The organism is Streptomyces sp. BK340 (assembly GCF_007827595.1).
Classification (GTDB): domain Bacteria; phylum Actinomycetota; class Actinomycetes; order Streptomycetales; family Streptomycetaceae; genus Streptomyces.
In genome coordinates this window covers 114,205-227,837 of record NZ_VISR01000014.1, presented here as the reverse complement: position 1 = coordinate 227,837, position 113,633 = coordinate 114,205, and the positions used below count along the sequence as shown (strand labels likewise).

Sequence of the window (113,633 nt, the reverse complement as noted above, 5' to 3'; positions counted from 1 at the left end):
CCACCGCGTCCAGGCGGCCCAGGCCACCCCGGTCTGGCTGCTGCCGCTCGTCGCGCCGATGGTCTCCGCCGCGCTCGGTCCGCTGCTGGTGCCGCATCTGCCGCCGGGGCAGCCTCGCGAGACGCTGCTGCTGGCGTGCTTCGCGCTGTTCGGGCTGAGCCTGCTGGCGACGCTGCTGATGCTGCCGCTGGTCTTCGCCCGCCTGATCACCTCGGGCCCGCTGCCGCTCGCCCTCACCCCGACCCTGTTCCTGGTCCTCGGTCCGCTCGGGCAGTCCACCACCGCCGTCGGCCTGATCGCGGACGCGGCCCCCCGGGTCGTACCGGCCCCGTACGACCGCGGTTTCGCCGTGTTCGCGCTGGTCTACGGCGTGCCGGTCATGGGGTTCGCACTGCTGTGGCTGGCGCTCGCGGCCGTGCACGTGGTGCGGGCCCGGCGGCAGGGCATGGGTTTCGCCATGACCTGGTGGGCGTTCACCTTCCCCGTGGGCACCTGTGTCACCGGCGCCGCCGCCCTGGCCCGGCACACCGGGCTCGCCGCGTACGAGACCCTGGCCGTCGGCCTGTACGGCATCCTGGTCGCCGCGTGGCTCGCGGCCGCGTCGGGGACGGTGCGGGGGCTGCTCAGCGGTGAGCTGCTCGCAGCGCCTCGGCCAGCACCCGTGGCGCCTCTGCCAGCGACGGTCCGTACCAGGTCAGGTGTCGTCCGCTGACCAGGGCGCAGGGCAGGCCCGGGAAGGCCTCGGGGCCGTCGTCGGCGGTGAAGCGGTAGGGCTCGTCCGGCAGCACCACGACGTCCGGGGCGGCCGCCCGCAGTTCTTCCAGGGGCACGCGGGGATAGCGATCGGAGTGCGTGGCGTGGATGTGGTGCACGCCGAGACGGGCCAGCACGTCACCCGCGAAGGTGTCCCGGCCCAGGACCATCCAGGGGCGGCGCCAGATCGGCACGACCGCGGTCACAGGGCTCCCGGGTCCGGGAAGCCCGGTCCAGGCGGCCTCGGCCTCGTCCAGCCAGGGCTGCCGGGCCGGTGCGCCGCACCCGGTCAGCACCCGCTCCAGCTCCCGGAAGGCCTGCGGCACCGTCCGCACCTCGGTGACCAGCACGTCGAGGCCCGCCGCGCGCAGGGCGTCCAGGTCGGGGGCGCGGTTCTCCTCCTCGTTGGCGATCACCAGGTCGGGGGCGAGGCCGATGATCCGCTCCGTGTCCGGGTTCTTCGTGCCGCCGATCCGGCTGACGTCGAGGTCCGCGGGACGGCTGCACCAGTCGGTGGCCCCGACCAGGACTCCGGGCAGTGTCACGGCGACCGCCTCGGTGAGAGACGGGACCAGGGAGACGACTCGCACTAGCGGGGCCGGTCCTGCACGGCCTCGATGTGTTCGGCGACCGCGACCACGATGACCCGCGTGTCGGGGACGGTGGCCCGCCAGCGATGCCGGACTCCGCCGGTGAGGTAGAGGGTGTCGCCCCGTCCGAGGCGGTACGCGCGGCCCTCGGCCTCGATCTCGACCGCGCCGTCGGCGACGTACATCAGCTCGTCGTTGCGGTGCTGGAACTCGCGGCCGGCGTCGTGGTCGCCGGTGAACTCGGAGGCGTGCAGCTGGTGGTGGCCACGCACCAGGGAGCGGGTGCGCGGGTCGAAGTCGCCCTCGTCGAGGGGCTCGCCACGGACGACGTCCACACTGCAGGCCGGGTCGGCGGCGGCGAGGAGTTCCACGGCCGTGGTGCGCAGGGCGTCGGCCAGCTTCTCCAGGGAGGTGCGGCTCGGGCGGGCCCGGTCGTTCTCGACCTGGCTGAGGAAGGGCACCGAGAGGCCACTGCGCTCGGCCACGACGGCGAGGGTGAGCTCCAGCGCACGGCGACGCCGCCGGACGGCCGCGCCCACCCGCACGGGCTGCTGCTCTTTGTGGTCGCCCATCGCTCCGGCTCCCTCCTTCACTCGTCGCGCCGACAGGGTGTCCACCGCCGGACACACCCCTGATGAGTTGTCTGCACCCTACGCATGTTCGGCAAACCGTTTCATGCGGCTGTCACATCCCCGACACGCCGGTGGGCCCGCACCCCCATGGTTCGCGCCAGTGCGGCCGCTCGCCGTGCGGGACGGGTCTCCCCTGGTTCAAGGCCGGAGCGGGCCTTCGTGTTCCCGCGGGGGCAGGGCCCATGGCGCTCCGTGGTTGGCCGGATCCTGACCGTGAGAAATCCGGCGGAGGCCGGCGCCCGGATGCACCGCGAGGGGTGGCGCCCGGAGACGCCGCGGTGGGGGTGGTCGGGAAGGTCAGGTCACCCGGCCGCCCCGCTCCCGGCACCCTTGCGGGCCACCGGCGCCCACCGGAGGACGAGCCGAAGATCCCCATGCCTCCGGCCACGGGCGCGAGGACGACCACGCCGACGACGGCGACCTGAGTGGCCCAGCCCACAGGGGTGGATCCGTGGCGGCAGGTGACCGTCAGTGCCGTACGGCATGATGCGACCGTGACCGGACGACTCATGCTTCTCGACACCGCCTCGCTGTACTTCCGCGCCTACTTCGGCGTGCCGGACTCCGTGCGGGCGCCCGACGGTACGCCGGTGAACGCCGTGCGGGGACTGCTCGACTTCATCGACCGGCTGGTCCAGGACCACCGGCCGGCGAAGCTGGTGGCCTGCATGGACGCCGACTGGCGGCCGCAGTGGCGGGTGGACCTGATCCCCACCTACAAGGCGCACCGGGTCGCCGAGGAGCACGAGGGCACGCCGGACGAGGAGGAGGTACCGGACACGCTCACCCCGCAGGTGCCGGTCATCGAGGCCGTGCTGGACGCGGTCGGCATCGCCCGGGTCGGGGTCGCGGACTACGAGGCGGACGACGTGATCGGCACGTTCACCGCGCGCGCCGACGGACCGGTCGACATCGTCACCGGCGACCGCGACCTGTATCAGCTCGTCGACGACGAGCGCGGCATCCGCGTGCTGTACCCGCTGAAGGGGGTCGGCACGCTGCAGCTGACCGACGAGGCCGTACTGCGTGGGAAGTATGGGGTCGACGGGCGGGGGTACGCGGATCTGGCACTGCTGCGCGGCGACCCGAGCGACGGCCTGCCGGGCGTGTCCGGGATCGGCGAGAAGACGGCCGCCAAGCTGCTCGCCGAGTTCGGCGACCTGGCCGGGATCATGGCGGCGGTCGACGACCCGAAGGCGAAGCTCACGCCGTCGCAGCGCAAGCGGCTGACCGAGGCCAGGCCGTATGTCGCGGTCGCGCCGAAGGTGGTGCGGGTGGCCGACGACGTCCCGCTGCCGGACGTCGACACCACGCTGCCGCACACCCCGCGGGATCCGGCGGGACTCGAGGAACTGGCGGCGCGCTGGGGGCTGGGCGGCTCCCTGCAGCGGTTGCTGACGACACTGGGACAGTGAGTCCGACCGGAATATTCCGGCAAAGCGCGTTCACCAAGGCCTTGCGAGAGGCCTCTCGACCAGAGAGAGATGCTAACTTAGGTAAACCTAACCAATGCAGCAGGAGGCCGTGATGGCAGAGCGTCCGGGACGAAAGCCGCGCAAGCTCCATACCGCCCAGGTGGTGCGCACGGAGCGGCTCACGCCGCATATGCAGCGTGTGGTGCTCGGCGGCGAGGGCCTCGCCGATTTCGCCGCGGACACCTGCACCGACCACTATGTGAAGCTGCTGTTCGGCCCTCCTGGCGTGACCTACCCGGAGCCCTTCGACGTGGAGCGGATCCGCGCGGAGTTCCCCCGTGAGCAGTGGCCGGTGACGCGGACGTACACCGTGCGCGCCTGGGATCCCGAGCACCGCGAGCTGACCCTGGACTTCGTGATCCATGGTGACGAGGGTCTGGCCGGGCCGTGGGCCACCCGGGTGCAGCCCGGTGAGAGCGTGCGCTTCATGGGCCCGGGGGGTGCGTACGCGCCCGACCCGAGCGCCGACTGGCATCTGCTCGCCGGTGACGAGAGCGCGCTGCCCGCGATCGCCCGCGCCCTGGAGACGCTGCCCTCCGACGCCCGGGCGTACGCCTTCGTGGAGGTGTCCGGCCCCGAGGAGGAGCAGAAGATCGACTCCGAGGTGGAGGTCGTCTGGGTGCACCGCGGGGACCGGCCGGTGGGCGAGGCCCTGGTGGCGGCCGTGCACGCGCTGGAGTTCCCCGAGGGCCGGATGCACGCGTTCGTGCACGGCGAGGCGAGCTTCGTGAAGGAGCTGCGCCGGCTGCTCCGGCTCGAGCTGCAGATTCCGCGCGAGGACCTGTCGATCTCCGGCTACTGGCGCCTCGGCCACAACGAGGACGGCTGGCAGGCCTCCAAGCGGGACTGGAACGCGCGCATCGAGGCCGAGCAGGAGAGTGACGGCGCGGCGGCGGCCTGAACCCTTCGCGAGCGGCGGCACCCTGACCGGGTGCCGCCGCTTTCGCGTGTTCGCACCGACGGCCTTGCGCCAGGGCGTGAGGACTTGGGCCCGTGCCGGACACGCCCGTGAGACGCGGAGGAAACAGCGGGTCCCTAATTTCTGTCGCTCGACAGGAACTCACTCCCCGCGCCCCCCTAGGCAGGTGCCGCCGTGACGACGACCGACGACCGTTCTCTGGAGGAGTTCGGCTACCACCAAGAGCTGCATCGCAGCCTGGGCCGGTACGCCTCCTTCGCCGCCGGATTCTCCTTCATCTCCGTCCTGACGACCGTCTTCCAGTTCTTCGCCTTCGGCTACTCCTTCGGCGGGCCGCTCTTCTTCTGGGCCTGGCCGGCCGTGCTGATCGGCCAGCTGCTGGTCGCCGCCTGCTTCGCGGAACTGGCCGCGCGCTACCCCATCTCCGGGGCCATCTACCAGTGGTCCTCGCGCCTGGCGACCCCCGCCTTCGGCTGGTTCGCCGGCTGGATCATGGTGATCGGGCAGATCGTGGTCGTGGCGGCGGCCGCGCTGGCCCTGCAGATGGTGCTGCCGGCGCTCTGGTCCGGCTTCCAGCTGATCGGCACCGACTCCTCGCCCACCTCCGCCGACGGCGCCGCCAACGCGGCGGTGCTCGGCATGGCCCTGCTGGCGCTGACCACGCTGGTCAACCTCGCCGACAACCGCGTGATGTCCATGGTCAACCGGGTCGGCGTGACCGCCGAGATCATCGGTGCGCTGCTGATCGTGGTCCTCCTGCTGACCCACTCCCGGCGCTCCCCCGGGATCACCTTCCACAGCACGGGCGCCGCCGGGACCGGCCTGTCCGGGGCACTGCTGATCGGCTCCTTCACGGCGGCGTACGTGATGATCGGCTTCGACAGCGCGGGCGAAATGAGCGAGGAGACCCACCATCCACGACGCACGGCACCGCGCACCATCCTCACCGCCCTCGGTGCGGCCGGCCTGCTCGGTGGCCTCGTCGTCCTCGGCGGCATCCTCGCCGCGCCCAGCCTCACCGACGGGAAACTGGCTGTGGACGGGCTGAGTTACGTCCTCACCAGCAGTCTCGGCGACGGGGTGGGCCGGGTGCTGCTGGCCGATGTCGTGGTGGCGATAGCCGTCGCCACGCTCGCGATCCAGACAGCGGCCTGCCGCATGCTGTTCTCCATGGCCCGCGACGGACAGCTGCCCTTCGCCCGCCGTCTGGCCCGGGTCAATGCCCGCACGGGCATGCCCGGCGCCCCCGCCCTGGTGGTGGGCGTCCTGGCCGCCGTCCTGCTGCTGCTCGACTTCGCCTCACCGGAGGCGTTCCTGGCCATCGGCACGACCTGCATCGTGATGCTGTACCTGGCCTACGCGATGGTGACGGGCCCGCTGCTGCTCAGCCGCCTGCGCGGACGGTTCTCCTCGACCGGCACCGACGAGACGGGCGCCCCTCTCTTCTCCCTCGGCCGCTGGGGGATCCCGGTCAACGCCCTGGCCCTCCTCTACGGCCTCGCGATGACGGTCAACCTGGCCTGGCCGCGCGCGGCAGTGTACGACCCGGCGGGCGGGCACTGGTACTTCCGGTGGTTCACGGTGCTGTTCCTCGGCGGGACTGTCGCGGCGGGCACGGCCTACCGGAGGTACCGACCTCGTACGGCGACGGTGGAGCCGGAGGCGGCGGAGGCGGTCGCGGTGTAGCACCTACGCTGGGCGGTGATGAGACGCAGAACCCGTATCCCGGCCCCTCCCCTACCCCAGCGTGACGGGGTGGACCCGGTGCGGGTTCGGCTGCCCGTGGACGGGTCGTGGGCCAGTGTGGGCGAGTATCTGGTGGAGCGGCTGTCCGGGGCCGGGCCCGGGGTGGTTCGGGCGATGCTGGACGCGGGGCGGGTCGTCGGGACCGACGGGCGGGCGGTGGCGCCGGACGCGCCGTACGAGCCGGGGATGTTCGTGTGGTTCCACCGGGAGCTGCCCGCCGAGGTGCCGGTGCCCTTCCCGCTGGAGGTGGTCCACCGGGACGCGCACATCGTCGTGGCCGACAAGCCGCACTTCCTCGCGACGACCCCGCGCGGCACGCATGTCACCCAGACCGTGCTGGCCCGGCTGCGCACCGAGCTGGGCATCCCGTCGCTGTCCGCCGCACACCGGCTGGACCGGCTCACCGCCGGCCTCGTGCTGTTCACGGTGCGGCCCGAGGAGCGCGGCGCGTACCAGACGCTGTTCGCGGACCGGCTGGTCCGCAAGGAGTACGAGGCGATCGCACCGTACGACGCCTCGCTCGCCCTGCCCCGGACCGTGCGCAGCCGGATCCTGAAGGAGCGCGGCATTCCGGCCGCCCGGGAGATCGAGGGCGAACCCAACGCCGTGACCCGGGTGGAGCTGGCCGAACACCGGGCCGCGCTGGGCCGGTACCGGCTCGTCCCGGAGACGGGGCAGACCCACCAGCTGCGGGTGCACCTGAGTGCACTGGGCATCCCCATCCTCGGCGACCCGCTGTACCCGGAGGTGACCGCCCCCGTACCGCCCGGCGACTTCCGGCGTCCGCTGCAACTGCTCGCACGGAGGCTGGAGTTCACCGATCCGGTGACGGGGGCGGAGCACACGTTCGTCAGCGGGCGGACGCTGGCGGCCTGGCACTCGCCCGAACAGTGGGCGGGCCAGGAACCCTGACCGCGCTCCGCTCACTCACTCCCCTCGCCACCAGCGCAGCATCCGCTGCCACACGCTCTGCCGGCGGGGCTGCGCCGGTGCCACGGGGGCCGGCTCGTGGGCCGGGCGCGGGATCGCCGGGGCGGGCTCCGGCACGGCGGCCGGTTCCGGGCGGACGGAGCCGACCTGCCAGGTGGCGCGCTGGGTCGGGATGTGCGACGGGCTGGGCGGGAGGCCGGCGTCCTGCTGGGGCTTCGGTTCGAAGCGCACCGGCAGGGCCACCAGGTGCCGGGAGGCGATCGACGACCGCCAGCGCAGGTCCTCCTCGGCACAGTCCAGCTGGATGTCCGAGAGCCGCGTCAGCAGGGCGTCCACGCCGACGTCGGCGATGGCACGGCCGATGTCCTGGCCGGGGCACTCGTGGGGGCCGCCGCCGAAGGCGAGGTGGGAGCGGTTGCCCTGCATGTTGGCCGACAGGTCGGGCCGCACCCGCGGGTCCACATTGCCCGGGGCCGGCGCGAAGAGCAGCCCGTCGCCCTTGCGGATGCGCTGGCCCCCCAGCTCGGTGTCCTGCTTGGCGAAGTAGCCGAGGACGGTGCTGAACGGCGGCTCGTCCCACAGGGACTGCTCGATCGCCTCCGGCACGGTCATCTGGCCGCCGTTGAGCTGGGCGCGGAAGCCCGGCTCGGTGAGGACCATGCGCAGCGCGTTGGCGAGCAGGTTGGCGGTGGCCTCGTAGGCCGCGAAGAGGACGAGGCGCAGGTGTTCGCGGACCTCGTCGTCGGTCAGTCCCGCGGGGTGGGTGATGAGGTGACTGGTGAAGTCGTCGTCGGGCCGGGCCCGGCGGCGGGTGGTGAGCCGGCTCAGCGCGTCCATGACGTAGGCATGGCTCTCGATGGCGGTCTCGGTGCCCTTGAGCGCGTCGCGGGCGGCCTGCACCATCCGGTCGTTGTACTCCTCGGGCATGCCGAGGATCTCGCACATGACGGCCATCGGCAGGTGCTCGGCGAACTGGGAGACGAGGTCGGCCCGGCCGCGTTCGCAGAAGTCGTTGACCAGCTCCTGGGTGTAGCGGCCGATGTGGCGGCGCATGCTGCGGTGGTCGATGGTCGACATGGCGCCGGTGACCGCCCCGCGCAGCCGCTGGTGCTCGTCGCCCTCGGCGTGCGAGCAGATCGGCTGCCAGGCGATGTGCGGCATGAGCGGGTGGTCGGGCTTGACCATGCCCTCCTGCAGCGGGGTCCAGATCCGGCTGTCCCGGGCGTACTGGGAGGGGCTGCGGACCAGGTGCAGGTTCTCGGAGTGCCCGAGGACCACCCACATCGGCACGTCCTCGTGGAGCAGCACGGGCGCGACGGTGCCGTGCTCCTCCCGCAGCCGCTCGTAGAGGTCGTCCAGGTCCGCCGCGTCGGGGCCGTAGAGGCGGTGCACTCCTCCGGGACCGAGGCCGTGCGCCGGGCAGCCGGGCGGCGGCCCGGCGGTGGCGTCGGTACCGGTGAGGGATTGGGATTCAGGCGTCACAGTGTCGCTCCGGAGCGGAAGGTGTGGGGGTCGGTCGGATGCGGGTCAGGTGAGGGCGCCGGACATGGCGAGCGAGTGCAGGAAGTGCATCAGGGTCATCAGCACGTCCTTGCTGGAGGCCCGGCGGCGCACGTCGCAGTCGATGATCGGGATCTCCGGGGCCAGGTCCAGCGCGGTGCGCAGTTCCTCCAGCGGGTAACGAGGCGCGTCGGGGAAGGAGTTGACGGCGACGACGAACGGGACGCCGCGTTCCTCCAGGCGTCCCATGACGTCGAAACTGACTTCCAGGCGGCGGGTGTCGACCAGGACGACCGCCCCGAGCGCGCCCTCGAACAGGCCGTTCCACAGGAACCAGAAGCGCTCCTGGCCCGGGGTGCCGAAGAGGTAGAGCACCAGCTTGTCGGTGATGCTGATGCGGCCGAAGTCCATGGCCACGGTGGTGGCGGTCTTGGTCTCGGAGCCGTAGTTGTCGTCGACCCCGATCCCGGCCTGGGTCATGGTCTCCTCCGTGGTCAGCGGCCTGATCTCGCTGACCGAACCGACCATGGTGGTCTTGCCGACGCCGAAGCCGCCGACGATCACGATCTTCACCGCGGCCTGGGCCGTCTGCGGGAGGTGATCCCCGGTGCGTGGGCCGGGGATTCTGTCAGAGCCGTTGAAGTCCATGCATCACCGCTTCGAGGAGAGAACGGTCCGGGAGCGCCTTGCGGACGATCGGGGCGCGCGCCTGCACCAGTTCGTTCGTGATCAGCTCGGTGATCAGGACGGTCATCGCGCTGAACGGCAGGTTGAGGTAGGCCGAGAGCTCGGCCACGGACAGGGGGGAGGAACAGAGCTGGATCACGGCCGCCTCCTCCGGTGAGGCCGACGGCGGCGGCGCGGATCGCGCGACGATCAGGGTGACCAGGTCGAGTTCGGCCCGGCCGCCGTCGGCGGTGTCGGCGATGGCGTAGAGCCGTTCGGGATTCCCGGGCTTCTCCTCGCCGTCCGCGGGTGTGGGGGGTGGCGGCGGTGGAGGCGGCAGTTGGTGCGGCAGGCGCCGTTTGCGTTGCGGAGGAGTCATACGGTCTGCCCGTTCCGCCGGGGCGGACTGGTGAGATGGGCTCCGATCCGGACGACGAGGTCGCGCATCATGCCGGCCATCCGGCCCGGCTCGCAGGTCACGTCGGCCAGCACGGCCAGGTAGGCGTTGGCGCCGGCGTCCATGAGGTAGAAGTAGCCGCCCTCGATCTCGATGACGACGAGCTTCATGTCGCCGGCACCCTCGATCTCCTGGATGATGGCACCGGCGAGGCTCTGCACGCCCGCGCAGGCGGCGGCCACCCGGTCGGCCGCGTCGGGGTCGCCGCCGTAGCGGGCGATGCGCAGTCCGTCGGCGGAGAGGACCACGATCATCTGGACGCCCGGTACGCCGTCGTTGAGCTGCTTGAGCATCCAGTCGAAGTTGCCTCGCTGCTGGATCACTTGAGGTTCCCCTCGTCGTCGGTGACGCCCTCGATGGCGGTGTCCGAATCGTTGAGCAGGTGCAGGTACTTGGTGGGGTTCCGCGTGAAGTCGGTCAGCTCGGGCGCGGTGGCGTCCTCGGGCATGCCCTTCCGCAGGCCGTTCCAGAAGTCGTCGACCCACATGCCCGGCGGCCGGTCCCGGAGCTTCTGGATCTCGGGGTCGATCTCGGGCTCGGGCTCGGGTTCGGGCTTGTGCTGGGACCAGATGGTCGGCCGGCCCTCGCGCTCGGCGCGTTCGATGGCGGCCTGTTCGGCGTACCGCTGGCTGAGCGGTGTCTTCACCCGGCTGCGGCGCTGCGGCAGACCGCCCGCCGTCCACTCGGTGACCTCGGGGACGTCGTCCTCCATCGAGATCCCGGCGGGGATGCGGGGGCTGGTGGGGCGGCGCTTCTTGGGCCTGCGCTTCGGGCCCTCCACCGCGCCGAGTTCGGGCTTGGGCACGCCGGTGGCACCGATGCCGTGGGCGGCGCCGACGCCGGGTTCGGTGGTGGTCATCACGCGCGGTACGACGAGGATCGCGCGGACGCCGCCGTAGGCGGAGGCGCGCAGCGAGACCTGCATGTCGAAGGCCTTGCACAGCCGGCCGACGACGGCGAGGCCGAGACGCGGGTTCGAGCCCAGGTTCTCCGCGTCGTCGCCCGCCATGGCGTCGTAGATCGCCTTCTCGATGCGGGCGCGGCCTTCCTCGCTGAGGCTGACGCCGGCGTCCTCGATCTCGATGACGAGTCCGGACTGCACCTCGGCGGCGGTGACGTGCACCTTGGTCGACGGCGGCGAGTAGCGGGTGGCGTTGTCGAGGAGTTCGGCGGCCGCGTGGAGGAGCGGCTCGACGGACGTGCCCTTGATGTTGATGTTGACGATGGAGTTCAGCTCGATGCGCCGGTACTCCAGGATCCGGGACATGGCACCGCGCAGCACGCTGTAGAGCGAGACGGGCAGCGGCCACTGACGGCCGGGGCGGCCGCCGCCGAGCACGGAGATGGTGTCGGCGAGACGGCCGATCAGCGCGGTGCCGTGGTCGATGCGCAGCAGGTCGTCGAAGACCTCGGGGTTGCGGCCGTGGTCCTCCTCCATCTCCCGCAGTTCGTTGGCCTGCTGGTGGACGATGGCCTGGATGCGGCGGGCGATGCTGACGTAGGAGCGCTCGGTGGCGTCGCGCATCGAGATCTCGAAGTCGGCACCCTTCAGCGCCGTGCGCAGCAGGGTGCGCTGCGACTCGGGCATGTGGCGCAGGTCGGGGTCGTTGTCGACGACCTTGCGCATCACCTCTCTGAGCGGTTCTCCGTGGCGCAGCCGGAGAAGCGCGGTGGGCAGGACGTCGACGCCGAGGCGGACGATCTCCGCGTCGTGGGCAGCGAGGCGGCGCTCCAGATACGCGGTGTGACGGGCGTGCTCGGCCTGCGCCTCGCGCAGTTTGCGTCCGCGGCGGACGGCTTCGGCGCCCGTGGCGAGGACCAGCAGCAGGGCCACGGCGCCGCACCCGCCCACGGCGATCCGGGCCGGGGCCGGGGCCAGGGCGACCGCCGCCGCGGTCGCCGCGGCCATCGCTATGGCCGGCAGCAACAGCACGCGCGCATAAGGACGTTCACGGCCACCGGGAGGCTTTTGAACACTCACCATGGATGCCTTCTGAGACGAGTCGGCTGGGTGTCAGGAGAGCTTGCGGGGGGAAGAGTCATGGAACTGAAGGGATCATCGGGAAGTTTGGGAACAAGCGCACGAATTCACCTCAACTCGGTGCGCCGCGGGCGAGCTTAGTCCGACCGGATCATCGCCGTGTCATATTCGGCAAGCACCTGAAATCGCCCACACACCAGGAGTACGCTCGACACATTTGCACGCTCGGCGATCATTCGAACACGACACGTGACGGCGCAGGAGTGTGCGAAAACTACTCACCGTGATGAGTGAAAAGACGGCTCAGGCTCCGGCGATCCGCAGCGCCGCGTCGGCGGTGGCGTGGGCGAACTCCTCAACGGGGCGCTCCGGTTCGGAGCGGTGCACCAGGATGACGCCCTCGATCAGACCGAAGATCAGATCCGTGCGCAGGTCCAGCTCGCTCTTGGCGAGCGCTCCGCCCGCGGCGGTGGCGGCCAGCAACTGCCGGTAGGCGTCCTTGAGTTCGGCCCTCACGGCATGGAAGCCGGCGAACCGCTCGGTGCGCACCTCGGGCAGCAGATAGAGCCCGCCGAGGTTGTGCGGCCCGCCGCACAGCAGCTCCACGTCGGTGCGGCACAGCTGCCACAGCCGGTCCCCGGCCGGGGCCGAGGAGTCCGCGAGCAGCTCACGCGCCCGGGCCAGCGAGGGTGTGACGGTGGACTCCAGCAGCTCGGCGAGCAACTCCTCCTTGCCGGAGACGTAGTGGTACATGGACGCCTGCCGCATGCCCGCGCGCTCGGCGACGGCCCGGGTGGTGGTGGCCGCGTATCCGCGGGTGGTGAACAGCTCGGCGGCCGCGGCGAGCAGTTCGGCGCGCGGCTCGAGGCCGCTGTCCGGCCGCTGCGCGGCCCGCGGCCGGCCGACCCGGCGACTGCTGCCCGTTCCCATGCGTTCGATCCTCGCACACCCCCTCGTCCGGCGATCTCGGTGAGGACTCGATAACCGCCCGGCAACGCACCCGCAATGCCGGTGACCCGGCCCGCCTCTAATTTCTGTCGCACGACAGAAATCCACTCCTCACGGCGAGAGGTACCGCGATGGCGACAGCGACCACCTACGGAGCCCGTGCCCACGCCCGCGCCCAGGAGGGCACCCGTGCCGAGGCCATGCCCGTCGTACCGGCCCGGGACTGGCCCGAACCACCCTGCGAGGCGGGCCGTCTGGTGTGGGCCGAGACGGTCGCGGGCGGCAACTACACGCACCGGGTGCTGGCCCGCGGCACCGAGCTGCGCCTGACCGATCCGCGCGGCGACGCCTGTGCCCATCTGCTGCTGTACGTGGACGGCCGCCCCTGGGAGCGGCTGAGCACGGCCGACACGGTGAAGGTGCAGTGGAACGCCTATCTGGGCGAGGGGCAGCTGCTCCTGTCCGACCAGGGGCGGGTACTCGCGAGCATGGTCGCCGACGCCTCCGGGCGCCACGACGCGCTGTGCGGCACCTCCACCCTCGTCCGCAACACCGCGCGGTACGGCGACGGCACCCCGCAGGGCCCCTCCCCGGCCGGCCGTGAGCTGCTGAAGCTCGCCGCCGCCAAGAACGGCCTGGAGCCGCGCGATCTGCCGCCCTCCCTCTCCTTCTTCCAGGGCGTCGAGGTACGAGACGACGGCGCCGTGGAGTTCACCGGCTCGGCCGGACCCGGCGGCAGCCTCACGCTCCGCGCGGAGCAGGACGTGATCGTGCTGATCGCGAACGTGCCGCACCCGGTGGACCCGCGCGCCGAGTACGTCAGCACCCCCTTGGAGGTGCTGGCCTGGCGGGCCGCGCCGACCGCGCCCGGCGACCCGCTGTGGGAGGCCACCCCCGAGGGCCGCCGCGCCTTCCTCAACACCGCCGAATTCCTCGCCGCAAGGGGGCTCGCATGAAGACCGTGGTTCCGGCCCGCGCCGCCTGGTCGTCCGTCGTCCGCACCGGCGGCACGCTCACCATCACGGACCTGCACGGCAACCAGGCCGTCGACTTCCTCGTGTACGACGCCCACGACACGTCCGTGCGCTACAGCGCCCCCGACACCGTCCAGGCGCAGGGCAACATCTTCCTGAGCACCGGGAGCGTGCTGCTGTCCAACGAGCACACCCCGCTGATGACGGTCGTCGCCGACGAGGTGGGCCGGCACGACACGGTCGGCGGCGCCTGCTCCAAGGAGTCCAACACCCTCCGCTACGGGCACCACACCTGGACCCAGCACGCCTGCGTGGACAACTTCCTCGCGGAGGGCGCGAAGTACGGCCTGGGCAAGCGGGACCTGGTCTCCAACATCAACTGGTACATGAACGTGCCGGTCGAGAAGGACGGCACCCTCGGCATCGTCGACGGCATCTCGGCGCCCGGTCTCTCCCTGACCCTGCGGGCCGAGCGGGACGTCCTGGTACTGGTCTCCAACTGCCCCCAGATCAACAACCCCTGCAACGGCTTCCGGCCGACGGCCGTGGAGATGACGATCGCGGGGCCCGTCGGAGACGAGGGCACAGCATGAGTTTCGGGAAGGTACTGGTCGCCAACCGGGGCGAGATAGCCGTCCGGATCATCCGCACCGCCCGCGAACTGGGCCTGCGTACCGTCGCCGTGTACTCCGACCCGGACCGCTCGGCACCGCACGTCCGGCTGGCGGACGAGGCGGTGCGGCTCGGCCCGGCACCCGCGAAGGAGTCGTACCTGGACGCGGACCTGGTGCTGAAGGCGGCCAAGGACACCGGGGCGGGCGCGATCCACCCCGGGTACGGGTTCCTGTCCGAGGACGCGGCCTTCGCCCGGCGCTGCCAGGACGCCGGGATCGTGTTCGTGGGACCGACGCCCGAGCAACTGGAGCTGTTCGGCGCCAAGCACACGGCCCGCGCGGCGGCCGAGGCGGCCGGCGTGCCGCTGGCGCCGGGGACCGGCCTGCTGACCGGCCTGCCCGAGGCCCTGCGCGAGGCCGACCGCATCGGCTATCCCGTCATGCTGAAGGCGACCGGCGGGGGCGGCGGTATCGGTATGTCGGCGTGCCGCTCCGCCGCCGAACTGACCGAGGCCTGGGAGCGGGTGCACCGGGTGGCCGTCGCGTCCTTCTCCTCCGCGGGCGTGTTCCTGGAGCGCCTGGTCGAGCGGGCCCGCCATGTCGAGGTCCAGGTCTTCGGCGACGGCGCGGGGAAGGTCGTCACCTTCGGCGACCGCGACTGCTCCCTGCAACGGCGCAACCAGAAGGTGGTCGAGGAGACCCCGGCACCCGGGCTGCCCGACCGCGTCCGTACCCGGCTCGCCGACGCCGCCCGGGACCTGTGCGCATCCGTGGGCTACCGCTCCGCCGGCACGGTCGAGTTCGTGTACGACGCGGCCCGCGAGGAGGCGTACTTCCTGGAGGTCAACACGCGCCTCCAGGTGGAGCATCCGGTCACCGAGGAGGTCTACGGCGTCGATCTGGTCGCATGGATGCTGCGCCTGGCGCGCGGCGAGAGGGACGTCGTCCGCGACCCCGGCCGGCCGCGCGGCCACGCCGTCGAGGCCCGCCTGTACGCCGAGGACCCCTCGCGCGGGCACCGCCCCAGCGCGGGCCTGCTGACCCGGGTGGAGTTCCCGGCCGGCGTGCGCGTCGACGGCTGGGTGGAGACCGGCACCGAGGTGACGACGTCGTACGACCCCATGCTCGCCAAGGTAGTCGCCCACGGCTCCGACCGCGCACACGCGCTGCGCCGGCTGGACGAGGCGCTGGCCCGCACCCGCGTGGACGGCATCGAGACGAACCTCGGCCTGGTGCGTGCGGCACTCACCGCACCGGACTTCCGGGCCGCCGCCCACTCCACGGCCACCCTCACCGGCGTCACCGATCCCACCCCACGCATCGAGGTGGTCTCCGGCGGGACGCTCACCACGGTCCAGGACTGGCCGGGCCGCACCGGCTACTGGCAGGTGGGCGTGCCGCCGTGCGGCCCCATGGACGACCGCTCCTTCCGGCAGGGCAACCGGGCGCTCGGCAATTCCGAGGGCGCGCCCGGGCTCGAATGCACGCTCCAGGGACCGGCATTGCGGTTCAGCCACGCCACGACGGTCTGCGTGACCGGTGCACCGGCCCCGGTGACCGTGGACGGGACACCGGTCGGGCAGTGGGAGCCGGTCACGGTCCCCGCGGGGGCGGTCCTGGAGGTGGGCGCGCCCCTCGAACACGGCCTGCGCACCTACGTCCTCTTCGCGGGCGGCGGTCTCGACGTGCCCCCGTTCCTGGGCAGCGCGAGCACCTTCACGCTGGGCCGGTTCGGCGGCCACGGCGGGCGTGCGCTGCGCACCGGCGACGTCCTGCACGGCGGGGCGGTCGCCCCGGGCACGCCCGTCACGGACCGCCCCGAGTTCGCCGCGGTCTGGCACATCGGCGCCGTCGAAGGGCCGCACGCGGCACCGGAGTTCTTCACCGAGGACGACATCCACGACTTCTACGCGGCGGAGTGGAAGGTCCACTTCAATTCGGCCCGCACCGGTGTCCGCCTGGTCGGCCCGGGGCCCCGCTGGGCCCGAACCGACGGCGGCGAGGCGGGACTGCACCCGTCCAACATCCACGACACCCCGTACTCGGTCGGCGCGGTCGACTACACCGGTGACATGCCGGTGCTGCTCGGCCCGGACGGACCCTCGCTCGGCGGGTTCGTGTGCCCGGCGACCGTGCTGAGCGGTGAGCGGTGGAAGCTGGGGCAGCTACGGCCGGGCGACACGGTCCGCTTCGTGCCCGTGGACGTCACGGGCGCGCGCCGCCCGGAGATCGCCGACGGCGGGGTCCTGGCCCGCGACGGTGACGTCACCTACCGCCGCAGCGGCGACGACAACCTGCTCGTCGAGTTCGGCCCGATGCAGCTCGACCTGGCGCTGCGCATGCGGGTGCACGCCCTGATGGAGGCAGTGACGGCGGCCGGCCTCGACGGGGTCACGGACCTCACGCCGGGCATCCGCTCACTCCAGATCCGGACGGACCCGGGCGTCCTGCCCCAGCACGAGCTCCTCACCGCCGTACGGCGGATCACGGCGGCCCTGCCCCCCAGCGCCGAACTGACCGTCCCCTCCCGCACGGTCCACCTCCCGCTGTCCTGGGACGACCCGGCCACCCGCGAGGCCATCGCCCGCTACATGGCGGGGGTCCGCGACGACGCCCCCTGGTGCCCGTGGAACATCGAGTTCATCCGCCGGATCAACGGCCTCACATCGGTCGAGGACGTGTTCCGCACGGTCTTCGAGGCGGAGTACCTCGTCCTCGGCCTGGGCGACGTGTACCTGGGCGCCCCGGTGGCCACCCCACTGGACCCGCGCCACCGTCTGGTGACGACGAAGTACAACCCCGCGCGCACCTGGACCGCCGAGAACTCGGTCGGCATCGGCGGGGCCTATCTGTGCATCTACGGCATGGAGGGCCCCGGCGGCTACCAGTTCGTGGGCCGCACGACCCAGGTGTGGTCGGGATGGCAGCAGCGGGGCGCGTTCGAGCCGGGCTCGCCGTGGCTGCTGCGCTTCTTCGACCGGATCAAGTGGTATCCGGTGCAGCCGGACGAACTCCTGGACCTGCGGGCCGACATCACGTCCGGTCGCTTCGTCCCGCGCATCGAGGAGGGCACCTTCTCGCTCTCCGAGTACGAGGCCTTCCTGGCCGAACACGCCGAGTCCGTCGCGGAGTTCCGGGCCCGGCAGCGGGCCGCGTTCGCGGCGGAACGGGACGCCTGGGAGGCGGCGGGCGAGTTCGCCCGGGCCGACGCGGCGGCCGCGCCGGCCGCACCGCCGGCCGAGGTGGTCGTACCGCCGGGCGGGCGCCTGGTCGAGGCCGAGTTCGCCGCGTCCGTGTGGCAGCTGAACGTCGCCCCGGGCGACACGGTGACGGCGAGGCAGCCGCTCCTCGCCCTGGAAGCGATGAAGATGGAGTCCAGGGTGCACGCACCGGCCGACGGCGTGGTCGCGGAGGTCCTGGTGCGTCCGGGTGACCAGGTCGGGGCGGGCACGGCCCTGATCGTCCTGGCACCGGCCGCAAGCCGAGTCGAAGAGCGCACACTGGAAGTCGAGGAGCACGCATGACCCCTACCGTGTCCCGGGTGCGCGCCGCGTACGACCGGATCGAGGCCGTCGACCGCCCCGACATCTGGATCGGCCTGCGTCCGCGCGAGGAGGTCGAGGCGGAGGCGCGGGCGCTCGACGCGCGCGTGGCCGCCGGGGAGCACCTCCCCCTCACCGGCCGCCTGCTCGCCGTGAAGGGCAACATCGACGTCCACGGACTGCCCACGACGGCGGGTTGCCCGGCGTACGCCTACGACCCCCCGGCCGACGCCCCGGTCGTCGCGCGTCTGCGGGCGGCGGGCGCGGTCGTCCTCGGGACGACCAACCTCGACCAGTTCGCCACGGGCCTGGTCGGCACCCGCTCCCCCTACGGCGCGGTACGGAACGCCCACGACCCGGCGAGGATCAGCGGCGGCTCCAGCTCCGGCTCGGCGGTCGCGGTGGCCCTCGGCATCGTGGATCTCGCGCTCGGCACGGACACCGCGGGCTCGGGCCGGGTGCCGGCCGCCTTCAACGGCATCGTCGGCATCAAGCCCACCCGCGGCCTCGTCCCGACGGTGGGCGTGGTCCCGGCCTGTGCCTCGATCGACTGCGTGACGGTGTTCGCCCGTACGCTCCCGGAGGCCGAGCAGGCCCTGTCCGTCATGGCATCGCCACCCGGCTGCACCCTGCCGCCCCTCCCCCCGCGGTCCCCCGGCCCCTGGCGCATCGCGGTCCCGTCCCGAGAGGGGCTCGGCGAGCTGGACGAGGGCTGGGCCGAGGCCTACGAGCGGGCCGTGGAGCGGTTCCGCGAGGCGGGCGCGTCGGTACGGCAGATCGACCTCGTACCCTTCACCGAGGCGGCAGCGATGCTCTACGAGGGTGCGTTCGTGGCCGAGCGTTACACAGCCGTGGGCACCTTTGTCGACAAGTTGATCGCCCAGGGCGGGGAGGGCCTGGATCCCACGGTCGCCGGCATCATCACCCGCGCCCGTGACATACCGGCTCACCAGCTCTTCACCGACCAGGCCCGCCTCGCCGACCTGCGCCGCAGGGCGCTCGCCGAACTGGCCGACGCCGACGCCCTGCTGCTCCCGACCGCACCGGGCCACCCCACGCTCTGCGAGGTGGCCGCCGATCCCCTGGGCGCCAACGCCCGACTGGGCCGCTTCACCAACTCCACGAACCTCTTCGACCTGGCGGCGGTCGCCGTCCCGGCGGGGGAGGTCGGCGGGCTCCCCTTCGGCGTGATGCTGATCGGCCCGGCGTTCACGGACGACCGGCTGGCTCGGATCGCGACTCTGCTCCAGCCGGAGACGCGCCTGGCGGTGGTGGGCGCACATCTGACCGGCCAGCCCCTGAACCCCCAGCTCCTTGCCCTGGGCGCCAGCCTGGACCGCACCACCACGACGGCCCCGGTCTACCGCCTGCACGCCCTTCGTACGGACCCACCGAAGCCGGGCCTGGTACACGTGGGCGAGGGCGGCGCCCCGATCGAGACGGAGATCTGGCGCCTGCCGGCAGAGGGCCTGGGCCGCCTCCTGGCCACGCTCCCCCGCCCGATGACCCTGGGCAGCGTGCACCTGGCGGACGGCAGCAGGGTCCCTGGCTTCCTGTGCGAGCCGGAAGCCCTGACACACGCGGAGGACATCACACGCTACGGCGGCTGGCGGGCGTACCTGCGCCGTTGAAGCACCGGCGAGGGCAACTCCCCCAGGGGCGCGGGGAACTGCGCGACCAGCCACAATCCACCCGCACCCGCCAACGAAACATCACCCCACGGACGAGTAGGCGACAACGCCTCGCAGCAACTGATCAACAGCCTTACGCGCAGCCTTCGCCACAGTCGAGCCCTCCACAGGAGAAGCCGCCGAAATCTGCCCCAGCACGTCAATCACCTGCTTGCACCACCGCACGAAGTCACCCGCGGGCATCTCCGCCTCGCGCAGCACCTCGTCGAGCCCCGTCCCCGAGGCCCACATGTACGCGGCCCAGGCGAAGCCGAGGTCCGGCTCGCGCTGGCCGACACCCTCGGTCTGGGTGATCCGGAACTCCTCCTCCAGACCGTCCAGCCGGCCCCAGATCCGGACCATCTCGCTGAGCGCGGCCTTCGCCTTGCCGGAGGGCAGCTTGGGCGCCATGGCGTCGTCGCCGACCCGGGCCTCGTACACCAACGCCGAGACGCAGGCGGCGAGTTCGGCAGGGCTGAGACCCTCCCACACGCCCTCGCGCAGGCACTCGCTGGCCAGCAGGTCGAGTTCGCCGTAGAGCCGGGCGAGCCGCTTGCCGTGCTCGGTGACCTCGTCGCCGCGCAGGTAGTCCAGCTCGGTCAGCAGGGCGACGATCCGGTCGAAGGTCCGCGCGATGGTGTTCGTACGGCCCTCGATGCGCCGCTCCAGCTGCGAGGTGTCCCGCAGCAGCCGGTGGTACCGCTCGGCCCAACGGGCGTGGTCCTCGCGGTCGTTGCACCCGTGACACGGATGCGCCCGGATCTCCGTGCGCAGCCGGGCGATCTCGCGGTCGTCGGCGGCCTGCGAGCGCTTCTTGCGGGCCCGCTCCGCCGGGACGTGCCCGGCCTTGGTGCGCAGCGCGGAGGCCAGGTCCCGACGGGACTGCGGTGAGCGCGGGTTGAAGGACTTCGGGATCCGCATCCGGTCCAGCGGCTCGACCGGGACCGGGAAGTCCATCGACGCAAGCCGCTTGACCTGCCGTTCGGCGGTCAGCACCAGCGGGCGCGGGCCGTCGTGGTGGTCGAAGCCGCGGTGGCCGTTGGAACGCCCGGCGGGCAGGCCGGGGTCCAGCACCAGGGCCAGACCCGCGTACTTGCCCGTGGGGACGTGGATGATGTCGCCCGGCTTGAGCTTCTCCAGGGACACGGCCGCCTCGGCCCGCCGCTGGTTGGCGCCCTGCCGGGCCAGCTCGGTCTCGCGGTCCTTCAGTTCGCGGCGCAACCGCGCGTACTCCTCGAAGTCGCCGAGGTGGCAGGTCATGGAGGCCTTGTAGCCCTCCAGGCCCTCCTCGTTGCGCTGCACCTGCCGGGAGATGCCGACGACCGACTTGTCGGCCTGGAACTGCGCGAAGGAGGTCTCCAGCAGCTCGCGCGAGCGGTGCCGGCCGAACTGCTCGACCAGGTTGACCGCCATGTTGTACGACGGCTTGAAGCTGGAGCGCAGCGGATACGTACGGGTGCCCGCCAGTCCGGCGAGGTGCTCGGGGCTCATCCCGCGCTGCCACAGCACCACGGCATGACCCTCGACGTCGATGCCACGCCGGCCCGCACGCCCCGTCAGCTGGGTGTACTCACCGGGCGTGATGTCGGCGTGCTGCTCGCCGTTCCACTTGACGAGCTTCTCCAGGACCACCGAGCGGGCGGGCATGTTGATGCCGAGGGCGAGGGTTTCGGTGGCGAACACGGCCTTGACCAGGCCGCGCACGAACAGCTCCTCGACGACCTCCTTGAAGGTCGGCAGCATGCCCGCGTGATGGGCGGCGATGCCCCGCTCCAGGCCCTCCAGCCACTCGTAGTAGCCGAGGACGTGCAGGTCCTCGGACGGGATCGCGGCGGTGCGCTCCTCGACCAGCGCGCGCACCTGCTCCCGCGCCTCCTCGTCGTTGAGCCGCAGGCCCGCGAACAGGCACTGCTGGACGGCGGCCTCGCAGGCGGCGCGGCTGAAGATGAAGGTGATCGCGGGCAGCAGGCCCTCCGAGTCGAGGCGTTCGATGACCTCGGGCCGGCCCGGCGTCCACACGCGCGAGCGCTGTCTGCGCTCCCGCTCGCGGTCGGCCTCGCGCATCGCGCGGCCGCGCCGGCGGTCCTGGTACGACGGCCGGGTCGACTCCATGCGGGCGAGGCGGACGAGGTCGGGGTTGACGGCCTTCTTGTTGCCCTCGCCCTCCTCGAACAGGTCGTACGTCCGGCGCCCGGCGAGCACGTGCTGGAACAGCGGCACGGGCCGGTGCTCGGAGACGATCACCTCGGTGTCACCACGGACGGTGTCCAGCCAGTCACCGAACTCCTCGGCGTTGGACACGGTCGCCGACAGCGACACCAGGGTCACCGACTCGGGCAGGTGGATGATCACCTCCTCCCAGACGGCACCCCGGAAGCGGTCGGAGAGGTAGTGCACCTCGTCCATGACCACGTAGCCGAGGCCGAGGAGGGTCTGTGAGCCGGCGTACAGCATGTTCCGCAGCACCTCGGTGGTCATCACGACCACCGGGGCGTCGGAGTTGACGCTGTTGTCGCCGGTGAGCAGGCCGACCTTGTCCGCGCCGTAGCGGCGGCACAGGTCGGCGTACTTCTGGTTCGACAGCGCCTTGATGGGTGTCGTGTAGAAGCATTTCTTGCCCTGCAGCAGGGCGAGGTGGACGGCGAACTCGCCCACGATCGTCTTGCCCGAGCCGGTGGGGGCGGCCACCAGCACGCCCTTCCCCTCTTCGAGGGCCTGGCAGGCCTCGATCTGGAAGGGGTCGAGGCCGAAGTCGTACATCTCGCGGAAGGACGCGAGCGCGGTGGCCTGCTCGGCTGCCCGCCTCCGGGCTGCCGCGTACCGCTCGGCCGGTGAGAGATCCTCTGTCATCGTGCTTTCGAGCGTACCGGGCGGCACTGACAACAGGACGATCATTATCCCGAACGTGCGTTGATCGACAAAGCGCGGTGCCCCCGTCCTCGGGGACGGGGGCACCGCGCTTTCGGCTCGGTGGACGCTCAGGTGACGTCGTCGTAACCGTTGACCCGGTCGGCGCCTGCCTGCTCGGGCACGGTCCGGCTGGCCGGGACGGGCTCGACGTCGCCGATGTCCTCGGGCGTGAGGTCCAGGTCGGAGGCCTCGTCGTCGGCCGGACCCGCGGCCTCCCGGCGGCGCTTGCGCTTGTCGTTCATCAGCGAGAAGGCGACCGCCGCGAAGTACAGCACCCAGATCGGTCCGGCGAGCGCCAGCATCGACAGCGGGTCGGTGCTCGGCGTGGCCACGGCCGCGAAGACCGTGATGCCGAGGATCATGCCGCGCCACCAGCCGAGCATGCGCTGGCCGCTGAGCACCCCGGTGAGGTTGAGCATGATCAGCAGCAGTGGCAGCTCGAAGGAGAGGCCGAAGACGATCACCATGCGCGTGACCAGCTGGAGCAGGTCGTCCAGGGGCAGGAAGTTCCTGATGGCACCGTTCGGCGTGAAGTCGATCAGCACCTTCGCCGTGGTGGGCAGCACCTTGTACGCGAAGAAGGCGCCGGCGAAGAACAGCGGGGCGCCGGTGAACACGAAGGCGTAGGCGTACTTCTTCTCGTGCCGGTGCAGACCCGGCGCGACGAACGCCCACAGCTGGTAGAGCCAGATCGGCGACGCGAGCACGACACCCGCCATCAGCGACACCTGGAGGGCCAGCGTGAACGGGGCGAGGAGACCGTTGATCGTGATCTCCGCGCACTGGGTCTTGCCGCTGGACTTCGCCAGCTCCTCGAACGTCTGCGGGCAACCGATCGAGTCGAGGATGGGCCTCGTCAGGAAGTTGATGATGTCGTTGTAGAAGAAGGCGGCGACGATCGTCACCACGACGATGGCCAGCATGGCCTTCGCGAGCCGGTTGCGGAGCTCACGAAGGTGATCCGCGAGAGGCATCCGCCCCTCGGGATCCTTCTCCTGCTTGCGGGCAGACTTGAGCAACCCACGTCCTCATCTCGTGCGGCAGGCCGGAGGGTTCCGGCGCTGGGTCAGCGCTGGGTGGTGTCCGTCGGCTCGTTGACCGGCCGCGAGCTGGTCACGTCGCCGGGGGCCGCCTGGATGGTGCGCTGGGCCGCGGGCTGCTCGTTGGAAGCGGGAGCCTGGGCGGAGGCGTTGCCCTCCTCCTTCATCGCCTTGGCTTCGCTCTTCAGGATGCGCGCGGACTTGCCGAGCGAGCGGGCCATGTCCGGAAGCTTCTTCGCGCCGAACAGCAGCACGATGACGACGAGGATGAGAATGATCTCGGGGGCTCCGAGCCTTCCGAACATAAGTCTTTACCTTCTCACCGAGGCGACTGGATGGGGTGCTGTCCGACCAGTCGGACATGTGCCCGATGGTCGTGCTGACAGCGATCGTAACGCTCAGGGGTGAACGTCAGGCAATCCCCGTGCGTACTCCCGGTCCGCGGTACGCGCCTCGCTCTTCGCACCGCGATCAGAGCGTACCTGTCCCGGCACTCAGCATGACAGGGCGAAGTGGCCCAAAGCGCATCCCGTGAGCGACTCACAGGTCCCGGGAGTGTCGCTCACAGCGCGTCCACTGCGCGGGCCGCGCCGGCCGCCGCCCGCTCCAGGTCCTCGGCCGCCCTGTTGATACGGCGTGCGGAGGCCGAGACCTGCTCCCCGAGACGCCGCGCCTCCAGGAAGACCCGGACGGCGAGCACCCCCAGGACGGCGAGACCCAGGAAACCCACGGCTACCGCGAACATCGGCCAGAACATGACGTCGAGCCTAGACGGTCCTACACGGTGGAGTGCAGCCGCAGGGTCCTGACGCCGCCGCCGGTGAGCAGCTCGACGATGCGCTCCCCGGCCGGCTTGCGCACCGAGGAGCCGCAGTCGGGGCAGACGAAGGAGTAGAACGTCGTCCGGCTCGTGGCGCCGATGGCGAGGCGCAGGGCGCTCGCGGCGAGCTCGAAGCGGCCCCGGCAGTCCGGGCAGCCGGCCTTGAACATCACGGGGACCACTCTCTTCATCCCGGCGAAAGCGGCCGCCACCGTCATTTCACCGGCACCGGACCCCGGAGACTCGTTCAAAGCCCTCGCTCCTGCCTGTCGTCCTGCCCGTCGCGAACACCGTGCGCCGCCGCCGGCGGTGTGTCGTACGCCGCCAGGGCCTCGCGGGCCGCCGTGCGGGCGCTTTCGGCCAGCTCGGGCGGCGAGACGATCCTGCCGTCGCGGCCGAGGCGCAGGGCCAGCCGGCGCAGGGAGGCCGGATCGGGGGTGCGCAGAGTAATACGCAGCCCGCCGTCGGGAAGCTCATCGGCGCTGTCGTGCGGGTAGTACTCGGCCACCCAGCGGCCGCCGGGACCGACCTCGATCACGACCTCCGGATCCTCGGCGGCCGGCTGCACCAGTGCCTCGGAGAGGTCCCGCAGCTCGATCTCCGGCGGCGCCGAGGGCTCGTCGAGGATCTTGATCTCGGCCACCCGGTCGAGCCGGAAGGTGCGCCGGGCCTCGGAGCGGCGGCACCAGGCCTCCACATAGGTGTGGCCGACGCTGACCAGGCGGATGGGGTCGATCTCGCGCTCGGTGACCTCGTCACGGGCGGGTGAGTAGTAGCGGATCCACAGCCGGCGGCGCTCCGAGATCGCCCGGTCGACGTCGGCGAAGACGCCGCCCTCGGACTCGAAGGTCACCGAGAGACGGGAGCTGGCACCGGCGGCCTCTCCGGCCGCCGTCTCCACCTTGGCCGTCGCCCGCAGCAGGGCCTGGCGGTCGCCCTCCCGCAGACCGGGCAGGGTCGACACCGCGCGGGCGGCCACCAGCAGGGCCGTGGCCTCGTCGGCGGCGAGCCGCAGCGGCTCGGCCGCCTCCTCGCCGAGCGCGGCCGCGTTGTGCCACCAGATGCGCTCGCCGTCGGTGTCGATGTCCAGCAGGTCGCCGCCACGGAAGCTGGTGCCGCACATGGGCAGCAGATCGAGGTCGGAGACCAGCTCGTCCTCGGTGATGCCGAAGGCGCGCGCGACGTCCGCGATCCGGGCGCCGGGGCGCTCCCTCAGGTAGGTGACCAGCGAAAGCATCCGCCGGGTCTGGTCGATGGCGTTCACGGGCCTGGCCGGTTTGCCTGCCATGGTTATGCTCCGCTCCCCCTCAGCCCTTGGCCACGGCACGCAGCCGGTCCACCACGTCGGCCCGCAGCTCGGCAGGCTCCACGACGATCACGTCCGGCCCGAACTCCACCAGCCAGGCGTCCAGGCCGTGCCCGTACGGAATCTCCAACTCGTCCCAGCCGTCACCGAGTTCCCGGACCTCGGTGGCTTTCGCCCGAAGGGGGTAACCGGCGCCGGAACGCAGCCTTATCAGCGCCGACCGGTCGGCGATCTCGCCGGCCCAGCCCGCGACGGTCTCGCGCACGGTGACGACGTCCGGAACGGGCGCGGTGAAGCCGGTGCCCCGCGAGCGCACCCGGCCGGTGATCCGGGAGAGCCGGAAGACGCGCTCGGCTCCGCGGTCGCGGTCCCAGCCGGCCAGGTACCAGTGGCCGCGCCAGCACTCCAGCGCCCACGGCTCGACGTGCCGGGGCTCGGGGTGGGCGGCGGAGGCCTTGCGGTAGTCGAAGACGACCGGGCGGCGGTCGCGGCAGGCGAGCATCAGCGGCTCGAACGCGGCCTCGTGCACCGGGATGCGCGGCTCCAGGGCACCGTGGGCCTCGTACGGGTCGACGTCCTCCGGCAGCCCGGCCGCGCGCAGCTTCTGCAGGGCGCCGCTGGCCGCTCCGGCCAGGCGGGCCTGCTGCCAGACCTTGGCGGCGAGACCGAGGGCGGCGGCCTCCTCGGCGTCCAGGGTGATGGGGGGCAGACGGTTGCTGTCGCGACGGGCGAGGTAGCCGACCTCTCCGTCGATGTTCTCGACGGTCTCGATGACCAGGCCCAGCTCGCGCAGGTCGTCCTTGTCCCGCTCGAACATCCGGTTGAAGGAGTCGTCCGAGCCGGCCGCGCTCTTTTCCGGCCGGCCGGCCGCCTTCTCCGGCCTGGAGGTCTCGACGTAGGCCTCGATGGAGTCGCGAAGCTCCCGCTTGCTGAGCGGCCGCCGTGTCCCGAGCAGACACAGCGCGAGGTTCATCAGCCGCTCTGCTTTGGCAATGGCCATCGACGCCCTTCGCCTTCCTGTGGTGCTTACGGACGACGACCGTACCGCTCAGAAGTGGCCTGGCAAAGCCGAGGGCCCATGCCCGGACAGGCATGGGCCCCAGCCGGTCGGGTCCGGTCGGATCCCGAAAACAGGCCGTACGACGATCAGACCGCGATCAGGTCCACGACGAAGATCAGCGTCTCGCCGGGCTTGATCGCCGGGGTCGGGCTCTGGTCGCCGTAGGCGAGGTGCGCCGGGATGGTCAGCTGGCGGCGGCCGCCGACCTTCATGCCCTGCACGCCGCGGTCCCAGCCCTGGATGACCCGGCCGCCACCCAGCGGGAAGCGGAACGGCGTGCCGCGGTTCCAGCTGGCGTCGAACTCCTCGCCCGTGCTGAAGGCAACACCCACGTAGTGGACGGTGACGTTCTGGCCCGCCTCCGCGACGGCGCCGTCACCCTCCCAGATGTCCTTGATCTCGAGGTCCGCCGGGGGCTCGCCGCCCGGGAAGTCGATCTCGGGCTTGTCGATGCTCACGTCTAAAGCTCCTGCTTGTGTACGACACGAAACACGGACAGTCTTTCATCCCCGCTGGTCTGGCGCCTGCCATCTCCACCACGGCGCGGCACGGCTACATCGCGGCCAGGATGTCCACCGAGAACACCAGCGTGGAGCCCTTCTTGACGGCACCGCCGCTCGGCGGGTTGTCGCCGTAACCCAGCTCCGGCGGGACGACGACGAGGACCCTGCTCCCCACCTTCTTGCCGGTCAGTCCCTCGGCCAGGCCCTTGACGGCCTGCTGCATCTGCTCGAGCGAGAACTGGCTGAGCCGCCCGGAGCCGTACGTCTGCTGGAACGTCTTGCCGCCGTCCCAGACCACTGCCTTGAACTGGCACAGGACCGTCTGGTTCGCCTTGATCTCGTCGCCGTCGCCCTGCAGGACGTAGGTCGACACCAGCTTCTTGGGCGGCGCGGACTTCGGGACGGTGATCTCGGGCGCCTTGCCGTCGGTGTTGGTGCCGACCTTGGGCAGGGCGGCGTCGGTCTGCGGGACCGGCTTGCCCTGGGCGGAGCTCTTGGAGTTGAACGAGTCCATCAGGTCGATGACGAAGACCAGGGTGTCGGTGCCCTTGATGCCCGCCTGCGGGTTGCCCGACTTGCCGTAGCCCAGCTCCGGCGGGACGGCCAGCTCGATCCGGCTGCCCACCTTCTTGCCCGCGATCGCGTACCGCCAGCCGTCGATGATGCTGCCCTGGGCGAGCTGGATGACCAACGGGCGGTTGCGGTCGTAGGAGTTGTCGAAGACCTTGGCGGTGCTCCAGATCTGGCCCAGGTAGTTCGCCTGGATGAAGTCGTTCTCCGCGATCGTGCGGCCGCTGCCCGGGATGACGGTCTTGACGGCGAGGTTCTTCGAGGGCTCGCCCGGCCCCTTGGCGACCGTGGGCTTCTCGCCGAACTTCGTGCCCGCCGTGATCGCCGGCAGCGGCCCCTCCACGATCTTGGGCGGGGGCGTGGAGGCCGAGGGCGACGGTGACGCACTGGCCTTGCTGGATTCGGACTTGTCGTCGCCGCACGCGGCGAGCGTGACCAGTCCTGCGGGTACAGCGGCGAGGAGGAGGGAGCGTCGGCGCACGGAGATGCCTCGTAATCGGTCGATCTTGTGGATTGGCGTGCGCGCAACTCTACGACGCGAGAAGGGCGCCGTACGGTAAACGTACGACGCCCGTGTGGCGTTCCGGCATTTCAGTGCGGAAACGCTTGACTCACGTGCCTTTGTCACATTCCGGCGATGAGCTTCTCCACCCGGTCGTCCACCGAACGGAACGGGTCCTTGCACAACACGGTGCGCTGTGCCTGGTCGTTGAGCTTCAGGTGCACCCAGTCGACCGTGAAGTCCCGGCGCTGCTCCTGTGCCCTGCGGATGAAGTCGCCGCGCAGCCGTGCCCGAGTGGTCTGCGGAGGGACCGACTTGCCCTCGAAGATCTTCAAGTCGTTGCAGATCCGGGCGGCTTGGCCCCTCTTCTCCAGCAGGTAGTACAGACCACGACGGCGGTGGATGTCGTGGTAGGCGAGGTCTATCTGGGCGACCCTCGGGTGGGACATGGTCATGTTGTGCTTGGCCCGGTACCGCTCGATGAGCTTGTACTTCATGACCCAGTCGATCTCGGTGCCGATACGGTCGAGCTCCTCGGTCTCGATCGCGTCGAGGGTACGGCCCCACAGCTCCAGGACCTGCGCGACGGTGCCGGTGCGGATGCCCCGGCGGTCGCAGAAGTCCACGGCCTTGTCGAAGTACTCGCGCTGCACCTCCAGCGCGGAGGCCTCCCGGCCGCTGGCCAGGCGCACCTTGCGCCGGCCGGTGATGTCGTGGCTGACCTCGCGGATCGCCCGGATCGGGTTCTCCAGGGTGAGGTCGCGCATCACGGTGCCCGCCTCGATCATGCGCAGCACCAGGTCGGTGGCGCCGACCTTGAGCAGCATGGTCGTCTCGGACATGTTCGAGTCGCCCACGATGACGTGCAGGCGGCGGTAGCGCTCGGCGTCCGCGTGCGGTTCGTCGCGGGTGTTGATGATGGGCCGGGAGCGGGTCGTCGCCGAGGAGACGCCCTCCCAGATGTGCTCCGCCCGCTGGCTGACGCAGTAGACGGCGCCGCGCGGGGTCTGCAGGACCTTGCCCGCGCCGCACAGCAGCTGCCTGGTCACCAGGAAGGGGATGAGGATGTCCGCGAGCCGGGAGAACTCCCCGTGCCGTGCCACCAGATAGTTCTCGTGGCAGCCGTAGGAGTTGCCCGCCGAGTCGGTGTTGTTCTTGAAGAGGTAGACGTCGCCCGCGATTCCCTCCTCGTGCAGGCGTCGTTCCGCGTCCACCAGGAGTCCTTCGAGAATGCGCTCGCCGGCCTTGTCGTGGGTGACCAGTTCGGTCACGTTGTCACATTCGGGTGTCGCGTATTCCGGATGTGACCCCACGTCGAGATAGAGCCGGGCGCCGTTTCGCAGAAAGACATTGCTGCTGCGGCCCCATGACACGACACGGCGGAAGAGGTACCGCGCCACCTCGTCAGGAGACAGGCGCCGCTGTCCCCTGAACGTGCACGTGACGCCGTACTCGTTCTCCAGCCCGAAAATGCGGCGGTCCATGACTGAACATTACGCCCGATCCCCTGAGCTGAAACGGGGTTCGGCAGCACGATTTGGATCATTTTCCGATGAAGCCGCAACAACCCCGCTCCGCGCGGGAGCTGCGAGGACCCCTCCGGTGGCCAGCAGGACCAGCAGGGACACGGCTCCCGCGACGCTCGGGAGGGCGAATCCCCACAGCGCGCCACCGGCCTGGACCACCGGGCCCGCCAGCCCCGTTCCGACCGAGGCACCCACGGTGAACGTCGTCACGAGCCAGGAGAACGCCTCGGTGACGGTTCCGCTCGGCGCGTGCCGGTCGACGATGATGAACGCGCAGGCGATGCAGGGTGCCAGGAACACGCCGGAGACCACGGTGAGCAGCACCATGCCGACGGCGCCCGGCATCAGCATCAGAGGCAGGTAACACACCGCCAGAAGCGCCACCAGGATCCGCAGTCGTCGCTCGGGCGTGCCGCTCCACCGGCGCGCGCCGTAGACGGTGCCGCCGACGAGGGCCCCCAGGCCGAGCGCGGCCATCAGCCAGCCGTAGACGGCGTCACCGCCGTGGTCGTCCGCGTACGGCACCGAGGCCACGGTGATGGAGCCGAGCGCGATGCCGACGAACAGGAAGGCGCCGAGCAGTACGAGCAGGCCGGGCGAGCGCAGGGCGCCGAGCCAGTGCGCCTCGCGCGGGGCCGAGCGCCACGCGCGCGAGGGCGGCGAGGCGACCACCGAGAGGGCTCCGAGGACGCCGACGACGTTGAGCACCAGCAGGGCCGCACACTCCGACCACAGGGACACGCACAGGGTCACCAGCAGCGGGCCGACGGTGAACATGACTTCCTGGGCGACGGCGTCCATGGCGTACGCGGTGTGCACCTGCTCCTCGCGGCGCAGTACGGAGGGCCACAGGGCACGCAGACCGCCCTCCAGGGGCGGCGTGAAGAGGCCGGCGGCCGCGACGGCGGCGTACGCGAGGGGCAGCGGGTCGGTGCCGGAGAAGGCGAAGGCCGTCATGGCGAGGGCGGAGAGGACGGCGGCGGGCAGCTGGACGCGCGGCTGGCCGTACAGGTCCACGAGGCGGCCCAGCACCGGCTGTCCCACCGCGTTGGCGACGCCGTACACGGCCGCGAGAGCGCCCGCCAGGCTGTACGTGCCGCCCTCGCCGCGGACGAAGAGCACCAGGGCGATCGCGGCGGTCGCGTTGGGCAGCCGGCCCACCAGGGTGCCGGTCAGCAGACGGGCCGCGTGCCTCTGCTTCAGGATCTCCAGGTATCCCGCGGCCATGTCCCGCCTCCAAGTGTTACGTATAACGTCGCCACTCATACGTACCATGTGCGCTGTTCACACGTCCACATGAAGGAGCAGGCCCCCGCCGTGGCACGCAGCAGTACGCGCCCGACCAGCCGTGACGTCGCACAGGCGGCCGGGGTCTCCCAGGCGGCCGTCTCGCTCGTCCTGGGCGACAAGTGGCGCGGCCGGGTCTCCGAGGCCACCGCCGAGCGGGTCCGCCAGGCCGCGCGCGAGCTGGGTTACCGGCCCAACCTGGCCGCCCGCAACCTGCGTCTGGGCCGCACCCGCACGGTGCTGCTCGTGGTGCCGGCGCTGACCACCGAGTTCTTCGCCGGTGTCTACACGGGCGCGGCCCGGGTGGCCGCCCGGCACGGCTTCGGCGTCGTGCTGTACCCCTCCCCCGAGGGCATCGGCCCGGCCCGCGACCCCTTCGCCTCCGCCCAGGCCGCCCTGGACGGCGTCATCGCCTCCTCGATGGCGGCCGACGCGCTCACCGCCATCCGCGGCGACCAGCTCCCGCTGGTCATGCTCGACAGCGACCCCACGGGCAGCCTGGGCGCGGCGACCGTGAACCTGGACATCGCCGACGGCGTCCGGCAGGTCGCCGAGCACCTGCTGGCCCTCGGCCACCGCCGCGTCCTGCACCTGGCCGCCGACGTGCCCTCCTGGACGTTCGAGATGCGCGCGCGGGAGCTGGCGGCGCGCCTGGCCGCGGTGCCGGGGACGGAGATCCGTACGGCCCCCGCGCCGATCTCCATCGAGGGCGCCCTGGCGGCCGCCGAGGCCGCGTTCACCGCGCCCGGCCCCCGGCCGACGGCGGTGGTCTGCGACGACGACAAGCTGGCGGCCGGTGCCTACAAGGCCCTGCGCCGCCTGGGTCTGCGCGTGCCGGACGACGTCTCGGTGACCGGACTGGACGACCTGGCCCTGGCCACGGCCCTCGACCCCGAGCTGACGACGGTGCGACTGGACGCCGAGCTGTTCGGGGAACGCGGGATGGAGGCCCTGCTGGCGGTCCTGGAGGGCCGGGAGCCCGAGCGCGGGGACATTCCGGTGGAACTGGTCGTCCGGGGGTCCACGGCGCCGCCTCGCGCGTCCTGAACGCCGTGTGCCCCGGCCGGAGGACCGGCCGGGGCACACGGGAGCGGGATGCGGACGGGGCTGCTCCTCGGAGCCCTACTCCTCGGAGCTCTCCTCCTCGGAGCTCTCGGCCTCGGTGGCCGCGCCGTTCTCCTCCAGGAGGCGGGCGAGCTGGCGGCCGACGATGCGCTTGAACTTGCGGGTCTGGGGGCGGGTGCGGTCCAGCACGGCGACCTCCAGGCGCTCGGCGGGGATCTCCCGCTGGCTGCCGTTCGACTCGCGGGACAGGGCCTGCACGGCCAGCTTCAGCGCCTCGGCCAGGGTCATGCCGTCCTGGTGGCGCTGGTCCAGGTAGTTGCTGATCAGCTCCGCGTTGCCACCGACCGCGACCGAGCCGTGCTCGTCGACGATCGAGCCGTCGTGCGGCAGCCGGTAGATCTGGTCGCCGTCCGGGGTGTTCCCGACCTCTGCGACGACCAGCTCCACCTCGTACGGCTTCTCGGCGGCGCTGGAGAAGATCGTGCCGAGGGTCTGGGCGTAGACGTTGGCGAGACCGCGGGCGGTCACGTCGTCCCGGTCGTAGGTGTAACCGCGCAGGTCGGCGTAGCGGACGCCGCCGATGCGGAGGTTCTCGTACTCGTTGTACTTGCCGGCGGCCGCGAAGCCGATCCGGTCGTAGATCTCGCTGAACTTGTGCAGCGCGCGGGACGGGTTCTCGCCGACGAAGACGATGCCGTCGGCGTACTGCAGCACGACCAGGCTGCGGCCGCGGGCGATGCCCTTGCGGGCGTACTCGGCCCGGTCGGCCATGGCCTGCTGGGGTGAGACATAGAACGGCGTCGACACCGGTTATCCGTCCCTTTCTGTCTTGATCACTGGATCACCTTGATAAGAACCGGGCCCGCGCTCAGAGCAGGGCGGCCTTGGGACCGTCGGGCTCCTCCAGGCGGCGTTGGAGCACCGCACGGGAGAGCTCGGAGGCCTCGTCCTCGGAGAGCCGGCGGAAGCCGTCCTCGGTGATCACGGTGATGATCGGGTAGATCCGGCGGGCGACATCGGGGCCACCGGTCGCCGAGTCGTCGTCTGCCGCGTCGTACAGGGCCTGGACCACGAGGGTCGCGGCCTGCTCCTCGGTCAGGTCGTTACGGAAGAGCTTCTTCATGGCACCCCGCGCGAAGATCGAGCCGGAGCCCGTCGCGGCGAAGTTGTGCTCCTCGGAGCGGCCGCCCGTGACGTCGTAGGAGAAGATGCGCCCCCTCTCCCGGTCCAGGTCGAACCCGGCGAACAGGGGCACCACGGCCAGGCCCTGCATGGCCATGCCGAGGTTGGAACGGATCATGGTCGACAGCCGGTTCGCCTTGCCCTCCAGCGACAGCTGGGCGCCCTCGACCTTCTCGAAGTGCTCCAGCTCCAGCTGGAAGAGCTTGACCATCTCGACGGCGAGACCGGCGGTGCCGGCGATGCCGACGGCCGAGTACTCGTCCGCCGGGAACACCTTCTCGATGTCCCGCTGGGCGATCACGTTGCCCATGGTGGCGCGGCGGTCACCGGCCAGCACCACACCGCCGGGGAACGTGACGGCCACGATGGTCGTGCCGTGCGGCGCCTCGATCACCCCCTGGGTGGGCGGCAGCTGCCGCTTGCCGGGCAGCAGCTCCGGCTGGTGCTCGGCGAGGAAGTCCATGAACGAAGAAGAGCCTGGCGTCAGGAAGGCAGCTGGTAGACGCCCGGTGCCACGAGTATTGGCTTCCACAAGTTTCCTTCCAAGTAAGCGGTATGTCACGGACCTTACCCGGCTCGTGACGGTGATCCACATGCTCGGCCGGAGCCGATCCCCAGAACGAAGACTGCTCGCGGGCCGGACTCCTCCGGCCGCGAGCAGCGCTTCGTCGTCCACTCATCGGCCACTCACGACTCCCGCACCCTCGAACCTTTGATTCGAAGGTAAGGTCGGTCTACTGCCCGCCCTTTTGCACGAAGGAACGCACGAAGTCCTCTGCGTTCTCCTCCAGTACGTCGTCGATCTCGTCCAGGACGGAGTCCACGTCGTCGCTCAGCTTCTCGTGCCGCTCCTTGAGGTCCTCGGAAGCCTGCGCGTCCTGCGCCTGCTCCTCGACCTCCTCGGTGGAGCGCGTGGCCTTCTGCTGACCGCCGCCGGTGTCCTTGGTTGCCATATCCCTCACCCCGCTCAGTTCGCCCGACATGGTCGACGGGTCGGCATTCCTGCCGATCGGTGATGATCAGACCCTACAAGCCGGGTCCGACATCGGCCCCGCAGTTTCGACAACGTGCGGGGGCCACCTCGATGATTCCCGGGCGGCGGGATTTCCACCCTGCCCGCCCGGGCCGGTACGTGTACCGGCCGGCCGCGGTCAGCCGCCTGACAGGACCTTGACCAGGTCTTCCGCCGTGCGGCAGCGGTCCAGCAGCTCCTTGACGTGATTTCGCGTTCCGCGAAGCGGTTCGAGGGTTGGAACGCGCTGGAGGGAGTCCCGGCCGGGCAGGTCGAAGATGACCGAGTCCCAGGAGGCCGCGGCCACGTCGTCCGCGTACTGCTCCAGACAGCGGCCGCGGAAGTACGCGCGCGTGTCCTCCGGCGGCTTGCTACGGGCCCTGTCGACCTCGGACTCGTCCAGCAGCCGCTTCATGCGCCCGCGGGCGGCCAGACGGTTGTAGAGGCCCTTCTCGGCGCGTACGTCGGCGTACTGCAGGTCGACCAGGTGCAGCCGGGCGGCGTCCCAGTCGAGGCCGTCACGACGGCGGTAGCCCTCCATCAGCTCCCGCTTGGCGACCCAGTCCAGCTCGCCGGCCAGGCTCATCGGGTCGTTCTCCAGCCGGTTGAGCGTGTCCTCCCAGCGGGAGAGCACGTCCTTGGTCTGCTCGTCGGCGTCCGCTCCGAAGCGCTCCTCCACGTACTTGCGGGACAGCTCGAAGTACTCCATCTGCAACTGGACCGCGGTCAGTGTCCGGCCGCTGCGGAGGGTGACCACACGCTTGAGGGACGGATCGTGGGAGACCTGGTGGAGCGTGCGCACGGGCTGGTCCACCGCGAGGTCGACCGCGATGAAGCCGTCCTCGATCATGGACAGGACCAGGGCGGTCGTGCCCAGCTTGAGATAGGTGGAGATCTCGGAGAGGTTGGCGTCGCCGATGATCACGTGCAGGCGGCGGTACTTCTCCGCGTCCGCGTGGGGCTCGTCCCGGGTGTTGATGATCGGGCGCTTGAGGGTGGTCTCCAGGCCCACCTCGACCTCGAAGTAGTCCGCGCGCTGACTGAGCTGGAAGCCGTGCTCGTGCCCGTCCTGACCGATGCCGACGCGGCCCGCTCCGGCGAAGACCTGACGGGAGACGAAGAAGGGCGTGAGGTGGCGCACGATGTCCGAGAAGGGGGTCTCCCGCTTCATCAGGTAGTTCTCGTGCGTGCCGTAGGAGGCGCCCTTGTTGTCGGTGTTGTTCTTGTAGAGGTGGATCTGCTGGGCGCCGGGCAGCTGGGCGGCCCGCTCGGCGGCCTCGGCCATGATCCGCTCACCGGCCTTGTCCCAGAGGACGGCGTCGCGGGGATTGGTCACCTCGGGGGCGCTGTACTCGGGGTGGGCATGGTCCACGTACAGGCGCGCGCCGTTGGTGAGGATCACGTTGGCGAGGCCGATGTCCTCGTCGGTGAGCTGGCTGGCGTCGGCGGCCTCCCGGGCGAGGTCGAAGCCTCGCGCGTCCCGCAGCGGGTTCTCCTCCTCGAAGTCCCAGCGGGCCCGGCGGGCCCGGTGCATCGCCGCCGCGTAGGCGTTGACGATCTGGGACGAGGTGAGCATGGCATTGGCGTTCGGGTGGCCGGGGACGGAGATCCCGTACTCCGTCTCGATGCCCATTACTCGCCGTACGGTCATGCGGCCCTCCTTGCCCGGCGGCACCCTCGGTCGTGGGCGCCGCTCAAGTACCGCTGGAGCTCCGGTGCGTGTGCGGTGCCCGTCCCCGCACTGCGCGACTCGGCGGTAGGAAAGAGCCTAGAACGCCTTTGCGCTGGTGGGGAGATCATTTGCGTCATTGCCTGCTCCGGTCGTGGCCAGAAAAACAGTCGGCTGCGGGTACCCGCCGAGGGCACCCGCAGCCGCCCTGCCTTTACAGGTACTGACCGGTATTCGCCACCGTGTCGATCGAGCGGCCGGTGTCCGCACCCTGCTTTCCGGTGATGAGCGTACGGATGTACACGATCCGCTCGCCCTTCTTTCCGGAGATCCGGGCCCAGTCGTCCGGGTTGGTGGTGTTGGGCAGGTCCTCGTTCTCCTTGAACTCGTCCACACAGGCCTGGAGCAGGTGGGAGACGCGGAGACCCTTCTGGTTCTTCTCCAGGAAGTCCTTGATCGCCATCTTCTTGGCGCGGCCCACGATGTTCTCGATCATGGCGCCGGAATTGAAGTCCTTGAAGTAAAGGACTTCCTTGTCGCCATTGGCGTAGGTGACCTCCAGGAAGCGGTTCTCCTCGGATTCGGCGTACATGTGCTCGACCGCCGTCTGGATCATGCTCTGGACGGTCGTCTCCTTGCTGCCGCCGTGCTCGCCGAGGTCGTCGGCGTGCAGCGGGAGCCGCTCGGTGAGGTACTTGCCGAAGATGTCCTTCGCGGCCTCGGCGTCCGGACGCTCGATCTTGATCTTCACGTCGAGCCGGCCGGGGCGCAGGATGGCGGGGTCGATCATGTCCTCACGGTTGGAGGCACCGATGACGACCACGTTCTCCAGGCCCTCCACGCCGTCGATCTCGGCGAGCAGCTGCGGGACGATGGTGTTCTCCACGTCCGAGCTGACACCGGAGCCACGGGTGCGGAAGAGGGACTCCATCTCGTCGAAGAAGACGATCACGGGGGTGCCCTCGCTGGCCTTCTCACGCGCACGCTGGAACACCAGGCGGATCTGCCGCTCGGTCTCGCCGACGTACTTGTTGAGCAGCTCGGGGCCCTTGATGTTGAGGAAGAAGCTCTTGCCGGCGGCCTGGCCGGTCACCTCGGCGACCTTCTTGGCCAGCGAGTTGGCCACGGCCTTGGCGATCAGCGTCTTGCCGCAGCCGGGAGGGCCGTAGAGCAGGACGCCCTTCGGCGGCCGCAGCTCGTGCTCCTTGAACAGGTCGGGGTAGAGGTACGGCAGCTCGACCGCGTCGCGGATCGCCTCGATCTGGTTGCCCAGGCCACCGATCTGCTCGTAGCCGATGTCGGGGACCTCTTCGAGGACGAGCTCCTCGACCTCGCTCTTGGGCACGACCTCGTAGACGTAGCCGGAGCGGGGCTCGAGCAGCAGGGCGTCGCCGGGGCGGATGGTGACGTCCAGCAGCGGCTCGGCGAGCCGCACCACCCGCTCCTCGTCGGTGTGCCCCAGCACCAGCGCGCGCTCGCCGTCCTCGAGGATCTCCTTGAGGGTGACGATGTCGCCGACGCTCTCGTACTCCATGGCCTCGACCACGTTGAGCGCCTCGTTGAGCATGACCTCCTGGCCGCGCCTGAGGTCTTCGAGTTCGACGCTCGGGCTGACGTTCACCCGCAGCTTGCGGCCGCCGGTGAAGATGTCGGCCGTGCCGTCCTCGTTGGCCTGCAGGAAGACACCGAAGCCGGCAGGCGGCTGGGCGAGCCGGTCGACCTCCTCCTTGAGGGCCACGATCTGGTCGCGGGCCTCGCGGAGCGTGTTGGCCAGTCGCTCGTTCTGGGCGGAGACGCCGGCCAGGTTGGTCTGCAGCTCGACGATCCGCTCTTCGAGAATCCTCGTGTGTCGCGGAGAGTCGGCGAGCTTGCGTCGCAGGACGGCGATCTCCTGCTCAAGGTAGGCGATCTGCCCGGCCGGGTCGTCGGACCCTCGTCCCGGGCGGATGCCGCGGTTCATGTCGTCGTCGTGGGCTGCCACGGTCCTCACCTCCTCCAAGGGGAGCTGGACGCTTCCAGACCCTACCTGGGTGGGTGTCGATTGAAACCCCTAGATCACAAAGACTGTCAAGGTGTGTCGTCGGTCACCCGGTGCGCTCCCTCTCGCACGGAGGGAATACCCACTCAACGTGATTCAGAAGCCGGTTGTTCCTTGTCGGGGACGGTCAAAACCCTTCAGGACTGGCCGGAGTTGTCCCTTCCGGGCCGGTCGGCCGGTACGCGGGCAGACCTGTGGACGCTCCCGCGATCATCACGCAGAGCGACGGTTCGAACGGTCGGCGTCACCGCCGGGGTGGCCTGAAGTGCTCCCCCGGCCCGCCGGGGCTCCCTTCCCCGGTCGGGCGGTCGTACCCGAGGGGCCCCGGGAGGAAACCCCGGCCCCCGCCGGACACCGCCGGACACCGGCGGAAATCGGGCGGAGGTAGGGTCGGGGTGTTCAACAGCCGCTGGAGCGGACCCGGCTGGCCTCCGCGGCTCGGCCACCGCCCGGCGAACCGAAGGCAGGAGAGATGACCGTGCAGCAGGAGGCCCCGGGCGGCGAGGCGCTGGAGGTCTGGATCGACCAGGACCTGTGTACCGGCGACGGGATCTGCGCCCAGTACGCCCCCGAGGTGTTCGAGCTGGACATCGACGGGCTGGCCTATGTGAAGGGCGCCGACGACGAGCTGCTCCTGCACGAGGGGGCCACGGCCCCGGTGCCGCTGCCGCTGCTCACGGACGTCGTGGACTCGGCGAAGGAGTGTCCCGGCGAGTGCATCCACGTGCGCCGGGTTTCGGACAAGGTCGAGGTGTACGGGCCCGACGCGGACTGAGCCGGGCCTCGGACGGGCTCCGGGTCAGACGCTGTGCGCCCCGGCCGGGGCGGAGCGGAGGAACGCGGTGCCGTTCCACCGCCACTTGGCCGGGGTTTTCACATCGGGGCAGCAACTGGGTACGTCGGACGACGAATAGCCGAGCAGGGTGGCGCTGACGGCACCCGCGCGCAGCGCGAAGTCGGTGACGGTGCGGCGGTCCTTGGGGTCGACGAGCGTGGCGACCACGCGGGCCTTGCCGCCGTCCGCGCCCCGGGTGAGGACGTAGACACCGTCGGGCGGGGTGCCCATGGGGGCGTCGCAGTGCACGACCGCGACGGTTTCCGGTCTGCCGTCGCCGTCCAGGTCGCCGGCGGCCTGCTTCACCACCAACGCCTTCACGGGTCCGCAGTCGAGGGGGAAGTCCACGCCCGTCGTGCTGGGCGGCGCGACGACGGCGGGGGCGGATCTGACCTCGGTGCCTGGGGCCGGCTGGGCGGCCGTGGCCGAACCGGGCTGCACGACGGAGGACAGGGCGATCACGCCGGCGACCGCGGTGGCCGTGGCGACCCAGTGGATCGGCCGGGCGTGCGCGTGGGCGAGCTCCGGAACGGCGGATTGCTGCACTAGGAGTGTCTCCTGTGAGGGCTGTGCCGGTGGGGGGGGTGGCCTGCATGGTGCCACACGTCACAGGGCGGGGGAACGGCGGGGTCGGTACGGGATTTCCGCCGGCGAAGTGCACACACACACGCGCGCGGGGCCGCACCCGGCCCGGTGCCGCCCCAACGAACGGGCGCCGTGCCCGAGTTCCCCGGATCGGCCGGGAACTCGGGCACGGCGCCATGGCGTTGTGCCCGGTGGGAGCGGGTCAGCGGCCGGAGCCGCCGTCGGCGTTGGGGCCGGCGTAGTCCTCGCCGTAGGCGCCCTTGGCGGGGCGGCGGCGGCGCATGGGCGGCTCGACGCCGTCCGCGAGGCGGCGGGCGGTGAGCAGGAAGCCGGTGTGGCCGATCATCCGGTGGTCCGGGCGGACGGCCAGGCCCTCGATGTGCCAGTTGCGGATCATCGTCTCCCAGGCGGTCGGCTCGTTGAAGCAGCCGATCTCCCGGATGGACTCGACGGTCCGGGCGAGCTGGGTGGTGGTGGCCACGTAGCAGCACAGGATGCCGCCGGGCACGAGCGCCTTGGAGACGGCCTCCAGGCACTCCCAGGGGGCGAGCATGTCGAGGATGACGCGGTCGACGTCGGCGTCGGACAGGTTGTCCTGCAGGTCGCCGACGGTGAGCTGCCAGGCGGGGTGCGGGCCGCCGAAGTAGCGCTCCACGTTCTGCCGGGCGATCTCGGCGAAGTCCTCGCGGCGCTCGTAGGAGTGCAGCATGCCCTGGTCGCCGATGGCGCGCAGCAGGAAGCTGCTGAGCGAGCCGGAGCCGACACCGGCCTCCACGACGCGGGCGCCGGGGAAGATGTCGGCGAAGGCGAGGATCTGCCCCGCGTCCTTCGGGTAGACGACGGCTGCCCCGCGGGGCATGGACAGGACGTAGTCGGGGAGCAGGGGGCGCAGCGCGAGGTAGGCCACGTTGCCGGTGGTGCGGACAACGCTGCCCTCGGGAGCACCGATCAGTTCGTCGTGCGGGAAGGAGCCCTTGTGGGTGTGGAAGTTCTTCCCTGCTTCGAGCGTGAACGTGTAGTGGCGGCCCTTGGGGTCGGTCAGCTGAACCTGGTCCCCGACCTTGAAGGGCCCGCGCCTGCGGGCGGCACCGGTCGGTTCGGACATGTGACCAGCCTACCGGCACCTGAAGGGGCCGCCGACCACTAGGACGGCCTCGCCATGGCCTTCACGAAGGCGCGTTCGACGTCCGCGGCGGACAGGACGCCGTAGATCTCGCCGCTCTCCTCGACCACCAGGTACTCGGTCGCCGGGGTGGCCCGCAGGACGTCCAGCAGCTCCTCCCCCGACAGCTCGGCGGAGACCCGCATGCCGTCGGTCAGCTCCTGGGCGAGGCCGCTGACGGCGACCCAGGGGCGGCGGTGCTCGGGTACGCCGACGATGGCGGCCTCGCGGACGAGGGAGAGGGGGTGGCCCTCGGAGTCGACGACGACCAGGGCGCGGGCACCGGCGGCGTTGGCGCGGCGCAGGGCCTCGGAGAGCGGGGTGTCGGTCTCCACCGGTACGGCCCGCCGGGTCAGGGTGCGGGCCCGCAGCTCGGGGAGGTGCTCGCGCAGCCGGGCCATGCGCAGGCTGTTGCCGGCGCCGGTCCAGATGATCCCGGCGAGGATGGCGGCGAGCAGGGCGTCGGTGACGGTGTCCATGCCGCTGATCTCCTCGCCGCCACCGCCGAGGGCGCCGGACTGGTTGAGCAGCGGGAGACCGACGAGGACCGAGATGGCGAGGGCGCGGCCGACCCAGGCGGCGGCGACGGTGCCGCTCATGGGCCTGCCGGTGATCTTCCAGACGACGGCGCGGAGCATGCGGCCGCCGTCCAGGGGCAGGCCGGGCAGCAGGTTGAAGGCGGCGACGATGAGGTTGGAGATCATCAGGCCGGCCAGCAGGACGCCAGGGACGGTGTCGGGCTGCACCGGTTTCATGGCCAGGTAGAAGATCCCGGCGAGGACGAGCGAGAGCAGCGGTCCGACGAAGGCCAGGACGAACTCCCGGCCCGGGGTCTCGGCCTCCTTCTCGATCTCGGAGACGCCGCCGAAGAACTGGAGCTGGATGCGGCGGACCGGGAGCTTGAAGCGGATCGCGGCGACCGTGTGGGCCAGCTCGTGGACCAGCACGGAGGCGTAGAAGGCGACGGCGAAGAACAGGGACACCAGATAGCGGGCGGCGCCCAGTTCCGGCAGCACCCGGTCCAGCTGGCCGCCGAAGACCCAGGTGATCAGCGCGGCGACCAGGAACCAGCTCGGCGCGACGTACACCGGTACGCCGAAGGGCCGGCCCATGAGGAGGCCGCCACCGGGTTCCTTGGCCGGCGGCCGGGGCGGCTCGCCCTTGGCGATGCCGGAGTGGGCGAGGGTCCGGTGCTCGCGGGACCCGGTGCGGGTGCCCGCGGCGGGCGCCTCTTCGCCGGCATCGGTGTCACCGTCGTCCCGGCCGGTCGTCGGGTGCGGGGGCTCGGTCGGGGTGTCCTCGGCGGTGCCGGGGTCCCGGCCGGGGTCCCGGTCCGCCGGAGGCGGGGGCGTCGGGGCGTCGTGGGGCTCCGGCCCGGGGTGGTCGGTGGTTCCGGTCGTCGGGGCCGTAGGACCTGCGGGGTGCTCGGCCGGCTCGTCGTTGCCGGACCGCGGCTGCCCGCTCCCGCCGCTCACGTCCACGCTGTCCCCTCGTTCGAAGCGTCTTCCGCGCCAACCGGGCGGAAGGGTCTGGGTCGATGGTATGCGGCCGTGGTGGCACGTTCCGCCCCGGCACCCCCTGTGTTCGCCCCCGTCGCGCGCCCGACGCGGCCCGCGGCTGGGTCACTGTCAGTGCCGGGCCGTATGGTCTGGGGTCATGGACAGCAGCAACGAGGACGCGGGGACACGGCCCGGCGCGGTCGAGGACTCAGGGACAGCGGGCGTCGGCGGTGACGCCGCCGGGCCGGCGGGTGAGCGTGCCGCGATCGCGCCCACGTCGTTGTCCCCGTCGCGCGCCAGTGACTTCATGCAGTGTCCGCTGCTGTACCGGTTCCGGGTGATCGACCGGTTGCCGGAGAAGCCGAGCGAGGCGGCGACCCGGGGCACGCTGGTGCACGCCGTGCTGGAGCGGTTGTTCGACGCGCCCGCCGGGGAGCGGACCGCGCCGCAGGCCAAGGCCCTGATCCCGGGCCAGTGGGACCGGCTGCGGGAGAGCAGGCCCGAGGTCGGCGAGCTGTTCGCCGACGACCCCGAGGGCGAGCGGCTGGCCCGCTGGCTCGGCGAGGCCGAGCAGCTCGTGGAGCGCTGGTTCACGCTGGAGGACCCGTCCCGGCTGGAGCCCGCCGAGCGGGAGCTGTTCGTGGAGGCCGAGCTGGAGTCGGGGCTGCGGCTGCGCGGGATCATCGACCGGGTGGACGTGGCGCCCACGGGCGAGGTGCGGATCGTCGACTACAAGACGGGCAAGGCGCCGCGGCCGGAGTACGCCGAGGGCGCGCTGTTCCAGATGAAGTTCTACGCCCTCGTCGTGTGGCGGCTGAAGCGGGTGATCCCGCGCCGGCTCCAGCTCGTCTATCTCGGCAGCGGGGACGTGCTGACGTACGACCCCGTCCTCGCCGACCTGGAGCGCGTGGAGCGCAAGCTGCTCGCCCTGTGGGAGGCCATCAGGCGGGCCACGGACACCGGGGAGTGGCGGCCCCGGCCGACCAAGCTGTGCGGCTGGTGCGACCACCAGGCGCACTGCCCGGAGTTCGGCGGCACTCCCCCGCCCTATCCGCTGCCGCTGAGGGCGCCTGAGTCGGAGGCCGTGCAGCAGGGCAGAATGGGCCGGGACTAGCGAAGGAGTGTCACGTGGCCATCCGCGTCCTACTGGTCGACGACCAGCCCCTGCTGCGTACCGGTTTCCGCATGATCCTGGAGGCCGAGCAGGACATCGCGGTCGTGGGCGAGGCCGGTGACGGCCTGCAGGCTCTCGACCAGGTGCGCGCCCTGCAGCCCGATGTGGTGCTCATGGACATCCGGATGCCGCGGATGGACGGGGTGGAGGCGACGCGGCAGATCTCCGGTCCGGGCCGGGACGGCCCGGCGAAGGTGCTCGTGCTGACCACGTTCGACCTCGACGAGTACGTGGTGGAGGCGCTGCGGGCCGGGGCGAGCGGCTTCCTGCTCAAGGACGCGCCCGCCAACGAACTGGTGCAGGCGATCCGGGTCGTGGCGGCCGGCGAGGCCATGCTGGCGCCGAGCATCACCCGCCGCCTGCTGGACAAGTACGCCACGCATCTGCCCTCCGGCGAGGAGCCCGTGCCGGACACCCTGCACACCCTCACCGACCGCGAGGTCGAGGTGCTGAAGCTGGTGGCGCGCGGGCTGTCCAACGCCGAGATCGCCGCCGACCTGTTCGTCAGCGAGACCACGGTCAAGACGCACGTCGGGCACGTCCTGACCAAGCTGGGCCTCAGGGACCGGGTGCAGGCCGCGGTGTACGCGTACGAGAGCGGCCTGGTGCGGCCCGGCGCGCAGTAGCGCGCAAGGCGGCACGAAAACGCCGAGGGCGCCCTTCCCCGCGGGGAAGGGCGCCCTTTCGCACGGCCGGGACCGGGGTCGTCAGCTCTTGCTCAGCTCCCAGAACCGGAACACCGTCGAGGCGTCCAGGCAGTACTCCAGCCCGTAGACGCCGTCGCGGGCGAGCGCGTACTGCTTGGCCTGCCAGACCGGCAGCACGGGCAGCTCGTCGGCGACGATGTCCTGCAGCTTCCCGAAGTCCTTGTCGGTCGCGGAACGGTCGCTCTGCGCGGCCGTGCCGGGGATGAGGGAGCCGGTGATGGTGTTGTTGCTGTAGTTGTTGCCCAGCACGTTGCCCTTGCCGAAGAAGGGGGCCGTGAAGTTGTCGGCGTCCGGGTAGTCCGGCACCCAGCCCTTCACGTACACGCCGTACTTGCCCTGGGCGATGTCCTTCTCGTACTGGTCGAAGCCGACGGACTTGACGTCGGCCTGGAACAGTCCGCTCGCGTTGAGCTGCCCGGCGATGGCCGTCAGCTCCTGGTCGGTGGCGGGGCCGTAACGGGACGGCGTGGACCACAGGGTGAGCTTCACCTTGCCGGTAATGCCGGCGGCGCGCAGTACGGCGGCGGCCTTCTCCTTGGACGGGCGGGCGCCGTAGGTGTCGAAGAACGCCGTGTTGTGGCCCGCGATGCCCGCCGGGATGATCGAGTACAGCGGGGTGGCGGTGCCCTGGTAGACGTTCTTGACCAGGGCGTCGCGGTCGAGGAGGTAGGCCATGGCCTTGCGGACACCGAGCTTGCCGGCGACCGGGTCCTTCATGTTGAAGACCAGGTGCTGGACCTCGGCGCTGTTGCCCTCGACGACGTCGACGCCCTTCTTGCCGTCCTGCTGGTCGAGGTCGGCGATGTCGGTCGCGGACAGACCACGGTAGGCGATGTCGACGTCACCGTCCTCGAGGGCCTTCTTCAGGCCGGCCTGGTCACCGTGGAAGAACTTCAGGGTGATGCCGGAGTTCTTGACCTCGGCGGTGCCCTTGTAGTCGGAGTTGACGGAGAAGACCGCCTCGTCCTTGTCGAAGGAGTCCAGCTTGTAGGGGCCGGAGCCGACGGCCTTGTCGTCGGTGCGCAGGCCGTTCGCGTCGTACTGCCGGTGGTCGACGATGGAGCCGGCACCGGAGGCGATCTTGCTGGGGAAGGTGGCGTCGGGGACCTTGAGCCGGAAGACGACCGTCTTCGCGTCCGGTGCCTCGACCTTGCGGAGCATCGGGAACATGATCGCCGGGCCGGCGGAGTCGTTGATCTTCAGCATGCGGTCGAAGGAGAACTTCACGTCCTCGGAGGTGAGGTCGTCACCGTTGCTGAACTTCAGGCCGTCCTTCAGCTCGCACCTGAACACCATCGCCCGGGTGTCGGTGAAGGAGCACTGCTTCGCCGCCTCCGGCTCGGGCTCCGTGCCGCCCTTGGGGAAGCTGAGCAGCGACTGGAAGACGTTGTTGAACAACAGCCAGGAGCCGGGGTCGTAACCGGAAGCCGGGTCCGTGGCGAGGACGTCGTCGGACATCCCCATCACCACGGAGGAGCCGCTACCCCCGGATGCACCGTCTTCCGAGCCGCAGCCGGTCAGCAGGCCGGCGGCCAACCCCGCCACGATGGGAAGAACTGGCCACTGGTTGCGCATGTTCACTGTGTGCCTTGTCGTCGGTTCGTCGATCCGGGGCCCCCGTTCCGTGCCCCGGACAAGGAGAACGTCAGCCGCTCACGCCGCGGCCGAGCTCCCACAGCTGAAGCGTCGAGGAGGAGTTCAGGGCGTAGGAGACGCCCGTGATGTCGTTCCGTGCGGCGACGTACTGCTTGCCCTGCCACAGGGGCAGCACGGGGACGTCCTCGGCGACGATGTCCTGAATCTCGGTCAGGGTCTTGGTGGCGTTGAGCCGGTCGGCCTCGCGGCGGGACTCCGGGATCAGCGAGCGCTGGACGGAGCTGTTGGAGTACGGCGAGCCCAGGAAGTTGCCCTTGTCGAGGAAGGGCGCGATGAAGTTGTCGGCGTCCGGGAAGTCGGGGAACCAGCCCATCCCGTAGACGTCGTACTGGCCCTTCTTCTCGGCGGGCCGGAAGGACGACCAGAGGTGGCCCTGGATGCTGACGTCGAACAGGCCGCTGGCGTTGAGCTGCTGCTGCAGGATCTGGAACTCCTGCTTGGTGGCCGAGCCGTAGTGGTCGGTGGTGTAGTGCAGCTTCAGCTTCACCGGGGTGGTGATGCCGGCCTTGGCCAGCAGGTCCTTCGCCTTGCCGACGTTGGGGTCGCCGTACTTGTTGAAGAACGAGTTGGAGTGGCCGGTGAGGGTCGCCGGGACCAGCGAGTACAGCGGCTCCGCCTGGGTGCCGTAGACCTTGGAGACGAGTTCGCCGCGGTTGACGACCTGGGCCATGGCCTGGCGGACGGCCTTGCTCTTCACCGTCGGCGCATCGGTGTTGAAGGCCAGGTAGCGGATCTCCAGACCCGGCATGTCGACCAGGTCGACGTTCGCGTCGGAGCCGCTGTCCAGCTTGTTGATCTGCGCCGGGGACATGGCGCGGGTCATGACGTCGATGTCGCCCTTGTCGATCGCCTCGCCCATGGCGTCCGCGTCGTGGTAGGTGCGCAGCACGACCTCGCTGTTGTTCACCTGCACGCTGCCCTTGTAGGACGGGTTCTTGGTGAACGTGCCGCTGACCATCACGTTGTTCTCGACGTCGGCCTTGAAGGTGTACGGGCCGGAGCCGTCGACCTCGAAGCCGTCGCGCAGCTTGCGCCGGTCGTAGTCCTTGGGGTCGATGATGCCCGCGACCGGGGTGGACAGCTTGTACGGGAACGTGGCGTCGGCCGTCTTGAGGTGGAAGATGACCTCGCGGTCGCCCTGGGTCTCGATCGTGTCGATCGTGTTCAGCAGGGTGGCGACACCGCTGTCGGCGTTGATGTGCAGGGCACGCTCGATGGAGTACTTGACGTCCTCGGCGGTGACCTTGTCGCCGTTGGCGAACGTCAGGCCGTCCCGCAGCTTGCAGGCGTAGCGCTCGTTGCCGCTGTCGGTGAAGGCGCAGCTCTCGGCCGCCTCGGGCACCGGCACGCCCTCGCCCTTGGGCTGGGTCATCAGGGTCTGCACGGTCTGGCGCAGGATGTTCCAGGTGCCGACGTCGTAGGCGTAGGCGGGGTCGATGGGCGCGGGGATGTCGTTCGTGACGGTGAACCGGTCCGTGGTGCCCACGACGATGGCGTTCCCGCTCTTGCTCCCGCTGCCGGATCCGCCGCACGCGGCGAGAACCGGCGTAAGCAGGCCGACGACTGCCGGCAGCACCAAAGTCTTGCGGTTCATGCGGGACTTTCTCCAGGACTGTTCGAATCCGTGTACCCAGCATGCAAGGGTGGCTGCGGCGGGTCACGGGGGTTGCGGCGATGTTCTCGCGACGAGATTAGACCGCGCCCGCAGGAGGGTTCACAGCCGCGCGACTTGAGGCCCCATCACGCAGTGAAACTGGGCGTGGACACACCGAAAACCCGACAGCGGCAGGTTTGGTGCAGCATCCCATCAATCGGGACACAAGGGCACGCCCGACGACCCCGAACCAGGGTGATCGGCACACCAGGGCAACGTTGTCGAGCCCGTCTCGCGTGGGGAACGTCACACTTCCAACTGGGCTGGCGGTTACCGGAATTAGGTCGGGCGGCCCGCTTCGAATTCCACCCCGGTGTACTTCCCCGGACTTTTGTCCATCGCGTCCAATGGACTTTGCACTCCCCCAAGCTCTGCGAGCAGGGGGCACCCCCAGTGAACGGCTAGCGCATTTCCGTCATCAGGCCGCGCAGAAATGCCAGGTCGACCTCTTCCAGGGAGCTCACGACCGTGCGCCCGTCGATCGGCGCAATGGGCGCCACCGAGGGCACGGCGACCACCCGGCAGCCCGCGGCCTCGGCGGACTCGACGCCGGTCGCGGTGTCCTCGATCACCGCGCACCGGGCCGGATCGGCACCGAGCCCGGCGGCGGCGAGCAGATACGGGTCCGGGTACGGCTTGGTGCGCGACACCTCGTCGCCGGCCACGGTCAGGGCGAAGTGCTGGGGGCCGAGGGCGGCCAGCACACGGTCGATGATGCGCCGGTGGGAGGCGGAGACCAGGGCGGTCGGGATCTCGTGCTCGTACAGCTCGGCGAGCAGCCGCTCGGCTCCGGGCATCAGCGGCAGGGCGCGGCCGATGCGGTCCTCGAACCCGTCGTTGAGCAGCGTGGTGAGCTCGGCGAGGGTGATGTCGGCGCCGGTGGCCTCGATCAGGAACCCGGCGCTGCGGGTCATGGGGCCGCCGACCACGACGTGGCGCCAGGTCTCGTCCAGGGTGTGCCCCAGGGCGGCGAAGACCTCGACCTCCACGTCCCACCAGAAGCCCTCGGTGTCCACCAGGGTGCCGTCCATGTCGAGGAGCACGGCCTGCAGGGCTGAGCCTTCGGCCGTACGGGTTCCGAGCGCGGGGACCGTACTGGTCATCCTGGCGCACCTCCTTGAGGGACGACCAGGCCGGCTCCCGGACAGGGAACCGGCCTGCGGTGGACCGACAAGTGTACGACTTATCCGATCAGTGCGCTGTGCGACGCGCCTCACCGGGCGTTGAAGTACTTCGCCTCCGGGTGGTGGATCACGATCGCGTCGGTGGACTGCTCGGGGTGGAGCTGGAACTCCTCGGACAGGTGGACGCCGATCCGCTCGGGCTGGAGCAGTTCGGCGATCTTGGCACGGTCCTCCAGGTCGGGGCAGGCGCCGTAGCCGAGGGAGAAGCGGGCGCCCCGGTACTTCAGGGCGAACATGTCCTCGATGTCGGCCGGGTCCTCGCCGGCGAAGCCGAGTTCGGAGCGGACGCGGGCGTGCCAGTACTCGGCCAGCGCCTCCGCCAACTGCACGGACAGGCCGTGCAGTTCGAGGTAGTCGCGGTAGGAGTTCGACTCGAAGAGCTTGGCCGTCTCCTCGCCGATGCGGGAGCCGACGGTGACCACCTGAAGGCCGACGACGTCCGTCTCCCCCGACTCCTCCGGGCGGAAGAAGTCGGCGAGGCACAGCCGGCGACCGCGGCGCTGGCGCGGGAAGGTGAACCGGGTGCGCTCGTTGCCCCGCTCGTCCAGGATGATCAGGTCGTCGTCCTTGGAGACGCACGGGAAGTAGCCGTAGACCACGGCCGCCTCCAGCAGGTTCTCCGTCTGGAGCCGGTCGAGCAGGCCACGCAGGCGGGGGCGGCCCTCGGTCTCCGCCAGTTCCTCGTACGTCGGACCGTCCCCGGTGCGGGCCTGCTTCAGCCCCCACTGACCCTTGAACAGCGCGCCCTCGTCCAGCCAGCTCGCGTACTCCTTGAGCTGGATGCCCTTGATCACGCGGGTGTCCCAGAACGGCGGGGCCGGCACCGGGTTGTCGGTGGCCACGTCGGAGCGGACGTGGCCCTCCTCGGGCCGCTCCTCGACCTGGACGGCGGCCGTCGCGCGGACCCGGCGCTGCCTCAGCTCGGGCAGCTGCGCGCCGGGCACGCCCCGCTTGACGCCGATCAGGGCGTCCATCAGGTGCAGCCCCTCGAAGGCGTCGCGGGCGTAGCGGACCTCGCCCCCGTAGATCTCGTGCAGGTCCTGCTCGACGTAGGCGCGGGTGAGGGCGGCGCCGCCCAGGATGACCGGGAAGCGGGCGGCGAGACCGCGCTGGTTCAGCTCCTCCAGGTTCTCCTTCATGATCACCGTGGACTTCACCAGGAGGCCGGACATGCCGATGACGTCGGCCCGGTGCTCCTCGGCGGCTTCCAGGATCGCGGAGACCGGCTGCTTGATGCCCAGGTTGACGACGTTGTAGCCGTTGTTGGACAGGATGATGTCGACGAGGTTCTTGCCGATGTCGTGCACGTCGCCGCGCACGGTGGCGAGGACGATGGTGCCCTTGCCCTCGGCGTCCGACTTCTCCATGTGCGGTTCGAGGTGGGCGACGGCCGTCTTCATGACCTCGGCGGACTGGAGGACGAACGGCAGCTGCATCTGGCCGGAGCCGAAGAGGTCGCCGACGACCTTCATGCCGTCCAGGAGGGTGTCGTTGACGATGTCCAGGGCGGGCCGGTCCTGGAGGGCCTCGTCCAGGTCGGCCTCCAGGCCGTTGCGCTCACCGTCGATGATGCGGCGCTTGAGACGCTCCTCCAGCGGGAGGGCGGCCAGCTCCTCGGCCCTGCCGGCCTTCAGGGACTTGGCGGTGGCTCCCTCGAACAGGGCCATGAGCTTCTGCAGCGGGTCGTAGCCCTCGCTGCGGCGGTCGTGGATGAGGTCGAGGGCGGTGTTGACCTGCTCCTCGTCGAAGCGGGCGATCGGCAGGATCTTGGAGGCGTGCACGATCGCCGAGTCGAGGCCCGCCTTGACGCACTCGTCCAGGAAGACGGAGTTCAGCAGGATGCGGGCGGCCGGGTTGAGACCGAAGGAGATGTTCGACAGGCCCAGCGTGGTCTGCACCGCCGGGTGCCGCTTCTTCAGCTCGCGGATCGCCTCGATGGTGGCGATGCCGTCCTTGCGGGACTCCTCCTGACCGGTGCAGATGGTGAAGGTCAGGGTGTCGATGAGGATGTCCTCCTCGCGGATGCCCCAGTTCCCGCTGAGGTCGTCGATCAGCCGTTCGGCGATCTCGACCTTCTTCTCGGGGGTGCGGGCCTGGCCCTCCTCGTCGATGGTCAGCGCGATCAGGGCGGCGCCGTGCTCCTGGGCCAGCCGGGTGACCTTGGCGAAGCGGGAGTCGGGGCCGTCGCCGTCCTCGTAGTTGACCGAGTTGATCACCGCGCGGCCGCCGAGCTTCTCCAGGCCCGCCCGGATGACGTCGACCTCGGTGGAGTCGAGGACGATCGGCAGGGTGGACGCGGTGGCGAAGCGGCCGGCCAGCTCCTCCATGTCGGCGACCCCGTCGCGGCCGACGTAGTCCACGCACAGGTCGAGCATGTGCGCGCCCTCGCGGATCTGCTCGCGTGCCATCTCCACGCAGTCGTCCCAGCGGGCTTCCAGCATGGCCTCGCGGAACTTCTTGGAGCCGTTCGCGTTGGTGCGCTCACCGATGGCCAGGTAGGAGGTGTCCTGGCGGAACGGCACGGTCTGGTAGAGGGAGGCGGCGCCGGGCTCGGGGCGCGGCTGCCGCTCGGGCGGGGTGAGGCCCCGGACGCGCTCGACGACCTGGCGCAGGTGCTCCGGGGTGGTGCCGCAGCAGCCGCCGACCAGCGAGAGGCCGTACTCGCGGACGAAGGTCTCCTGGGCGTCGGCCAGCTCCGGCGCGGTCAGCGGGTAGTGGGCACCGTCCTTGCCGAGGACCGGCAGGCCCGCGTTGGGCATGCAGGACAGCGGGATACGGGCGGTGCGGGCGAGGTAGCGCAGGTGCTCGCTCATCTCCGCCGGGCCGGTGGCGCAGTTCAGGCCGATCATGTCGATGCCGAGCGGCTCCAGCGCGGTGAGGGCCGCGCCGATCTCGGAGCCGAGCAGCATGGTGCCGGTGGTCTCGACGGTCACCGACACGATCACCGGCACGTCCAGGCCGAGGGCGTCCAGGCCCCGGCGTGCGCCGAGGACGGCGGCCTTGGTCTGCAGCAGGTCCTGGGTGGTCTCCACGAGCAGCGCGTCGGCGCCGCCCGCGACCAGACCCTCGGCATTGCGCTGGTAGGCGTCGCGCAGGGTGGTGTAGGGGGCGTGGCCGAGGGTGGGCAGCTTGGTGCCGGGGCCGATGGAGCCGAGGACCCAGCGGGGCTTGCCGTCCCTTGCGGTGAACTCGTCGGCGACCTCGCGGGCCACGCGGGCGCCGGCCTCGGACAGCTCGTGGACGCGGTCGGGGATGTCGTACTCGCCGAGCGCGGAGTGGTTGGCGCCGAAGGTGTTGGTCTCGACGCAGTCGACGCCCACGGCGAAGTACGCCTCGTGGACGGAGCGGACGATGTCGGGGCGGGTGAGATTGAGAATCTCGTTGCAGCCCTCGAGGTCCTGGAAGTCCTCGAGCGTCGGTTCCTGGGCCTGGAGCATCGTGCCCATGGCTCCGTCGGCGACCACCACACGGGTGGCGAGTGCCTCTCGGAGCGCGGACGCACGGGTCCGGCTGTCGGCGGAAGGGGTCGTTGGCAACGAGGCCATGAAGGGGCTCCCTGGAGTGCGACGGCTGTCGGCTATGCCGCTTCCCCGGACGCTGCCGGGCAAGGGCACGGCGTCAGAGTAACCGGCAGTGGGCTTGGATGGGCAGCGGCGTCCACGAGGCGGACTCAAGTGGTGGACCCTGTATGACCGCGGCGCCACATGCAGGCCACAAGAGATGTAACAGGTATCGGTCGACCATTAGCGGGAGGCCGTCATGGACCGGTAGTGTTCGACATTGCCGAACGGTGTCTTGGATGCTGTTCGCCAATGGTCGATGGGGACGGAGGGCAGGACGGCGATGGCACGGAACATCCAGTCGCTCGAACGGGCGGCCGCGATGCTGCGGCTGCTCGCGGGCGGCGAGCGACGGCTCGGTCTGTCGGACATCGCCTCGTCGCTGGGCCTCGCCAAGGGCACCGCCCACGGCATCCTGCGCACCCTCCAGCAGGAGGGCTTCGTCGAACAGGACGACGCCTCCGGGCGCTACCAACTGGGTGCCGAGCTGCTGCGCCTGGGCACCACCTATCTCGACGTGCACGAGCTGCGGGCGCGGGCCCTGGTGTGGACCGACGACCTGGCCCGGGCCAGCGGGGAGAGCGTGTACCTGGGCGTCCTGCACCAGCAGGGCGTACTGATCGTGCACCACGTCTTCCGGCCCGACGACAGTCGGCAGGTGCTGGAGATAGGGGCCATGCAGCCGCTGCACTCCACGGCACTGGGCAAGGTGCTGTCCGCCTACGACCCGGTGGCGCACAGCGAGGCCCTGGAGGCCGACCGCAAACCCTTCACCGACCGCACGGTGTGCGAGCAGGCGGACTTCGAGCACATCCTCGACATCACCCGCGCGCGTGGGTACGCGGCGGACGTGGAGGAGACCTGGGAGGGCGTGGCCTCGGTGGCCGCACCCATCCACGACCGGCGCCGGATGCCCGTGGGCGCCGTCGGCATCACGGGTGCCGTGGAACGGCTCGGCCGGGACGGCGAACTGCGCCCCGAACTCATCGCGGCGGTGCGGGACTGCGCCCGCGCGGTCTCCCGCGACCTGGGCGCGGGACGGTTCTGAGCAGCCGGGCGATGTGCCGCTGACCAGCGGATGACCCACCGGGGGACGACCGGGACGCGAGGCGGCGTTCCGGTTCTCGCCATACCCTGAAGTGGACATATAGGGCGAGATGGTACGTCAGCACATGAAGAGCGATAGCCGGCAGCGATCAATAACGATCCTGTTTTCGATAACAGAACCCTTGACGCATGCGTAACGCCGAAGCAAGACTCCCGTCCATCGGTCGGCATTGTCGAACACCTACCGGCAATACGCGCTAGAGTGTGACAACGCCAAGGGCCGAATTCGCTCTCACCCCCGAGGGCGCCAGAACCCCCGGCGGGACCCGGGGTTCGGCTTCCCTGGACGAAGGACAAAGGAGTCGCGGGTGTCCAGCTCCGACATCTTCATCGGCGAGACCATCGGTACCGCCATACTCATCCTGCTCGGTGGCGGCGTGTGCGCCGCCGTCACGCTGAAGGCCTCCAAGGCCCGTAACGCCGGTTGGCTCGCCATCACCTTCGGGTGGGGTTTCGCCGTACTGACGGCCGTCTACACCTCGGCGCCGCTCTCCGGCGCCCACCTGAATCCGGCCGTGACGCTCGCGCTCGCGATCAAGGACAAGGACTTCAGCAACCTGCCCGTCTACTGGGGCGGTCAGCTGCTCGGCGCCATGATCGGTGCCACCCTGGTGTGGATCGCCTACTACGGCCAGTTCCACGCGCACCTCACCGACAAGGAGATCGTCGGCGGTCCGGGTGCACAGGCCACTGCGACCAAGGCCGTCGAGGCGCAGGAGTCGGGCGCCGGCCCGGTCCTGGGCGTCTTCTCCACCGGTCCCGAGATCCGGAACGCGGTGCAGAACCTCCTCACCGAGATCATCGGCACCGTGGTGCTGGTGCTCGCCGTCCTCACCCAGGGCCTGAACGACAAGGGCAACGGCCTCGGCACCCTGGGTGCCCTGATCACCGCCTTCGTGGTCGTCGGCATCGGCCTCTCGCTCGGCGGTCCGACCGGTTACGCGATCAACCCGGCACGTGACCTCGGCCCGCGCATCGTGCACGCCCTCCTGCCCCTGCCCAACAAGGGCGGCTCCGACTGGAGCTACGCCTGGATCCCGGTGGTCGGTCCGCTGATCGGCGCCGCCATCGCTGCAGGCATCTACAACGTCGCCTTTGCCTAAGAAGAACCGAGAACAACCGAGTCTTCCAGCACGCGCCGTACGTACAGCCCCATCACCACGGATCTTTCAGGAGCACACAGTGACCGACGCCCACACCGCAGGCCCGTTCATCGCGGCCATCGACCAGGGCACGACTTCCTCGCGCTGCATCGTCTTCGACAAGGACGGTCGTATCGTCTCCGTCGACCAGAAGGAGCACGAGCAGATCTTCCCGAAGCCGGGCTGGGTCGAGCACAACGCCAACGAGATCTGGACCAACGTCCAGGAGGTCGTCGCCGGAGCCATCCAGAAGGCCGGCATCACCCGCGACGACATCAAGGCCATCGGCATCACCAACCAGCGCGAGACCACCGTGCTGTGGGACAAGAACACCGGTGAGCCCGTCCACAACGCCCTCGTCTGGCAGGACACCCGCACCGACTCCCTCTGCCGGGAGCTCGGCCGCAACGTCGGCCAGGACCGCTTCCGCCGCGAGACCGGCCTCCCGCTCGCGTCGTACTTCTCCGGTCCCAAGGCCCGCTGGCTGCTCGACCACGTCGACGGCCTGCGGGAGCGCGCCGAGGCGGGCGACATCCTCTTCGGCACCATGGACACCTGGGTCATCTGGAACCTGACCGGTGGTGTCAACGGCGGCAAGCACGTCACCGACGTGACCAACGCCTCCCGTACCCTCCTCATGAACCTGCACACCATGCAGTGGGACGACAAGATCGCCGAGTCGATCGGCGTGCCGCTGCAGATCATGCCGGAGATCCGCTCCTCCGCGGAGATCTACGGCGAGGTCACCGGCGGCAAGCTCGGCGACCTGCTCGGCGGCATCCCGGTCGCGTCCGCGCTCGGCGACCAGCAGGCGGCCCTGTTCGGCCAGACCTGCTTCTCCGAGGGCGAGACCAAGTCCACCTACGGCACCGGCACCTTCATGGTGATGAACACCGGTGACAAGATCATCAACTCCTACGCGGGCCTGCTGACCACGGTCGGCTACAAGATCGGCGACCAGCCGACCGTGTACGCCCTCGAGGGCTCGATCGCCGTCACCGGCTCCCTGGTGCAGTGGATGCGCGACCAGATGGGCCTGATCTCCACCGCTGCCGAGATCGAGACGCTCGCGCTCTCGGTCGAGGACAACGGCGGCGCCTACTTCGTGCCGGCCTTCTCCGGTCTGTTCGCCCCGCACTGGCGCTCCGACGCCCGCGGTGTGATCGCCGGCCTGACCCGGTACGTCACCAAGGCGCACCTCGCCCGTGCGGTCCTGGAGGCGACCGCCTGGCAGACCCGGGAGATCGCCGACGCGATGGTCAAGGACTCCGGCGACGAGCTGGTGGCCCTGAAGGTCGACGGCGGCATGACCTCCAACAACCTGCTGATGCAGACGCTCTCGGACGTCCTGGACGCACCGGTGGTGCGCCCGATGGTCGCCGAGACCACCTGCCTCGGCGCCGCCTACGCCGCCGGCCTCGCCGTCGGCTTCTGGTCCAGCACCGACGAACTGCGCGCCAACTGGCGCCGGGCCGCCGAGTGGACCCCCCAGATGGACGCGGACATCCGCGACCGTGAGTACAAGAACTGGCTCAAGGCCGTCGACCGGACCATGGGCTGGATCGAGGACGAGGACTGAGCGGCCCGAACCGCTCAGACAGCTCTGACGAGGAGTAAGTACCCGACATGACCAGTCAGTCCACCCTGAAGTCCGTGCCTGCCCTGGGGACGCACCCCGCCTCCGGCTCCAACCCGAGCCGGGCCGAGACCAGGGAGCAGCTCTCCAAGGCGTCGTACGACCTTCTTGTGATCGGCGGCGGCATCCTGGGCATCTCCACCGCCTGGCACGCCGCGCAGTCCGGACTCAGGGTGGCGCTGGTCGACGCCGGCGACTTCGCCGGCGCCACCTCCTCCGCCTCCTCCAAGCTGCTCCACGGCGGTCTGCGCTACCTGCAGACCGGCGCGGTGAAGCTGGTGGCGGAGAACCACTTCGAGCGCCGTGCGGTCTCCCGTCAGGTGGCCCCCCACCTGGCGAACCCGCTCACCTTCTACCTCCCGGTGTACAAGGGCGGGCCGCACGGCGCGGCGAAGCTCGGCGCGGGCGTCTTCGCCTACTCCGCGCTCTCCGCGTTCGGCGACGGCGTCGGCCACCTGCTCTCCCCCGCCAAGGCGGCGCAGGACGTGCCCGAGCTGCGTACCGAGAACCTGAAGGCCGTGGCCGTGTACGGCGACGACCAGATGAACGACGCGCGCATGGCGCTGATGACGGTCCGCGCGGCCGTCGAGGCGGGCGCGGTCGTCCTCAACCACGCCGAGGTCACCGGCCTGCGCTTCACCAAGGGCCGGGTCACCGGCGCCGACCTCCGGGACCGCATATCCGGCGAGGAGTTCGGGGCCAACGCCCGCCTGGTGCTGAACGCGACCGGCCCCTGGGTCGACCACCTGCGCCGGATGGAGGACCCGAACGCGGCCCCGTCCATCCGCCTGTCCAAGGGCGCGCACCTGGTCCTGAAGCGCACCTCCCCCTGGAAGGCCGCGCTCGCGACCCCCATCGACAAGTACCGCATCACCTTCGCCCTCCCCTGGGAGGACATGCTGCTGCTCGGCACCACCGACGAGGAGTACGAGGGCGACCCGGCGGACGTCTCGGTCAACGAGAAGGACATCGCCCAGATCCTGGACGAGGCCGCGTTCTCCGTCCGGGACCAGCAGCTGCAGCGCGACCTGATCACCTACGCCTTCGCCGGTCTGCGCGTGCTGCCGGGCGGCCCCGGTGACACGGCCAAGGCCAAGCGCGAGACCGTCGTCACCGAGGGCAAGGCCGGCATGCTGTCGGTCGCCGGCGGCAAGTGGACGACCTTCCGGCACATCGGCCGCACGGTGATGCAGAAGCTGGAGGAGCTGCCGGGCCACCCGCTCGGCGACGACTTCGAGCCCATCGCCTCGCTGCCGAAGAAGCTCCCGCTGCCCGGTGTCGCCAACCCGCGCGCCGTCGCCCACCGCCTGCTGGTGGACCACCCGGCACCCGGCCCGCGCATGGCCGCCGACACCGCCAAGCACCTGGCCACCCACTACGGCTCGCTGGCCTTCGACATCGCCCGGATGGCGAACGAGAACCCGGAGCTGGCCGAGCGCGTCCACCCGGACGCCCCGGAGATCTGGGCGCAGGTCGTGTGGGCCCGCGACCACGAGTGGGCCGAGACGGCGGACGACGTGCTGCGCCGCCGCACCACGCTGACCATCCGTGGCCTGGCCACGGACGAGGTCCGCGACAAGGTCCAGGGCCTGCTCGACAAGAAGTAGGCCCCGGCCGGCCCCTCCCCCTGACCGGGGCCGGAACGGATGAGGGACGGCTCCTCCCGCACGGGGAGCCGGTGTGACGAGAGGGGCGGCTCCGCGCCGACGGAGCCGCCCCTCTCGTGTGCGCGCGTCGCGCCCCGGAGGAGTGAAGCCGCGCTCCTGCGGCGGTACTTCTGTGGCGGTAAAGGCGGGCTATAGCCACCGCCTCCATGGTCATGAACCGCGATCCGACGGACGGATCGCGGTTCTTCATGGAGGTGTGGGATGCACCGCAGACTCGCCACCGGCCTCGCCGCCTCGGCCCTGGCCCTCATCACCGTCACGGCCACCGCCACCGCGGCCACCGCGGCTCCGGCCGACAGGCCCCAGGTGCTCGCCGACTTCACCCAGACCACCGCGTCCAGCTACAACGTCTGGGCCGCGGCGCGCGCCAACCAGTCGGCCTGGTCCGCCTACGGGTTCGACTGGTCGACCGACTACTGCTCCTCCTCGCCGGACAACCCGTTCGGCTTCCCCTTCGCCATGTCCTGTGCCCGCCACGACTTCGGCTACCGCAACTACAAGGCGGCCGGCACCTTCAGCACCAACAAGGCCCGCCTCGACAGCGCCCTGTACGAGGACCTCAAGCGCGTGTGCGCCAACTACGGCGGTGCGACGAAGACCGCCTGCACCAGCACGGCGTGGACGTACTACCAGGCCGTGAAGGCCTTCGGCTGACGGAACTCGCCGGTCTTCTCCCCGGTGCCCCCCATAATGTGCTGAGACATCCGATGTCTGAGCCACTGGGAGGCCGGTCATGGCAGTCACCGACGAGGCGATCGAGAAGATCAAGGACATGATCGTCTCCGGTGCCCTGCGCCCCGGTGACCGGCTGCCCAAGGAGAGCGAACTCGCCGCCGACCTCGGCCTGTCCCGCAACTCGCTGCGGGAGGCCGTACGGGCCCTGTCGCTGATCCGGATCCTGGACGTGCGACAGGGCGACGGCACCTACGTCACCAGCCTCGATCCGCAGTTGCTGCTGGAGGCCATGAGCTTCGTCGTGGACTTCCACCGTGACGACACGGTGCTGGAGTTCCTGGCCGTGCGCCGGATCCTGGAGCCGGCCGCGACCGCGATGGCGGCCTCCCGGATCAGCGAGCGGCAACTGGACGTCCTGTCGGCCCAGTTGGACGCGCTCGGTGCCGACCCCTCGGTGGAGGAACTGGTCGCCTGTGACCTGGAGTTCCACCGGGGCATCGTGCAGGGCGCGGGCAACTCCGTGCTGTGCTCGCTGCTTGACGGCCTGTCGGGCCCCACCACCCGGGCCCGGATCTGGCGGGGACTCACGCAGGAGGACGCGGTCGCCCGCACCCTGCGCGAACACCGGGCGATCCTCGCCGCACTGCGCGACCGGGACGCGGAGGCGGCCCGCTCCTGGGCCACCGTGCACATCGCGAGTGTGGAGCAGTGGTTGCGCAGCACTCTGTGAAATTCCTGTGCGGAGCGGGCCGGGCGCCCCGTCGGCAGGTGGGGTGTTCCGATGTGACGAACGGGGCAGTGATCCGTGCATCCCCCCGGCCCGGGGGGCTGCGGACGCCCCCGCCGGACGCCGTAAGGTTGGGACGTCAGGCGAGGGCACGTCGGAAGGAGGCACTGGGTGATCGAGCTGGAGGGGGTTCCCGAGCTGATCGACCCAGTCATGGTGGCCGCGTTCGAGGGCTGGAACGATGCCGGCGACGCCGCCTCCACGGCGGTCGCGCATCTGGAACGCGAGTGGAAGGGCGAGGTGTTCGCGGCGCTCGACGCCGAGGACTACTACGACTTCCAGGTGAACCGCCCCACGGTGTTCATGGACGGCGGAGTGCGCAAGATCACGTGGCCGACGACAAGACTGTCGGTGGTCCGGGTCGGCGGCGAGAAACCGCGGGACCTGGTACTGGTACGCGGCATCGAACCGTCCATGCGCTGGCGCTCGTTCTGCAACGAGCTGCTCGGCTTCGCGCACGAGCTGGGCGTGGAGCTGGTGGTCGTGCTGGGCGCCCTGCTCGGTGACACCCCGCACACGCGTCCGGTCCCGGTCAGCGGCGTCACGTCCGACCCGGACCTGGCCCACCGCATGGACCTGGAGGAGACCAAGTACGAGGGCCCGACGGGCATCGTCGGCGTCCTGCAGGAGGCGTGCACGCACGCGGGCGTCCCGGCGGTGTCGCTGTGGGCGGCCGTACCGCACTACGTCTCCCAGCCGCCCAACCCGAAGGCCACGCTGGCGCTGCTGAACCGGCTGGAGGACCTGCTCGACCTGCGCATCCCGCAGGGCGAGCTGCCCGAGGACGCGCGCGCCTGGCAGGTGGGCGTGGACCAGCTGGCGGCCGAGGACAGCGAGGTCGCCGAGTACGTCCAGACGCTGGAGGAGGCCCGGGACACCGCCGAGTTGCCCGAGGCCTCCGGTGAGGCGATCGCCCGCGAGTTCGAGCGGTATCTGCGGCGCCGGGACGTCGGCCCGCCGGGCGGGCACGCGACGGCGGACGGCGGGGACGCCTCGTACCTGCGGGACAGCCCCGGCGGCAAGGCCCGGCCACCGAGGCCGCCGAGGCCGGGAGCCCCCGGGACCACGGAAGGCTCCTCGGAGGGTTCCGCCGACGGCCCGGCGGACGGTCCCGCGGACGGCTCCGCCGAGGGGCCGGCCAAGGGTTCGTCCGAGGGCGGCGACGAGGACACGTCGGAGGACTGAGCCGACGGATCGGGACAACGTACGAAGGGGCGGTTCCCTTCCGGGAACCGCCCCTTCGTCGTACCTGCGGTTACAGGGCCACGCCGAGCAGGGCGTCGACCGCCCGGGTCACGAGACCGGGCGCGGCGATGTCGTCGCCGCCCTCCGCCTCCTGACGGGCCGCCCAGCGGTCCACGGCGGCGAGCGCCGCGGGGGCGTCCAGGTCGTTCGTGAGGGCCTCGCGGATCTCCTCCACCAGCGCATCGGCGGACGGGCCGTCGGGCCGGGAGACGGCGGCGCGCCAGCGGCCGAGGCGGTCCACGGCGTCCTGGAGCACCTGGTCGGTCCACTCCCAGTCGGAGCGGTAGTGGTGAGCGAGCAGGGACAGCCGGATGGCGGCCGGGTCGACGCCGTCCCGGCGCAGCTTCGACACGAAGACGAGGTTGCCCTTGGACTTGGACATCTTCTCGCCGTGCAGGGCGACCATGCCGGCGTGCACGTACGCCTTGGCCATGGGGAACTCGCCGGTGAGCACCTGGGCGTGCGAGGCGCCCATCTCGTGGTGCGGGAAGGCCAGGTCGGAGCCGCCGCCCTGGACGTCGAAGCCCATGCCGAGGTGGTCGAGGGCGATGGCCACGCACTCGATGTGCCAGCCGGGTCGGCCGCGGCCGAGCGAGCCGCCGTCCCAGCTGGGCTCGCCCTCGCGGGCGGCCATCCACAGCATCGGGTCGAGCGGGTTCTTCTTGCCCGGGCGGTCCGGGTCACCGCCGCGCTCGGCGGACAGCAGCCGCATCGCGGCCGCGTCCAGGCCCGAGACCTCGCCGAAGTGCGGGTCGGACTCGACGGAGAAGTAGGTGTCGCCCTCCAGCTCGTAGGCCGCGCCGAGGTCGCGCAGCCGCTCCACGAGCGGGACGATGCCGGGTATCGCCTCGACGGCGCCGATGTAGTGCTGGGGCGGGAGCATCCGCAGGGCGGTCATGTCCTCACGGAAGAGGACCGTCTCCTGCTCGGCGAGGGCGACCCAGTCGACGCCGTCCCGCTCCGCGCGCTCCAGCAGCGGGTCGTCGACGTCGGTCACGTTCTGGACGTAGTGAACCTGCCGCTTGGTGTCGAGCCACACGCGCTGAACGAGGTCGAACGCGTTGTAGGTCGCCGCGTGACCCATGTGGGTCGCGTCGTACGGCGTGATGCCGCAGACGTAGATACGGGCGACGGGACCGGGGTCGAGGGTGACGAGGCCGCCGGTCGCGGTGTCGTGGATCCTCAGGTCGCGGCCCTGACCAGGCAGGGCGGGGACCTCGGAAGCGGGCCAGGCATGCATGCCCATGAGCCTAACCGGCCACGAGCCGCCGATACGAACGGGATCAGGCCGGATGGCCTGTCGGGCCCTCTTGTACCTCGGCCCCGGATGTGCTCACACCGGCGGCCAGGGGATCGCCGGCCACTCCCCGCCCGGCTCCGGGTGGTGGCCGGCGGCGAGCAGTGCCTCGACACGCGCGCGCGTGGCATCGATTTCGGCCGTCGTGATGAGTCCGGCCAGCCGCACGGCCAGCTCCCCGCCGTCGGAAAGGGTCTCCTTCAGCCTTCGGAGCACCTCGACGGCCTCCGGGGTGAGCGGCTCACCGGCCCAGCCCCACAGCAGCGTGCGGAGCTTGTTCTCGACGTTGAAGGCGACCCCGTGGTCGATGCCGAAGAGCCGGCCGTCCGCGGTGGGCAGCAGGTGGCCGCCCTTGCGGTCGGCGTTGTTGATCACCGCGTCCAGAACGGCGAGGCGGCGCAGCCGCTCGTCGTCGGCGTGCACCAGCAGCGCGGTGCGGCCCTCGCCGACCTCGGCGAACCCGATCGCCTTCCAGCCCGGCTCGGGCTCCTCGCCGTCGACCAGGGCGAGCAGCTCGGCCTCGGCGCTCGCCTCGATCCACAGCTGGCACATGCCCTCGCCGTAGGGGCCGTCGCGCAGCACGGTCGGCGGGACGAGCCCCCAGCCCGTGGCCTCGGAGACCTCGTAGGCGGCCACCTCGCGGCCGGCCAGGGTGCCGTCGGGGAAGTCCCACAGCGGACGCTCGCCGGCGACCGGCTTGTACACGCAGGACGCTTCCTGCCCGTCGTACGCGACCGTGCAGAACAGTGCCGCGTTGGACGCCTCGCGGATGCGGCCGCGCACCTTCAGCTCACCGGTGGTGAGCAGTTCGGCGGCGGTCAGGCTCCGCGGCGGTATCCGTTCTGGCGCGGACATACGTGTCCTTCCGGGTCGAGCGGGAGGCTGCACAGCGGGCACGGCGGCCGCCCGGCGTTGACGACGTCCAGGGCGCGCTTGGCGAAGGCCCTGGCCTGCGCGCCGGTCAGCCGGACCCGCAGCATGGGGGGCCCGTTCTCCTCGTCCTGGAGCAGCCGCTCCTCGGCCTCGGCGAGGTCCTCCTCGGTGTCGGCGTCCAGCTCCACGAGGGCCTGGGCCTCCACGATCATGCGCTGTTCCTCGCCGTCCCAGGCCAGGGCCATGGTGCCGACCCGGAACTCCTCCTCGATGGGAGTGTCCAGCGGGCGGGTGTCGGCGATCTCCGTGGGGGCCATGGCGGGGACGGCCGCGCTGCCGCCACTGCGCCGCACGACCTCGTCCAGCAGCTCGTCCATGCGCTCGGCGAGCGCGGCCACCTGGGTCTTCTCCAGAGCCACGCTGGTCACCCGGGGGCCTGCGGTGGCCTGGAGGAAGAACGTACGGCGTCCGGGCAGTCCTACCGTGCCCGCCACGAAGCGGTCCGGCGGATCGTAGAGGAACACCTGACGGGACACGTCCTGTCTCCATTGGATTCGAGAGTGGGTGCGGTGCGGGCCGTGCGTGAAGGCGACTGTGCGGATCGCTTCACCCTACTGCGCCCGACGATCACGGTGCGCCCGCACCGCCCCCGACCGGTGCGTCTTCCCCCGGAGGTTCCTCGCGCGGGGCAAGGGAGGCGAAATCGCCGGTGTCGCCGAGACGAACGAGAAACGGCCTCAGGCGGGTGTAGCGGATCGCGGTGACGGAGCACGGTTCCACCGAGATCCGCTGGAACAGGTCGAGATGCAGTCCGAGGGCGTCCGCCACCAGTGACTTGATGATGTCGCCGTGCGAGCACATCAGGTAGACGGCGTCGGCGCCGTGGTCGCGCTCCACGCGCGCGTTCCACTCGCGTACGGCCTCGGCGGCGCGGGTCTGCATGGCCCGCATCGACTCGCCGCCGGGGAAGGCCGCGGCCGAGGGGTGTGCCTGGACGACCTCCATCAGCGGCTCGTCCTTCAGCTCGGCGAGCTTGCGGCCGGACCAGTCGCCGTAGTGGCACTCACCGATCCGTTCCTCGGTGTGGGCGCGCAGCCCGGGCCGGGCTTCCAGCAGCGGCCGTACAGTTTCCTGACAGCGTTCCAGGGGGCTGACGACGACCTCGGAGATCGCCAGCCCCTGGAGGCGTCCGGGCAGCGCGGCGGCCTGTGCGGCCCCCCGCTCGTCGAGGGCGACGCCTGGCGTCCACCCGGCGAGCACCCCCGAAGTGTTGGCGGTCGACCGTCCGTGCCTGACGAGGATCAACGTGGGCATGCCGCCCAGCGTAAGCGCATCACGACATGCGCAGGCGGCCGGGCGAGGGGAGAATGCGCTCCGTGATCGTGGACTGCGCCATCTACCGGGACGGTCACCGCGCCGAGGGCCCGGAGGACCTGTCCACCGCCCTCGACGACGCGCGGGCGGTCGGCGGGTTCGTGTGGATCGGGCTGTACGAGCCGTCGGAGCGGGAGTTCGGCCTGGTCACCCAGGAGTTCGCACTGCATCCGCTGGCGGTCGAGGACGCCTTGAAGGCGCACCAGCGGCCGAAGCTGGAGGTGTACGACGACTCGCTGTTCATGGTCCTCAAGCCGGTGGTGTACGAGCCCGAGAGCGACACCGTCTCGGCCGGCGAGGTCATGGTCTTCGTCGGCGACGGCTTCGTGGTGACCGTGCGGCACGGCGAGGGATCGCCGCTCGCCGCCGTGCGGCACCGGCTGGAGGAGGACCCGGAGATACTGGCCAAGGGTCCCACGGCGGTGCTGTACGCGATCGCCGACGCCACCGTCGACCACTACCTGGAGGTGGCGACGGAGCTGCAGACCGACCTGGAGGAGCTGGAGGCCGAGGTGTTCCAGCCGGAGCGCGGCGACACCCGCCACACCGCGTCCCGGATCTACACCTTCAAGCGGCAGGTCCTGGAGTTCCGCCGGGCCACCGGGCCGCTGGCGGTGCCGCTGACCCGGCTGGCGGGCACCGGCGCGCTCGGCGTCGCGGTGCCCTTCGTGCACGAGAAGGCGCGGCCCTTCTTCCGGGACGTGAACGACCACCTCGCGCGCGTGAACGAGTCCGTGGAGGGCCTGGACCGGCTGGTGTCGGACATCCTGTCGGCGCATCTGGCGCAGATGAGCGTGCGGCAGAACGACGACATGCGGAAGATCTCGGCGTGGGCGGCGATGGCCGCGATCCCCACCATGATGGCCGGGATCTACGGCATGAACTTCGACCACATGCCCGAGCTGCACTGGCTGTGGTCCTACCCGGCGGTGATCCTGCTGATGGCCGGCCTGGAGGTGCTGTTGTACCGGACCTTCAAGCGGCGCGGCTGGCTGTGAGCGCGGCTCAGGCGTACTCGGGGGCGGGGGTGGCCGGCCCGCCGAGGGCGTTGCGGCGCTCGGGCATGCGCAGGCTCACCATGCGGTGCCAGCCGGCCAGCCGCTCGTAGGCGTACACGGCGTGGACACCGGCCGCGAGCGCCGCCGACCTGGCCCGGGACCAGCCGAGGACACGGCCCATGAGGGCCGTCACGGCGAGGCTGACGTCGCGGTAGACGCGGATCTCGGCCAGCGCGCACTCGCGCAGGGTCCGCTGGATGAGCCGGCCGTGTCCGGCGGCGGCGAAGCGGAGCAGTTCCTCGTGGGCGTAGGCGAGGTGGTTGTCCTCGTCGCCCGAGATCATCCGTACCGCCCTGCCGACCTCGGGATGGTCGCCGAAGTACCTGCGGAGCATCTCCATCTGTTCGGACGCCCGCTGTTCGGTGACCCGGCTGTGGGCGAGGTAGACGATGACGTCCCGCACGGTGAGCGGCTCGTCCCGCTCGAGCTTCTCGTGGGCCAGCCCGATGCCCGCGCGCTCCAGGAGCATGGTGTAGTCGGTCTCGGGCGGGACCGGGACCGGGGTGAGGCCGCGCTTCTTCAGCAGGGCGTCGAAGATGCGCGCGTGCTTGTCCTCGTCGGCGCCGTGCCGGGCGATCTTGGGGGCCATCGCCCGTTCGCTCCGCGGTACCAGTGCGGAGATCCGGCCGTTCTCCCAGCCGCCCTGGGACTCCCCGCCGGCGGCGATGGAGCAGAAGAGCCGGAAGGACTCGTCGTCGTCGAGGATCTCCTGGAACAGACTCTTGGCCGAGAACATGGCAGACACCTCTCTGCAGGATTCCGCAAAGAACGAGTCAAATGCGGACAGAGGGGAGCCGCAACAGCTGTGCGGGTCGACTCGGCCGAAAGGTGGAGCGCCGGGGTCGTAACCGCGCGGCGCCCGGCGCGTTGTTCCCCGTGACGGCCGTGGCGGGGAAGACCCCCGAGCCCCCACCACGGCCGCAGAAGTCCCACCTGTCAGGCGAGCCCGGCGCGCTCCATGGCCTCGGTGCCGGCCCGCAGGGAGGCGAGCCGCTCGTCCAGCGTGAAGCCGGCGGGGGCGAGGGTCAGGGTGGTGACCCCGGCGGCGGCGTAGGCCTTCATGCGGTCGGCGATGCGCTCCACCGAGCCGAGCAGCGTGGTCTTGTCGATGAGGTCCTGCGGGATGGCCGCCGCGGCCCCCTCCTTGTCCCCGGACAGGTACTTGTCCTGGATCTCGGCGGCCTCCTTCTCGTACCCCATGCGCTGGGCGAGCTGGTTGTAGAAGTTCTGCTTGCGGCTGCCCATGCCGCCCACGTACAGCGCCGTGTAGGGGCGGAAGGTGTCCGCCAGCCGGGGCACGTCCTTGTCCTCGCCGACGGCGAGCGGCAGCGTCGGGCAGATGTCGAACCCGTCGAGGGTCTTGCCGGCCTTCTCCCGGCCCGCCCGCAGGTACTTGACGGCGGTGTCCTCGAGGTGCTCGGCGGAGGGGAAGATCAGCAGCGCGCCGTCGGCGATCTCGCCGGTCTGCTCCAGGTTCTTGGGGCCGATGGCGGCGATGTACAGCGGGATGTGCTCGCGCTCCGGGTGCACGGTCAGCTTGATCGGCTTGCCCGGACCGCCGGGCAGCGGCAGCGTCCAGTGCTCGCCCTCGTACGACAGCCGCTCGCGCGTCATCGCCTTGCGGACGATCTCCACGTACTCGCGCGTACGGGCCAGCGGCTTGTCGAACTTGACGCCGTACCAGCCCTCGGAGACCTGCGGCCCGGAGACGCCGAGGCCGAGCCGGAAGCGGCCCTTGGACAGCGAGTCCAGCGTCGCCGCGGTCATCGCCGTCATCGCCGGCTGCCGGGCCGGGATCTGGAAGATGGCCGAGCCGACGTCGATGCGCTCGGTCTGGGCGGCGACCCAGGTGAGCACCGTGGCCGCGTCGGAGCCGTACGCCTCGGCGGCCCAGCACACGGAGTAGCCGAGCCGCTCGGCCTCCTGCGCCACGGCCAGATTGTCCGCGTCCATCCCGGCACCCCAGTAGCCGAGGTTGATCCCGAGCTGCATGGCCGATCCCCTTACCCATGAGTAACGTCCCTTGGCGGAGACCATAGCGCGGGGCCGGGGCCGACGGGCAGGGCAAGCCCGGGACCGGAGGGCACCCGGCACGGCCGATCACGCCGGACGGAGTTGTCCACAGGGAACCCACCGCACCAGTTCTGGCCAGTAATCTCGCGCACATGGAGCAGAGGCATCTCGGCCGCACAGGCCTTCGCGTGTCCCGGATCGGGCTCGGCACCCTCACCTGGGGCCGGGACACCGACGAGCACGACGCCGCGGACATGCTGAAGGCGTTCTGGGAGGCCGGCGGAACCCTCGTCGACACCGCGGACGTGTACGGCGACGGCGAGGCCGAGTATCTGCTCGGGCAGTTGACCGGCGGTCTGGTGCCGCGCCGGGACCTGGTGATCTCGACCAAGGCGGGCAGCGTCCCCGACCCCGACCGGCGCTTCGACGGCTCCCGCGGCCACCTGCTCGCCGCGCTGGACGCCTCGCTGGCCCGGCTCGGCACGGACTACGTCGACATCTGGCACGTCCACGCCTTCGACCCCGACACCCCGCTCGAGGAGACTCTCCAGGCCCTCGACCTGGCGGTGAGCAGCGGTCGCGCCCGGTACGCGGGCGTCTCCAACTTCTGTGGCTGGCAGCTCGCCAAGGCGGCCACCTGGCAGCTCGCCGCACCCGGCACCCGCACCCGGCTGGCCAGCACCCAGCTGGAGTACTCGCTGCTGCAGCGCGGCGTCGAGCGGGAGGTGCTGCCCGCCGCGCTCGACCTGGGCGTCGGCCTGCTGCCCTCCTCCCCGCTGGGCCGCGGCGTACTCACCGCCAAGTACCGGCACACCACTCCCCCGGACTCGCGCGGCGCCTCCGAGCATCTGGCGCCCTTCGTCGCGCCGTATCTCGACGACACCGCGACGCACATCGTGGACGCGGTGCAGACGGCCGCCGACGGGCTCGCGGTCACCCCGCTGCAGGTGGCCCTCGCCTGGGTCCGGGACCGGCCCGGAGTGGCCGCCCCGATCGTCGGCGCACGCAACGCGCAGCAGCTCACGGCGGCGTTGTCAGTGGAGGCGCTTAGTCTTCCTGACGAGATCTGCCGGGCGCTCGACGATGTGTCGGCGCCCGTGCACCGCTATCCCGATCACGACTGGAGCACGCTGTGAGCACGGAGCCGGAGACCACGGAGGACACCGGGCCGGGGACCCCGGAGAACCCGGAGCAGGACACGGCGGCCGGCGACAGCCGTGGGACCACCGCTGCCGAGACCGCGGAGGGCGAGATCACCGCCGGCGGGACGGCCGGGGGCGAAGCCGCGCCCGGGCGGTCGGAGGCCGAGGCCGAGCTGGCCGCGCAGCAGGTCGAGCGGGAGCGGATCGAGCGGCGCAAGGCCGAGAGGACAGCGCCCATCGAGAGCGGCACCAAGCTGAGCGGCAAGGCCGCCGACCTGCTCGCCGCGATCCGCGCGGTGGAGAGCGGCGAGAGGCCGGTCGCCACGGCCTTCACCGAGCCGGCACCCGCCCCGCGGCGCCCCGCCCCGGAGCCCGTACGGCGTCCCCAGCCCACGCCGGCCGCCGCCGCACCCGCTGCCCCCGCCGCCGAGGCCGTCGAAACCGTGCGACGTGTGCTGCGCGAGGGCGGCGCACCCGAGGCTCTCGCCCCCCAGGTGGCCACAGCCCTCGGCGAGGGCGCCGACACGGCGCTGCGGGAGGACCCCTGGCAGCTGCTGCGGATCGGCGGCGTACGGCCGGAACAGGCCGACGGGTTCGCGCGGGCGCTGCTCGGCGAGGCGTGCGGTCCGGACGACGGACGGCGGGTCCGCGCGTTGACCGTCTGGCTGCTGGAGCAGGCGGCGCTGGCCGGGCACACCGCCCTGGAACTGCCGGCGCTCACCGGGGCCCTGGCCCGGCGGGGCGTGCCCGACGCGGACGCGGCCGTGCAGGACACCATCGCCGAGGGCGAGGCGCTGGTCTTCCAGGACGCCCTGGAGGAGCCCGGCGCCCCGGCCCCGCAGGAGGCGGACGGCGAGGAGGAGGAGCGCCCGGTCCGCGTCCTCGTCGGCCTGGAGCGGTACGCGCTCGCCGAGGAGAGCCTCGCCGACGGCCTGGCCCGCCTGGTCAACTCGCCGTCCGAGGAAGCTGCCGAGCGGTGGGAGGAGGCCGCGGCCGGGGCGACCGGCGGTGCTGCCGAGCTGGCCCGGGCGGTCGCCGGGCACGGCCTGGTGCTGCACACCGGCGGCGAGGCGGCCCGCGCCGAGCCGGCCGCCCTGCTCGGCGCCGCCCGCGCCGCCGGTCTGCGGGCCTTCGCCGTCTGCCACACCGCTGTCGGCAGCCGTCGCCTCGCCGCATTGGTGGGCGAAGGAGCGGAGGAGGCCATGGGCACCGTCGCCGGTCTCCTGTCCGGAGCCGAGGGACCCGGCCGGGACGCGGACGGTGCCCTGGACCTCGACCTGCTGATCGTGCTCGACGCGCCGCAACTCGACGTGGAGGGCGCCGCGATGCTGGTCGAGTCGCTGCCCGACGGCGCCCGCCTGGTGCTGAGCGGTGACCCCGCCGTGCTGTGGTCGGCCGGGCCCGGGCGGGTCTTCGCCGATCTGCTCGCGGCCCGTGCCTGCCCCCAGATCGCCTCCCGCACCCCGGACCCCGGCCCGCTCGGCGAGTTGGTCTCCGGCGTCGGCGCCGGCGAGCTGAACCAGGTCGAGGCACCCGGCAAGGAGATCGTCATCGTCCCGGTGCGGGACGCCGGCGAGGCCGTGCACCGCACCGTGCAGCTGGTCGCGGACTCGGTGCCGCGGGCCCTCGGTGTGCCGGCCGAGCAGACCGTGGTGATCACCCCGGGCCACGGTGGCGCGGCGGGCACCCGGGCGCTCAACTCCGCTTTGAAGGAACGCCTCAACCCGGGCCCCGGCCGCTTCGGCGGCTTCGACGCCGGTGACCGGATCGCCTACTCCCCCGCCCCGGGCCGTACGGTGCCGGGCCGGGTGGTGAACGCCGACGCCGACGGGCTGCACCTGGAGTGCGCGGGCGCTCCGGTCGTCGTACCGCGGGAGCGGGTGGAGCAGTGCGTACGGCACGGCTGGGCGCTGACCGCGCATCAGGCGGTGGGCGGCCGCTGGCCGGCCGCGGTGGTAGTGCTGCCCGGCGACGCCGCGCAGACGCTCAGCAGGCCGTGGGTGTACACGGCGTTCGGCCGGGCGGAGCGGCACCTGTCGGTGGTGCACGGTGTGGAGCAGGCCCTGCCGAAGGCGGTCGCCGAGGTCTCGGCCAAGCCCCGTACGACCCGCCTGCTGACGCTGCTGCGCACGCAGGTCCCGTCGGCCGGCTGACGTCTTCTCCGCCGCAGTGGCGGATCACGGCGGTGCCGTACGGGCTTCCGGCCCCACGGCACCGCCGCCTCACCTCACCGCTCGGCGTCGATCGGCTCCAGGTCCTCGTCCTCGTCGCCGTCGAACTCGAGGTCGTCCTCCTCCTCGATGTCGTCGGTGGCGTCCTCGTCGAACACCGCGCTGACGTCGAACCGGCACACCACCCGCTCCGGGTCGGCCTGCTCGAACGGCGCCTCCAGCCACTCCCCGGGCTCGGCCGGCTCGTCGGCGGCCGTGACCCAGAGCGTGGAGTCACCCTCCTCCAGGCCGAACTCCTTGTGCCGGGAAGCGATCTCGTCCGGTTCGAACTCGCCGAACAGAACTCCCAGCGCCCCATGGACCGTGCCGGCGGTGTCCTCCCCCGCGCCGCCGTCGTCCTCGTGCTCCACCGCTTCGACCCGCTGGGCCTGCGCCAGCAGCCGCTGGGGCTCCGCCACGGCGTAGTCCCGCCGGATCAGCACACTGATCGCGTTCGGTTCCTCGGGGCCCGCGTACGGCGGCAGCGAGTCGTCGGCGCCGGGGATCTCGAAGGGCGTGACCTCGTCGTAGCGGTCGTAGAGCAGTTCGTCGTACACCTCGGCGGCCGCGGCCAGCTCGTTGAACGCCTCGTAGACGGCCTGGTCGTCCTCCCCCGACCTGCGTTCGACCGCCGCCAGGTGGCGGTCGAGCGCGGTCTTGACCGCCTCGGCGGCGGCGCGTACCTCGGCAGCGGTGGGCTGCGCAGCATCAGACATAGTGCAGACGCTATCCGTACCGGGCACCAGCCCGCACAATAGATGCGATGCCGGAATACGAATTTGTCGACGTGTACGTACCGCGTGGGGTGTCCCGCAAGGAGGCGACACGTCTGCTGACGGACCATGCCGAGTACGGAAACTGGGAGTTGGACCGACTGAGCCTGCTGCGAGACGGCAGCCGCAGGGTGCGGTTGCGCCGACGGATCATCCGCCAGGTGCGGGCCACCTGGTGAGGCAGCACGCATGAACGGAGCGGGCCCCGCCGTCCTGGCAGGGCCCGCTCCGTTTTCCGGCCGCTGTCGCGCTACGCCGAGGCCCGGGCCTTGCGGTACAGCACGGCGCCCGCGAGCAGCGCGCCCGCGCCCGCCGGCAGCGCGAGGCCCAGCGGCAGGTCACTGCCGGTGTGGGCGAGCTGGGCGGTGTTCAGGTATGCGCTGGACCGTCCGCCCTGCTGCCCGACCTGGGACGAGCCGTGGGAGGTGTGACCGCCGCCCGCGTGCGGGGTCCCCGGCCGGCCCGGAGTTCCCGGGTGCCCCGGCTGACCGGGCGTGCCCGGGTGACCAGGCGTACCGGGGTGGCCCGGGGTGCCGGGGTGGCCCGGCTGACCGGGCTGTCCCGGGTGTCCCGGCTGACCCGGGTGTCCGGGATGGCCCGGCTCGCTCGGCTGCCCGGGGTTGTCGTGTCCGCCGCCCGGCGGCAGGCTCTGGTGACCGCCGCCGTTGGCACAGTCGTTGCCCGTGGTGGCGTTGCCCGCCCCGACGACGTCCACGCTGTTGCCGCAGACGTTCACCGGGACGTCGATCGGCACCTGGACGGTGTTGCCCGAGCCGACGCCCGGCGAGTCGCCGGTGTGGCCGCCCGCGTGCGAACCGCCGGAGCCGCCGTGGCTGTTCGAGTCGCCGTAGCCGCCCGCGTCGCTGCCGCCATGATTGGCGCATTTGTTGCCCATGGCCGGGTTGAGGACCCCGACCACGTTCACGGTGTTGCCACAGACGTTCACCGGCGCGTGCACCGGTGCCTGCACCGTGTTGCCGGACAGTACGCCGGGCGAGCCGGCCGCGGAGCCGATCGCGCCCGAGTCGGCCTGGGCGTAGCCGCTCGCGGCGGCGATCACACCGGTGGCGGCCGCCATGGTCATCAAACCCTTGCGGGTGCTCTGTCGCATTTCTGGATTCCCCCCTGCCTTCGATTCTCCGTGCATTCCGCGAAAAGGAGTTCCGCGGGAAAAGGCCGGTCGGCCTCGGAGCGCATGGCGCGCGCTCCGAGGCCGACGGCTCGTGATGAACGCCCCTCAGAAAGTCGGCGTCAGTCGTTGATGCAGGTGTTGCCGAAGGCGGGGTTCAGGAGCCCGATCACGCTGATCGTGTTGCCGCACACGTTCACCGGGACGTGCACGGGCACCTGGACGACGTTGCCGGAAATGACGCCCGGCGAGTGCACGGCGGCACCCTGGGCACCCGCGTCGGCAACAGCCAGGCCCGCGCCGGCGAGAACCAGACCACCGGTGGCAGCGGCGGCAGCGACGACCTTCTTGATCATTATTCCTCCTTGTAGGCAAATGCGATCCACAGTGCGGCATCGCATCACCTGTAACGAGGAGGGAGTAATGGAGCTACGAGCTTATCGTCGCATTCACTCTTCTCAGGAGATCTCGTACGGGCGCCCGAATACCTGGGCCCAAGACTTCACGAGGCGTCGATGAACCGGTCAAGCACTCGCACGCCGAACTTCAGCCCGTCCACCGGCACGCGCTCGTCCACGCCGTGGAACATGCCGGCGAAGTCCAGCTCCGGCGGCAGCTTGAGCGGCACGAAGCCGAAGCCGCGGATGCCGAGGTCGTCGAAGGACTTGGCGTCGGTCCCGGCGGAGAGTGTGAAGGGGATCGCCTTGGCGGTCGGGTCCTCGGCCAGCAGCGAGGACTGCATGGCCTCGACGAGCGCCCCGTCGAAGGTGGTCTCGATCGCCTTGTCGGCGTGCACGTCCTCGCGGCGGATGTTGGGCCCGAGCAGCCGGTCGAGGTCGGCGAGGAACTCCTCCTCGTGGCCCGGCAGGAACCGTCCGTCGATGTGTGCGGTGGCCTCGCCGGGGATGACGTTGACCTTGTAGCCGGCGTTCAGCTGGGTGGGGTTGGCGGTGTTGGACAGGGACGCGCCGATCAGCTTCGCGATCCCGCCGAGCTTGGCCAGGGTGGCCTCCATGTCCTCCGGGTCCAGCTCGGTGCCGAGCGCGTCGCCCAGCTCGTCGAGGAAGGCCCGGGTGGTCTTGGTGACCCGCACCGGGAACTTGTGCCGGCCGACCCGGGCGACAGCCTCGGACAACTCGGTGATGGCGTTGTCCCGGTGGATCATCGACCCGTGTCCGGCAGTGCCGGCCACGGTCAGCTTCATCCAGTGCATGCCCTTCTGGGCTGTCTCGATCAGGTACAGCCGCCGCTGCTCGTTCACCGTGAAGGAGAAGCCACCCACCTCGCTGATCGCCTCGGTGACGCCCTCGAACAGGTCCGGGTGCCTGTCGACCAGATGCCGGGCGCCGTACGTGCCGCCGGCCTCCTCGTCGGCGAGGAAGGCGAGGACGATGTCCCGCGGCGGCCGCCGCCCGCTGCGCAGCCGGTCGCGCACGACCGCGAGGGTCATGGCGTCCATGTCCTTCATGTCGACGGCCCCGCGCCCCCAGACGCACCCGTCGGCGACCTCACCGGAGAACGGGTGGTGGGTCCAGTCGTCGGCGTTGGCCGGTACGACGTCCAGGTGGCCGTGGATGAGCAGTGCGGGCCGGGAGGGGTCCTCGCCCTCGATCCGGGCCACGGTGGAGGCGCGCCCCGGGTGGGACTCGAAGATCTTCGGCTCCAGCCCGACCTCGGCGAGCTTCTCCGCGACGTACTCGGCGGCCTTGCGCTCGCCGGGGCCCGAGTGGTCGCCGTAGTTGCTGGTGTCGAACCGGATCAGCTCGCGGCAGAGGTCCACGACCTCGTCCTCGCCGGTGACGCCCTTGGCCGTGTCCGTCTCGCTCACGCTGCGTCCTTCCGCTGTCTGCTGGTGATCCCCCTCATCCTCTCTCCGGCCCGGCCCCCGCCCAAGACCGGTCCCGGCCCGTCACACGCCGTTCACGCGGGCACGGGCCGCCGGACGGGGCGTGATCAGCCACCCCCGAAAGCCTGGTAATGTTTCCTTCGTCGCCGCGAGGGAAACCCCGCACGACAGACACCTTGTCCGGGTGGCGGAATGGCAGACGCGCTAGCTTGAGGTGCTAGTGCCCTTTATCGGGCGTGGGGGTTCAAGTCCCCCCTCGGACACCAGTGAGGACCCCTGAGCATCAGGGGTCCTTTGCTTTTCCCCGCCGGCCCTGCTCGGCCGGGCGCGAATTGCCCTGTGTGTCCGTCCCCTTGCGGTGCGTGTGGGGCATCTCTCGTGGCGTACGAAAGCCCCAGGTCAAGAGTGTCGGTCCGGTCCGTCGCCGCTCCCCCGGACAGCCTTCCCGAGTGGCTTGGCCAAGTGGAGGAGCCTAGCGTCGTACTAATATTTCCGGCTTGTTACCGAGCTGGAGCCGGACAACCCCAGGCAGACCTGCGGGCCCGCCAGCGCCCCGGAGGCTTCCGGGATCGAGACGCGAGGACCGATGGCAGCCATAGACGAGGGCAGCGCTCTCGGCCTGCTCGACGAAGAGTTCCGCACGCAGTTCGGCGACAGGGCACGCTTCTCCGCGGGGTCCGCCGCCTCACCGCGCACGCTGGTCGACGTCTTCGATGCCTCCGTGCGGTCGTACCCCGACGAACTCGCCCTCGACGACGGCACCCACCGGCTCACCTACCGCGGCCTGGCCGTGGAGGTGGAGCGGTTGCGGCGGCGGCTCGACGAGGCGGGCGTCGGGCTCGGGGACCGGGTGGGGGTGCGGGTTCCCTCCGGGACCAACGAGCTGTACGTGGCCATCCTCGCCGTACTCGCCGCCGGCGCCGCCTACGTTCCCGTGGATGCCGAGGACCCGGACGAGCGGGCCGAGCTGGTGTTCGGGGAGGCGGCCGTACGGGCCGTCGTCGGGGCCGGGCACACCGTCACCACCCACGGCGCCGCCGGCTCCCCCGCCGCACGGCCCGGGGCCGGGCACGACGCCTGGATCATCTTCACCTCCGGGTCCACCGGGAAGCCGAAGGGCGTGGCCGTCACGCACCGCAGCGCCGCCGCGTTCGTGGACGCGGAGGCGGCCCTCTTCCTCACCGACGAGCCCATCGGGCCCGGCGACCGGGTCATGGCGGGGCTGTCCGTGGCGTTCGACGCGTCCTGCGAGGAGATGTGGCTGGCATGGCGCTACGGCGCCTGTCTGGTGCCCGTGCCCCGGTCGCAGGTCAGGAGCGGTGCCGATCTGGGGCCCTGGCTGGTCGAGCAGGAGATCACGGTCGTGTCGACCGTGCCCACGCTGGCCGCGCTGTGGGAGCCCGAGACCCTCAACGACGTACGGCTGCTGATCTTCGGCGGCGAGGCCTGCCCGCCCGAGCTGGCGCAGCGGCTGGTCACCGAGGGGCGCGAGGTGTGGAACACCTACGGGCCGACCGAGGCGACCGTCGTGGCCTGCGCGGCGCTCCTCACGGGTGAGGAGCCGGTGCGGATCGGGCTGCCGCTGAACGGGTGGGAACTCGCTGTCGTCGACGAGAGCGGGGAGCCCGTGCCCATGGGCGGCAGCGGGCAGCTGGTGATCGGCGGGGCCGGGCTCGCGCGGTATCTCGATCCCGAGAAGGACGCGGAGAAGTACGCGCCGCTGGAGTCGCTGGGCTGGGAGCGGGCGTATCGCAGCGGCGACCTGGTCAAGGCCGAGCCCGAGGGACTGATCTTCCTGGGGCGGGCGGACGAGCAGATCAAGCTCGGCGGGCGGCGGATCGAGCTCGGCGAGGTGGATGCCGCGCTGCAGGCGCTGCCCGGGGTGGCGGGGGCCGCTGCGGCCGTGCGGACCGCCCGCAGCGGCAACCAGCTCCTCGTCGGGTACGTCGTCACCCAGGACGGCTGGGACCAGGCGGCCGCCGTCGAGAAGCTGCGCGCGGAGCTGCCCGCAGCGCTGGTGCCGCTGCTCGCGCCCGTCGCCGAGCTGCCGACCCGGACGTCCGGGAAGGTGGACCGGGCCGCCCTGCCGTGGCCGCTCGAGGGCGTGGAGGCCCCCAAGGCCGATCTGTACGGCACCGAGGCCTGGCTCGCCGAGCAGTGGGCCGAGGTACTGGGCATCCCGGTGACCGGAGCCTGTGACGACTTCTTCGCGATCGGCGGCGGCAGCCTGGCCGCCGCCCAGCTCACCACCCGGCTGCGCACCCGCTATCCGAGCGCAGCCGTTCTCGACATCTACCAGCAGCCCACCCTGCGCAAGCTGGCCCGGCGCCTGGAGGCCTCGGCGCAGGACGACGGCGCGCAGCGGACGGTCGCGCCGGTGCCGGTGGGCGCCCAGGCCGTCCAGCTCCTGCTGCTCGTCCCGCTGCTCACGCTGCTCGGGCTGCGCTGGACGGTGGTCCTGGCCGCCGTCGGGAACCTGCTGCCCGCCTACGCCTGGCTGCCGACCGCCCCCTGGTGGCTGCTCGCGGCCGGCGGCCTGCTGTTCTTCAGCCCGCCCGGCCGGATCGCGATGGCGGCGGGCGGGGCGCGGCTGCTGCTGCGGGGCCTTGCGCCCGGCCGGTACCCGCGGGGCGGGAGCGTGCACCTGCGGCTGTGGACCGCCGAGCGGCTGGCCGAGTTCAGCGGGGCCACCTCGCTGACCGGCTCGTGGCTCGAGCGGTACGCGCGGGCGCTGGGCGCCCGGGTCGGTCCCGAGGTGGACCTGCACTCGCTGCCGCCGGTCACCGGCCTGCTCCGGCTGGGGCGCGGGGCCGCCGTGGAGTCCGAGGTGGACCTGCGCGGGTACTGGCTGGACGGTGACCGGCTGGAGGTCGGTCCGGTGCGGGTCGGCGCGCACGCCGTCGTCGGGACGCGCAGCATGCTGTTCCCGGGCGCGCGGGTCGGCAAGCGGGCCGAGGTGGCGCCTGGGTCGGCGGTCACCGGGCAGGTGCCCACCGGTCAGCGGTGGGCGGGCGCGCCCGCGGTCAAGCTCGGCAAGGCCAAGCGCAACTGGCCCAAGGAGCGGCCGCAGCGCGGCACGTACTGGCGGGTCATGTACGGCCTGACGGGCACCGCGCTCAGTGTCCTGCCCCTCGTCGCGGCCGTGGCCGCGCTGCTGGTCGCCCGGGTGTTCGTGACGCCCGGCGCCTCCCTCGCCCAGACGCTGCGCGGGGCCGCGCTCGGGCTGGTCCCGGCCACGCTCGCCTACGGGCTGGCGTACGCGCTGCTGATCCTGGTCGCCGTTCGCCTGCTCAGCCTGGGGCTGCGCGAGGGCACGCACCCGACGCACAGCCGGGTCGGCTGGCAGGCGTGGACCGTGACGCAGCTGATGGACCGGTCCCGGGAGACGCTGTTCCCGCTGTACGCCGGGCTGGTCACGCCGGTGTGGCTGCGGCTGCTGGGGATGCGCGTCGGGCGGGGCGCCGAGGTGTCGACCGTGCTCGCGCTGCCGAGCCTGACCACGGTCGGCGACGGGGCGTTCCTGGCCGACGACACGCTGACCGCGCCGTACGAGCTGGGCGGCGGCTGGGTGCGGATCGGGCACGCGGAGATCGGGCGGCGGGCCTTCCTCGGGAACTCCGGGATGACCGCGCCGGGGCGGAGCGTGCCGGACGGCGGTCTGGTCGGTGTGCTGTCGGCGACGCCCAAGAAGGCGAAGAAGGGCACCTCGTATCTGGGGCTGCCGCCGGTGAAGCTGCCGCGCAGTGCCTCCGGCGGGGACCAGAGCCGTACCTACGACCCGCCCGCCCGGCTGCTGTGGGCGCGCGGTCTGGTGGAGCTGTGCCGGATCGTGCCGGTGTTCTGCTCGGCGGCGCTGGCCGCGCTGACGGTGGCGGCGCTGTGTGCGCTGGGGCCGTGGGCGCCGCTGCTGTCGGGGCTGGTGCTGCTCGCGGCCGGTGCCGCGGCCGCGCTCACCTCCGTCGTGGCGAAGTGGCTGCTGGTGGGGCGGCACCGCACCGGGGAGCATCCGCTGTGGAGTTCCTTCGTGTGGCGCAACGAGCTGGCGGACACGTTCGTCGAGGTGCTGGCCGTGCCGTGGCTGGCCGGTGCCGTGCCGGGGACCCCGGTGATGACGGCCTGGCTGCGCGGGCTCGGCGCCCGTATCGGCAAGGGTGTCTGGGTGGAGAGCTACTGGCTGCCGGAGTCGGACCTGGTGACCCTGGAGGACGCGGCCACCGTGAACCGCGGCTGTGTCCTGCAGACTCACCTCTTCCACGACCGGATCTTGCGGACGGATACTGTGGTCCTCCGTGAGGGCGCCACGCTGGGCCCTGGCGGGATCGTGCTGCCCGGCAGCACGATCGGGGCCCGTACGACCCTGGGTCCCGCGTCGCTCGTCATGGCCGCGGAGTCCGTCCCGGACGACACCCGCTGGCTCGGCAACCCGATCGAGGCATGGCGTCCGTGAGCGCAGCCTTCCCGGGGCCGGTGGGCGGTGCACCGGCACGGAGTGGTGGCACAGCGCAGGGAGCGGACACAGCAGTGGCAGTTCAGCAGTCGGTCGGCCCGGACCCGTACTTCCCGGACAACGGTGACTCCCGCTACCGGGTGCACCGCTACGAGCTCACGCTGGACTACCGCCCGGGCCCGAACCGGCTGGCGGGCACCGCCCGGATCAACGCCATCGCGGGACGGACGGCGCTCACCGAGTTCCAGCTCAACCTGGCCGACTTCAAGATCGGCCGGGTGCGGCTGGACGGCCGGCAGCCGCACTACACGCACCGTGGCGGCAGGCTGCGCATCCGCCCGGCCAAGCCGATCCGGGCCGGGGCCGCCTTCACGGTCGAGGTGCACTGGTCCGGCAACCCCAGCCCGGTCTCGAGCCCCTGGGGCGGGATCGGCTGGGAGGAGCTGTCGGACGGGGCGCTGGTGGCGAGCCAGCCGATCGGGGCGCCGTCCTGGTACCCGTGCAACGACCGGCCGGCCGACAAGGCGTCGTACCTGATCTCGGTCACCACGCCGTCGGCGTACGCGGTGGTCGCGGGCGGGCGCCTGCTGACCCGTACGACGAAGGCCTCGACGACCACCTGGGTGTACGAGCAGGCCGCGCCGACGTCCAGCTATCTGGTCGGTCTCGCGATCGGCAAGTTCCAGACGGTGCTGCTCGGCGACCCGGGGCCGGGCGGGATCCCGCAGCACGGGCACATCCCGGCGCATCTGCTGCCCGAGTTCTCGCGGGACTTCGCGCGGCAGCCCGCGATGATGGAGCTGTTCCAGGAGCTGTTCGGGCCGTACCCGTTCGACGAGTACGCGGTCGCGGTGACCGAGGAGGAGCTCGATGTGCCCGTCGAGGCACAGGGGTTGTCGCTGTTCGGCTCCAACCACGTCGACGGGGCGCGGGGTTCGGAGCGGCTGGTGGCGCACGAGCTGGCGCACCAGTGGTTCGGCAACTGCGTGTCCATCGCCGACTGGCGGCACATCTGGCTGAACGAGGGCTTCGCCAAGTATGCGGAGTGGCTGTGGTCAGAGCGTTCGGGCGGCCGTACGGCGCAGCAACTGGCCGCCGCCGCACACCGGTTGCTGTCCATGCAGCCGCAGGACCTCCGGCTGGCCGATCCGGGCCGCAAGTCGATGTTCGACGACCGGCTCTACGAGCGGGGCGGGCTGACCCTGCACGCGGTGCGCTGCGCGCTGGGCGACGAGGCGTTCTTCCTCATGGTGCGCAGCTGGGTGCGGTTGCACCGGAACGGGTCGGTGACGACGTCGGCGTTCACGGCACACGTGGCCCGGTTCGCGGACGAGCCGGTGGACGGGCTGTTCGAGGCGTGGGTGCACGGCGCGGCGCTGCCGCCGCTGCCGGGCGCGCGGGCGGCCGTCTAGTTCCCGAGGCCGAGCAGGAGCTTGCACGGCCCGGCTCCGTTCGGCGGCCGGGGCGAACACCGGCTCGGCCCACCCGCTCCTCGACGTCCACGGGCCGTAGGGCCGCGGATGCCGAGGAGGGGGTGGGCCGTCGTCGCCGTCCCGCTCCTAGATCACCAGGGACAGCAGGAGGACCAGGCCGCCGGCGACCACCGAGATGATCGTCTCCATCACCGACCAGGTCTTGACCGTCTGTCCGACACTCAGCCCGAAGTACTCCTTCACCAGCCAGAAGCCGGCGTCGTTGACCTGGCTGAAGAAGAGTGAGCCGGCGCCGATGGCGAGGACCAGCAGGGCGGTGTGGGTGGTCGACATGTCGGCCGCGAGCGGCGCGACCAGACCGGCCGCGGAGATCGTCGCCACCGTCGCCGAGCCGGTGGCCAGCCGGATCGCCACCGCGATCAGCCAGGCCAGCAGCAGTGCCGGGATCGACCAGCCCTTGGAGATGTCCAGGATCATCTGACCGACGCCGGAGTCGATCAGCGTCTGCTTGAAGCCGCCGCCCGCGCCGACGATCAGCAGGATGCCCGCGATGGGCATCAGGCCCCTGTCGACCGTCTGCTGGAGCCGGTCCTTGCCGAACCCGGCGGCCCGGCCCAGTGTGAAGAAGCCGACGATCACCGCGGTGAGCAGCGCGATCAGCGGGGAGCCGACGACGTCGAAGACCCGCTGGGTCATGTCGGTGGGGTCGTCGGCGACGATGTCCACCAGCGCCTTGGCCAGCATCAGCACCACGGGCAGCAGCATGGTGGCGAGCGTCGCGCCGAAGCCGGGCCGGCGCTCCAGCTCCTCGGTCGTGCGCTGCGGGAGCATGCGGTCGGGGGCCGGGACGTCCACCCAGCGGGCGGCGAACCGGGAGAAGACCGGACCGGCGATGATCACCGTCGGAATGGCGACGACGATGCCGAGCGCCAGGGTCACGCCCAGGTTGGCGCCGACCGCGTCGATCGCGACCAGCGGGCCGGGGTGCGGCGGGATCAGGCCGTGCATCACGGACAGGCCGGCCAGCGCCGGGATGCCGATGCGCATCAGGGAGTAGTTGCCGCGCTTGGCGACCATCAGCACGACCGGGATCAGCAGCACGATGCCGACCTCGAAGAACAGCGGCAGGCCGACCACGGACGCGATCAGCACCATCGCCCACGGCATCGCACGCCCTCCCGCCTTGGCGAGGATCGTGTCGACGATCTGGTCGGCGCCGCCGGAGTCGGCGAGGAGCTTGCCCAGGATCGCCCCGAGCGCGATCAGGACGCCCACGCCGGCCACCGTGGCGCCGAGCCCGGTGGTGAAGCTGGTGATGGCCTTGTCCAGCGGTGCCCCGGCGACGGCCCCGAGGACCAGCGACCCGATGGTCAGCGCCAGGAAGGCATGGAGCTTGAACTTGGTGATGAGCAGGACGATGACGGCTATGCCCGCCAGGACGGCGATGCCGAGCTGGGCGTGGCCGGCCGAGGTGATGGGCTGGACGGTGTCCGCTGCCAGCATCTCGACACTGAGTCTGGTCACGGGGGTTCCCTTGCAGGTACGGGGGGACGGGGGTGGGGTGCTACTCGGAGGTCTCGGAAAGCGCGTCGAGTGCCTTCACGGCTCGATCGGCGATCTCCTCGGGGCCGCCGCCGATGTCCACGGCGACACCCCGCTCGTCGGACTCCAGGGGCTGGAGCGTGGCGAACTGGGAGTCCAGCAGGGCGGGCGGCATGAAGTGACCCTGCCGGTGGGACATCCGGTCCTCGATGAGCTTCCGGTCGCCCGTGAGGTGCACGAACACGACCCCGGGCGCCACGGCCCGGAGCCGGTCCCGGTAGGACCGCTTCAGCGCCGAGCTGCTGACCACCCCGCCGAGCCCGTCCCGCCCGTGCGCCCAGTGACCGATGGCGTCGAGCCACGGCCACCTGTCGGCGTCCTCCAGCGGGATCCCGGCCGACATCTTGTCGATGTTGGCCTTGGGGTGGAAGTCGTCGCCCTCGGCGTACGGGACACCCAGCCGGGCGGCGAGCAGCGGCCCGATCGTGGTCTTGCCCGTCCCGGCGACACCCATCACGACGACGACCTGGGGGGTGCGCATGACTGCCTCGCTGTCTTCCTCGACATCCGACGCCGACGTCCGGCGTCGCCACACTGAAACCCATTAGGTACGACGAATTCAAGAGTGTGTGATGCATAAGTCTGACTTTTTAGCTCTGTGATCCACGCCGTACTCTGAGTGCATGAGCACACCGGGCCGGGGGCTGCACGGCCGCGTACTGGACACCCTCGGTCCCGCGATCACCGCGGGCGAGTACCCGCCGGGCAGCGTTCTGCGCACCGACGAGCTGGCACAGCACTTCGAGGTGTCACGTTCCGTGATGCGCGAGGCGGTTCGGGTACTGGAGTCCATGCACCTGGTCGAGTCCCGCCGCCGGGTGGGTGTCACGGTCCGCCCCAAGGCCGAGTGGAACGTCTACGACCCGCAGGTCATCCGCTGGCGCCTGGCGGGCGCCGACCGCCCGCACCAGCTGCGTTCCCTGACCGTGCTGCGCTCGGCGGTCGAGCCGGTGGCGGCGGGCCTGACCGCGAAGAACGCCACGCCGGAGCAGTGCGCCGAACTCACCGAGTGCGCACTGGGCATGGTGTCCAACTCACGCGGACACCGGCTGGAGCAGTATCTGGTCCACGACATCGCCTTCCACCGGGTCATCCTCACGGCCTCGGGCAACGAGATGTTCGCGCGGCTCGGCGACGTCGTCGCGGAGGTCCTGGCCGGGCGCACCCATCACGAGGTGATGTTCGCGGACCCCGACCCGGCTGCCGTGACCCTGCACGTGCGGGTCGCGGAGGCGGTGCGCGCGGGCGACGCCGCCCGCGCCGAACAGCTGACCCGCGAGATCACCGTGGGCGCCCTCCAGGAGCTGGACATCCTGGCGCCCTAGCCGGCGTGACCGCCGGCTCAGGTGGCCGGCCCGGCGTCCTGGTCGAGGAAGTCTCCGTCGACGTACACCCAGGCCCCGTCCACCCGCTCGAACCTGCTGCGCTCATGCAGCGAGCCGCCGCGGTAGGAGGCGCGGAACGTCACGGTGCCGGTGGTGTGGAAGGCGGTCCCGTCGGTGCTGCCGAGGATCTCCAGCCCCGTCCACTTCATGCCCGGGTCCAGGTCCAGGCGCTCCGGCCGGGTGCGTGGATGCCAGGTCCGCAGCAGATACCCCGTGTCGCCCTTCACGAACGCGCTGTACCGCGACCGCATCAGCGCCTCGGCGGTCGGCGCGGCGGCGGACCCCGAGTGGCAGCGGCCGCAGCAGGCGTCGTAGGACTCGGGTCGGCCGCAGGGGCAGGTGCGCGTGGTCATGGCCCACATTCTGCCCGTGACCGGGGAGGCGCCCGCCGCCGGTGCGGTGCACAGTGGAATGAGGAGACGCGCCGGTGCGTCCCGTTGCCTCGCAGCGCAGTGAGGAGAGACGGACGATGACTCGACCCGTGAGCAACCGTCCTCCGTCCGTCAAGGAATGGCGGCTGAACCTGTACCTGTCCGAACACGACCCGGACACCACGGCCCGGATCATCCTGGACACCGGGGACAACGTCCTGGAGAGCCACGCGGAGGCCCGCAGGAGCCCGTACGACACGGCGGTGCCCGAGATCGGTGACGAACTCGCGGCCGGACGTGCGCTGATCGCCATGGGCCGGGTGCTGCTGCGCGCGGCCGCGGGCGACATGAAGGAGATGGGCGCGATCGAGATCGACACTCCCGCGCCCCTCTGGCCGACCCAGGGATGACGGAGCCCTGCCGTGCTCTTCACCGACCGAACCGAGGCGGGGCGGCAGTTGGGCGCCCGCCTCGAGTACCTGAGGGGTCAGGACGTCGTGGTGCTGGGGCTGCCGCGCGGCGGGGTGCCGGTCGGCGCGGCGGTCGCCGAGGCGCTGGACGCGCCCCTGGACGTCTGCCTGGTGCGCAAGCTGGGCGTGCCGGACCAGCCGGAGCTGGGCATGGGCGCGATCGGCGAGGGCGGCGTACGGGTGATCAACGAGGAGGTGCTGCGCCTCACCGGTGTCGGCGAGGAGGCGCTGGACCGGGTCGAGAGACATGAGCGCGAGGTGCTCGCACAGCGGGCCGCCCGCTACCGGGGCGACCGCACTCCCGTCGACGTGGCGGGCCGGACCGCGGTGGTCGTCGACGACGGCGTGGCCACCGGCTCGACCGCGCGGGCGGCCTGCCTGATCGCCCGGGCCCGGGGCGCGGCGCGGATCGTGCTCGCGGTCCCCGTGGCACCACGGGACTTCAGCCGACGGCTCGGCAGGGACGCCGACGAGCTGGTCAGCCTCGACACCCCGGACGACTTCCTCGCGATCGGCCAGTTCTACGTCGACTTCGCCCAGACCGGCGACGACGAGGTCACGGCCTGTCTGCGGCAGGCGGCCAGGCGCCACGACCGCTTCGCCGGCACCGGCGCCGAGGACCGCGAGGTGGAGGTGGCGGCCGGTGCCGTACGGCTGCGCGGGCGGCTCACCCTGCCCGAGGGGGCGACCGGTGTCGTCGCCTTCGCCCACGGCAGTGGCAGCAGCCGGCACAGCCCGCGCAACCGGTTCGTGGCCGAGGGACTGAACCGGGCCGGCCTCGGCACCCTGCTCTTCGACCTGCTCACCGAGGCCGAGGAGCGCGACCGGGCCAATGTGTTCGACATCGGGCTGCTGGCCGGGCGGCTGGCCGACGCCACCGCCTGGCTGCGCGAGGAACCCGACGTCGAAGGGCTCGCCGTCGGCTACTTCGGCGCCAGCACCGGCGCGGCAGCCGCCCTGTGGGCCGCCGCCGACCCGTCGGCACGTCCCGCCGCGGTCGTCTCCCGTGGCGGCCGGCCCGATCTCGCCGGGCCTCGGCTGCCCGAGGTGACGGCGCCCACGCTGCTCGTCGTGGGCGGCGCCGACCTGCAGGTGCTCGGGCTCAACCAGGAGGCCCAGGCGCAACTGCGGTGCGAGAACCGGCTGGAGGTGGTCCCCGGCGCCACGCATCTGTTCGAGGAGCCCGGCACGCTGGAGCGGGTGACCGAGCTGGCCCGCGACTGGTTCGCCGACCACATGGCGCCCGCGCACGTGTAGGCGGGGATCATGCCTGAGGGGCTCGTCACCCTGTTCCTCGCCGGTGACGTCATGCTCGGCCGGGGCGTCGACCAGATCCTCGCGCACCCCGGTGACCCCGTCCTGCGGGAGGCCTACGTGCACGACGCCCGCGACTACGTGGCCCTGGCGGAGGCGGCGAACGGTCCGGTACCGCGGCCGGTGGCCCCCGCCTGGCCTTGGGGCGAGGCGCTGCCGGTCCTGGCGGGTGCCGCGCCCGACGTGCGGGTGATCAATCTGGAGACGGCGGTCACCCGGGACGGCCGCTTCGCTCCGGGCAAGGGAGTCCACTACCGGATGAACCCGGCCAACCTGCCCTGTCTCGCCGCGGCGCGCCCCGACGTCTGTGTGCTCGCCAACAACCATGTGCTCGACTTCGGGACCCAGGGCCTCGCGGAGACGCTGGACTGCCTGGCGGCGGCCGGGCTGCGCATCGCGGGTGCGGGCCGGGACGAGGACGCGGCCTGGCGTCCGGCGGCCGTACCGCTGCGGGCGGGCGGACGAGTCCTGGTCTTCTCCTTCGGGATGCCGTCCAGCGGGATCCCGCGCGGCTGGGCCGCCGGTGCCGGGCGGTCCGGGGTGGCCCTGGTCGCCGCGCCGACCGAGGGCACCGCGGCCGTGTTCGCCGACCGGCTGCGGCAGGCCGGCCGCCCGGACGACATCGTGGTCGCCTCCGTCCACTGGGGTTCCAACTGGGGATACGGCGTCTCCCGCGCGGAGGTCCGCTTCGCCCACGCGCTCGTCGAGGCCGGGGTGGACGTCGTCCATGGGCACTCCTCGCACCACCCGCGTCCGGTGGAGGTGTACCGGGACAGGCTCGTCCTGTACGGCTGCGGCGACCTGGTCGACGACTACGAGGGCATCGGCGGCTTCGAGCGTTACCGGGACGACCTGCGGCTGCTGTACCTGGCGTCGGTCGAACCGGGCACGGGCCGGCTGACCGGGCTGCGGATGGTGCCGCTCCAGGCCCGGCGGATGCGTCTGGAGCACGCTTCGGAGAAGGACACCGCCTGGCTGCGCGCCGCCCTCGACCGGTGCAGCCGTGACTTCGGGACCCGGGTCGAGCAGGGGGACGATGGCACGCTCATGGTGCGGGCTCCGTGCTGAGAGCGGAGTTCAGGCCCGCCTGCCCTTGCGCAGGAACCGGCGCAGGCGGGTCAGGGGCCAGGTGTTGATGACGTCCTCCTTGGTGAGCCAGCCGCGCTGTGCGGTGCCGACGCCGTAGCGCAGTTGGCCGAGGTGGGGGACGGAGTGCGCGTCGGTGTTCACCGCGAACTTCACCCCGTGCTGCCGGGCCCGCGAGATGTCCTCGTCGCGCAGGTCCAGCCGGTCGGGCTGGGCGTTGACCTCCAGCGCGGTGCCGTTGCGGGCGCAGGCGGCGAACACCTCGTCCCAGTCGGCGTCGACGCCCCTGCGCCTGCCGATGAGCCGGGTGGTCGGGTGGCCGATGACGTTCACGTACGGGTTCTCGCAGGCCCGCAGGAGCCGTCGGGTCATCGCCTCGCGGTCCAGGTCGAAGTGGGAGTGCAGGGAGGCCACGCACAGGTCGAAGCCGGCCAGGAAGTCGTCCGGCCAGTCCACGTCGCCGTCCGGGCCGATGTTCAGCTCCGTGCCGTGCAGGAGTCGCATCCTGCCCAGCGTGCCGTCCAGTTGCCGCAGTTGCTCCCGCTGGGCGAGGACCTTCTCGTCGGTCATGCGCTGCATGTACAGGTGGGGCGCGTGGTCGGTGACCGCGTAGTAGGCGTAGCCGCGTGCGGCGGCGGCCTCCAGCATCGTCTCCAGCGGTGCGAGGCCGTCGGTGAGGTCCGTGTGGGTGTGCAGGTCGCCGCGGATGTCCCGCTCGGTCAGCACCTCGGGCAGCTCGCCGTGCAGCGCGGCCTCGATCTCCCCGCGGTCCTCCCGCAGCGTCGGCGGGATCCAGGGCAGGCCGAGCCGGTCGTACACCTCCTCCTCCGTGCGGGAGGCGAGCGACTCCCCGCTCCCGGCGTCGAACAGGCCGTACTCGGAGAGCTTGAGTCCCTGGCGGACGGCGATGGTGCGGGTACGGATGTTGTGCCCCTTGGAGCCGGTGAAGTACTGCAGTCCGGCGCCCCACGAGGAGGGCGGCAGCACCCGCAGGTCCACCTGGACGCCCTTGTGGGTGCGGACGGACGTCTTCTTCTCGCCGTGGGCGATCACCTCCGAGGTCGACGGCAGCGAGACGAGGGCGTCCATGAAGGGCCCCGACCGGTTCGCGGCGACGAGGATGTCGATGTCGCCGATGGTCTCCCGCATGCGCCGCAGGGAGCCGACGTAGGTGCAGCGCTCGCAGCCGGTCACCGCGGACAGCTCGGCGACGATGTCCTCGGCGGTGTCGAGGGCCAGGTGGACGGGGATGCGGTCGCCCGCCTGCCGCAGCAGCCTGATCCCGTGCAGGATCTTCTCCTGCGTCTTCTCGCCGAACCCCTTCAGGTCGGCCAGGGCGTCCGCCTCGATGGCCGCGGCCAGTTCGTCCACCGAAGAGATGTGCAGGTCCTCGTAGAGCCGCAGCGCCTTCTTCGGGCCGAGTGTGGGGATGGTGATCAGCTCCCGCACCCCGGCCGGGATCTTCGCGCGGCGCTCCTCGACCACGGCCATGGTGCCGGTGCGCAGGTACTCGATCACCTTCTCGGCGATCGACCGGCCCACGTTCGGGATCTCCTTCAGGCCGTTCGCGTCCAGCCGGGAGATGTCGGCGGGGTGGCCGCCGATGGCACGCGCCGCCTTCTCGTAGGCGCGCGCCTTGAAGGCGTCGCCTCCCGTGATCGCGACGAGGTCCGCGTACTCCTGAAGGAGCGCCTCGACCTCTTCATTGGGCCGGGCCACCCCTTAAGTCTAGGAAGGCGCGGTCCGGGTCGTCGTCACGGACGCCACAGGGGGTGCTCCCGCTTCGCCCACTCCCGGCTCACCGACCCGGTCCGCAGTCCCCGGCGCGCCTCCGGGTCCGCCAGTGCCATGCCGATGTGGCCGGCCAGGACCACACCGATGGTCAGCGCCAGCCAGTCGTGGACGAAGGTCGCCGAGGTGCGCCACATCAGCGGGGCGAGGTGGGTGAACCACATCATCAGGCCGGTGCCGAGCATGACCAGGGTGGCCCCGGCGATCCAGGCGGCGTACACCTTCTGGCCCGCGTTGAACTTGCCCGCCGGGCGCGAGGAGTGGCGTTTGTCGCGCACGAGCGCGGCGCGCAGCCACACGCGGTCGTGGGGGCCGAAGCGGTTGAGGAAGCGCAGGTCCGTGCGGAAGGCCCGGGAGGCCAGGCCGAGCAGGACCGGGACGGGCAGGGCGAGCCCGGCGCACTCGTGGACGCGTACGACCAGTTCGCGGCGCCCGACGAGCACGGCCAGCTGGGGGATGTAGAGGCAGGCCGCGGTCGCCACGCACACGCCCATCAGGGCGGCCGTGGTGCGGTGCACCCAGCGTTCGGCCCGGCTGAAGCGGTGGACGCGGGCGCTCGTCGGGGCCGGGGTCTCAGCTCGTAGGCTCATCGGTCCGTCCGTTCGAGCGGCCGACCCAGGCGTCGACGTCGTAGCCGAGGTTCTCCCAGTAGCCGGGCCGGACCTCGTCGGTCACGGTGATGCCGGAGAGCCACTTGGCCGACTTGTAGAAGTACATGGGGGCGACGTAGAGCCGGACCGGGCCGCCGTGGTCGTGGCCGATGACCTGGTCCTGCATGCGCAGGGCGGCCAGGACGTCCGGGCGGCGGGCCTGGTCGAGGGTGAGGCTCTCGGAGTAGGTGCCGTCGAAGCAGGTGAAGCGGATGGCCCTGCCGGAGGCCCGGACGCCCGCGGCGTCCAGCAGGTGGGAGAGGCGTACGCCCTCGAAGGGGGTGCCCGGGACCCGCCAGCCGGTGACGCACTGGACGTCCTTGACCAGCCGGGTCTGCGGCAGGGCCCGCAGCTCGGCGAGGGTGTAGGTGTGCGGGTGGTCGACCAGGCCGTCGACGGTCAGCCGGTAGTCGGCGGGGCCCTTGTGCGGGACGGACGCGGCGACCGAGTAGTAGCGGAAGCCGCCGCCGTTGGGCAGCAGGCCGGTCAGACCCGTGGGGTCCTTGCCGGAAACGGCACCGAGGAAGCCCTCCAGGCCGCGTTGCAGCACCGGCGCGGTGGCGACGCCGAGGGCGCCCAGGCCGAGGGTGCCGAGGAAGACACGGCGGCCGATCGGCCTGCCCTCCGGTTCCTCGGCCGGTTCAGTGTTCACGTCGTCATTCGAGCACTTCCGGACCCCCGGGGCCAGGGAGTCGGGCCACGGGTCAGACTTCCGTAATCACTTCTCACCTACGGTCCGGGCGACGACACCTCGGGCGACGGCCTGCCGAGAGCGCGGGCGCGGGCGGTGCTGAAGGCCTGCCAGGCGTCCCGGTGCGGGTAGGACCAGGGGGCTCTGGTGGCGTGCCGGCCGATGCGCTGGAAGAGGGCCGCCGCCTCGGCCGGGCGGCCGGCGCAGGACATGGCGAACGCCAGGTGGTTGAGGTCGGTGTGGCGGCGGGGGTGGTCGTCGTGCTCCCACTCCAGCCACCAGTCGAAGGCCGCGCGCAGGATTCGGCGGGCCCGGGAGCCCGACCAGTGCCCGGAGCCGGCCGGGTCGCCGTGGGCCGGCCCGGTGGCGGCCAGGACCCGGTAGCGCTCGGCGTGGGCGACCACCGGCAGGACGGCCAGCGGGGAGTCGGCGGGGGCGTCGGCTGCGGCCAGCTCGGCGAGGTCGTACACCTCGTGGGAACCGGCCCTGCCGCCCTGGGGCCGCTCGGCGAGCCGGGCGATGAGCAGGTGGTGTCCGTGGTGGTGCTCGGGATACCGCTCGCGCAGTTCCGCGAACGTGCGCAGCACCTCGCTCTCCGGGCCCCGGGTGCGGGCCAGCAGGAGCAGGCCGAGCCAGGGGGTGGGGTCGGCGGGGGCGAGCGCGGCGGCGGTGCGGCAGGCCTCGCGGGCCCGGTCGGCGTCGTCCTTGCCGCGCAGGGTGCGCTGGACCAGGGCGAGGGCGTGCAGGGTGGCGGCGTCGGCGGAGCCGGGCTCGGCGAGCAGCCACTCGTGGGACCAGGCGGCGGCGTACGGCTCCGCGGCGAGCACGGTGGCCCGGTGTCCCCGCCGGTCCCAGTCGTCGCCGGTGTGCAGCAGCAACGACCGGGCGGCCTGCCAGCGGCCCTGGGCCAACGCGGCGCGGGCGGCGAGGAGTTCGGCGTCGCCGAGCGCGTCGTCGAAGGCGCCTGCCGCGGCGTCCTCCGAGGCGAGGGCGCCTGCTAACGCGCCGGAGTCGTCCGGGGCGGTGTCGCCGGACTGGTCCGTGGGGGCCCGGCGAGCGCCGAGCAGAGGCGGGAGTGGGGGCACCGCGGAACTTCCTGATTCTCGGGCTGCCATCGACCGATCACGCACAGCAAACCCCCAGCCAAGGTTTGCGTCAAGCGGAACCCGGGTGTTGGTTCCTTCAACCAGCCTGACAGCAGGGGCACTTGGGACAAGCCCGCCCTGGCTGCGGTGGTGGACGTGCGGAGTGCGGGCGGATCGCTGTGGCGTACGCCATGGCGTCGGCGGTCCGCTCGACGGAGCATGGCCGGACGGTCCCGCCCTCCGCGGGCTGCCCCGCCGCCGGCGGGGCACGGTGACCGAGCCAACCGCCCGGTTCCGGGCACTCTCCGGGGCAATGCGGCCCCGGGAGCGCTACAGTCGGCCACTACGCGTCCGTGGTCCGGCCGGATGATCGAGGTACGCAGCGTGTCCGTTCTGGTTCTCCTTCTCGCCGTGAGCGCGGCCAGCTGTGTCGGCTTCGGATTCGTGCTCCAGCAGAACGCCGCCCAGCAGGCACCGCTCGGCGACTTCCTGTCGTTCCGGCTGCTGCTCGACCTGATGCGGGTACCGCGCTGGCTCGGCGGAATCGCCCTGATGGTGGCCGGCATGGTGCTCGGTGCCGTCGCGCTCGGCAAGGGGGAGATCTCCCTGGTCGAACCGCTGCTCGCCACGAACCTGCTGTTCGCGCTCGCCCTCTCCCGCCACCAGACCAGACAGTCCCTGGGCCGTCAGGGCTGGACCGGCCTCGCGCTGCTCGCGGGCGGTGTGACCGCGTTCATCCTGGCGGGCGAGCCGCGCGGCGGCAGCGCGGTCGCCGACCCGGTGCGGCACTGGCTGATCATCGGCGCGATGCTCGGCGCGGCCATGGTGCTCACGACGTACGCCAAGCGGTCCCGGCTGAGCTGGGGCCCGGTGCTGCTGGCCACCGCCGCCGGGCTGCTGTACGGCGTGCAGGACGCGCTGACCCGGGTCAGCGGCACCCGCTTCTCCGAGGGCGGCCTCGCGGAGCTGTTCACCAGCTGGCAGCCGTACGGTGTGCTCGCGCTGGGCGTCACCGGTCTCGTCCTGGTGCAGAGCGCCTTCGAGACGGCTCCGCTGCGCATGTCGCTGCCCGCTCTCACCGCGGCCCAGCCGCTCGCCGGCATCCTGTGCGGGGTGGGCTTCCTCGGCGACCGGCTGCACACCGACACCGGGGCGCTGGCCTGGGAGGCCGCGGGGCTCGCGGCGATCGTCGCGGGCATCGTGCTGCTCGGGCTGCACCCGGCGATGCCGTGCGGCACGGAGCCGGAGCACACGCGGGACCTCCAGGCACGCTGAGCCGGCCGCGCGGGGCCCTGCTTGGATACGGGCATGAACCCTGCTGACGAGATCCTCGACATCGTCGACGAGCACGACCGGGTCGTCGCCCAGGTCGCGCGCGGCGAGGCGTACGCCCGGGGCCTGCGCCACCGGTGCGTCTTCATCCAGGCCCGGGACGCGGCCGGGCGGCTCTTCGTCCACCGCCGCACCGCGACCAAGCTGGTGTTCCCCGCCCTCTACGACATGTTCGTCGGCGGGGTCGTGGGAGCCGGCGAGTCCTACGACGAGGCGGCGCTGCGGGAGGCGGAGGAGGAACTGGGCGTGACCGGCCTGCCCCGGCCGGACTTCCTCTTCAAGTTCCTGTACGACGACGGGGCCGGGAACAGCTGGTGGTCGGCGGTGTACGAGGTGCGGTGCGACCTTCCGGTACAGCCCCAGGCCGAGGAGGTCCAGTGGCACGACTTCCTGCCCGGGGACGAGGTGGAGCGGAGGCTCGGCGAGTGGGAGTGGGTGCCGGACGGGCTGGCGGCGTACGAGCGCCTGAGGGCGTTCCGGGCCGCCCGTTGAGGCCCCGGTAGGGTCCTGCGCGTGATCGAATTCGTGCGGAACGTCCGGCTCTGGTTCGCCCCGGAACAGGTACGCGAGGAGGGCGTCACCCCCGACTACCGGTTCTCGCTGGCCAACGAGCGCACGTTCCTGGCCTGGCTGCGCACCGCGCTCGCGCTGATCGGCGGCGGTTTCGCGGTGGACCAGTTCCTGCCGGACCTGCGCTGGGCGTGGCGGGTCGGCCTGGCGCTCGCGCTGCTCGGCGCCGGTGTGCTGTGCTCGCTGCGTGCGGTGAACCACTGGGTGCGCTGCGAGCGGGCGATGCGGCGGGGCGAGGATCTGCCGGCGTCCCGCTTCCCGGCGGTGCTGAGCCTGGTGGTCGCGGTGGTGGCGGTCGCGATGGTCGTGGTGGTGCTGGTCGGATGGGCGGGGTGAGCACCGAGGCCCGGGATCCCGGGCTGCAGCCGGAGCGCACCCGGCTGGCCTGGCGGCGCACGACGCTGTCGAGCACCGTGGCCGCCGTACTCGCGGTGAAGACCGCGCTGCACGGCGGGGCCACGGCCGTCGGCATCGTCCTGTGCGCCCTGTGCTGCGCACTCTGGCTGGGCTTCCTGTGGGTGGCGCACCACCGGATCGGCGCGCTCGCGGCCGGCCCGCGCCCGGCCGCGCTGCCACCCCGGCACGCGGCGGCGGCGGTGCTGTGCACGGTGGCGATGGCCGTGTGCGCGGCCGTGCTCGTGTTCTAGACGGCGCCTTCCGCTGCCGGGTCCACGCGGCTACGCGGTGTCCTCCTCGGTCTCCCAGTCCACCGTGACCACGATCTTGCCCCGGGTGCGGCCCTCCTGGCTCAGCCGGTGCGCGTCCGCCGTCCGCTCCAGCGGCAGGGCCTCCTGGACGTGCACGGACACGACTCCCTGTTCCGCCAGCTCGGCCAGGCGGGCCAGATCCGCGGCGTCGGGGCGGACGAAGCAGTAACGGCCGCCGTAGCTCAGCACCTCGGCGTCGGCGATGGACGCGAGCCGGCCCTCGGGGGCGAGCAGATTGGCGGAGGTCTTCAGCGTGTCGCCGCCGATGGTGTCGAAGACCGCGTCCACGCCCTCGGGGGCCAGTGCGCGCACCCGTTCGGCCAGGCCCTCGCCGTAGGCGACCGGCTCGCCTCCGAGGCTCCGTACGAAGTCGTGGTTGCGCTCGCTCGCCGTGCCGATCATCCGGGCGCCCAGGTGGGCGCCGATCTGGACGGCCAGCGAGCCGACCCCGCCGGCCGCCGCGTGCACCAGCACGGTCTCACCGCGCTTGATATCCAGCGCCTTCACCAGGACCTGGTAGGCGGTGAGCCCGGCCAGCGGCAGCCCCGCGGCCTCCTCGTAGGAGAGGTTGCGCGGCTTGCGGGCCAGGGTGCGCACGGGCGCGGCGACGTACTCGGCGAAGGTCCCCCGGGACAGGAAGTCCTCGCGGACGTAGCCGATCACCTCGTCGCCCACGGAGAACTCCGTGACGGCGACTCCGGGCTGCACCACCACGCCGCTCACGTCCCACCCCGGGACAACCGGGAAGACGGCGTCCAGAACGGGGTCGAGGTAGCCCTCGCGGCACTTCCAGTCGACCGGGTTGACCGCCGCCGCGCGCACCTTGACCAGCACCTGGTCGGGGCCGACCTTCGGGTCGCCGACTTCCCCGTACTCCAGCACCTCGGGTCCGCCGTAGCGGCTGTAACTGATGCCCTTCATGCCCTCGACCCTCCGGGGTACTCGTACGCCACGCAACCTGTATGCCCTGATATGCACCATTCGCGCGCGTAGCCTGTTCGCTCGTCACCGTTCCGTACCCCTCGAAGGTGAACACATGACCACGCTCCATCAGGAACACGCCGAGCACGGCACCCACAGCCACGGCCCCGGCTGCGGGCACACCGCCGTCCAGCACCTCGACCACCTCGACTACGCGCACGACGGCCATCTGCACCGCGAGCACGGCGGCCACTGGGACGAGTGCGAACCGGCCGGCCACACCGCGCACGCGGGCCACGAGCACGTGCACCACGAGGAGTGCGGGCACGCCCGGGTCCGGCACGGCGACCACGTCGACTATCTGCACGACGGACACCGCCACGCCGAGCACGGGGACCACTGGGACGACCACTGACCCGCACGGCAGAAGGACCGACGGCTCCCCGGGCAGCGCACGGGGAGCCGTCGGCCTATCGTGGCTCCGGTCACGTTTCTCGCCACGTTCGGCGTATGCACTGGACGGCATACCGACCGGTCGGCATCATAAGTCGAGTCCAGTTCACCCGTTCGTAGGAGTGATGTATGAGCGCCGACCACCCGCCCGGACTCGATCTCGACCGGCTGCGCGGCCTGCTCGAACGTGAGCGGCCCGGTCTGGTGAACGGCCCGCTGAGCGGCCGGCTGATCGAGGGCGGACGGTCGAACCTCACCTACGCGCTCTCCGACGGCACCTCGAAGTGGGTCGTCCGGCGCCCGCCGCTCGGCCATGTGCTGGCCACCGCGCACGACATGAAGCGCGAGCACCGGGTGATCAGCGCGCTGCACCCGACGGACGTGCCGGTCCCCCGCCCGGTGCTGCTGTGCGAGGACGAGGAGGTGCTCGGGGCGCCGTTCTACGTCATGGAGTTCGTCGAGGGCACGCCGTACCGCACCGCGGACCAGCTCGCCCCGCTGGGCGAGGAGCGCACCCGGAACGCGGTGCTGTCCCTGGTGGACACACTGGTCGAACTGCACGCGGTGGACCCCGCCGAGGTGGGCCTGGGCGACTTCGGCCGGCCCGAGGGCTTCCTGGACCGGCAGCTGCGCCGCTGGGGCAAGCAGCTGGACGCCTCCCGCAACCGCGAACTGGCCGGCATCGACGAGCTGCACGCCGCCCTCGGACGCGCCCTGCCCACTTCCCCCGCGCCCGCCGTCGTGCACGGCGACTACCGGCTGGACAACGTCCTGATCGGCGCCGACGACAGGATCAAGGCGATCCTCGACTGGGAGATGTCGACCATCGGCGACCCGCTGACCGACCTGGGCCTGCTGGTGATGTACAGCCAGCCGCTCGCGCTGCCGCACTCGCCGGTGTCCACGACCGCCCAGGCCGCGGGGCACCCCTCCCCGCAGGAGCTGATCGAGCGCTACGCGGCGCGCTCGGGGCGCGACGTCTCCGCCGTCTCCTGGTACACGGCGTTCGCCTGGTTCAAGCTCGCCGTGATCCTGGAGGGCATCCACTACCGGTACACGCTCGGCCAGACGGTCGGGCGCGGCTTCGACCGCATCGGCGAGCTCGTGCCCGTCTTCATCGACCACGGACTGACCACTCTTCAGGAAGGCTGACCGGACATGGACTTCGCGTTCGACGCGCGTACGGAGGAGCTGCGCGGCAAGCTGCTCGCCTTCATGGACGAGTACGTCCATCCGGCGGAGGCGGTGGCGGAGGAGCAGCGTGCCGCGCTGGCCTCGCCCTGGGACACCCCGGCCGTGGTCGACGAGCTGAAGGCCGAGGCGCGCAGGCAGGGTCTGTGGAACCTCTTCCTGCCGGACACCGAGTACGGCGCCGGACTGACGAACCTCCAGTACGCGCCGCTCGCCGAGATCACCGGCCGCTCCCCGCACCTCGCGCCCACGGCGACGAACTGCGCCGCGCCCGACACCGGGAACATGGAGGTGCTGGCGCAGTTCGGCAACGAGCAGCAGAAGAAGCAGTGGCTGGAGCCGCTGCTCGCCGGTGAGATCCGCTCGGCGTTCGCGATGACCGAGCCGGACGTGGCCTCCTCCGACGCCACCAACATCACCACGCACATCGAGCGGGACGGCGACGAGTACGTCATCACCGGCCGCAAGTGGTACATCTCCGGGGCGATGAACCCGGACTGCAAGATCTTCATCGTCATGGGCAAGACGGACCCGGACGGGGCGGACATCCGGCGCCAGCAGTCGATGGTCCTGGTCCCGCGCGACACCCCCGGCGTGACCGTCAGGCGCGCGATGCAGGTCTTCGGTTACGAGGACCACTCCCACGGCGGCCACGCCGAGGTGGTCTTCGACCGGGCGCGCGTGCCGGTGTCGAACCTCATCGGCGAGGAGGGCGGCGGCTTCGCCATCGCCCAGGCCCGGCTCGGCCCGGGCCGGATCCACCACTGCATGCGGCTGATCGGCATGGCCGAGCGCGCGATCGAGCTGATGTGCAGGCGGGCCGTCTCGCGCACCGCCTTCGGCAAGGCGCTGGCCCAGCAGGGTGTCGTCCAGAACTGGATCGCCGACGCCCGGGTCACCGTGGAGCAGCTGCGGCTGCTGGTGCTGAAGACGGCCTGGCTGATGGACACCGTCGGCAACAAGGGCGCCCACGCGGAGATCCAGGCCATCAAGATCGCCACCCCGCGCGCGGTGGTCGGCATCCTGGACCGGGCCATCCAGCTGCACGGCGCGGGCGGTGTGAGCCAGGACTTCCCGCTGGCCGAGCTGTACGCGAGTGCCCGCACCCTGATGCTGGCCGACGGCCCGGACGAGGTGCACCAGCGGTCGCTGGCGCGACGGGAGCTGAAGAAGTACCTCTAGGGAGCATGGGTGAGGGGCGGCCGCCGTGGGCGACCGCCCCTCACCGGTATGTCTGCGGGGCTAGGGACGCAGCGCCCGCAGCAGCAGGTCGGCCAGGTGGTCGGCGACCTGCTGGGGGGTGAGGGGGCCGTCCGGGCGGTACCAGGTCGACAGGTGGTGGACCGAGCCGAAGTGGTAGTCCACGACCAGGTCGGCGGGGGTCGCCGTGGAGAAGACGCCCTCGCGCTGGCCCTCCTCGATGAGCGCGCGGAACTGCTCGTGGTAGCGCCGGCGCTCGGCGCGCACCTGCTTGTTCTTCTCCGGGCTCAGGTGGTGCATGGAGCGGAAGAAGATCATCGCGTCGTCGAGGTTCTCGATCGTCGTGACGACGACGTCCGCGGCCGCGCCCCTGAGCCGCTTCTCCACCGGAGCGTCCATGGTGGCGAAGTGGTCCAGCCGCTCCTGCTGGACGCGCAGCACCCGCGCGTACACCTCGTGCAGAAGGTCGTCCTTGGAGCCGAAGTAGTGGTACAGCGCCCCCTTGGTGACGCCGGCCGCCTCCACGATCTCCTGCACCGAAGTGCGGTCGTAGCCCTGCTCGGCGAAGAGGCGGGTGGCGGCGTTCAGCAGCCGCTGCGGAACGGGCGTCCCGTCTCCGTCCGTCGTCCTGGGCACTGCCGCCACCTGCCTTTCCGTCGTTACTGCTGATTGTCGTGGGCGCGGGAACGCAGTTCCCGACGGAGGATCTTCCCACTCGTCGTCTTGGGCAAGTCGGGCAGGATCTCCACCTGGCGCGGGTACTTGTAGGCAGCCAGTCTCTCCTTGCAGTACACCGCGAATTCATCCGGGTCCGCCTCGGCGCCCGGCCGCAGGCTGATGTACGCCTTGACGGTCTCCCCGCGGTAGCCGTCGGGGACGCCGACGACGGCGGCCTCGCGCACCGCCGGATGGGTGTACAGGACGTCCTCGACCTCGCGCGGCCACACCTTGAAGCCGGACGCGTTGATCATGTCCTTCTTGCGGTCGACCACGTAGAGCCAGCCCTGCGCGTCCATGAAGCCGATGTCGCCGGTGCGCAGCTCCCCGTCCGGGAAGGTCTCGGCGGTGGCCTCGGCCCGCCGCCAGTAGCCGGGGACCACCTGGGGCCCGCGGACCACGATCTCGCCCTGCTCGCCGAAGGGGACCTCCTCGCCCCGCTCGTCCAGGATGCGTACGAGGGTGTCGGCGCCGGGCACTCCGACGGCGAGCGTCCCGGAGGCCTGGTCGACGGGCGACTCCAGGCCGGGCGGGACGGCCGCGGCGGCCCCGCTGCACTCGGTCAGCCCGTAGCCGGTGCGGATGTACTGGCCGCACTGGGCGCGGAACTTCTCCACCAGGGCGGGCGGCACGGGGGCGCCGCCCGAGGCGATGCCCACGAAGGAGACGAAGTGCTCCGAGGTGACGTCGGGGTGGGCGGCCAGCGCCATGTACGCGGTGGACGGGCCGACCGTGTAGTGCGGGCGGTGCTCGGTGAACGCGTCCAGGACGACACCCGGCTCGAAGCGGTAGGCGAGCACCAGCGTGCCCGCGCTGGTGAGACACGACGCGAACTCGCTGACCATCCCGGTGATGTGGAACAGCGGTGCGAGCGCGAAGTAGACGGGTGCGTCCGGCAGGGCGAGCCCGGTCCGCTGCCGCTCGGCGTTGTGCATGATGTTGCCGTGCGTGTTGGTGGCACCCTTCGGGGTGCCGCTGGTGCCCGAGGTGTAGCTGATCAGCGCGATGTCGCCGGGGCCCGGGTCGCGGTCCCCGGGTACCCTGCCGCCCTGCCGGGCGACGGCCACGAGGTCGTCGGCGTCGGGGGCCTGGGGCAGCCGCTCGAAGGTGAGCACGCGCGCGTCGTCCCGGGTCTGGAAGTCCAGCTCGCACCCGGTGAGCACGATCCGCACCGGCGAGCCGGCGGCCGTGTCCCGCAGATACGACTCCCAGGCCCGGTCGGAGCAGATCAGCGCGGCGACCTCGGCGTCCCGCAGCACATGGGCGACCTCGGCCGACTTGTACATCGGGTTGACGGGCACGACGGTCGCGCCCGCCTTCCAGGCCCCGAGGACGGCCAGGACGAAGTGCGGGGAGTTCTGCAGCAGGACGGCGACCCGGTCGCCGCGCTCCAGACCGCGCGCGGCGAGGTGGGCGGCCACGGAGTCGCTCAGCTCGTCGACCTCGCGGTAGCTCAGCCGGGCGTCGAAGTAGGCGAGGAAGGTGCGGTCGGGGGCGTCGGCGACGGCCGCGCGCAGGGCGTGCACGAGCGAGTCGGCGGGGTCGACCGGCCCGCGCTGCACCTCGTTGAGCAGGGCCAGCCAGGGCCGCGTCGCGTACGGTGAGGCGCTCACCGGGTGGCCTCCCACTTCTGCTGGATGTGGTTCATTCCGGCGAGCCAGCGGTCGGGGGTGGCGGCCCGTGCCTGGTAGTACTCGGCGACCTCGGGGTGCGGCAGGATCAGGAAGCGGTCCTCCGCGATGCCCCGGAACAGCGCCTCGGCGACCGCCTCCGGTTCGATCGCGGTCGGCTGCAGCACCAGGTCGCCCGCGCTGCCGGTGGCGGCCAGCATGTCGGTGCGGACGCCCTGCGGGCAGATGGCGTGGACCCTGACGCCCCGGTGGCCGTAGGTGAGCGAAAGCCACTCGGCGAAGGCCAGCGCGCCGTGCTTGGTGACGCTGTACGAGGGGGCGCCGAGCATGGTGAGGAGTCCGGCGGCCGACACCGTGGAGACGAACCGGCCGCGCCCGCGCTCCAGCCAGTCCGGCAGCAGCGCCTGGGCCGCCCGGACGTGGGCCATCACGTTGACGTCCCAGGACAGCGCCCAGGCCTTCTCGTCGAGGGGCTCGCCGGCACCCGCGTCCTCGAAGGCGACGCCGGCGTTGGCGCAGAAGACGTCCACGGCACCACCGAGCGCCTCACGGGCGTCACCGACGATCGCGGAGGCATCGCCCGGCACGGCTGTCCCGCCGATCTCCGCGGCCACCGCCTCGGCCTTCCCGGCGTCCAGGTCATTGACGACGACTCTGGCACCCTCGGCCGCGAACCTGCGGGCCAGCGCGGCCCCGATCCCCCCGCCCGCTCCGGTGACGACCACTCCGGCATCCTGCACGGCTTCCACCATCGGTCTCCTTCGACGCGATCTCGCGCGGCGCGTATCGGCTCTGGCATCCCAGACTAACCAGTCGGTATGTGTGTACGGAAGGGTCGACTCCCCAGTGTCGCGGGGCTGCATCGATGTGCGGCTCCGCCGCGTGGGCGCGATCAGCCACGGACGGCCCGCAGCCTGCCACACTGCCTGCGGGAACGCTCGACGTGGAGGTCACCGATGCACCTGTCCAGAAGAGCCTTACTCGCAGCAGCAACAGTCACCGCCTCGCTCACAGCAACACCGGCAGCCGCAGCCGATCACCTGCGTACAGGTTTCGAAAGACTCGCAGCCGACGGATACGCCCTCCTCGGCGGCCGGCGAGTGGGCATCGTGACCAACCCCACCGGCATCACCCGTGACGCCCTGCACATCGTCGACGTCATGCACGCCGACCCCCGCTGCAGGCTCACGGCGGTCTTCGGCCCCGAGCACGGCTTCCGCGGCACCGCCCAGGCCGGCGGCTCCGAGGGCCGCTACGACGACCCGGCGACGGGTCTGCCGGTCTACGACACGTACCTCAGGAGCGGCCGCCCGCTGGCGGACATCTTCACCGCCTCCGGGGTCGACACGATCGTCTTCGACATCCAGGACGTGGGCGCCCGCTTCTACACGTACATCTGGACCCTGTACGACTGCATGGAGGCGGCCCAGCTCGCGGGCAAGAGCTTCGTCGTGCTCGACCGCCCGAATCCGGTCACCGGACGCTCGGCCCAGGGCCCCGTCCTGCACAGGGAGTTCGCCACCTTCGTGGGCCGCCGGCCCATCGCGCAGGCGCACGGCATGACGGTCGCCGAGCTGGCCCGGCTGTTCAACGGGGAGTTCCTGAGCACGCCGGTGCCGCTGGAGACCGTCCTGATGACGGGCTGGAAGCGCACATGGTTCTACGACGCCTCCGGTCTGCCCTGGGTGCCGCCCAGCCCGAACATGCCGACCCCGGACACCGCACTGGTGTACTCGGGCACCTGCATGTTCGAGGGCACCAACCTCTCCGAGGGGCGCGGCACGACCCGGCCCTTCGAACTCCTCGGCGCCGAGGACGTCGACGGGCGCTGGGCCGCCGCGGCCGACGAGCTGGGCCTGCCGGGTGTGCGGTTCCGGGAGGCCTACTTCGCGCCCACCTTCTCCAAGTTCCAGGGCAAGACCGTCGGGGGCGTGCAGATCCATGTGCGGGACCGGGCCGCCTACGACCCCGTACGCACCGGGATCGCCCTGCTGGTGACCGCACGGAAGGTCTGGGACGGCTTCGCCTGGCGCTCGGACAACTGGATCGACAAGCTCACCGGCTCCACCCTGGTGCGGACCATGATCGACGCGGGGGCCGGGCCGGACGAGGTGGTCGCCGCCTGGCAGGACGAGCTGGCCGCTTTCCGGAGCATTCGAAAGGAATATCTGCTCTACAAGTGAACCGCGTCGTATGGCCAACTCTGCCCCGGCGCAGGACGATACGCCCACATCGCATCGTTCGGGGGACGAGGGAGCCCGGCATGGCGGATCCTGGGATGAGCGTGACTCCCTACTGGGAGCTGACCTTCGATGCGGACGGGGACGTGGACGGCCCCGAACGCGACCGGCTGCTGGCGCAGGTCACGGACCGGGACGTCCGTGACCTGATCGTCTTCGCGCACGGCTGGAACAACGACCGTTCGGGCGCCACCGCGCTGTACCGGCGCTTCTACGCCCCGATCCCGAAGCTCGCACCGAAGGCGCGGATCGGGTACGTGGGGGTGATCTGGCCGTCGATGCGGTTCTGCGACGAGCCGATCCCGGACTTCCCGAGCGCCGCGCCCGCTCTCGCGGCGGGCCCGGCGCTGGACCCGGACACCCGGCGCGCGCTGCTGACGGCCTTCCCCGACCGGGCCGAGCAGCTCGACCGGCTGGCCCGGATGCTGGACGAACAGCCGGACGGGGAACAGGGGTTGGCCCGGTTCGGGCAGTTGGTGCGGCAGCTGGTCGGGGCGGCCCCGCCACTCGCCGCGGCGGACACCTCGCAGCCGGGCGAGCCCCTCATGTTCAGCGGCGACACGGTGACCGCCTGCGAGGAGTTCGCCGCGGCGCTGACCGGACCGCACCCCGAGTTCAGCCTGCCCAACCCCTGGGAGGGCGCCAAGGAGCTGCTGCGGCAGGCGACGTACTACATGATGAAACGGCGGGCCGGGACGGTCGGCGAGCACGGACTCGGGTCCTTCGTCGGGCAGTTGGCCCAGGCGGCTCCCGGTGTGCGGGTGCATCTGGTCGGACACAGCTTCGGCGGGCGGCTGGTGGCGTTCGCGCTGCGCGGGCTGCCCGGCGGAGTGCGCACGGTGAAGTCCGTGACCCTGCTGCAGGGCGCCTTCTCCCACTACGCGTTCGCGGCCCGGCTGCCCGGGGACCCGGACACCGCCGGCGCGCTCAAGGACCTGCAGAAGCGGATCGACGGCCCGCTGGTGTGCTGCTACTCGCACTTCGACGGCGCGCTCGGCACCTTCTATCCGCTCGCCTCGCGTCTCGCGGGGGACGACCACTCGGTCCTGGGTGTCGACGTCGCGGGTGTGCTGGGCCCCGAGTGGGGGGCCATGGGGCACGACGGGGTGCAGGCGGTGCCGGGCACCGCGAAGCTGGACCTCGCCGCGGCCCTGAACGGGGCGCTGCCCGGATCGGGCTGTGTGAACGTCGACGCGGCCGCGGTCGTCCGCGCCGGGGGCCCGCCGTCCGGGGCGCACAGCGACATCGTGCACCCGGAACTGGCGCGGGTGGTGCTGGCGGCGGGCCGTATCGTCTGACCCGCCGCCGTCCGGGCGTCACCGGTGTGACGTGTACTCCACGACCTGCTGGAAGGTCGGCCGGTTCTGCCAGCTGATCCTGCCGTGCTTGATGCCGCCCAGGGTGCGCTGGACGATCGAGTCGGCGCACCACTGGTCGCCGGCCGAGCACTGGTCGTCACCCGGGTAGACCTGGGCGGCGGTCAGGCCCGCCGCCTGCTTCAGGGTGCCGATCAGGCTGTCCCGGCAGGCGCTGAGGCTGCCGCCGCCGCAGTACTGCCGGGCCAGCGGTCCCTGCACGGACTCACCGAGCACCGACCGGATGTCCTTGTCGACATAGCTCCACCAGCCGTACTGGAAGGAGCTCCCGGCGTGCGAGCCGGTCGGGCCGTGCCCGGCGGACGGGGCCTCGTCCACGGGCAGGTTGTCGGTGAACGCGGTGTAGAGGTCGCTGCCCAGGCCGGGCTCGAACTCCGCCTTCACCAGCAGCGGCCACCAGGCGTCCAGGATGCGGATCGCGTCGGCGTTGGCGTAGGTCTTCGAACCCGCCGAGGTCTCCGTGCGCCTGGCGCCGGCGCTCACCCACGCCTGGAGCTTGTTCACCGCGTCGGCGGCCGTGGAGTCGGTCACCGGGGAGGAGTTGATCACCTTGAGCAGCTTGGGCAGCACGTCCTCGGCGCGCAGGTCGGCGAGCGCCGCGTCCGCCATGGCCTGCACCAGCTTGGTGCGGGTCACCCCGCCGGCCGCGACCAGCTTCTTCACCCGGTCCTCGAGCAGGTTGCCGCGGTGAACCGACCCGTCGCCCCAGGAAGCGGTCGTGTAGTCCTTGGCCTGCTTGTTGTTCCAGGAGACGTAGTAGTCCTGGTCGACCGAGCTGGGGTGCGCGGAGGCCGGGGTGTAGTCGGCCGTGTTGGTGGCCGGGTCCCAGTTCCGCCACTCGTACGCCGGCTGTGCCCACACCGGGAACTCTGCGTCGACGCCGCTCGCCCGGACCGGGTTGTCGCCGCTGTTGTAGTACGCCGTGTGCTGGGAGTCGGCGTAGAACCAGTTGAAGGTGTAGTTGATGTGCTGGGCCGCGCTCTGGAAGTCCTTCGGGCCCTTGACGTAGTCGGGGTCGTTCAGCATCTGGAAGCCGATGATCGAGTCGGCCTCGTGCAGGTAGGAGGAGCGCAGGGTGGTGTAGGCGACCTTCTTGCCGCCGACCGTGCCGCGGTACTCGACCGGGCCGTACTTCGTCCGCCACACCCGCATGGTGTACGACCCCGCCGCGGTCCCGTCGGCGGTCGTCGGCTTCCACGCGTTCTTCTGCTCGACCTCGTCCATCGCGGTGCAGGTGCCGTGGTACAGGTAGTGGTAGTCGTCCTGGCACAGCTCGACGGCGTAGGTGTCGATGATGTCCTGGCCCGAGGTGGTCGCGCTCCAGGAGTAGTCCTGGCCGCGGCCCAGCTCGACGTACATGCTCAGGCCCGCGAAGGAGGCGCCGCGGGCGCTGATGCCCGGGCCCTGGATCTCCTGGAGCATGAGCAGCTGCGGGGCGAAGTAGCCGGTCTGCGGCCCGAAGACGGCGATGGGGTGGCCGCCGGCGGTGTACTTTCCGCTGACCACGAGGGCGTTGGACATGCCTCGCCTGGCGGAGCCGAGGGTGGTCCTGGCGGCCGCGGTGGAGGCGCGGGTGGCGCTCGCGGTGGCGGCGCTGCCCGTGCGGTCGTAGACGAGCGGCTCCTGGGTCACCGAGCCGGGGTCGGGCAGGGCCTCGCCCTTGGGGTCGTCGGGCCTGGACGCGTAGGGGAAGCTCTCGCCGTTGTGGACGGTCAGGACGGCCTCGGCGTCGTTGCGCTCGCGGAAGGACTCCCAGACCTTGGTGCCCTCCGCCACGCCGTACTTGGACTGGGCGGCGATCAGGGAGAGCGCGTTGTTGACCTCGCCGCCCCCGCCGGAGCCGAACAGTGAGCCCACGACGGAGCCGAGCGCCACCAGGTCGGTGATCTTGAAGTGGTCTATGGTGCCGGCGTTGGTGATGGAGTCCTTGTGGCCGGTCAGGACGTACTCACCGGGGAAGTAGCGGCCGCTGTCGGAAGCGTCGATGTAGGAGTTGATGCCGGCGAGGTAGGCGTTGGCGTCGGCGAGGGCCTGCTGGCCGCGGGCGCCGTTGTTCGCCACGGCGTTGTCGATCTGCGCCTGCAGGTCGGCCTCGGTGTACGGCGCGTTGCGGTAGAACTGCTGCTCCAGGCCCTGGTTGGCGGCCGCGCCGCCGGCGAAGGTGGTCAGCTGGCCACGGCCCACGTGCCGGAAGACGTCCATCAGCCACAGCCGGTCCTCTGCGGCCGCGTACCCCGCACCGAACTCGGTGCCGTACCGGGTGGTGCCTGTGATGTGCGGCACACCGGTCTTCTTGTCGCGGACGATCGTCACGTCACCGCGGCCGGCCGGCTTCTCGGTGGAGGCCACCTGGTCGGAAGGGACGCCGAAGGAGGCGTCGTTGAAAAAGGTGTTGATCTTCGCGTCGGTGAGCCCCGAGTAGCCGTTCGCCAGGTTGGCGTACGGACCGAGCTGGTCCTCGGCGTGCGAGGGCTGGACACCGAAGGCCTGGTTGAGCAGGATCTGGGCGAGGGTGGCGTTGCCGTTCTCGCCCGGCGGCAGGATGTCCGAACACTGGCCGCCGCAGTAGTCGTTCGAGGCCGTGGCGCTCTCCGCCGCCGCTGCCTGGGTGAGCGGGGAGAGGACTCCCGCGATGAGAACGCATACGGATGCCGTCTTCAGGAACCCGGTGAGCCTGCGGGGAGTTCTCAGTCTGTCGAACAACACGTTGCGTGGGGTGCGCCGTGGCATGGCAGCTCCTCCCGACGGGGGTGGGCCGGACGTTACCGCCGGTATCCCCGGGATTGAAGATGAACATGCGTCAAGTTTTGGAGTCACGAGGACCGGTGCGCCCGGCGGTCAACCCGGGGCGCCTTATGGGAGGGCATCGGAAATCGGATGGAGCCGGATCGTGTGTCGATACGTCTACTCGGCGACGTCGCGGAAAGCCGTACGGCGACGCCGAGGTGACCGAAGTGCGGACGCAGGTGTGACGGAGGTGCAGGGCGATGGCCGGATTCCGAAGTCTGGCGAGACAGGTGCGCGATTCGCGGTGTGATCTGGCACTGCGGCGCTACTCACTGCGTAAGTGCCTGGAGCGGTTCGCTCCCTACGGGCACCGGGCGACCTGGGACCACTTGTGCTCCCGGGCCGGTTTCGGTCCGGAGGACCGCTCCCCCGACCCGGCGCGGCTCGTGGCCGCACTGGAGGAGCTGGAGGAGGCGCGCGAGGTCTGGCTCACCTATGAGGGCGAGTTCGCCGAGCGCCGCAAGAAGGAGAAGCACGACGGGCTGCGCCGGCCCGGCACCGTGGACGACTGGCACCGGCTGACCTGGGGCGGGTTCGGGGTCGCCTGGTGCGACGACCCGCGGGTCCACCCCGGTGAGCCGCTGGCCGAGGTGCTGCGCCGGCTGATCGCCGCGCTGGAGCGGGAGCCTGGCTCGGCCTGCCCCGTGTGTTCCGGTGAGCGCCTCACATGGAAGTTCGACCTGGACCACGAGCCCTCGTCCGGTCCGGTCTGCACGGACTGCGGGATCCTCGTGCCCCGGCCCGTGCTCACGCCCCAGGCGCTGGCGTGCGCCGGGCGGGCACAGCTGCTGATCTCGGCCTGATCGGCAGGGGGGTGGAACCGGGGGGTGCGCAGGGGGATGCCGCACCCCTTGCCGGGACACGCCGTTGGGCACTGTCAGTGGCGTCCGGCACCATCGACTCATGATGCAGGTGTGTCTCAACGGCCGCCGCACGGCCATGGACGGCGCGTGTGTGCCCTTGTCCCCCGAGGACTTGGCACGGTCCGCCGCCGAAGCGGTCGCGGCCGGCGCCACGGAGATCCACGTCCACCCCAAGACACCGTGCGGGCACGACAGTCTGTCCCCACGGGTGCTCGCCCCGACGCTGGAGGCGATACGGGCGCGGGTGCCGGTGCCGGTCGGGGTGACCACCGGCGCCTGGGCCGAGCCCGACCCCGCCGCCCGGCTCGACCGGGTGCGCAGCTGGTCGGCGCTGCCCGACTTCGCCTCGGTCAACTGGCATGAGCCCGGCGCCGAGGAGGTGGCCGGGCACCTGCTCGCCCGGGGTGTCGGTGTGGAGGCGGGCATCTGGTCCGGCACCGACGCAGCGGCCCGGTTCGCGGCCTCCCCGCTCGGGCCGAGGGTGCTGCGGGTGCTCGCGGAGGTGACCGACCCGGATCCGGCGACGGCCCAGGCGTCGGCGCGGAGCCTGCTGGCCGGGCTCGGCGGTGCCCACGGCCGCCCGGTGCTGCTGCACGGCGAGGAGGGCGGTGCCTGGCCGGTGCTGCGTCTGGCCGGGCGGCTGGGCCTGGCCGCCCGCATCGGTCTGGAGGACACCCTGGCTCTGCCGGACGGCGAACGGGCCCGGTCCAACGCTCAGTTGGTGGCTCAGGCGCTGTCCCAGCAGGGGTGCTCCCAGCGCTCGTCGTAGGGCAGCGCCAGGAGTTCGCAGCGGACGGCGAGGTCGTGCTCGCCCAGGGCGTGCAGGCGGGCGGCTCCGGGGCCGGCCAGCCAGGTGCGCAGCTCGGCGAGGCCCGCCTCCTCGCTGTCGTCGTACCACCAGGGAAAGGGAGAGTTGTCGCAGAGCAGGTCGTAGAGCCACACGTCGGCGCAGTGGGCGAGGTGTGTGCCGGCGACCGGTCCTCGGGGCCAGTCGTCGAGGAACGGAGTCACGCTCCGCGCGATCGTGACACAGGTGTCGAAGATGTCGTCGACGGCGTAGACCGGTTCGGCGGTCGTCAGGGTGTCCTGCCACCAGGCGCGCAGGAAGGCATCGATCGCCGCGGCCTGCTCGGCCGGCCAGGAGCGCCAGTCCACCAGGCTCAGCCCGTGGCAGGCGTGGCCGATCGAGCCGAGGGTGGCGTCGGCCATCGCCCGTGCGGCCTGCGGGAGCAGGCGGCGCATCGAGGCCGCGTGGTCGTCGAAGTGGCCGGGCACCTCGAAGAGGTACATCTGCACGACGCCGACGGGCATGCGGACGTACGGCGTGCGCAGATACGCGGTCTCCTCGGGCAGGTGGCACAGGCCGCAGCCGGTCTCGTCCGGGCTCGCGAAGCCGTTGAAGACCGTGTCGATGTCCGCGAGGGCGGCGGCAAGAGCGGGCTTGGGCATGGGAGTTGGCCCCGTTCGGTACTCCGTGCCGGGCGTCGCCGCCGGCCGAAGAGCGCGACGTTACCAGCCTCTAATCCACTCGCTCCATCCCTTTCCCGTGCGGAGAGTGGTGTCGATGAAACCGAGCTGAGGAACCGAGGAGTCCCCAGATGTCGACGCTGCGCGTCACCGCCGAAGTGCTGACCGTCCATGAACATCCGAACGCCGATGCGCTGGAGTTGGCCCAGGTCGGCCTGTACCGGGCCGTCGTCGCCAAGGGTGCGTACCGCACCGGCGAGGCCGCCGTCTACATCCCCGAGCAGTCCGTGCTTCCGCCGGGGCTGATCGAGGAGCTGGGGCTGACCGGGCGGCTGGCGGGGGGTGACGCAAACCGGGTCAAGGCGGTGCGGCTGCGGGGTGAGCTGTCGCAGGGCATCGTGTGCCGGCCGAAGGCGCTGGCGGACGTGGACCTGGCGCGGGCCGCGGTCGAGGGGACCGACTTCGCCGGGCGGCTGGGCATCACCAAATGGGTGCCGCCGGTCCCGCCGACGATGGACGGGGACGTGGAGTCCGCGCCCGATCTGCTGCCCTGGGTGGACATCGAGAACATCCAGCGGTTTCCCGACATCTTCGCAGCGGGCGAGGATGTGGTCCTGACCGAGAAGCTGCACGGCTCGGCCTGCCTGCTGACGTATCTCGCCGGCGAGGACCGGGTGCACGTCTCCTCCAAGGGCTTCGGCGCCAAGTCCCTCGCCCTGAAGGAGGATCCGCGCAATCTGTACTGGCGGGCGGTGCGCGGACACGGCGTCGCCGAGGTCGCGGCCAGGCTCGCCGAACGGCTGGGGGCGCGCCGCGTCGGCATCTTCGGCGAGGTGTACGGGGCGGGGGTGCAGGACCTGACCTACGGGGCCGACGGGCGGCGGGAGACGCTGGGGTACGCGGTGTTCGACGTGTCCGCCGAGATCGACGGCACGGTGCGGTGGCTGGACGCGGCCGAAGTCCTCGGCGGTGAGCTGCCGTCGGTGCCTCGGCTTTTCTCGGGGCCGTACGACATCGAGCGGGTGCTGGAGTTCGCGAGCGGGCGGGAGACGGTGTCCGGGCGGGGGCTGCATCTGCGGGAGGGCGTGGTGATACGGCCCCTCGTGGAGCGGTACAGCGGGGTGACCGGGGGCCGGGCGATCGCGAAGGCCGTCAGCCCGGCCTACCTGACGCGCAAGGGCGGGACCGAGTACGAATAGTCGACCGGTCGTAAACTTGCGCCCGTGGGACGCACCAGTTCTCGTTCACCGACCGTCCCGCGCTGACAGTCAGCCTCGGCGTGCTGTTGCGGCGCACGGGGGACGGCCGGCGCATCGACCTCTACCAGGTCTCCCGCCTCGGCCAGGCCTCCGGCTCACCGGCCCTCGGCCATGAGACGTGACCCCACCCGCCGTTCGCCGAAGACGTCATCGGGGTTCGACAGCACACAGGTGTCCAAGGACAGGCACCCGCAGCCGATGCAGTCGGTGAGGTGGTCGCGGAGCCGGTTGAGCTGCTTGATGCGTTCGTCGAGCTCGGAGCGCCACGCCTCGGACAGCCGGGCCCAGTCCTCGCGGGTCGGGGTGCGTTCCTCAGGGAGTCGCGCGAGGGCCTCGCGGATGGTCGCCAGCGGGATGCCGACGCGTTGGGCCGCGCGGACGAAGGCGACGCGGCGCAGCGTGTCGCGGGTGTAGCGGCGCTGGTTTCCGGAGGTGCGGCTGCTGGTGATGAGCCCCTTGGACTCGTAGAAGTGCAGCGCGGAGACGGCGGCGCCGCTGCGCGCGGACAGCTGGCCGACGGTCAGCTCGTGGATCTTCTCGGGAATCTGGGGCACTCATCAGAGACTACCGACCGACACCATCCGGCCGGTGGCCCGGCATCCGTTGACATCACCTCCGCACCCGACCATGCTAAGCAGTCGCTTAGACCTGCGAGCGAGAGGCCGGGAACATGGCAGAACCGAGGACCTTCACCTCCCCCGACGAACTGAGGGGCGCGGTGGGCGAGCAGCTGGGCCACACGGACTGGCTGGAGATCGACCAGAAGCGGATCGACCTGTTCGCGGAGGCCACCGGGGACCACCAGTGGATCCACGTGGACCCGGAGAAGGCCGCGGCGGGCCCGTTCGGGACCACCATCGCCCACGGCTACCTCACGCTGTCGCTGCTCCCGCTCTTCGGACCGCAGCTCATCCACGTCGAGGGCGTGCGGATGGGCGTCAACTACGGGACGAACAAGGTCCGCTTCCCCTCCCCCGTCCCCGTCGGCTCCCGGCTGCGCGCCACCGCGACGATCACCGGCGTCGAGGACGTCCCGGGCGGTGTCCAGGTGGCCGTCGCCTTCACCGTCGAGCGCGAGGGCGGCGACAAGCCGGTCTGCGTCGCGGAGTCGGTGTCCCGGTACTACTTCTGAGTTCCGTCCGGGAGGGGCGCCCTCACCCGGCGCCCACCATCCGCAGCACGAGGTCGGCGTACAGCGCGCCGACCTCCTCGGGAGTGCGCGGGCCGTCCAGGGTGAACCAGCGGGCCACGTCGATGCACAGCGACAGCACGGCGAGGGTGGTGCCCTTCACGTCGGGCACGTCGAACTCGCCGGAGGCCACACCGTCATCGATGATCCCGCGCACCTCGGCGTCCACCTGGCGGCGCAGCGCGACGATCTCGGCGCGGGCCTCGGGGCCGAGCGCCTCGAGCTCGTACTGCACGACCCGCGCGGTGGTGCGCCGCCCGGCGTGCCAGCGGACGAAGGAGCTGACGGCGTCGGCGAGCCGCTCCGCGGCCGTGCCCTCGCGCCGGGCCGCCGTCCGCAGGATGTCCAGGGCCTTGTCGTGGCCGATCCGGCTGATCCGGTGGAGCAGCTCTTCCTTGGTCTTGTAGTGGATGTAGAGCGCGGCCGGGCTCATGCCGGCGCGGCCCGCGATGTCGCGGGTCGTCGTCGCGTGGTAGCCGCGCTCGGCGAAGGCCTCCACGGCGGCGACCAGCAGTCGCCGGGCCGCGTCAGGGGTGACCTCTTCCCACGGCTCGACCTCGCCGCCGGCCGTCTCCTCCGCCGTACTCATCGCTCGCTCGCCCCTCTCGGTGACAGGAACACCACCATACCGCCGAAGGTGAGCGCTCGCTTAGAGCGCCCGCTCGGAGCTTGCCGGCGCTTTTCACAGCTTTTCGAAGGGGTCGTGCTCGGCGAGCAGCTTCTCCAGGCGGGCCTGGTCGACCCGGCTGACGATCTGCCCGGCCTCCTGGCGGTCCCGGATCACCTTGGCGAGCGTGAAGGCCGACGTGACGAGATAGAGGACGGCGATGGCCAGGAAGGCCCGGACCCAGGCGTCGGCGTCCAGCCGGAGGATACCGATGGCGGTGGCCGCCATGGCGACCGCGAAGGAGGCGACGGCCTGGCCGTAGTAGGCGGCCGTGTTCTGCTGTCTGACGGGTGTGTCACTCATGGGAGAAAGCATCGGCGGACGTGGCCCGCGCCACATCCGCCGAAGTACTCAGGGGCGTACTCAGAAGGCGGAGACCCCGGTGAGCGCCCGGCCGATGAGCAGCTTCTGGATCTGGGTGGTGCCCTCGTAGAGGGTCATCACGCGGGCGTCGCGCAGGAGTTTGCCGGCCGGGTACTCGTCGATGTAGCCGTAGCCGCCGAAGACCTGAAGGGCGTTGTTGGCGGCGCGTACGGCCGCCTCGGAGGCGAACAGCTTGGCCTTGGAGGACTCGACGGCGAACGGCTGCCCGCGGTCGACGAGGTCGGCGACCCGCCAGGTGAGCAGCCGGGCCGCGTCCACATCGACGGCGATGTCGCTGATCAGCTCCTGGACCAGCTGGTGATGGGCGATGGACCTGCCGAACTGCTCGCGCTCACCGGCGTACCGCACGGCCGCGTCCAGCGCGGCCTGGGCTATGCCGACACAGCCCGCCGCCACCGACATCCGCCCCTTCGCCAGCGCGGACATGGCGACGGAGAAGCCCTTGCCCTCCTCGCCGAGCAGCGCGGAGGCGGGCACCCGGACGTCCTCGAGGACCAGTTCGGCGGTGGCCTGGCCGCGCAGGCCGAGCTTGCCGTGGATGGCGCGGCGGGTCAGTCCGGGGGTGTCGGCGGGGACCAGGAAGGCGGAGACGCCCTTGTGCCCGGGGGCGTCCGTGGAGCGGGCGAAGAGGAGGACGACGTCGGCCCAGGTGCCGTTCGTGATGAACGTCTTGGTGCCGTTGAGGACGTAGGTTTCGCCGTCGCGCACCGCGCGGGTGGTGAGGCTGCCCGCGTCGGAGCCGGTGCCGGGTTCGGTGAGACCGAAGCAGCCGACGTACTCGCCCGACGTCAGGCCCGGCAGCCAGCGCCGCTTCTGCTCCTCGCTCCCCCGGGCCGCGATCGACTTGGCGACCAGGCCCAGGGACACCGAGACGATGCCGCGGACCGAGGAGTCCCCGCGGCCCAGCTCCTCGGTGACCAGGCAGTACGCGAGGTGGTCGCCGCCCGAGCCGCCGCGCTCCTCTGCGATGGTCAGACCGAGGAAGCCGACCTCGCCGAGCTTCTTCACGATGCCACGGTCGACCTCCTCGGCGCGGTCCCAGGCGACCACGTGCGGGGCGATCTCGCGCTCCACGAAGTCCCGGGCGAGCTGCCGTACCGCGACCTGCTCCGCGCTGAGCCCCAGGTTCACCACGAGATCACCCCACACCAGACGGATCTTGAAAGCCGGACATTTAAATTAGCACTGCTAGTTTCCTGTTGCAGCCCTACTATGTGCGCCATGGCCCGACCGCGCAAGCCCATCCTCAGCACCGACCGGATCGTCGAGACGGCACGGGAACTCGTGGACGCGGAGGGCCTGGCGACCGTCTCCACCCGACGACTCGCCGCCGAGCTGGGGGTGAGCGGGCCCTCGCTCTACAACCACTTCCGCACCAAGGACGAGATCCTGGAGGCGGTCGCCGACTCGGTGAGCGCTCTGGTGGACCTGTCGATGTTCGAGGACGTCCGGGACTGGCGGACCGCGCTGCACGACTGGGCGATCTCCTACCGCGCCGCCCTGCGCGACCATCCCAACATCGTCCCGGTCCTCGCCCGCGGGCCCGGCCGCCGCCCCGCGGCGCTGCGGCTCGCCGACGCCGTGTACGGCGCGATGGTCGCGGCGGGCTGGCCGCCGTCGCAGGCCACGTCCATCGGCGCGCTGATGCGGTACTTCATCATGGGCTCCGCGCTCGGCTCGTTCGCCGGGGGCTTCGTGGACGACGCGAGCGCGTACGACCCCGCCGACTATCCCCACCTCGGGCAGGCGCACCTCCTCGCCGAGCAGCAGGAGAAGATCGACGAGCGGGCCTTCGAGACGGGGCTGAGCGCGCTGCTGGACGGGCTGGCGCAGCAGTACGAGCAGGTACGGCAGAGCGTGTGAGGACACTTCGGCCGGTGCCGAAGCATCGGTGCCGCATGCTGAAGGCATGACCGCCAAGGACTCCCGGGCCGCCGGCCTCGCCGCACTCGCCTCGCTGGTCGCGGACGAGACGCGGGCAGCATGCCTGCTCGCGCTGCTGGACGGACGGGCCTGGACCGCCGGGGAACTGGCCCGGCATGCCGGCGTCGCCGCGTCCACACTGAGCGAGCACCTGGGCAAGCTGGTGGCCGGCGGCCTGCTCGCGGAGGAACGGCAGGGCAGGCACCGGTATGTGCGGCTGGCCGACGTTCGTGTGGCACAGCTCGTGGAGGACCTTGCCGCGCAGGTGCCTGTAGCGGCCGTACGGCCGCGCTCGCTGCGGGAGTCGAGTTCCCGGTCCGCCATGGCCCGGGGCCGTACCTGTTACGACCATCTCGCCGGACGGCTCGGCATCGCGGTCACGGATGCGCTGACCTCGCGTGGGCTGCTCCGGCAGGACACCGGGTTCGCGCTGACGGACGCCGGGGTGGAGTGGTTCGGTACGGCGGGCATCCCGCTGGACCGTTCGGTCCGGCGGCCCCTGGCCCGAGCCTGTCTCGACTGGACCGAACGCCGTCCTCACCTCGCGGGTGCGG

At 71.4% G+C, this 113,633-nt stretch carries 103 protein-coding genes, 1 tRNA gene and 1 pseudogene (2 of these 105 only partly in view); 46 read left to right on the top strand and 59 right to left on the bottom strand.

The features are described from left to right. Window positions 1-712, top strand: the 3' portion of a protein-coding gene (locus FB157_RS24775; protein WP_145882847.1) for a TDT family transporter. Its footprint begins 437 nt before the window's first position; the window shows 712 of its 1,149 coding nt (coding positions 438-1,149); the start codon falls outside the window, past its left edge; it ends in the stop codon at window positions 710-712. On the opposite strand, the gene FB157_RS24770 is transcribed toward FB157_RS24775, so the two are convergent. Both FB157_RS24770 and FB157_RS24765 read right to left on the bottom strand, forming a co-directional pair. Beyond that, window positions 624-1,343 carry a helical backbone metal receptor gene (locus FB157_RS24770; RefSeq protein ID WP_145882822.1) on the bottom strand — a complete coding sequence of 240 codons (720 nt, stop codon included), beginning with the start codon at window positions 1,341-1,343 and terminating at the stop codon, window positions 624-626. The genes FB157_RS24775 and FB157_RS24770 overlap by 89 nt on opposite strands. Further along, window positions 1,343-1,915, bottom strand: coding sequence for a helix-turn-helix domain-containing protein (locus FB157_RS24765; RefSeq protein ID WP_145882821.1), 573 nt, complete (start codon window positions 1,913-1,915; stop codon window positions 1,343-1,345). Before FB157_RS24765 ends, FB157_RS24770 begins: the two co-directional genes overlap by 1 nt. 554 nt (window positions 1,916-2,469) lie before the next feature. On the opposite strand from FB157_RS24765, the gene FB157_RS24760 reads away from it, so the two are divergent. The 4 genes from FB157_RS24760 to FB157_RS24745 all read left to right on the top strand — a co-directional run bounded on the left by FB157_RS24760 (window position 2,470) and on the right by FB157_RS24745 (window position 7,027). Beyond that, on the top strand, window positions 2,470-3,390 hold the full coding sequence (locus FB157_RS24760; RefSeq protein WP_145882820.1) for a 5'-3' exonuclease: 921 nt from the start codon (window positions 2,470-2,472) through the stop codon (window positions 3,388-3,390). A 112-nt stretch (window positions 3,391-3,502) separates the two neighbouring features. Further along, window positions 3,503-4,351, top strand: a complete 849-nt coding sequence (locus tag FB157_RS24755) for a siderophore-interacting protein (protein ID WP_145882819.1) — start codon at window positions 3,503-3,505, stop codon at window positions 4,349-4,351. 192 nt (window positions 4,352-4,543) lie between these two features. Further along, window positions 4,544-6,055, top strand: a complete 1,512-nt coding sequence (locus tag FB157_RS24750) for an amino acid permease (RefSeq protein WP_145882818.1) — start codon at window positions 4,544-4,546, stop codon at window positions 6,053-6,055. A gap of 18 nt (window positions 6,056-6,073) precedes the next feature. Beyond that, window positions 6,074-7,027, top strand: a complete 954-nt coding sequence (locus tag FB157_RS24745) for an RluA family pseudouridine synthase (protein WP_145882817.1) — start codon at window positions 6,074-6,076, stop codon at window positions 7,025-7,027. Window positions 7,028-7,042: 15 nt separating this feature from the next. Here FB157_RS24745 and FB157_RS24740 read toward each other — a convergent pair whose 3' ends face one another. From FB157_RS24740 to FB157_RS24715, 6 genes are all read right to left on the bottom strand, one after another. Next, complete coding sequence (locus FB157_RS24740; RefSeq protein WP_145882816.1) at window positions 7,043-8,527, bottom strand: cytochrome P450; 1,485 nt, start codon at window positions 8,525-8,527, stop codon at window positions 7,043-7,045. Window positions 8,528-8,572: 45 nt separating this feature from the next. Then, window positions 8,573-9,193 (bottom strand): ATP/GTP-binding protein, encoded by a 621-nt coding sequence (locus FB157_RS24735; protein WP_145882815.1) that lies wholly within the window; start codon window positions 9,191-9,193, stop codon window positions 8,573-8,575. Continuing rightward, window positions 9,174-9,590: a DUF742 domain-containing protein gene (locus tag FB157_RS24730; RefSeq protein WP_145882814.1), complete on the bottom strand. Its 417-nt coding sequence runs from the start codon at window positions 9,588-9,590 to the stop codon at window positions 9,174-9,176. Before FB157_RS24730 ends, FB157_RS24735 begins: the two co-directional genes overlap by 20 nt. Continuing rightward, entirely contained in the window at window positions 9,587-9,991 is a 405-nt protein-coding gene (locus FB157_RS24725) for a roadblock/LC7 domain-containing protein (protein ID WP_145882813.1), read from the bottom strand. Before FB157_RS24725 ends, FB157_RS24730 begins: the two co-directional genes overlap by 4 nt. After that, entirely contained in the window at window positions 9,988-11,652 is a 1,665-nt protein-coding gene (locus FB157_RS24720) for a sensor histidine kinase KdpD (protein ID WP_145882812.1), read from the bottom strand. The genes FB157_RS24725 and FB157_RS24720 overlap by 4 nt, the downstream gene beginning before the upstream one ends. A gap of 300 nt (window positions 11,653-11,952) precedes the next feature. Next, window positions 11,953-12,579, bottom strand: a complete 627-nt coding sequence (locus FB157_RS24715; protein WP_145882811.1) for a TetR/AcrR family transcriptional regulator — start codon at window positions 12,577-12,579, stop codon at window positions 11,953-11,955. A gap of 149 nt (window positions 12,580-12,728) precedes the next feature. On the opposite strand from FB157_RS24715, the gene FB157_RS24710 reads away from it, so the two are divergent. The 4 genes from FB157_RS24710 to atzF are packed head-to-tail and all read left to right on the top strand — an operon-like array spanning window position 12,729 to window position 19,358. Continuing rightward, on the top strand, window positions 12,729-13,553 hold the full coding sequence (locus FB157_RS24710; protein ID WP_145882810.1) for an urea amidolyase associated protein UAAP1: 825 nt from the start codon (window positions 12,729-12,731) through the stop codon (window positions 13,551-13,553). Next, entirely contained in the window at window positions 13,550-14,164 is a 615-nt protein-coding gene (locus FB157_RS24705) for an urea amidolyase associated protein UAAP2 (RefSeq protein ID WP_145882809.1), read from the top strand. The genes FB157_RS24710 and FB157_RS24705 overlap by 4 nt, the downstream gene beginning before the upstream one ends. Continuing rightward, window positions 14,161-17,709: a 5-oxoprolinase/urea amidolyase family protein gene (locus FB157_RS24700; RefSeq protein ID WP_145882808.1), complete on the top strand. Its 3,549-nt coding sequence runs from the start codon at window positions 14,161-14,163 to the stop codon at window positions 17,707-17,709. The genes FB157_RS24705 and FB157_RS24700 overlap by 4 nt, the downstream gene beginning before the upstream one ends. Then, window positions 17,706-19,358 carry an allophanate hydrolase gene (gene atzF, locus FB157_RS24695; protein ID WP_145882807.1) on the top strand — a complete coding sequence of 551 codons (1,653 nt, stop codon included), beginning with the start codon at window positions 17,706-17,708 and terminating at the stop codon, window positions 19,356-19,358. The genes FB157_RS24700 and atzF overlap by 4 nt, the downstream gene beginning before the upstream one ends. Before the next feature lie 81 nt (window positions 19,359-19,439). Here atzF and FB157_RS24690 read toward each other — a convergent pair whose 3' ends face one another. From FB157_RS24690 to FB157_RS24640, 11 genes are all read right to left on the bottom strand, one after another. Next, window positions 19,440-22,292, bottom strand: a complete 2,853-nt coding sequence (locus FB157_RS24690) for an RNA helicase (protein ID WP_145882806.1) — start codon at window positions 22,290-22,292, stop codon at window positions 19,440-19,442. Window positions 22,293-22,375: 83 nt separating this feature from the next. Further along, window positions 22,376-23,326: a twin-arginine translocase subunit TatC gene (gene tatC / locus FB157_RS24685; protein WP_145882805.1), complete on the bottom strand. Its 951-nt coding sequence runs from the start codon at window positions 23,324-23,326 to the stop codon at window positions 22,376-22,378. A 47-nt stretch (window positions 23,327-23,373) separates the two neighbouring features. After that, the gene (tatA, locus tag FB157_RS24680; RefSeq protein ID WP_145882804.1) at window positions 23,374-23,652 is read right to left on the bottom strand and encodes a Sec-independent protein translocase subunit TatA; all 279 of its coding nucleotides are present in this window, start codon (window positions 23,650-23,652) and stop codon (window positions 23,374-23,376) included. Window positions 23,653-23,909: 257 nt separating this feature from the next. After that, window positions 23,910-24,104, bottom strand: a complete 195-nt coding sequence (locus tag FB157_RS24675) for a hypothetical protein (protein WP_145882803.1) — start codon at window positions 24,102-24,104, stop codon at window positions 23,910-23,912. 20 nt (window positions 24,105-24,124) lie between these two features. Beyond that, entirely contained in the window at window positions 24,125-24,385 is a 261-nt protein-coding gene (locus tag FB157_RS24670) for a hypothetical protein (protein ID WP_145882846.1), read from the bottom strand. Window positions 24,386-24,414: 29 nt separating this feature from the next. Then, window positions 24,415-25,455 (bottom strand): YafY family protein, encoded by a 1,041-nt coding sequence (locus FB157_RS24665; RefSeq protein WP_145882802.1) that lies wholly within the window; start codon window positions 25,453-25,455, stop codon window positions 24,415-24,417. Between the two features lie 19 nt (window positions 25,456-25,474). Then, a complete protein-coding gene (locus tag FB157_RS24660) occupies window positions 25,475-26,473 on the bottom strand; it encodes a YafY family protein (RefSeq protein WP_145882801.1) in 999 nt (332 codons plus the stop codon). Window positions 26,474-26,619: 146 nt separating this feature from the next. After that, the gene (locus FB157_RS24655; protein ID WP_145882800.1) at window positions 26,620-26,991 is read right to left on the bottom strand and encodes an FKBP-type peptidyl-prolyl cis-trans isomerase; all 372 of its coding nucleotides are present in this window, start codon (window positions 26,989-26,991) and stop codon (window positions 26,620-26,622) included. A 94-nt stretch (window positions 26,992-27,085) separates the two neighbouring features. Then, window positions 27,086-28,087 (bottom strand): FKBP-type peptidyl-prolyl cis-trans isomerase, encoded by a 1,002-nt coding sequence (locus tag FB157_RS24650; RefSeq protein WP_145882799.1) that lies wholly within the window; start codon window positions 28,085-28,087, stop codon window positions 27,086-27,088. A gap of 143 nt (window positions 28,088-28,230) precedes the next feature. Continuing rightward, complete coding sequence (pafA, locus tag FB157_RS24645) at window positions 28,231-29,592, bottom strand: Pup--protein ligase (RefSeq protein WP_094216830.1); 1,362 nt, start codon at window positions 29,590-29,592, stop codon at window positions 28,231-28,233. Between the two features lie 9 nt (window positions 29,593-29,601). Then, window positions 29,602-30,861 (bottom strand): MFS transporter, encoded by a 1,260-nt coding sequence (locus FB157_RS24640; RefSeq protein ID WP_145882798.1) that lies wholly within the window; start codon window positions 30,859-30,861, stop codon window positions 29,602-29,604. Between the two features lie 90 nt (window positions 30,862-30,951). Here FB157_RS24640 and FB157_RS24635 point away from each other — a divergent pair, with 90 nt between their 5' ends. After that, window positions 30,952-31,968 carry a LacI family DNA-binding transcriptional regulator gene (locus FB157_RS24635; protein ID WP_145882797.1) on the top strand — a complete coding sequence of 339 codons (1,017 nt, stop codon included), beginning with the start codon at window positions 30,952-30,954 and terminating at the stop codon, window positions 31,966-31,968. Between the two features lie 75 nt (window positions 31,969-32,043). On the opposite strand, the gene prcA is transcribed toward FB157_RS24635, so the two are convergent. The 6 genes and pseudogenes from prcA to arc form a co-directional block, all read right to left on the bottom strand. Then, complete coding sequence (prcA, locus tag FB157_RS24630; RefSeq protein WP_145882796.1) at window positions 32,044-32,793, bottom strand: proteasome subunit alpha; 750 nt, start codon at window positions 32,791-32,793, stop codon at window positions 32,044-32,046. A gap of 61 nt (window positions 32,794-32,854) precedes the next feature. After that, window positions 32,855-33,700, bottom strand: coding sequence for a proteasome subunit beta (gene prcB, locus FB157_RS24625; protein ID WP_145882795.1), 846 nt, complete (start codon window positions 33,698-33,700; stop codon window positions 32,855-32,857). Beyond that, a pseudogene (locus FB157_RS48660) lies at window positions 33,652-33,779 on the bottom strand (endonuclease VII); the annotation flags it as partial. The pseudogene FB157_RS48660 and the gene prcB, both read right to left, overlap by 49 nt. 123 nt (window positions 33,780-33,902) lie before the next feature. Further along, window positions 33,903-34,121 carry a ubiquitin-like protein Pup gene (locus FB157_RS24615; RefSeq protein WP_030608326.1) on the bottom strand — a complete coding sequence of 73 codons (219 nt, stop codon included), beginning with the start codon at window positions 34,119-34,121 and terminating at the stop codon, window positions 33,903-33,905. A 198-nt stretch (window positions 34,122-34,319) separates the two neighbouring features. Next, entirely contained in the window at window positions 34,320-35,831 is a 1,512-nt protein-coding gene (dop, locus tag FB157_RS24610) for a depupylase/deamidase Dop (RefSeq protein ID WP_385171168.1), read from the bottom strand. Between the two features lie 232 nt (window positions 35,832-36,063). After that, window positions 36,064-37,830 (bottom strand): proteasome ATPase, encoded by a 1,767-nt coding sequence (gene arc, locus FB157_RS24605; protein WP_145882794.1) that lies wholly within the window; start codon window positions 37,828-37,830, stop codon window positions 36,064-36,066. Between the two features lie 529 nt (window positions 37,831-38,359). On the opposite strand from arc, the gene FB157_RS24595 reads away from it, so the two are divergent. Further along, window positions 38,360-38,662 carry a ferredoxin gene (locus tag FB157_RS24595; RefSeq protein WP_145882793.1) on the top strand — a complete coding sequence of 101 codons (303 nt, stop codon included), beginning with the start codon at window positions 38,360-38,362 and terminating at the stop codon, window positions 38,660-38,662. A 24-nt stretch (window positions 38,663-38,686) separates the two neighbouring features. Here the strand turns inward: FB157_RS24595 and FB157_RS24590 are convergent, their stop codons facing one another. From FB157_RS24590 to FB157_RS24580, 3 genes are all read right to left on the bottom strand, one after another. Beyond that, window positions 38,687-39,268: a hypothetical protein gene (locus tag FB157_RS24590; RefSeq protein WP_145882792.1), complete on the bottom strand. Its 582-nt coding sequence runs from the start codon at window positions 39,266-39,268 to the stop codon at window positions 38,687-38,689. A 241-nt stretch (window positions 39,269-39,509) separates the two neighbouring features. After that, window positions 39,510-40,412 (bottom strand): tRNA (adenine-N1)-methyltransferase, encoded by a 903-nt coding sequence (locus FB157_RS24585; protein WP_145882791.1) that lies wholly within the window; start codon window positions 40,410-40,412, stop codon window positions 39,510-39,512. 38 nt (window positions 40,413-40,450) lie between these two features. Further along, window positions 40,451-41,950: a site-2 protease family protein gene (locus FB157_RS24580; RefSeq protein ID WP_145882790.1), complete on the bottom strand. Its 1,500-nt coding sequence runs from the start codon at window positions 41,948-41,950 to the stop codon at window positions 40,451-40,453. A 175-nt stretch (window positions 41,951-42,125) separates the two neighbouring features. Here FB157_RS24580 and FB157_RS24575 point away from each other — a divergent pair, with 175 nt between their 5' ends. Next, the gene (locus tag FB157_RS24575; protein ID WP_145882789.1) at window positions 42,126-43,082 is read left to right on the top strand and encodes a RecB family exonuclease; all 957 of its coding nucleotides are present in this window, start codon (window positions 42,126-42,128) and stop codon (window positions 43,080-43,082) included. Window positions 43,083-43,096: 14 nt separating this feature from the next. Next, window positions 43,097-43,768, top strand: coding sequence for a response regulator transcription factor (locus FB157_RS24570; RefSeq protein WP_094216819.1), 672 nt, complete (start codon window positions 43,097-43,099; stop codon window positions 43,766-43,768). Between the two features lie 81 nt (window positions 43,769-43,849). Here the strand turns inward: FB157_RS24570 and FB157_RS24565 are convergent, their stop codons facing one another. The 4 genes from FB157_RS24565 to metH all read right to left on the bottom strand — a co-directional run bounded on the left by FB157_RS24565 (window position 43,850) and on the right by metH (window position 51,888). Further along, window positions 43,850-45,430, bottom strand: coding sequence for an ABC transporter substrate-binding protein (locus FB157_RS24565; RefSeq protein ID WP_145882788.1), 1,581 nt, complete (start codon window positions 45,428-45,430; stop codon window positions 43,850-43,852). 64 nt (window positions 45,431-45,494) lie between these two features. Beyond that, on the bottom strand, window positions 45,495-47,099 hold the full coding sequence (locus FB157_RS24560; protein WP_145882787.1) for an ABC transporter substrate-binding protein: 1,605 nt from the start codon (window positions 47,097-47,099) through the stop codon (window positions 45,495-45,497). Window positions 47,100-47,560: 461 nt separating this feature from the next. Further along, window positions 47,561-48,262: an HAD family phosphatase gene (locus tag FB157_RS24550; RefSeq protein ID WP_145882785.1), complete on the bottom strand. Its 702-nt coding sequence runs from the start codon at window positions 48,260-48,262 to the stop codon at window positions 47,561-47,563. Window positions 48,263-48,372: 110 nt separating this feature from the next. Continuing rightward, window positions 48,373-51,888 carry a methionine synthase gene (gene metH / locus FB157_RS24545; protein ID WP_145882784.1) on the bottom strand — a complete coding sequence of 1,172 codons (3,516 nt, stop codon included), beginning with the start codon at window positions 51,886-51,888 and terminating at the stop codon, window positions 48,373-48,375. Between the two features lie 298 nt (window positions 51,889-52,186). Between metH and FB157_RS24540 the strand changes: the two genes are divergently transcribed. The 7 genes from FB157_RS24540 to FB157_RS24510 all read left to right on the top strand — a co-directional run bounded on the left by FB157_RS24540 (window position 52,187) and on the right by FB157_RS24510 (window position 60,102). Further along, window positions 52,187-52,951 (top strand): IclR family transcriptional regulator, encoded by a 765-nt coding sequence (locus tag FB157_RS24540; protein ID WP_145882783.1) that lies wholly within the window; start codon window positions 52,187-52,189, stop codon window positions 52,949-52,951. Between the two features lie 367 nt (window positions 52,952-53,318). After that, a complete protein-coding gene (locus FB157_RS24535; RefSeq protein WP_145882782.1) occupies window positions 53,319-54,113 on the top strand; it encodes an MIP/aquaporin family protein in 795 nt (264 codons plus the stop codon). 79 nt (window positions 54,114-54,192) lie between these two features. Beyond that, window positions 54,193-55,731, top strand: coding sequence for a glycerol kinase GlpK (gene glpK, locus FB157_RS24530; protein WP_145882781.1), 1,539 nt, complete (start codon window positions 54,193-54,195; stop codon window positions 55,729-55,731). A 47-nt stretch (window positions 55,732-55,778) separates the two neighbouring features. Further along, complete coding sequence (locus FB157_RS24525; protein ID WP_145882780.1) at window positions 55,779-57,395, top strand: glycerol-3-phosphate dehydrogenase/oxidase; 1,617 nt, start codon at window positions 55,779-55,781, stop codon at window positions 57,393-57,395. Between the two features lie 261 nt (window positions 57,396-57,656). Beyond that, window positions 57,657-58,109 (top strand): phospholipase, encoded by a 453-nt coding sequence (locus FB157_RS24520; RefSeq protein WP_145882779.1) that lies wholly within the window; start codon window positions 57,657-57,659, stop codon window positions 58,107-58,109. 79 nt (window positions 58,110-58,188) lie between these two features. Next, window positions 58,189-58,860 (top strand): FadR/GntR family transcriptional regulator, encoded by a 672-nt coding sequence (locus tag FB157_RS24515; RefSeq protein WP_145882778.1) that lies wholly within the window; start codon window positions 58,189-58,191, stop codon window positions 58,858-58,860. A 168-nt stretch (window positions 58,861-59,028) separates the two neighbouring features. Next, window positions 59,029-60,102, top strand: coding sequence for a PAC2 family protein (locus tag FB157_RS24510; RefSeq protein WP_145882777.1), 1,074 nt, complete (start codon window positions 59,029-59,031; stop codon window positions 60,100-60,102). Window positions 60,103-60,172: 70 nt separating this feature from the next. On the opposite strand, the gene mshC is transcribed toward FB157_RS24510, so the two are convergent. The 4 genes from mshC to FB157_RS24490 form a co-directional block, all read right to left on the bottom strand. Continuing rightward, window positions 60,173-61,402, bottom strand: a complete 1,230-nt coding sequence (gene mshC, locus FB157_RS24505) for a cysteine--1-D-myo-inosityl 2-amino-2-deoxy-alpha-D-glucopyranoside ligase (protein WP_145882776.1) — start codon at window positions 61,400-61,402, stop codon at window positions 60,173-60,175. A gap of 93 nt (window positions 61,403-61,495) precedes the next feature. After that, window positions 61,496-62,314 carry an SCO1664 family protein gene (locus FB157_RS24500; RefSeq protein WP_145882775.1) on the bottom strand — a complete coding sequence of 273 codons (819 nt, stop codon included), beginning with the start codon at window positions 62,312-62,314 and terminating at the stop codon, window positions 61,496-61,498. Then, entirely contained in the window at window positions 62,278-62,868 is a 591-nt protein-coding gene (locus tag FB157_RS24495) for a DUF3090 domain-containing protein (protein WP_145882774.1), read from the bottom strand. Before FB157_RS24495 ends, FB157_RS24500 begins: the two co-directional genes overlap by 37 nt. Window positions 62,869-62,959: 91 nt before the next feature. After that, entirely contained in the window at window positions 62,960-63,646 is a 687-nt protein-coding gene (locus FB157_RS24490) for a histidine phosphatase family protein (protein WP_145882773.1), read from the bottom strand. A 62-nt stretch (window positions 63,647-63,708) separates the two neighbouring features. Here FB157_RS24490 and corA point away from each other — a divergent pair, with 62 nt between their 5' ends. Beyond that, window positions 63,709-64,704 carry a magnesium/cobalt transporter CorA gene (corA, locus tag FB157_RS24485; RefSeq protein WP_186581664.1) on the top strand — a complete coding sequence of 332 codons (996 nt, stop codon included), beginning with the start codon at window positions 63,709-63,711 and terminating at the stop codon, window positions 64,702-64,704. A gap of 7 nt (window positions 64,705-64,711) precedes the next feature. Here the strand turns inward: corA and FB157_RS24480 are convergent, their stop codons facing one another. Together FB157_RS24480 and FB157_RS24475 are read right to left on the bottom strand one after the other, a co-directional pair. Further along, complete coding sequence (locus FB157_RS24480) at window positions 64,712-65,500, bottom strand: ferritin-like domain-containing protein (RefSeq protein WP_145882771.1); 789 nt, start codon at window positions 65,498-65,500, stop codon at window positions 64,712-64,714. A gap of 200 nt (window positions 65,501-65,700) precedes the next feature. Next, window positions 65,701-66,756, bottom strand: coding sequence for an LLM class F420-dependent oxidoreductase (locus FB157_RS24475; protein ID WP_145882770.1), 1,056 nt, complete (start codon window positions 66,754-66,756; stop codon window positions 65,701-65,703). A gap of 173 nt (window positions 66,757-66,929) precedes the next feature. Between FB157_RS24475 and FB157_RS24470 the strand changes: the two genes are divergently transcribed. Both FB157_RS24470 and FB157_RS24465 read left to right on the top strand, forming a co-directional pair. Beyond that, the gene (locus tag FB157_RS24470) at window positions 66,930-67,913 is read left to right on the top strand and encodes an aldo/keto reductase (protein ID WP_145882769.1); all 984 of its coding nucleotides are present in this window, start codon (window positions 66,930-66,932) and stop codon (window positions 67,911-67,913) included. Continuing rightward, entirely contained in the window at window positions 67,910-70,072 is a 2,163-nt protein-coding gene (locus FB157_RS24465) for a helix-hairpin-helix domain-containing protein (protein ID WP_145882768.1), read from the top strand. Before FB157_RS24470 ends, FB157_RS24465 begins: the two co-directional genes overlap by 4 nt. 74 nt (window positions 70,073-70,146) lie before the next feature. On the opposite strand, the gene FB157_RS24460 is transcribed toward FB157_RS24465, so the two are convergent. Next, the gene (locus tag FB157_RS24460; RefSeq protein ID WP_145882767.1) at window positions 70,147-70,845 is read right to left on the bottom strand and encodes a hypothetical protein; all 699 of its coding nucleotides are present in this window, start codon (window positions 70,843-70,845) and stop codon (window positions 70,147-70,149) included. Window positions 70,846-70,892: 47 nt separating this feature from the next. On the opposite strand from FB157_RS24460, the gene FB157_RS24455 reads away from it, so the two are divergent. Continuing rightward, window positions 70,893-71,081: a DUF5703 family protein gene (locus FB157_RS24455; protein WP_145882766.1), complete on the top strand. Its 189-nt coding sequence runs from the start codon at window positions 70,893-70,895 to the stop codon at window positions 71,079-71,081. 71 nt (window positions 71,082-71,152) lie between these two features. Here FB157_RS24455 and FB157_RS49455 read toward each other — a convergent pair whose 3' ends face one another. The 3 genes from FB157_RS49455 to FB157_RS24440 form a co-directional block, all read right to left on the bottom strand. Beyond that, on the bottom strand, window positions 71,153-72,013 hold the full coding sequence (locus tag FB157_RS49455; RefSeq protein WP_145882765.1) for a chaplin family protein: 861 nt from the start codon (window positions 72,011-72,013) through the stop codon (window positions 71,153-71,155). Between the two features lie 140 nt (window positions 72,014-72,153). Beyond that, on the bottom strand, window positions 72,154-72,387 hold the full coding sequence (chpH, locus tag FB157_RS24445; protein ID WP_145882764.1) for a chaplin ChpH: 234 nt from the start codon (window positions 72,385-72,387) through the stop codon (window positions 72,154-72,156). Between the two features lie 146 nt (window positions 72,388-72,533). After that, entirely contained in the window at window positions 72,534-73,859 is a 1,326-nt protein-coding gene (locus tag FB157_RS24440; protein WP_145882763.1) for a M20/M25/M40 family metallo-hydrolase, read from the bottom strand. A 196-nt stretch (window positions 73,860-74,055) separates the two neighbouring features. Between FB157_RS24440 and FB157_RS24435 the strand changes: the two genes are divergently transcribed. The 3 genes from FB157_RS24435 (at window position 74,056) to FB157_RS24425 (ending at window position 79,736) form a co-directional block, all read left to right on the top strand. Continuing rightward, window positions 74,056-74,143 (top strand) — tRNA-Leu (locus FB157_RS24435). Between the two features lie 320 nt (window positions 74,144-74,463). After that, the gene (locus FB157_RS24430; protein WP_145882762.1) at window positions 74,464-78,324 is read left to right on the top strand and encodes a Pls/PosA family non-ribosomal peptide synthetase; all 3,861 of its coding nucleotides are present in this window, start codon (window positions 74,464-74,466) and stop codon (window positions 78,322-78,324) included. A 74-nt stretch (window positions 78,325-78,398) separates the two neighbouring features. After that, window positions 78,399-79,736, top strand: coding sequence for a M1 family metallopeptidase (locus tag FB157_RS24425; protein WP_145882761.1), 1,338 nt, complete (start codon window positions 78,399-78,401; stop codon window positions 79,734-79,736). 147 nt (window positions 79,737-79,883) lie between these two features. On the opposite strand, the gene FB157_RS24420 is transcribed toward FB157_RS24425, so the two are convergent. Both FB157_RS24420 and FB157_RS24415 read right to left on the bottom strand, forming a co-directional pair. After that, window positions 79,884-81,281: a GntP family permease gene (locus FB157_RS24420; protein ID WP_145882760.1), complete on the bottom strand. Its 1,398-nt coding sequence runs from the start codon at window positions 81,279-81,281 to the stop codon at window positions 79,884-79,886. 40 nt (window positions 81,282-81,321) lie between these two features. Further along, window positions 81,322-81,840: a gluconokinase gene (locus FB157_RS24415; protein WP_145882759.1), complete on the bottom strand. Its 519-nt coding sequence runs from the start codon at window positions 81,838-81,840 to the stop codon at window positions 81,322-81,324. A gap of 142 nt (window positions 81,841-81,982) precedes the next feature. On the opposite strand from FB157_RS24415, the gene FB157_RS24410 reads away from it, so the two are divergent. Beyond that, window positions 81,983-82,684: a FadR/GntR family transcriptional regulator gene (locus FB157_RS24410; RefSeq protein ID WP_145882758.1), complete on the top strand. Its 702-nt coding sequence runs from the start codon at window positions 81,983-81,985 to the stop codon at window positions 82,682-82,684. Window positions 82,685-82,701: 17 nt separating this feature from the next. On the opposite strand, the gene FB157_RS24405 is transcribed toward FB157_RS24410, so the two are convergent. Continuing rightward, window positions 82,702-83,097 carry a YchJ family protein gene (locus FB157_RS24405; protein ID WP_145882757.1) on the bottom strand — a complete coding sequence of 132 codons (396 nt, stop codon included), beginning with the start codon at window positions 83,095-83,097 and terminating at the stop codon, window positions 82,702-82,704. A gap of 116 nt (window positions 83,098-83,213) precedes the next feature. On the opposite strand from FB157_RS24405, the gene FB157_RS24400 reads away from it, so the two are divergent. Genes FB157_RS24400 through FB157_RS24390 form a run of 3 tightly spaced genes read left to right on the top strand, consistent with a single transcriptional unit; the run spans window position 83,214 to window position 85,967 of the window. Beyond that, the gene (locus FB157_RS24400; protein ID WP_145882756.1) at window positions 83,214-83,525 is read left to right on the top strand and encodes a dsRBD fold-containing protein; all 312 of its coding nucleotides are present in this window, start codon (window positions 83,214-83,216) and stop codon (window positions 83,523-83,525) included. A gap of 12 nt (window positions 83,526-83,537) precedes the next feature. Beyond that, complete coding sequence (locus FB157_RS24395; protein ID WP_145882755.1) at window positions 83,538-84,842, top strand: phosphoribosyltransferase; 1,305 nt, start codon at window positions 83,538-83,540, stop codon at window positions 84,840-84,842. A 9-nt stretch (window positions 84,843-84,851) separates the two neighbouring features. Continuing rightward, window positions 84,852-85,967 (top strand): CapA family protein, encoded by a 1,116-nt coding sequence (locus tag FB157_RS24390; RefSeq protein WP_145882754.1) that lies wholly within the window; start codon window positions 84,852-84,854, stop codon window positions 85,965-85,967. Window positions 85,968-85,976: 9 nt separating this feature from the next. On the opposite strand, the gene polX is transcribed toward FB157_RS24390, so the two are convergent. The 4 genes from polX to FB157_RS24370 all read right to left on the bottom strand — a co-directional run bounded on the left by polX (window position 85,977) and on the right by FB157_RS24370 (window position 90,202). Further along, window positions 85,977-87,704 carry a DNA polymerase/3'-5' exonuclease PolX gene (gene polX, locus FB157_RS24385; RefSeq protein WP_145882753.1) on the bottom strand — a complete coding sequence of 576 codons (1,728 nt, stop codon included), beginning with the start codon at window positions 87,702-87,704 and terminating at the stop codon, window positions 85,977-85,979. 35 nt (window positions 87,705-87,739) lie between these two features. Further along, the gene (locus tag FB157_RS24380) at window positions 87,740-88,366 is read right to left on the bottom strand and encodes a cytochrome b/b6 domain-containing protein (protein ID WP_145882752.1); all 627 of its coding nucleotides are present in this window, start codon (window positions 88,364-88,366) and stop codon (window positions 87,740-87,742) included. Then, the gene (locus tag FB157_RS24375; protein WP_145882751.1) at window positions 88,350-89,078 is read right to left on the bottom strand and encodes a molybdopterin-dependent oxidoreductase; all 729 of its coding nucleotides are present in this window, start codon (window positions 89,076-89,078) and stop codon (window positions 88,350-88,352) included. The genes FB157_RS24380 and FB157_RS24375 overlap by 17 nt, the downstream gene beginning before the upstream one ends. Before the next feature lie 77 nt (window positions 89,079-89,155). Beyond that, entirely contained in the window at window positions 89,156-90,202 is a 1,047-nt protein-coding gene (locus FB157_RS24370; RefSeq protein ID WP_145882750.1) for a hypothetical protein, read from the bottom strand. Between the two features lie 366 nt (window positions 90,203-90,568). Between FB157_RS24370 and FB157_RS24365 the strand changes: the two genes are divergently transcribed. Genes FB157_RS24365 through FB157_RS24350 form a run of 4 tightly spaced genes read left to right on the top strand, consistent with a single transcriptional unit; the run spans window position 90,569 to window position 92,751 of the window. After that, window positions 90,569-91,477 (top strand): DMT family transporter, encoded by a 909-nt coding sequence (locus tag FB157_RS24365; RefSeq protein WP_186581663.1) that lies wholly within the window; start codon window positions 90,569-90,571, stop codon window positions 91,475-91,477. Between the two features lie 33 nt (window positions 91,478-91,510). Next, the gene (locus FB157_RS24360) at window positions 91,511-92,026 is read left to right on the top strand and encodes an NUDIX hydrolase (RefSeq protein ID WP_145882748.1); all 516 of its coding nucleotides are present in this window, start codon (window positions 91,511-91,513) and stop codon (window positions 92,024-92,026) included. Between the two features lie 21 nt (window positions 92,027-92,047). Continuing rightward, window positions 92,048-92,440: a YidH family protein gene (locus FB157_RS24355; RefSeq protein ID WP_145882747.1), complete on the top strand. Its 393-nt coding sequence runs from the start codon at window positions 92,048-92,050 to the stop codon at window positions 92,438-92,440. Next, window positions 92,428-92,751 carry a DUF202 domain-containing protein gene (locus FB157_RS24350; protein ID WP_145882746.1) on the top strand — a complete coding sequence of 108 codons (324 nt, stop codon included), beginning with the start codon at window positions 92,428-92,430 and terminating at the stop codon, window positions 92,749-92,751. Before FB157_RS24355 ends, FB157_RS24350 begins: the two co-directional genes overlap by 13 nt. 30 nt (window positions 92,752-92,781) lie before the next feature. On the opposite strand, the gene FB157_RS24345 is transcribed toward FB157_RS24350, so the two are convergent. Continuing rightward, entirely contained in the window at window positions 92,782-93,732 is a 951-nt protein-coding gene (locus FB157_RS24345; RefSeq protein WP_145882745.1) for an NADP-dependent oxidoreductase, read from the bottom strand. A 115-nt stretch (window positions 93,733-93,847) separates the two neighbouring features. Between FB157_RS24345 and FB157_RS24340 the strand changes: the two genes are divergently transcribed. From FB157_RS24340 to FB157_RS24330, 3 genes are all read left to right on the top strand, one after another. Beyond that, window positions 93,848-94,147 (top strand): hypothetical protein, encoded by a 300-nt coding sequence (locus FB157_RS24340; protein WP_145882744.1) that lies wholly within the window; start codon window positions 93,848-93,850, stop codon window positions 94,145-94,147. Between the two features lie 167 nt (window positions 94,148-94,314). After that, complete coding sequence (locus FB157_RS24335; protein WP_145882743.1) at window positions 94,315-95,337, top strand: phosphotransferase family protein; 1,023 nt, start codon at window positions 94,315-94,317, stop codon at window positions 95,335-95,337. A 6-nt stretch (window positions 95,338-95,343) separates the two neighbouring features. After that, entirely contained in the window at window positions 95,344-96,558 is a 1,215-nt protein-coding gene (locus FB157_RS24330; protein ID WP_145882742.1) for an acyl-CoA dehydrogenase family protein, read from the top strand. A 60-nt stretch (window positions 96,559-96,618) separates the two neighbouring features. Here FB157_RS24330 and FB157_RS24325 read toward each other — a convergent pair whose 3' ends face one another. From FB157_RS24325 to FB157_RS24315, 3 genes are read right to left on the bottom strand one after another with little or no spacing between them, the layout of a single operon-like run. Continuing rightward, window positions 96,619-97,212: a TetR/AcrR family transcriptional regulator gene (locus tag FB157_RS24325; protein WP_145882741.1), complete on the bottom strand. Its 594-nt coding sequence runs from the start codon at window positions 97,210-97,212 to the stop codon at window positions 96,619-96,621. 23 nt (window positions 97,213-97,235) lie between these two features. After that, window positions 97,236-98,906, bottom strand: a complete 1,671-nt coding sequence (locus tag FB157_RS24320; protein WP_145882740.1) for a class I adenylate-forming enzyme family protein — start codon at window positions 98,904-98,906, stop codon at window positions 97,236-97,238. Then, window positions 98,903-99,676 carry an SDR family oxidoreductase gene (locus FB157_RS24315; protein WP_145882739.1) on the bottom strand — a complete coding sequence of 258 codons (774 nt, stop codon included), beginning with the start codon at window positions 99,674-99,676 and terminating at the stop codon, window positions 98,903-98,905. The genes FB157_RS24320 and FB157_RS24315 overlap by 4 nt, the downstream gene beginning before the upstream one ends. Window positions 99,677-99,880: 204 nt before the next feature. Here FB157_RS24315 and FB157_RS24310 point away from each other — a divergent pair, with 204 nt between their 5' ends. Beyond that, window positions 99,881-101,107 (top strand): exo-beta-N-acetylmuramidase NamZ domain-containing protein, encoded by a 1,227-nt coding sequence (locus FB157_RS24310; RefSeq protein ID WP_145882738.1) that lies wholly within the window; start codon window positions 99,881-99,883, stop codon window positions 101,105-101,107. 80 nt (window positions 101,108-101,187) lie between these two features. Next, window positions 101,188-102,462 (top strand): serine-threonine protein kinase, encoded by a 1,275-nt coding sequence (locus FB157_RS24305; RefSeq protein ID WP_186581662.1) that lies wholly within the window; start codon window positions 101,188-101,190, stop codon window positions 102,460-102,462. A gap of 18 nt (window positions 102,463-102,480) precedes the next feature. Here the strand turns inward: FB157_RS24305 and FB157_RS24300 are convergent, their stop codons facing one another. Next, the gene (locus FB157_RS24300; RefSeq protein ID WP_145882737.1) at window positions 102,481-105,270 is read right to left on the bottom strand and encodes a penicillin acylase family protein; all 2,790 of its coding nucleotides are present in this window, start codon (window positions 105,268-105,270) and stop codon (window positions 102,481-102,483) included. Between the two features lie 257 nt (window positions 105,271-105,527). Here FB157_RS24300 and FB157_RS24295 point away from each other — a divergent pair, with 257 nt between their 5' ends. Both FB157_RS24295 and FB157_RS24290 read left to right on the top strand, forming a co-directional pair. Then, window positions 105,528-106,130: a hypothetical protein gene (locus FB157_RS24295; RefSeq protein WP_145882736.1), complete on the top strand. Its 603-nt coding sequence runs from the start codon at window positions 105,528-105,530 to the stop codon at window positions 106,128-106,130. Window positions 106,131-106,230: 100 nt separating this feature from the next. After that, the gene (locus FB157_RS24290; protein WP_186581661.1) at window positions 106,231-106,959 is read left to right on the top strand and encodes a 3-keto-5-aminohexanoate cleavage protein; all 729 of its coding nucleotides are present in this window, start codon (window positions 106,231-106,233) and stop codon (window positions 106,957-106,959) included. Here the strand turns inward: FB157_RS24290 and FB157_RS24285 are convergent. After that, entirely contained in the window at window positions 106,917-107,639 is a 723-nt protein-coding gene (locus FB157_RS24285; RefSeq protein ID WP_145882735.1) for a hypothetical protein, read from the bottom strand. The genes FB157_RS24290 and FB157_RS24285 overlap by 43 nt on opposite strands. Window positions 107,640-107,788: 149 nt before the next feature. On the opposite strand from FB157_RS24285, the gene FB157_RS24280 reads away from it, so the two are divergent. After that, window positions 107,789-108,856: an RNA ligase (ATP) gene (locus tag FB157_RS24280; protein WP_145882734.1), complete on the top strand. Its 1,068-nt coding sequence runs from the start codon at window positions 107,789-107,791 to the stop codon at window positions 108,854-108,856. A 155-nt stretch (window positions 108,857-109,011) separates the two neighbouring features. Here FB157_RS24280 and soxR read toward each other — a convergent pair whose 3' ends face one another. Next, window positions 109,012-109,470, bottom strand: a complete 459-nt coding sequence (gene soxR / locus FB157_RS24275) for a redox-sensitive transcriptional activator SoxR (RefSeq protein ID WP_145882733.1) — start codon at window positions 109,468-109,470, stop codon at window positions 109,012-109,014. Between the two features lie 116 nt (window positions 109,471-109,586). Between soxR and FB157_RS24270 the strand changes: the two genes are divergently transcribed. Further along, window positions 109,587-110,048, top strand: coding sequence for a MaoC family dehydratase (locus FB157_RS24270; RefSeq protein WP_145882732.1), 462 nt, complete (start codon window positions 109,587-109,589; stop codon window positions 110,046-110,048). Window positions 110,049-110,070: 22 nt separating this feature from the next. On the opposite strand, the gene FB157_RS24265 is transcribed toward FB157_RS24270, so the two are convergent. The 3 genes from FB157_RS24265 to FB157_RS24255 form a co-directional block, all read right to left on the bottom strand. Then, the gene (locus FB157_RS24265) at window positions 110,071-110,694 is read right to left on the bottom strand and encodes a TetR/AcrR family transcriptional regulator (protein WP_145882731.1); all 624 of its coding nucleotides are present in this window, start codon (window positions 110,692-110,694) and stop codon (window positions 110,071-110,073) included. A gap of 93 nt (window positions 110,695-110,787) precedes the next feature. Then, a complete protein-coding gene (locus FB157_RS24260) occupies window positions 110,788-111,075 on the bottom strand; it encodes a YiaA/YiaB family inner membrane protein (protein ID WP_145882730.1) in 288 nt (95 codons plus the stop codon). Window positions 111,076-111,135: 60 nt separating this feature from the next. Further along, window positions 111,136-112,287, bottom strand: a complete 1,152-nt coding sequence (locus FB157_RS24255) for an acyl-CoA dehydrogenase family protein (RefSeq protein ID WP_145882842.1) — start codon at window positions 112,285-112,287, stop codon at window positions 111,136-111,138. 90 nt (window positions 112,288-112,377) lie between these two features. On the opposite strand from FB157_RS24255, the gene FB157_RS24250 reads away from it, so the two are divergent. Both FB157_RS24250 and FB157_RS24245 read left to right on the top strand, forming a co-directional pair. Beyond that, complete coding sequence (locus FB157_RS24250; protein ID WP_145882729.1) at window positions 112,378-113,019, top strand: TetR/AcrR family transcriptional regulator; 642 nt, start codon at window positions 112,378-112,380, stop codon at window positions 113,017-113,019. A gap of 46 nt (window positions 113,020-113,065) precedes the next feature. Then, window positions 113,066-113,633 carry the 5' portion of a helix-turn-helix transcriptional regulator gene (locus tag FB157_RS24245; RefSeq protein ID WP_145882728.1) on the top strand. The gene runs 140 nt beyond the window's last position, so only the first 568 of its 708 coding nucleotides appear in the window; the start codon lies at window positions 113,066-113,068; its stop codon lies off the right edge, out of view.

Excerpts from the sequence above, each read along its gene's own strand:
- FB157_RS24765 (WP_145882821.1), bottom strand. The coding sequence starts at position 1,915 with ATGGGCGACCACAAAGAGCAGCAGCCCGTGCGGGTGGGCGCGGCCGTC.
- FB157_RS24755 (WP_145882819.1), top strand. The coding sequence starts at position 3,503 with ATGGCAGAGCGTCCGGGACGAAAGCCGCGCAAGCTCCATACCGCCCAG.
- FB157_RS24745 (WP_145882817.1), top strand. The coding sequence starts at position 6,074 with ATGAGACGCAGAACCCGTATCCCGGCCCCTCCCCTACCCCAGCGTGAC.
- FB157_RS24735 (WP_145882815.1), bottom strand. The coding sequence starts at position 9,193 with ATGGACTTCAACGGCTCTGACAGAATCCCCGGCCCACGCACCGGGGAT.
- FB157_RS24730 (WP_145882814.1), bottom strand. The coding sequence starts at position 9,590 with ATGACTCCTCCGCAACGCAAACGGCGCCTGCCGCACCAACTGCCGCCT.
- FB157_RS24720 (WP_145882812.1), bottom strand. The coding sequence starts at position 11,652 with ATGGTGAGTGTTCAAAAGCCTCCCGGTGGCCGTGAACGTCCTTATGCG.
- FB157_RS24715 (WP_145882811.1), bottom strand. The coding sequence starts at position 12,579 with ATGGGAACGGGCAGCAGTCGCCGGGTCGGCCGGCCGCGGGCCGCGCAG.
- FB157_RS24710 (WP_145882810.1), top strand. The coding sequence starts at position 12,729 with ATGGCGACAGCGACCACCTACGGAGCCCGTGCCCACGCCCGCGCCCAG.
- FB157_RS24705 (WP_145882809.1), top strand. The coding sequence starts at position 13,550 with ATGAAGACCGTGGTTCCGGCCCGCGCCGCCTGGTCGTCCGTCGTCCGC.
- FB157_RS24700 (WP_145882808.1), top strand. The coding sequence starts at position 14,161 with ATGAGTTTCGGGAAGGTACTGGTCGCCAACCGGGGCGAGATAGCCGTC.
- atzF (WP_145882807.1), top strand. The coding sequence starts at position 17,706 with ATGACCCCTACCGTGTCCCGGGTGCGCGCCGCGTACGACCGGATCGAG.
- FB157_RS24690 (WP_145882806.1), bottom strand. The coding sequence starts at position 22,292 with ATGATCGTCCTGTTGTCAGTGCCGCCCGGTACGCTCGAAAGCACGATG.
- tatA (WP_145882804.1), bottom strand. The coding sequence starts at position 23,652 with ATGTTCGGAAGGCTCGGAGCCCCCGAGATCATTCTCATCCTCGTCGTC.
- FB157_RS24675 (WP_145882803.1), bottom strand. The coding sequence starts at position 24,104 with ATGTTCTGGCCGATGTTCGCGGTAGCCGTGGGTTTCCTGGGTCTCGCC.
- FB157_RS24670 (WP_145882846.1), bottom strand. The coding sequence starts at position 24,385 with ATGACGGTGGCGGCCGCTTTCGCCGGGATGAAGAGAGTGGTCCCCGTG.
- FB157_RS24665 (WP_145882802.1), bottom strand. The coding sequence starts at position 25,455 with ATGGCAGGCAAACCGGCCAGGCCCGTGAACGCCATCGACCAGACCCGG.
- FB157_RS24660 (WP_145882801.1), bottom strand. The coding sequence starts at position 26,473 with ATGGCCATTGCCAAAGCAGAGCGGCTGATGAACCTCGCGCTGTGTCTG.
- pafA (WP_094216830.1), bottom strand. The coding sequence starts at position 29,592 with ATGGACCGCCGCATTTTCGGGCTGGAGAACGAGTACGGCGTCACGTGC.
- FB157_RS24640 (WP_145882798.1), bottom strand. The coding sequence starts at position 30,861 with ATGGCCGCGGGATACCTGGAGATCCTGAAGCAGAGGCACGCGGCCCGT.
- FB157_RS24615 (WP_030608326.1), bottom strand. The coding sequence starts at position 34,121 with ATGGCAACCAAGGACACCGGCGGCGGTCAGCAGAAGGCCACGCGCTCC.
- dop (WP_385171168.1), bottom strand. The coding sequence starts at position 35,831 with ATGACCGTACGGCGAGTAATGGGCATCGAGACGGAGTACGGGATCTCC.
- FB157_RS24595 (WP_145882793.1), top strand. The coding sequence starts at position 38,360 with ATGACCGTGCAGCAGGAGGCCCCGGGCGGCGAGGCGCTGGAGGTCTGG.
- FB157_RS24585 (WP_145882791.1), bottom strand. The coding sequence starts at position 40,412 with ATGTCCGAACCGACCGGTGCCGCCCGCAGGCGCGGGCCCTTCAAGGTC.
- FB157_RS24575 (WP_145882789.1), top strand. The coding sequence starts at position 42,126 with ATGGACAGCAGCAACGAGGACGCGGGGACACGGCCCGGCGCGGTCGAG.
- FB157_RS24560 (WP_145882787.1), bottom strand. The coding sequence starts at position 47,099 with ATGAACCGCAAGACTTTGGTGCTGCCGGCAGTCGTCGGCCTGCTTACG.
- FB157_RS24550 (WP_145882785.1), bottom strand. The coding sequence starts at position 48,262 with ATGACCAGTACGGTCCCCGCGCTCGGAACCCGTACGGCCGAAGGCTCA.
- metH (WP_145882784.1), bottom strand. The coding sequence starts at position 51,888 with ATGGCCTCGTTGCCAACGACCCCTTCCGCCGACAGCCGGACCCGTGCG.
- FB157_RS24540 (WP_145882783.1), top strand. The coding sequence starts at position 52,187 with ATGGCACGGAACATCCAGTCGCTCGAACGGGCGGCCGCGATGCTGCGG.
- FB157_RS24525 (WP_145882780.1), top strand. The coding sequence starts at position 55,779 with ATGACCAGTCAGTCCACCCTGAAGTCCGTGCCTGCCCTGGGGACGCAC.
- FB157_RS24520 (WP_145882779.1), top strand. The coding sequence starts at position 57,657 with ATGCACCGCAGACTCGCCACCGGCCTCGCCGCCTCGGCCCTGGCCCTC.
- FB157_RS24515 (WP_145882778.1), top strand. The coding sequence starts at position 58,189 with ATGGCAGTCACCGACGAGGCGATCGAGAAGATCAAGGACATGATCGTC.
- mshC (WP_145882776.1), bottom strand. The coding sequence starts at position 61,402 with ATGCATGCCTGGCCCGCTTCCGAGGTCCCCGCCCTGCCTGGTCAGGGC.
- FB157_RS24500 (WP_145882775.1), bottom strand. The coding sequence starts at position 62,314 with ATGTCCGCGCCAGAACGGATACCGCCGCGGAGCCTGACCGCCGCCGAA.
- FB157_RS24490 (WP_145882773.1), bottom strand. The coding sequence starts at position 63,646 with ATGCCCACGTTGATCCTCGTCAGGCACGGACGGTCGACCGCCAACACT.
- FB157_RS24480 (WP_145882771.1), bottom strand. The coding sequence starts at position 65,500 with ATGTTCTCGGCCAAGAGTCTGTTCCAGGAGATCCTCGACGACGACGAG.
- FB157_RS24475 (WP_145882770.1), bottom strand. The coding sequence starts at position 66,756 with ATGCAGCTCGGGATCAACCTCGGCTACTGGGGTGCCGGGATGGACGCG.
- FB157_RS24470 (WP_145882769.1), top strand. The coding sequence starts at position 66,930 with ATGGAGCAGAGGCATCTCGGCCGCACAGGCCTTCGCGTGTCCCGGATC.
- FB157_RS24460 (WP_145882767.1), bottom strand. The coding sequence starts at position 70,845 with ATGTCTGATGCTGCGCAGCCCACCGCTGCCGAGGTACGCGCCGCCGCC.
- FB157_RS24455 (WP_145882766.1), top strand. The coding sequence starts at position 70,893 with ATGCCGGAATACGAATTTGTCGACGTGTACGTACCGCGTGGGGTGTCC.
- FB157_RS49455 (WP_145882765.1), bottom strand. The coding sequence starts at position 72,013 with ATGCGACAGAGCACCCGCAAGGGTTTGATGACCATGGCGGCCGCCACC.
- chpH (WP_145882764.1), bottom strand. The coding sequence starts at position 72,387 with ATGATCAAGAAGGTCGTCGCTGCCGCCGCTGCCACCGGTGGTCTGGTT.
- FB157_RS24430 (WP_145882762.1), top strand. The coding sequence starts at position 74,464 with ATGGCAGCCATAGACGAGGGCAGCGCTCTCGGCCTGCTCGACGAAGAG.
- FB157_RS24415 (WP_145882759.1), bottom strand. The coding sequence starts at position 81,840 with ATGCGCACCCCCCAGGTCGTCGTCGTGATGGGTGTCGCCGGGACGGGC.
- FB157_RS24410 (WP_145882758.1), top strand. The coding sequence starts at position 81,983 with ATGAGCACACCGGGCCGGGGGCTGCACGGCCGCGTACTGGACACCCTC.
- FB157_RS24405 (WP_145882757.1), bottom strand. The coding sequence starts at position 83,097 with ATGACCACGCGCACCTGCCCCTGCGGCCGACCCGAGTCCTACGACGCC.
- FB157_RS24400 (WP_145882756.1), top strand. The coding sequence starts at position 83,214 with ATGACTCGACCCGTGAGCAACCGTCCTCCGTCCGTCAAGGAATGGCGG.
- FB157_RS24390 (WP_145882754.1), top strand. The coding sequence starts at position 84,852 with ATGCCTGAGGGGCTCGTCACCCTGTTCCTCGCCGGTGACGTCATGCTC.
- FB157_RS24380 (WP_145882752.1), bottom strand. The coding sequence starts at position 88,366 with ATGAGCCTACGAGCTGAGACCCCGGCCCCGACGAGCGCCCGCGTCCAC.
- FB157_RS24365 (WP_186581663.1), top strand. The coding sequence starts at position 90,569 with ATGATCGAGGTACGCAGCGTGTCCGTTCTGGTTCTCCTTCTCGCCGTG.
- FB157_RS24360 (WP_145882748.1), top strand. The coding sequence starts at position 91,511 with ATGAACCCTGCTGACGAGATCCTCGACATCGTCGACGAGCACGACCGG.
- FB157_RS24350 (WP_145882746.1), top strand. The coding sequence starts at position 92,428 with ATGGGCGGGGTGAGCACCGAGGCCCGGGATCCCGGGCTGCAGCCGGAG.
- FB157_RS24345 (WP_145882745.1), bottom strand. The coding sequence starts at position 93,732 with ATGAAGGGCATCAGTTACAGCCGCTACGGCGGACCCGAGGTGCTGGAG.
- FB157_RS24340 (WP_145882744.1), top strand. The coding sequence starts at position 93,848 with ATGACCACGCTCCATCAGGAACACGCCGAGCACGGCACCCACAGCCAC.
- FB157_RS24335 (WP_145882743.1), top strand. The coding sequence starts at position 94,315 with ATGAGCGCCGACCACCCGCCCGGACTCGATCTCGACCGGCTGCGCGGC.
- FB157_RS24330 (WP_145882742.1), top strand. The coding sequence starts at position 95,344 with ATGGACTTCGCGTTCGACGCGCGTACGGAGGAGCTGCGCGGCAAGCTG.
- FB157_RS24315 (WP_145882739.1), bottom strand. The coding sequence starts at position 99,676 with ATGGTGGAAGCCGTGCAGGATGCCGGAGTGGTCGTCACCGGAGCGGGC.
- FB157_RS24310 (WP_145882738.1), top strand. The coding sequence starts at position 99,881 with ATGCACCTGTCCAGAAGAGCCTTACTCGCAGCAGCAACAGTCACCGCC.
- FB157_RS24305 (WP_186581662.1), top strand. The coding sequence starts at position 101,188 with ATGGCGGATCCTGGGATGAGCGTGACTCCCTACTGGGAGCTGACCTTC.
- FB157_RS24300 (WP_145882737.1), bottom strand. The coding sequence starts at position 105,270 with ATGCCACGGCGCACCCCACGCAACGTGTTGTTCGACAGACTGAGAACT.
- FB157_RS24295 (WP_145882736.1), top strand. The coding sequence starts at position 105,528 with ATGGCCGGATTCCGAAGTCTGGCGAGACAGGTGCGCGATTCGCGGTGT.
- FB157_RS24290 (WP_186581661.1), top strand. The coding sequence starts at position 106,231 with ATGATGCAGGTGTGTCTCAACGGCCGCCGCACGGCCATGGACGGCGCG.
- FB157_RS24285 (WP_145882735.1), bottom strand. The coding sequence starts at position 107,639 with ATGCCCAAGCCCGCTCTTGCCGCCGCCCTCGCGGACATCGACACGGTC.
- FB157_RS24280 (WP_145882734.1), top strand. The coding sequence starts at position 107,789 with ATGTCGACGCTGCGCGTCACCGCCGAAGTGCTGACCGTCCATGAACAT.
- FB157_RS24270 (WP_145882732.1), top strand. The coding sequence starts at position 109,587 with ATGGCAGAACCGAGGACCTTCACCTCCCCCGACGAACTGAGGGGCGCG.
- FB157_RS24265 (WP_145882731.1), bottom strand. The coding sequence starts at position 110,694 with ATGAGTACGGCGGAGGAGACGGCCGGCGGCGAGGTCGAGCCGTGGGAA.
- FB157_RS24260 (WP_145882730.1), bottom strand. The coding sequence starts at position 111,075 with ATGAGTGACACACCCGTCAGACAGCAGAACACGGCCGCCTACTACGGC.
- FB157_RS24250 (WP_145882729.1), top strand. The coding sequence starts at position 112,378 with ATGGCCCGACCGCGCAAGCCCATCCTCAGCACCGACCGGATCGTCGAG.